Annotated in this window: 121 protein-coding genes, 5 tRNA genes and 4 pseudogenes (2 of these 130 only partly in view); 43 read left to right on the top strand and 87 right to left on the bottom strand. The window is 58.3% G+C overall.

The genetic code is table 11. The features are described 5' to 3' along the window. Positions 1-432 carry the 3' portion of a hypothetical protein gene (locus ACQY8Q_RS21710; RefSeq protein ID WP_428428435.1) on the top strand. The gene continues 15 nt to the left of window position 1, outside the view, so only the last 432 of its 447 coding nucleotides appear in the window; its start codon lies off the left edge, out of view; the stop codon is at positions 430-432. 2 nt (positions 433-434) lie between these two features. On the opposite strand, the gene ACQY8Q_RS21705 is transcribed toward ACQY8Q_RS21710, so the two are convergent. Beyond that, a complete protein-coding gene (locus ACQY8Q_RS21705) occupies positions 435-1457 on the bottom strand; it encodes an SDR family oxidoreductase (protein WP_428428434.1) in 1023 nt (340 codons plus the stop codon). 82 nt (positions 1458-1539) lie between these two features. Between ACQY8Q_RS21705 and ACQY8Q_RS21700 the strand changes: the two genes are divergently transcribed. Beyond that, positions 1540-2118, top strand: a complete 579-nt coding sequence (locus ACQY8Q_RS21700) for a TetR/AcrR family transcriptional regulator (protein ID WP_428428433.1) — start codon at positions 1540-1542, stop codon at positions 2116-2118. Positions 2119-2122: 4 nt separating this feature from the next. On the opposite strand, the gene ACQY8Q_RS21695 is transcribed toward ACQY8Q_RS21700, so the two are convergent. Next, positions 2123-3262: a DUF2336 domain-containing protein gene (locus tag ACQY8Q_RS21695; protein WP_428428432.1), complete on the bottom strand. Its 1140-nt coding sequence runs from the start codon at positions 3260-3262 to the stop codon at positions 2123-2125. Between the two features lie 79 nt (positions 3263-3341). Between ACQY8Q_RS21695 and ACQY8Q_RS21690 the strand changes: the two genes are divergently transcribed. After that, positions 3342-4067, top strand: a complete 726-nt coding sequence (locus ACQY8Q_RS21690) for a hypothetical protein (RefSeq protein ID WP_428428431.1) — start codon at positions 3342-3344, stop codon at positions 4065-4067. Here ACQY8Q_RS21690 and ACQY8Q_RS21685 read toward each other — a convergent pair. Then, on the bottom strand, positions 4064-4666 hold the full coding sequence (locus ACQY8Q_RS21685; RefSeq protein ID WP_428428430.1) for a flavin reductase family protein: 603 nt from the start codon (positions 4664-4666) through the stop codon (positions 4064-4066). The two genes, ACQY8Q_RS21690 and ACQY8Q_RS21685, sit on opposite strands and share 4 nt — an antisense overlap. Next, positions 4666-5250 (bottom strand): nitroreductase family protein, encoded by a 585-nt coding sequence (locus ACQY8Q_RS21680; protein WP_428428429.1) that lies wholly within the window; start codon positions 5248-5250, stop codon positions 4666-4668. Before ACQY8Q_RS21680 ends, ACQY8Q_RS21685 begins: the two co-directional genes overlap by 1 nt. A gap of 112 nt (positions 5251-5362) precedes the next feature. Between ACQY8Q_RS21680 and ACQY8Q_RS21675 the strand changes: the two genes are divergently transcribed. Then, positions 5363-6370, top strand: coding sequence for a hypothetical protein (locus ACQY8Q_RS21675; RefSeq protein ID WP_428428428.1), 1008 nt, complete (start codon positions 5363-5365; stop codon positions 6368-6370). 4 nt (positions 6371-6374) lie between these two features. On the opposite strand, the gene ACQY8Q_RS21670 is transcribed toward ACQY8Q_RS21675, so the two are convergent. The 5 genes from ACQY8Q_RS21670 to ACQY8Q_RS21650 all read right to left on the bottom strand — a co-directional run bounded on the left by ACQY8Q_RS21670 (position 6375) and on the right by ACQY8Q_RS21650 (position 10893). Continuing rightward, entirely contained in the window at positions 6375-7217 is an 843-nt protein-coding gene (locus ACQY8Q_RS21670; RefSeq protein ID WP_428428427.1) for a lysophospholipid acyltransferase family protein, read from the bottom strand. A gap of 207 nt (positions 7218-7424) precedes the next feature. Continuing rightward, the gene (gene thrS, locus ACQY8Q_RS21665; protein WP_428428425.1) at positions 7425-9413 is read right to left on the bottom strand and encodes a threonine--tRNA ligase; all 1989 of its coding nucleotides are present in this window, start codon (positions 9411-9413) and stop codon (positions 7425-7427) included. A gap of 118 nt (positions 9414-9531) precedes the next feature. Continuing rightward, positions 9532-10071, bottom strand: a complete 540-nt coding sequence (locus ACQY8Q_RS21660; protein WP_428429843.1) for a DUF1697 domain-containing protein — start codon at positions 10069-10071, stop codon at positions 9532-9534. Next, on the bottom strand, positions 10068-10442 hold the full coding sequence (gene yidD, locus ACQY8Q_RS21655) for a membrane protein insertion efficiency factor YidD (RefSeq protein WP_428428424.1): 375 nt from the start codon (positions 10440-10442) through the stop codon (positions 10068-10070). The genes ACQY8Q_RS21660 and yidD overlap by 4 nt, the downstream gene beginning before the upstream one ends. Position 10443: 1 nt before the next feature. Then, positions 10444-10893, bottom strand: a complete 450-nt coding sequence (locus tag ACQY8Q_RS21650; protein ID WP_428428423.1) for an iron-sulfur cluster assembly scaffold protein — start codon at positions 10891-10893, stop codon at positions 10444-10446. Between the two features lie 340 nt (positions 10894-11233). On the opposite strand from ACQY8Q_RS21650, the gene folE reads away from it, so the two are divergent. The 4 genes from folE to ACQY8Q_RS21630 all read left to right on the top strand — a co-directional run bounded on the left by folE (position 11234) and on the right by ACQY8Q_RS21630 (position 14507). Continuing rightward, entirely contained in the window at positions 11234-11851 is a 618-nt protein-coding gene (gene folE, locus ACQY8Q_RS21645; RefSeq protein ID WP_428428421.1) for a GTP cyclohydrolase I FolE, read from the top strand. Between the two features lie 24 nt (positions 11852-11875). Beyond that, complete coding sequence (gene hisI, locus ACQY8Q_RS21640) at positions 11876-12328, top strand: phosphoribosyl-AMP cyclohydrolase (protein ID WP_428428419.1); 453 nt, start codon at positions 11876-11878, stop codon at positions 12326-12328. A gap of 211 nt (positions 12329-12539) precedes the next feature. Continuing rightward, entirely contained in the window at positions 12540-13511 is a 972-nt protein-coding gene (locus tag ACQY8Q_RS21635) for a patatin-like phospholipase family protein (protein WP_428428418.1), read from the top strand. Positions 13512-13838: 327 nt separating this feature from the next. Next, positions 13839-14507, top strand: coding sequence for a DUF5701 family protein (locus tag ACQY8Q_RS21630; RefSeq protein WP_428428416.1), 669 nt, complete (start codon positions 13839-13841; stop codon positions 14505-14507). Positions 14508-14567: 60 nt separating this feature from the next. On the opposite strand, the gene ACQY8Q_RS21625 is transcribed toward ACQY8Q_RS21630, so the two are convergent. Next, positions 14568-14996, bottom strand: coding sequence for a CBS domain-containing protein (locus ACQY8Q_RS21625; protein WP_428428415.1), 429 nt, complete (start codon positions 14994-14996; stop codon positions 14568-14570). A gap of 254 nt (positions 14997-15250) precedes the next feature. After that, on the bottom strand, positions 15251-15985 hold the full coding sequence (locus ACQY8Q_RS21620) for a rhomboid family intramembrane serine protease (RefSeq protein WP_428429842.1): 735 nt from the start codon (positions 15983-15985) through the stop codon (positions 15251-15253). A gap of 423 nt (positions 15986-16408) precedes the next feature. On the opposite strand from ACQY8Q_RS21620, the gene ACQY8Q_RS21615 reads away from it, so the two are divergent. Together ACQY8Q_RS21615 and ACQY8Q_RS21610 are read left to right on the top strand one after the other, a co-directional pair. Next, positions 16409-17038: a PAS domain-containing protein gene (locus ACQY8Q_RS21615; protein WP_428428414.1), complete on the top strand. Its 630-nt coding sequence runs from the start codon at positions 16409-16411 to the stop codon at positions 17036-17038. 91 nt (positions 17039-17129) lie between these two features. Further along, the gene (locus tag ACQY8Q_RS21610) at positions 17130-17738 is read left to right on the top strand and encodes a PilZ domain-containing protein (protein WP_428428413.1); all 609 of its coding nucleotides are present in this window, start codon (positions 17130-17132) and stop codon (positions 17736-17738) included. Between the two features lie 89 nt (positions 17739-17827). Here the strand turns inward: ACQY8Q_RS21610 and ACQY8Q_RS21605 are convergent, their stop codons facing one another. Both ACQY8Q_RS21605 and ACQY8Q_RS21600 read right to left on the bottom strand, forming a co-directional pair. After that, positions 17828-18241 carry a DUF1801 domain-containing protein gene (locus ACQY8Q_RS21605; RefSeq protein WP_428428412.1) on the bottom strand — a complete coding sequence of 138 codons (414 nt, stop codon included), beginning with the start codon at positions 18239-18241 and terminating at the stop codon, positions 17828-17830. 76 nt (positions 18242-18317) lie between these two features. Continuing rightward, complete coding sequence (locus tag ACQY8Q_RS21600; protein WP_428428411.1) at positions 18318-18704, bottom strand: ester cyclase; 387 nt, start codon at positions 18702-18704, stop codon at positions 18318-18320. 545 nt (positions 18705-19249) lie between these two features. Here ACQY8Q_RS21600 and ACQY8Q_RS21595 point away from each other — a divergent pair. After that, complete coding sequence (locus ACQY8Q_RS21595; protein WP_428428410.1) at positions 19250-19858, top strand: transglutaminase-like cysteine peptidase; 609 nt, start codon at positions 19250-19252, stop codon at positions 19856-19858. Between the two features lie 137 nt (positions 19859-19995). Here ACQY8Q_RS21595 and ACQY8Q_RS21590 read toward each other — a convergent pair whose 3' ends face one another. Next, on the bottom strand, positions 19996-20322 hold the full coding sequence (locus ACQY8Q_RS21590; RefSeq protein WP_428428409.1) for a DUF6949 family protein: 327 nt from the start codon (positions 20320-20322) through the stop codon (positions 19996-19998). 152 nt (positions 20323-20474) lie between these two features. Here ACQY8Q_RS21590 and ACQY8Q_RS21585 point away from each other — a divergent pair, with 152 nt between their 5' ends. The 3 genes from ACQY8Q_RS21585 (at position 20475) to ACQY8Q_RS21575 (ending at position 23254) form a co-directional block, all read left to right on the top strand. Then, on the top strand, positions 20475-21209 hold the full coding sequence (locus tag ACQY8Q_RS21585) for a hypothetical protein (protein ID WP_428428408.1): 735 nt from the start codon (positions 20475-20477) through the stop codon (positions 21207-21209). Positions 21210-21421: 212 nt separating this feature from the next. Beyond that, complete coding sequence (locus tag ACQY8Q_RS21580) at positions 21422-22903, top strand: SPOR domain-containing protein (protein WP_428428407.1); 1482 nt, start codon at positions 21422-21424, stop codon at positions 22901-22903. 84 nt (positions 22904-22987) lie between these two features. Next, on the top strand, positions 22988-23254 hold the full coding sequence (locus tag ACQY8Q_RS21575) for a hypothetical protein (RefSeq protein WP_060505114.1): 267 nt from the start codon (positions 22988-22990) through the stop codon (positions 23252-23254). A gap of 59 nt (positions 23255-23313) precedes the next feature. Here ACQY8Q_RS21575 and ACQY8Q_RS21570 read toward each other — a convergent pair whose 3' ends face one another. Continuing rightward, complete coding sequence (locus tag ACQY8Q_RS21570; RefSeq protein WP_428428406.1) at positions 23314-23751, bottom strand: DUF1489 family protein; 438 nt, start codon at positions 23749-23751, stop codon at positions 23314-23316. A gap of 71 nt (positions 23752-23822) precedes the next feature. Further along, positions 23823-25223, bottom strand: coding sequence for an L-serine ammonia-lyase (locus tag ACQY8Q_RS21565; protein ID WP_428428405.1), 1401 nt, complete (start codon positions 25221-25223; stop codon positions 23823-23825). Positions 25224-25478: 255 nt separating this feature from the next. Here ACQY8Q_RS21565 and ACQY8Q_RS21560 point away from each other — a divergent pair, with 255 nt between their 5' ends. From ACQY8Q_RS21560 to ACQY8Q_RS21550, 3 genes are all read left to right on the top strand, one after another. Beyond that, positions 25479-26171, top strand: coding sequence for a DUF599 domain-containing protein (locus ACQY8Q_RS21560; protein ID WP_428428404.1), 693 nt, complete (start codon positions 25479-25481; stop codon positions 26169-26171). A gap of 86 nt (positions 26172-26257) precedes the next feature. Beyond that, a complete protein-coding gene (locus tag ACQY8Q_RS21555; RefSeq protein WP_428428403.1) occupies positions 26258-27265 on the top strand; it encodes a heparan-alpha-glucosaminide N-acetyltransferase in 1008 nt (335 codons plus the stop codon). A gap of 3 nt (positions 27266-27268) precedes the next feature. Then, on the top strand, positions 27269-27742 hold the full coding sequence (locus tag ACQY8Q_RS21550) for a methyltransferase family protein (RefSeq protein ID WP_428428402.1): 474 nt from the start codon (positions 27269-27271) through the stop codon (positions 27740-27742). Between the two features lie 26 nt (positions 27743-27768). On the opposite strand, the gene ACQY8Q_RS21545 is transcribed toward ACQY8Q_RS21550, so the two are convergent. The 3 genes from ACQY8Q_RS21545 to mgtE all read right to left on the bottom strand — a co-directional run bounded on the left by ACQY8Q_RS21545 (position 27769) and on the right by mgtE (position 31837). Continuing rightward, positions 27769-29742, bottom strand: coding sequence for a PhoX family protein (locus ACQY8Q_RS21545; protein WP_428428401.1), 1974 nt, complete (start codon positions 29740-29742; stop codon positions 27769-27771). 115 nt (positions 29743-29857) lie between these two features. Next, positions 29858-30244, bottom strand: a complete 387-nt coding sequence (locus ACQY8Q_RS21540; RefSeq protein WP_113243460.1) for a MerR family transcriptional regulator — start codon at positions 30242-30244, stop codon at positions 29858-29860. Between the two features lie 165 nt (positions 30245-30409). Further along, positions 30410-31837, bottom strand: a complete 1428-nt coding sequence (gene mgtE / locus ACQY8Q_RS21535) for a magnesium transporter (RefSeq protein WP_428428400.1) — start codon at positions 31835-31837, stop codon at positions 30410-30412. Between the two features lie 255 nt (positions 31838-32092). Here mgtE and ACQY8Q_RS21530 point away from each other — a divergent pair, with 255 nt between their 5' ends. The 5 genes from ACQY8Q_RS21530 (at position 32093) to ACQY8Q_RS21510 (ending at position 36263) form a co-directional block, all read left to right on the top strand. Beyond that, on the top strand, positions 32093-32599 hold the full coding sequence (locus ACQY8Q_RS21530; protein ID WP_428428399.1) for a peptide deformylase: 507 nt from the start codon (positions 32093-32095) through the stop codon (positions 32597-32599). A 227-nt stretch (positions 32600-32826) separates the two neighbouring features. Next, positions 32827-33099 (top strand): hypothetical protein, encoded by a 273-nt coding sequence (locus tag ACQY8Q_RS21525; RefSeq protein ID WP_428428398.1) that lies wholly within the window; start codon positions 32827-32829, stop codon positions 33097-33099. A gap of 457 nt (positions 33100-33556) precedes the next feature. Further along, positions 33557-33799, top strand: a complete 243-nt coding sequence (locus tag ACQY8Q_RS21520; protein ID WP_428428397.1) for a hypothetical protein — start codon at positions 33557-33559, stop codon at positions 33797-33799. Between the two features lie 740 nt (positions 33800-34539). Beyond that, on the top strand, positions 34540-34782 hold the full coding sequence (locus ACQY8Q_RS21515) for a hypothetical protein (protein ID WP_428428396.1): 243 nt from the start codon (positions 34540-34542) through the stop codon (positions 34780-34782). Between the two features lie 122 nt (positions 34783-34904). Beyond that, positions 34905-36263 (top strand): calcium-binding protein, encoded by a 1359-nt coding sequence (locus ACQY8Q_RS21510; RefSeq protein ID WP_428428395.1) that lies wholly within the window; start codon positions 34905-34907, stop codon positions 36261-36263. Between the two features lie 74 nt (positions 36264-36337). Here the strand turns inward: ACQY8Q_RS21510 and ACQY8Q_RS21505 are convergent. From ACQY8Q_RS21505 to ACQY8Q_RS21480, 6 genes and pseudogenes are all read right to left on the bottom strand, one after another. Beyond that, positions 36338-36743 (bottom strand): annotated as a pseudogene (locus tag ACQY8Q_RS21505) (DUF1515 domain-containing protein). Positions 36744-36878: 135 nt separating this feature from the next. After that, entirely contained in the window at positions 36879-37145 is a 267-nt protein-coding gene (locus ACQY8Q_RS21500; RefSeq protein ID WP_428428393.1) for a hypothetical protein, read from the bottom strand. Between the two features lie 205 nt (positions 37146-37350). Next, the gene (locus ACQY8Q_RS21495; RefSeq protein WP_428429841.1) at positions 37351-37548 is read right to left on the bottom strand and encodes a peptidoglycan-binding domain-containing protein; all 198 of its coding nucleotides are present in this window, start codon (positions 37546-37548) and stop codon (positions 37351-37353) included. A gap of 103 nt (positions 37549-37651) precedes the next feature. Next, complete coding sequence (locus ACQY8Q_RS21490) at positions 37652-37954, bottom strand: hypothetical protein (protein ID WP_428428392.1); 303 nt, start codon at positions 37952-37954, stop codon at positions 37652-37654. Further along, positions 37906-38109, bottom strand: a complete 204-nt coding sequence (locus ACQY8Q_RS21485; protein ID WP_428428391.1) for a hypothetical protein — start codon at positions 38107-38109, stop codon at positions 37906-37908. The genes ACQY8Q_RS21490 and ACQY8Q_RS21485 overlap by 49 nt, the downstream gene beginning before the upstream one ends. Positions 38110-38629: 520 nt before the next feature. Then, positions 38630-39386, bottom strand: a pseudogene (locus ACQY8Q_RS21480) (IS5 family transposase). Positions 39387-39512: 126 nt separating this feature from the next. On the opposite strand from ACQY8Q_RS21480, the pseudogene ACQY8Q_RS21475 reads away from it, so the two are divergent. Further along, positions 39513-40235: pseudogene (locus ACQY8Q_RS21475) on the top strand (IS5 family transposase). 1006 nt (positions 40236-41241) lie between these two features. Here ACQY8Q_RS21475 and ACQY8Q_RS21470 read toward each other — a convergent pair. Both ACQY8Q_RS21470 and ACQY8Q_RS21465 read right to left on the bottom strand, forming a co-directional pair. Continuing rightward, positions 41242-42344, bottom strand: a protein-coding gene (locus ACQY8Q_RS21470; protein WP_428428390.1) for an IS3 family transposase whose coding sequence is annotated in 2 segments (ribosomal slippage) — positions 41242-42083 and positions 42083-42344 — 1104 coding nt in all. Because the reading frame shifts where the segments join, the coding sequence is not laid out codon by codon here. Positions 42345-42425: 81 nt separating this feature from the next. Then, positions 42426-42716 (bottom strand): annotated as a pseudogene (locus ACQY8Q_RS21465) (transposase); the annotation flags it as partial. 323 nt (positions 42717-43039) lie between these two features. Between ACQY8Q_RS21465 and ACQY8Q_RS21460 the strand changes: the two are divergent. After that, positions 43040-43681: a tyrosine-type recombinase/integrase gene (locus ACQY8Q_RS21460; RefSeq protein WP_428428389.1), complete on the top strand. Its 642-nt coding sequence runs from the start codon at positions 43040-43042 to the stop codon at positions 43679-43681. Between the two features lie 66 nt (positions 43682-43747). Here ACQY8Q_RS21460 and ACQY8Q_RS21455 read toward each other — a convergent pair. Next, a tRNA-Leu gene (locus ACQY8Q_RS21455) sits at positions 43748-43832 on the bottom strand. A gap of 195 nt (positions 43833-44027) precedes the next feature. On the opposite strand from ACQY8Q_RS21455, the gene lipB reads away from it, so the two are divergent. After that, entirely contained in the window at positions 44028-44786 is a 759-nt protein-coding gene (gene lipB / locus ACQY8Q_RS21450; protein ID WP_428428388.1) for a lipoyl(octanoyl) transferase LipB, read from the top strand. On the opposite strand, the gene ACQY8Q_RS21445 is transcribed toward lipB, so the two are convergent. From ACQY8Q_RS21445 to ACQY8Q_RS21435, 3 genes are all read right to left on the bottom strand, one after another. Continuing rightward, positions 44759-46012, bottom strand: a complete 1254-nt coding sequence (locus ACQY8Q_RS21445) for a hypothetical protein (protein ID WP_428428387.1) — start codon at positions 46010-46012, stop codon at positions 44759-44761. The genes lipB and ACQY8Q_RS21445 overlap by 28 nt on opposite strands. A gap of 100 nt (positions 46013-46112) precedes the next feature. After that, positions 46113-46715, bottom strand: coding sequence for a hypothetical protein (locus tag ACQY8Q_RS21440; RefSeq protein ID WP_428428386.1), 603 nt, complete (start codon positions 46713-46715; stop codon positions 46113-46115). Between the two features lie 95 nt (positions 46716-46810). Next, positions 46811-47707 (bottom strand): DMT family transporter, encoded by an 897-nt coding sequence (locus ACQY8Q_RS21435; RefSeq protein ID WP_428429840.1) that lies wholly within the window; start codon positions 47705-47707, stop codon positions 46811-46813. A gap of 236 nt (positions 47708-47943) precedes the next feature. Here ACQY8Q_RS21435 and ACQY8Q_RS21430 point away from each other — a divergent pair, with 236 nt between their 5' ends. The 6 genes from ACQY8Q_RS21430 (at position 47944) to fghA (ending at position 52279) form a co-directional block, all read left to right on the top strand. Then, entirely contained in the window at positions 47944-48339 is a 396-nt protein-coding gene (locus tag ACQY8Q_RS21430; RefSeq protein ID WP_113243454.1) for a helix-turn-helix domain-containing protein, read from the top strand. 91 nt (positions 48340-48430) lie between these two features. After that, on the top strand, positions 48431-49558 hold the full coding sequence (locus tag ACQY8Q_RS21425) for an S-(hydroxymethyl)glutathione dehydrogenase/class III alcohol dehydrogenase (RefSeq protein WP_428428385.1): 1128 nt from the start codon (positions 48431-48433) through the stop codon (positions 49556-49558). A 202-nt stretch (positions 49559-49760) separates the two neighbouring features. After that, positions 49761-50246 carry a hypothetical protein gene (locus ACQY8Q_RS21420; RefSeq protein ID WP_428428384.1) on the top strand — a complete coding sequence of 162 codons (486 nt, stop codon included), beginning with the start codon at positions 49761-49763 and terminating at the stop codon, positions 50244-50246. Positions 50247-50271: 25 nt separating this feature from the next. Next, entirely contained in the window at positions 50272-50742 is a 471-nt protein-coding gene (locus tag ACQY8Q_RS21415; protein ID WP_428428382.1) for a YaiI/YqxD family protein, read from the top strand. A gap of 22 nt (positions 50743-50764) precedes the next feature. Further along, positions 50765-51418, top strand: a complete 654-nt coding sequence (locus tag ACQY8Q_RS21410) for a DUF1345 domain-containing protein (protein WP_428428381.1) — start codon at positions 50765-50767, stop codon at positions 51416-51418. Between the two features lie 27 nt (positions 51419-51445). Beyond that, positions 51446-52279 (top strand): S-formylglutathione hydrolase, encoded by an 834-nt coding sequence (gene fghA / locus ACQY8Q_RS21405; RefSeq protein ID WP_428428380.1) that lies wholly within the window; start codon positions 51446-51448, stop codon positions 52277-52279. A 58-nt stretch (positions 52280-52337) separates the two neighbouring features. On the opposite strand, the gene ACQY8Q_RS21400 is transcribed toward fghA, so the two are convergent. Next, positions 52338-52649: a DUF1883 domain-containing protein gene (locus ACQY8Q_RS21400; RefSeq protein WP_428428378.1), complete on the bottom strand. Its 312-nt coding sequence runs from the start codon at positions 52647-52649 to the stop codon at positions 52338-52340. 164 nt (positions 52650-52813) lie between these two features. Here ACQY8Q_RS21400 and crcB point away from each other — a divergent pair, with 164 nt between their 5' ends. The 4 genes from crcB (at position 52814) to ACQY8Q_RS21380 (ending at position 55752) form a co-directional block, all read left to right on the top strand. Next, positions 52814-53191: a fluoride efflux transporter CrcB gene (gene crcB, locus ACQY8Q_RS21395; RefSeq protein ID WP_428428377.1), complete on the top strand. Its 378-nt coding sequence runs from the start codon at positions 52814-52816 to the stop codon at positions 53189-53191. A gap of 125 nt (positions 53192-53316) precedes the next feature. Next, positions 53317-54309: an RluA family pseudouridine synthase gene (locus tag ACQY8Q_RS21390; protein ID WP_428428376.1), complete on the top strand. Its 993-nt coding sequence runs from the start codon at positions 53317-53319 to the stop codon at positions 54307-54309. Then, positions 54309-54974, top strand: coding sequence for an HAD-IA family hydrolase (locus tag ACQY8Q_RS21385; RefSeq protein WP_428428375.1), 666 nt, complete (start codon positions 54309-54311; stop codon positions 54972-54974). Before ACQY8Q_RS21390 ends, ACQY8Q_RS21385 begins: the two co-directional genes overlap by 1 nt. Next, on the top strand, positions 54967-55752 hold the full coding sequence (locus ACQY8Q_RS21380; RefSeq protein WP_428428374.1) for an ATP12 family chaperone protein: 786 nt from the start codon (positions 54967-54969) through the stop codon (positions 55750-55752). Before ACQY8Q_RS21385 ends, ACQY8Q_RS21380 begins: the two co-directional genes overlap by 8 nt. Positions 55753-55835: 83 nt before the next feature. Here the strand turns inward: ACQY8Q_RS21380 and sugE are convergent, their stop codons facing one another. After that, positions 55836-56150 (bottom strand): quaternary ammonium compound efflux SMR transporter SugE, encoded by a 315-nt coding sequence (gene sugE / locus ACQY8Q_RS21375; RefSeq protein ID WP_428428373.1) that lies wholly within the window; start codon positions 56148-56150, stop codon positions 55836-55838. 254 nt (positions 56151-56404) lie between these two features. Between sugE and ACQY8Q_RS21370 the strand changes: the two genes are divergently transcribed. Then, positions 56405-56782, top strand: a complete 378-nt coding sequence (locus tag ACQY8Q_RS21370) for a VOC family protein (protein ID WP_428428372.1) — start codon at positions 56405-56407, stop codon at positions 56780-56782. 23 nt (positions 56783-56805) lie between these two features. Here ACQY8Q_RS21370 and ACQY8Q_RS21365 read toward each other — a convergent pair whose 3' ends face one another. From ACQY8Q_RS21365 to rpsL, 33 genes are all read right to left on the bottom strand, one after another. Next, entirely contained in the window at positions 56806-58152 is a 1347-nt protein-coding gene (locus ACQY8Q_RS21365; protein WP_428428370.1) for a replication-associated recombination protein A, read from the bottom strand. 40 nt (positions 58153-58192) lie between these two features. Beyond that, positions 58193-59485: a DegQ family serine endoprotease gene (locus ACQY8Q_RS21360; RefSeq protein WP_428429839.1), complete on the bottom strand. Its 1293-nt coding sequence runs from the start codon at positions 59483-59485 to the stop codon at positions 58193-58195. A 341-nt stretch (positions 59486-59826) separates the two neighbouring features. After that, on the bottom strand, positions 59827-60252 hold the full coding sequence (gene rplQ, locus ACQY8Q_RS21355; RefSeq protein WP_060638386.1) for a 50S ribosomal protein L17: 426 nt from the start codon (positions 60250-60252) through the stop codon (positions 59827-59829). Between the two features lie 215 nt (positions 60253-60467). Continuing rightward, positions 60468-61478: a DNA-directed RNA polymerase subunit alpha gene (locus ACQY8Q_RS21350; protein ID WP_060638418.1), complete on the bottom strand. Its 1011-nt coding sequence runs from the start codon at positions 61476-61478 to the stop codon at positions 60468-60470. A 100-nt stretch (positions 61479-61578) separates the two neighbouring features. Beyond that, the gene (gene rpsK, locus ACQY8Q_RS21345) at positions 61579-61968 is read right to left on the bottom strand and encodes a 30S ribosomal protein S11 (RefSeq protein WP_018328263.1); all 390 of its coding nucleotides are present in this window, start codon (positions 61966-61968) and stop codon (positions 61579-61581) included. A gap of 237 nt (positions 61969-62205) precedes the next feature. Continuing rightward, a complete protein-coding gene (gene rpsM / locus ACQY8Q_RS21340; RefSeq protein WP_071832785.1) occupies positions 62206-62574 on the bottom strand; it encodes a 30S ribosomal protein S13 in 369 nt (122 codons plus the stop codon). A 228-nt stretch (positions 62575-62802) separates the two neighbouring features. After that, positions 62803-63399: an adenylate kinase gene (locus ACQY8Q_RS21335; protein WP_428428368.1), complete on the bottom strand. Its 597-nt coding sequence runs from the start codon at positions 63397-63399 to the stop codon at positions 62803-62805. Continuing rightward, complete coding sequence (gene secY / locus ACQY8Q_RS21330; protein ID WP_113243439.1) at positions 63396-64736, bottom strand: preprotein translocase subunit SecY; 1341 nt, start codon at positions 64734-64736, stop codon at positions 63396-63398. Before secY ends, ACQY8Q_RS21335 begins: the two co-directional genes overlap by 4 nt. A gap of 235 nt (positions 64737-64971) precedes the next feature. Next, a complete protein-coding gene (rplO, locus tag ACQY8Q_RS21325; RefSeq protein WP_426230069.1) occupies positions 64972-65442 on the bottom strand; it encodes a 50S ribosomal protein L15 in 471 nt (156 codons plus the stop codon). 13 nt (positions 65443-65455) lie between these two features. Further along, on the bottom strand, positions 65456-65659 hold the full coding sequence (gene rpmD / locus ACQY8Q_RS21320) for a 50S ribosomal protein L30 (RefSeq protein ID WP_428428366.1): 204 nt from the start codon (positions 65657-65659) through the stop codon (positions 65456-65458). Between the two features lie 13 nt (positions 65660-65672). Next, positions 65673-66242 carry a 30S ribosomal protein S5 gene (rpsE, locus tag ACQY8Q_RS21315; protein ID WP_060505083.1) on the bottom strand — a complete coding sequence of 190 codons (570 nt, stop codon included), beginning with the start codon at positions 66240-66242 and terminating at the stop codon, positions 65673-65675. Positions 66243-66381: 139 nt separating this feature from the next. After that, complete coding sequence (gene rplR / locus ACQY8Q_RS21310) at positions 66382-66744, bottom strand: 50S ribosomal protein L18 (protein WP_037100619.1); 363 nt, start codon at positions 66742-66744, stop codon at positions 66382-66384. 12 nt (positions 66745-66756) lie between these two features. Further along, positions 66757-67293 (bottom strand): 50S ribosomal protein L6, encoded by a 537-nt coding sequence (rplF, locus tag ACQY8Q_RS21305; protein WP_428428365.1) that lies wholly within the window; start codon positions 67291-67293, stop codon positions 66757-66759. 43 nt (positions 67294-67336) lie between these two features. Next, positions 67337-67735 carry a 30S ribosomal protein S8 gene (gene rpsH, locus ACQY8Q_RS21300; protein WP_056335736.1) on the bottom strand — a complete coding sequence of 133 codons (399 nt, stop codon included), beginning with the start codon at positions 67733-67735 and terminating at the stop codon, positions 67337-67339. A gap of 12 nt (positions 67736-67747) precedes the next feature. Further along, on the bottom strand, positions 67748-68053 hold the full coding sequence (gene rpsN, locus ACQY8Q_RS21295) for a 30S ribosomal protein S14 (RefSeq protein ID WP_113243436.1): 306 nt from the start codon (positions 68051-68053) through the stop codon (positions 67748-67750). A gap of 31 nt (positions 68054-68084) precedes the next feature. Then, positions 68085-68645: a 50S ribosomal protein L5 gene (gene rplE / locus ACQY8Q_RS21290; RefSeq protein ID WP_113243435.1), complete on the bottom strand. Its 561-nt coding sequence runs from the start codon at positions 68643-68645 to the stop codon at positions 68085-68087. Then, complete coding sequence (gene rplX, locus ACQY8Q_RS21285) at positions 68638-68949, bottom strand: 50S ribosomal protein L24 (protein WP_428428364.1); 312 nt, start codon at positions 68947-68949, stop codon at positions 68638-68640. Before rplX ends, rplE begins: the two co-directional genes overlap by 8 nt. A 12-nt stretch (positions 68950-68961) precedes the next feature. After that, positions 68962-69330 (bottom strand): 50S ribosomal protein L14, encoded by a 369-nt coding sequence (gene rplN / locus ACQY8Q_RS21280; RefSeq protein ID WP_018328276.1) that lies wholly within the window; start codon positions 69328-69330, stop codon positions 68962-68964. A 239-nt stretch (positions 69331-69569) separates the two neighbouring features. Continuing rightward, on the bottom strand, positions 69570-69806 hold the full coding sequence (rpsQ, locus tag ACQY8Q_RS21275) for a 30S ribosomal protein S17 (protein ID WP_037100601.1): 237 nt from the start codon (positions 69804-69806) through the stop codon (positions 69570-69572). Between the two features lie 12 nt (positions 69807-69818). Then, on the bottom strand, positions 69819-70019 hold the full coding sequence (rpmC, locus tag ACQY8Q_RS21270; protein WP_113243433.1) for a 50S ribosomal protein L29: 201 nt from the start codon (positions 70017-70019) through the stop codon (positions 69819-69821). A 13-nt stretch (positions 70020-70032) separates the two neighbouring features. Beyond that, the gene (gene rplP / locus ACQY8Q_RS21265) at positions 70033-70446 is read right to left on the bottom strand and encodes a 50S ribosomal protein L16 (protein WP_018239489.1); all 414 of its coding nucleotides are present in this window, start codon (positions 70444-70446) and stop codon (positions 70033-70035) included. 38 nt (positions 70447-70484) lie between these two features. After that, positions 70485-71198, bottom strand: coding sequence for a 30S ribosomal protein S3 (gene rpsC, locus ACQY8Q_RS21260; protein ID WP_037100592.1), 714 nt, complete (start codon positions 71196-71198; stop codon positions 70485-70487). Then, positions 71198-71587: a 50S ribosomal protein L22 gene (gene rplV / locus ACQY8Q_RS21255; RefSeq protein ID WP_018328280.1), complete on the bottom strand. Its 390-nt coding sequence runs from the start codon at positions 71585-71587 to the stop codon at positions 71198-71200. Before rplV ends, rpsC begins: the two co-directional genes overlap by 1 nt. 2 nt (positions 71588-71589) lie before the next feature. Further along, on the bottom strand, positions 71590-71868 hold the full coding sequence (rpsS, locus tag ACQY8Q_RS21250; RefSeq protein WP_037100590.1) for a 30S ribosomal protein S19: 279 nt from the start codon (positions 71866-71868) through the stop codon (positions 71590-71592). A gap of 15 nt (positions 71869-71883) precedes the next feature. Beyond that, positions 71884-72720, bottom strand: a complete 837-nt coding sequence (gene rplB / locus ACQY8Q_RS21245; RefSeq protein ID WP_113243431.1) for a 50S ribosomal protein L2 — start codon at positions 72718-72720, stop codon at positions 71884-71886. An 11-nt stretch (positions 72721-72731) separates the two neighbouring features. After that, on the bottom strand, positions 72732-73025 hold the full coding sequence (locus ACQY8Q_RS21240) for a 50S ribosomal protein L23 (protein ID WP_113243430.1): 294 nt from the start codon (positions 73023-73025) through the stop codon (positions 72732-72734). Continuing rightward, entirely contained in the window at positions 73022-73642 is a 621-nt protein-coding gene (rplD, locus tag ACQY8Q_RS21235; RefSeq protein ID WP_113243429.1) for a 50S ribosomal protein L4, read from the bottom strand. The genes ACQY8Q_RS21240 and rplD overlap by 4 nt, the downstream gene beginning before the upstream one ends. A 12-nt stretch (positions 73643-73654) precedes the next feature. Further along, on the bottom strand, positions 73655-74335 hold the full coding sequence (gene rplC, locus ACQY8Q_RS21230) for a 50S ribosomal protein L3 (RefSeq protein WP_428428363.1): 681 nt from the start codon (positions 74333-74335) through the stop codon (positions 73655-73657). Between the two features lie 157 nt (positions 74336-74492). Next, entirely contained in the window at positions 74493-74801 is a 309-nt protein-coding gene (gene rpsJ, locus ACQY8Q_RS21225) for a 30S ribosomal protein S10 (protein ID WP_003507767.1), read from the bottom strand. Positions 74802-75199: 398 nt separating this feature from the next. Continuing rightward, complete coding sequence (gene tuf, locus ACQY8Q_RS21220) at positions 75200-76375, bottom strand: elongation factor Tu (protein WP_426230058.1); 1176 nt, start codon at positions 76373-76375, stop codon at positions 75200-75202. Positions 76376-76444: 69 nt separating this feature from the next. Beyond that, positions 76445-78544: an elongation factor G gene (gene fusA, locus ACQY8Q_RS21215; RefSeq protein WP_428428361.1), complete on the bottom strand. Its 2100-nt coding sequence runs from the start codon at positions 78542-78544 to the stop codon at positions 76445-76447. A gap of 30 nt (positions 78545-78574) precedes the next feature. Beyond that, positions 78575-79045, bottom strand: a complete 471-nt coding sequence (gene rpsG / locus ACQY8Q_RS21210; RefSeq protein ID WP_113247978.1) for a 30S ribosomal protein S7 — start codon at positions 79043-79045, stop codon at positions 78575-78577. Between the two features lie 78 nt (positions 79046-79123). Next, positions 79124-79495 carry a 30S ribosomal protein S12 gene (gene rpsL / locus ACQY8Q_RS21205; protein WP_003507760.1) on the bottom strand — a complete coding sequence of 124 codons (372 nt, stop codon included), beginning with the start codon at positions 79493-79495 and terminating at the stop codon, positions 79124-79126. Positions 79496-80070: 575 nt separating this feature from the next. Between rpsL and ACQY8Q_RS21200 the strand changes: the two genes are divergently transcribed. After that, a complete protein-coding gene (locus tag ACQY8Q_RS21200; RefSeq protein ID WP_428428360.1) occupies positions 80071-80367 on the top strand; it encodes a transcriptional regulator in 297 nt (98 codons plus the stop codon). 141 nt (positions 80368-80508) lie between these two features. On the opposite strand, the gene rpoC is transcribed toward ACQY8Q_RS21200, so the two are convergent. The 13 genes from rpoC to ACQY8Q_RS21135 form a co-directional block, all read right to left on the bottom strand. Then, complete coding sequence (gene rpoC, locus ACQY8Q_RS21195) at positions 80509-84720, bottom strand: DNA-directed RNA polymerase subunit beta' (protein WP_428428359.1); 4212 nt, start codon at positions 84718-84720, stop codon at positions 80509-80511. A 187-nt stretch (positions 84721-84907) separates the two neighbouring features. After that, entirely contained in the window at positions 84908-89053 is a 4146-nt protein-coding gene (gene rpoB, locus ACQY8Q_RS21190) for a DNA-directed RNA polymerase subunit beta (protein WP_428428357.1), read from the bottom strand. A 267-nt stretch (positions 89054-89320) separates the two neighbouring features. Beyond that, the gene (rplL, locus tag ACQY8Q_RS21185) at positions 89321-89695 is read right to left on the bottom strand and encodes a 50S ribosomal protein L7/L12 (protein ID WP_428428356.1); all 375 of its coding nucleotides are present in this window, start codon (positions 89693-89695) and stop codon (positions 89321-89323) included. Between the two features lie 57 nt (positions 89696-89752). Then, the gene (gene rplJ / locus ACQY8Q_RS21180) at positions 89753-90274 is read right to left on the bottom strand and encodes a 50S ribosomal protein L10 (protein ID WP_037103356.1); all 522 of its coding nucleotides are present in this window, start codon (positions 90272-90274) and stop codon (positions 89753-89755) included. A gap of 333 nt (positions 90275-90607) precedes the next feature. Further along, positions 90608-91303 (bottom strand): 50S ribosomal protein L1, encoded by a 696-nt coding sequence (gene rplA, locus ACQY8Q_RS21175; RefSeq protein ID WP_428428355.1) that lies wholly within the window; start codon positions 91301-91303, stop codon positions 90608-90610. Positions 91304-91307: 4 nt separating this feature from the next. Next, positions 91308-91739 carry a 50S ribosomal protein L11 gene (gene rplK / locus ACQY8Q_RS21170; RefSeq protein WP_428428354.1) on the bottom strand — a complete coding sequence of 144 codons (432 nt, stop codon included), beginning with the start codon at positions 91737-91739 and terminating at the stop codon, positions 91308-91310. Positions 91740-92006: 267 nt separating this feature from the next. Further along, a complete protein-coding gene (gene nusG, locus ACQY8Q_RS21165; RefSeq protein ID WP_060505015.1) occupies positions 92007-92537 on the bottom strand; it encodes a transcription termination/antitermination protein NusG in 531 nt (176 codons plus the stop codon). 16 nt (positions 92538-92553) lie between these two features. Further along, positions 92554-92754 (bottom strand): preprotein translocase subunit SecE, encoded by a 201-nt coding sequence (gene secE, locus ACQY8Q_RS21160; protein WP_037103350.1) that lies wholly within the window; start codon positions 92752-92754, stop codon positions 92554-92556. A gap of 196 nt (positions 92755-92950) precedes the next feature. Then, positions 92951-93026, bottom strand: a tRNA-Trp gene (locus tag ACQY8Q_RS21155). Between the two features lie 149 nt (positions 93027-93175). After that, entirely contained in the window at positions 93176-94069 is an 894-nt protein-coding gene (locus tag ACQY8Q_RS21150) for an NAD-dependent epimerase/dehydratase family protein (RefSeq protein ID WP_428428353.1), read from the bottom strand. A 235-nt stretch (positions 94070-94304) separates the two neighbouring features. After that, the gene (gene tuf / locus ACQY8Q_RS21145; protein ID WP_426230058.1) at positions 94305-95480 is read right to left on the bottom strand and encodes an elongation factor Tu; all 1176 of its coding nucleotides are present in this window, start codon (positions 95478-95480) and stop codon (positions 94305-94307) included. Between the two features lie 266 nt (positions 95481-95746). Further along, positions 95747-95820 (bottom strand) — tRNA-Gly (locus tag ACQY8Q_RS21140). 23 nt (positions 95821-95843) lie between these two features. Next, a tRNA-Tyr gene (locus ACQY8Q_RS21135) sits at positions 95844-95928 on the bottom strand. Between the two features lie 218 nt (positions 95929-96146). Between ACQY8Q_RS21135 and rlmB the strand changes: the two genes are divergently transcribed. Then, on the top strand, positions 96147-97028 hold the full coding sequence (gene rlmB / locus ACQY8Q_RS21130; RefSeq protein ID WP_428428352.1) for a 23S rRNA (guanosine(2251)-2'-O)-methyltransferase RlmB: 882 nt from the start codon (positions 96147-96149) through the stop codon (positions 97026-97028). A gap of 300 nt (positions 97029-97328) precedes the next feature. Here rlmB and ACQY8Q_RS21125 read toward each other — a convergent pair whose 3' ends face one another. Beyond that, complete coding sequence (locus ACQY8Q_RS21125) at positions 97329-97544, bottom strand: alkylphosphonate utilization protein (RefSeq protein ID WP_037169534.1); 216 nt, start codon at positions 97542-97544, stop codon at positions 97329-97331. 208 nt (positions 97545-97752) lie between these two features. Beyond that, the gene (locus tag ACQY8Q_RS21120) at positions 97753-98379 is read right to left on the bottom strand and encodes an FMN-dependent NADH-azoreductase (protein WP_428428350.1); all 627 of its coding nucleotides are present in this window, start codon (positions 98377-98379) and stop codon (positions 97753-97755) included. 147 nt (positions 98380-98526) lie between these two features. Here ACQY8Q_RS21120 and ACQY8Q_RS21115 point away from each other — a divergent pair, with 147 nt between their 5' ends. The 3 genes from ACQY8Q_RS21115 to ACQY8Q_RS21105 all read left to right on the top strand — a co-directional run bounded on the left by ACQY8Q_RS21115 (position 98527) and on the right by ACQY8Q_RS21105 (position 100478). Then, the gene (locus ACQY8Q_RS21115) at positions 98527-99471 is read left to right on the top strand and encodes a LysR family transcriptional regulator (RefSeq protein ID WP_428428349.1); all 945 of its coding nucleotides are present in this window, start codon (positions 98527-98529) and stop codon (positions 99469-99471) included. A gap of 82 nt (positions 99472-99553) precedes the next feature. Next, positions 99554-100285, top strand: a complete 732-nt coding sequence (locus tag ACQY8Q_RS21110) for a YoaK family protein (protein ID WP_428428348.1) — start codon at positions 99554-99556, stop codon at positions 100283-100285. A 117-nt stretch (positions 100286-100402) separates the two neighbouring features. Then, positions 100403-100478: transfer RNA gene (locus ACQY8Q_RS21105), tRNA-Thr, on the top strand. A 195-nt stretch (positions 100479-100673) separates the two neighbouring features. Here ACQY8Q_RS21105 and ACQY8Q_RS21100 read toward each other — a convergent pair. Both ACQY8Q_RS21100 and ACQY8Q_RS21095 read right to left on the bottom strand, forming a co-directional pair. Next, complete coding sequence (locus tag ACQY8Q_RS21100) at positions 100674-100823, bottom strand: hypothetical protein (protein ID WP_428428347.1); 150 nt, start codon at positions 100821-100823, stop codon at positions 100674-100676. Positions 100824-101001: 178 nt separating this feature from the next. After that, entirely contained in the window at positions 101002-102129 is a 1128-nt protein-coding gene (locus ACQY8Q_RS21095) for an acyltransferase family protein (RefSeq protein WP_428428346.1), read from the bottom strand. A 432-nt stretch (positions 102130-102561) separates the two neighbouring features. On the opposite strand from ACQY8Q_RS21095, the gene ACQY8Q_RS21090 reads away from it, so the two are divergent. Together ACQY8Q_RS21090 and ACQY8Q_RS21085 are read left to right on the top strand one after the other, a co-directional pair. Beyond that, positions 102562-103335 carry an NAD kinase gene (locus ACQY8Q_RS21090; protein WP_428428345.1) on the top strand — a complete coding sequence of 258 codons (774 nt, stop codon included), beginning with the start codon at positions 102562-102564 and terminating at the stop codon, positions 103333-103335. A 339-nt stretch (positions 103336-103674) separates the two neighbouring features. Then, a complete protein-coding gene (locus tag ACQY8Q_RS21085; RefSeq protein WP_428429838.1) occupies positions 103675-104106 on the top strand; it encodes a hypothetical protein in 432 nt (143 codons plus the stop codon). Positions 104107-104182: 76 nt separating this feature from the next. On the opposite strand, the gene prfB is transcribed toward ACQY8Q_RS21085, so the two are convergent. The 4 genes from prfB to ACQY8Q_RS21065 form a co-directional block, all read right to left on the bottom strand. After that, positions 104183-105314 (bottom strand): peptide chain release factor 2 gene (gene prfB / locus ACQY8Q_RS21080; RefSeq protein WP_428428344.1). Its coding sequence is split into 2 segments (ribosomal slippage): positions 104183-105244 and positions 105246-105314, totalling 1131 coding nucleotides; the frame shifts between segments, so codons are not numbered across the junction. A gap of 99 nt (positions 105315-105413) precedes the next feature. Then, the gene (locus ACQY8Q_RS21075; protein WP_428428343.1) at positions 105414-107867 is read right to left on the bottom strand and encodes a penicillin-binding protein 1A; all 2454 of its coding nucleotides are present in this window, start codon (positions 107865-107867) and stop codon (positions 105414-105416) included. Between the two features lie 372 nt (positions 107868-108239). Next, the gene (locus ACQY8Q_RS21070; protein WP_428429837.1) at positions 108240-109427 is read right to left on the bottom strand and encodes an N-acetylmuramoyl-L-alanine amidase; all 1188 of its coding nucleotides are present in this window, start codon (positions 109425-109427) and stop codon (positions 108240-108242) included. 281 nt (positions 109428-109708) lie between these two features. Then, a protein-coding gene (locus ACQY8Q_RS21065; protein ID WP_318417681.1) for a hypothetical protein crosses the window boundary here: on the bottom strand, positions 109709-109740 show its end. Its footprint extends 268 nt past the window's final position; the window shows 32 of its 300 coding nt (coding positions 269-300); its start codon lies beyond the right edge, outside the window; its stop codon occupies positions 109709-109711.

The following is a 109740-nucleotide window of genomic DNA, read 5'->3' as shown; positions in this document are numbered from 1 at the left end:
ATCGTCATGACAATTCTCGGCTGCGACGACAGCGTCAGCCAATGCCACTACGTCTCGACGATCAGCGGCACGTGGCAGAGCATTGCCGTCTGCGATGCGGAATCGCAGAAGCAATTGCCAAAATTCTCCAACGTCAATTATCCGGTGATCGTCGCGGTCTGCGAAACATCCGGCGACACGATGGCCAATGCCAAAGACCCGGCACCGGAGCCGAAGACCCAGCCGACGCTCGATCAGTCTCAAGCCGTCACGCCGGACGCCATACCGGCACCGCCCACCACCGAACAGAAACGGCCGAGCCTGCCGCGCCGGACGCTGGCGATGATCACCGGTGCCATGCCAGACGGATCGACCCTTCGCAGTGCCGTGACCAAGCCCGTCCACTATATCGAGGACGGTTATTCCTGGGTGGCGCGGAAATTCACGAAGTAAGCCTATACCAGCCCGGCAGCAATCAGGCTTTCGACGCTGGCACGGATCGCCTCGTCCTCCGAACGCGGCTTCCAGCCTAGCAAACGTCTGGCCTTTTCGTTCGAGATGCGCGCGTCGCGGCCAAGCTCACCGGCAATCAGCTTCAGACCCGGATCGAAGCGCGAGGCTATTCCCGCCAGCCAGTTGGGCAGAACGAATTTTGGTAGTTTTTTTGCATAGGCCGGAAAATCCCGTTTCAGGACTGTGACGATGTCCTTGATCGATAGTGCTTCGCCGGCGATGATGAAACGTTCGCCGGCGGCCTCAGGGGTCGTCATGGCCAGAACATGCGCCTGCGCTGCATCGCGCACATCGACGACCGGAACGCTGAAATCCGGCATGGCAGGATAACGGCCCTTCATCAGTCTTTGCACGAGCCCCACCGACGTCCCGGTTTCCGTGCCGAGGATGGGGCCGAGGATCATGCCCGGATTGACGACAACCAGCTCAAGGCCGTTTTCGCGGGCAAAATCCCAGGCGGCCCGTTCAGCCAGTGTCTTCGATTTGTAGTAGGGCGTGGCCAACGGCCCGTTGACATCGGTCCAGTCGGTTTCCGTGAAAGGCGCCCTGCCCGGACCGTAGCTGACGGCAGCGATAGAGGATGTCAGCACCACACGGCGAACGCCGGCATCTTTTGCAGCACGTAGGACGCGCAACGTTCCCGCGCGCGCCGGCAGGATGAGGTCATTTTCATCTTTTGGAACGCTTGACGGAAAAGGCGATGCTGTATGGATCACCTCCGTTACGCCGGAAAATGCCGCATCCCAGCCGTCGTCCGATGTCAGATCCGCAACAGCGAAGGACAGCTTTCCACCTGTGACGCCCCTGGCGGACCGGATCGCCTCCTCGATGGACTTTGCCTTTTTCAGCGACCGCAAGGTTCCACGAACCTCAAATCCGGACAACAACAATTGTGCTGCGACATGGCGGCCGAGAAACCCGCCTATGCCTGTCACGGCGATCAGTCTGCCTGTATCATCACTCATCGTTTTACCTCTCGTGTGTCATTCTGACGTTTTTGGTCTATTTTGTCAGTTTGACATTATTAGTCCAAAGTGTCAATCCAGCATGATGGACGAAAAGAAGAAGCATATCATGACGGCGGCCATCGAGGTTTTTACCCGCTATGGCTTCAAGAAGACATCGATGCAGGACATTGCCGATGCCGCCATGACGTCGCGCGCAGCGCTTTACCTGCATTTCAAAAACAAGGATGACCTGTTCCGGTCGCTGATGACATGGCATCAGGGCGAGGCGCTGAAGGCGGCGGAGGCGGGTTTCTCCTCGTCCAGCCCCTTCATCCTGCGAATGGAAAATGCGCTGACGGATTTCACCATGATGATCATGGCGCCCGTCAAGGCCAGCACACACGGACTGGAACTGTTCGAAGCAACCATGATGCTGGCCGGAGATATCAATGCGGCAACGTCGCTTCGCCTGCGTGAACTGATAGAGGATGCCGTGAGGACTGCAGCGTCTCGAAAAGAGATTTCGCTCTCCGCAACCGGCCTTTCAGCCGAAGCGCTGGCCGATCTGCTCTACGTCTGTCTGGATGGAATCAAGAAAGCGCCCAATGGACTTGAAAAACTGGACCAGCGGTTGGCCGCCCTGATGCGCCTGCTCGACACGTCAACACGGCCCTCCTGAAAAATCAGGCCGCTTCGCGCGCAGCGAGCAGCGCATAATCGCGGGCGGTCTGGCGCTGTTCTGCAATGGTCAGTTTCTCGATGAGATCAGCAAGGCCACCTGACGCATCGGATGCCTGGCTCCTGCCGCGCAGTTTCGACAACAAGGCGGCAGAAATCGTCGCCGTTACGGTGGGTGAACCAACCCGGTTTTCCTTGCGCCAGATCAGCACCGCTTCGCCAAAAAGTGCGCTGACATCGCGACCAAGGCCGGCACTTTCGAACAGAGCCCGGATGGAATGGATACGGCCATCGGACAGGATCGAGCGCACCCGCTTGTCGGCGACATCAGACAGGTTGACGATGGCGGCTGCAAAAAAATCGATCTTTCCAGAGCACAATGCGTTCAGAAGGAAAGCCGGCGTCAACCGTCCGGTTACCCGAAGATGTTCGACGAGATTGGGGATCTGATCGGCCTTAGCTACCCCGGCCATGCCGACGGCAGCCCTGTCACAGGCTTCGCGGGTGATCCGTTCGACGCGGCGTTCGCCAATCGCGGCCTGCACGAGGCCAAATCCGGAAAGGGCAGCGCCAACCTTTTCGACCAGTGCATGCCGGGCATCGGCCGGCAGATCATCACGGTCAAGCAACGTGTTGCGGACCGACCAGAGATGGCCGAGCCGGTCACTCAAGCGTTTCAACGTCCGGCAGGAAAACCGCGCCTGCTCATTTTCGAGCAGGATCAAAACCTCTTCCTCGCCGCCGATCTCGGCAATGGCCGCAGCAACGGGCCGCGACATCGCCTGGCGGGCGGCGATGACCGCACGGGTTTCAGGCGTGCCCTTGGCAGCAAGATCGACAAGATCCATATCGTTGAGCACAGGAGAACGCGAAATGACGGCATAGGCGGTTTCAGGCTGGTCTTCGGCCAGTGACAGGATGATCGTTCGGGGAATACGAGTGCAATCGGCGACGGCTTCAGCCAGCGCTAACCGGACTTTTGGGGAGGGATCGTCGAGCAGAAAGGTCATCGCCATTTCGGCGGCATGCTCGTCAAGCCTATTCATCTCGGCCGCGACGTAAGCACGGCCCAACGCCTGCGCTGCCCGGACCCGATCGCCGGTTTTTGCGGTCTCGACCCAACGAAGAAATGCTTGAATGATCACCGACGCCTCACTACACACCAACCAGCCACAATCATGGTGTTCCATACGTTAGCGATCAAAGGTTTAAGATTGGTTCACCATGTCCGTTAATGGCTTCGAAATGACGTTGCCGATGCTTTGCACGGCACAGGACGCGCTGCCGCCGCAAATCGAGGCATCCGGAGCCGTGACCCTGATCGTCGATATCCGCAAAGACTGGGTAAGCGAGAGGGCAGTGCCCGAAATACAGCCGATACTCGCGCACAGGCGATCGACGGCAGGCGTAACGCTGTTTCGCGTTGGCGAGCCGGACGATGAAACCGGTCAGAGCGCGATCGAGCGGCTGGTGGCGCTGCGGCCACATGGTTTCGTGCTTTCCGGCTGTGGCGGTGTCGCCGATATCCAGAAATTCGACGCCATGCTGCGGGTCGCGGAAGCGATCCACGGGATCGAGGCGGGATCAATGGCCTTGGTTGCCGAGCTTGGCGAAAACCCGACATTCCTTCTTTCTCCGGTATCGCTGAAAGGTGTATCCCGACGTCTGAAAGCCATCATTTTCGACAGCGAGGGCCTGACGCAGGCGACGGCAAGCCAGGCCTTCAACACGGCAGCGTCAAGGATTGGCGCACCGCTTGTCCTTGCCCGTGGCATTGCCGTCATCAAGGCAAGGCAGGCAGGTATTGCCTGCTACGAACTGCTGAAGGAGACGGAAAAGTATCCGGGCACCATACGCGAGATCGCCTTAGCCGACGGCTTTTCCGGCGTGGTAACGCGCAACGCCGCGCAACTAGAGGCGCTGGCAGCGGGTCAGGATGTTCGTCCTTAACGTTTGGGCCGGAACATCTCAAAAACGTCGCCGGCATCGCAATAATCCATATAGCCCATGCGGCCGACCGGCCGGACCTTGGCCATATCGAGCCGGCCGTCACGGATCGCTTCGTCACGAATGTGAATGCCGACAACCTGACCGATGACCACGTGGTTTTCAGACAGCGTTCCATCGAGCCCCTTCGGCTGGAATATTTCCGTCACCTTGCATTCGAGTGCCGCGTAAGCTTCGGCAACGAAGGGTGCCTGAACAAACTGCCCTTCGACGGGCGTCAACCCGGCCAGCGCGAACTCGCTCTCGCCATGCGGCGCCGGAGCGGAAGTGATGTTCATTTTCTCGCGGATGTCGAAGCTGACGAAATTGGCGGTGAACTCTCGTGTTTCCTCGATATTGCGGACCGAATCCTTGCGGCCGGACGAGGAGAACATCACCAGCTTCGGCGTATCGCTGATCGCATTGAAGAAGGAATAGGGCGCCAGATTGAGGCTGCCATCGGCAGCCCGTGATCCGATCCAGCCGATCGGCCGCGGCGAGACGATGGCCTTGAAGGGATCATGGGCAAGGCCATGGGCGTTTTCCCCGGTCGCATAAAACATCAGGCGTCCTCACCGACCCAGGTGACGATGTCGGCAAGCTCCGGCCGCGGGCGCTCCGTCGGTGGAACCTGCGGCGTGCCGATATGAATGAAGCCGGCGATCTTTTCACCGGGCTGAACGCCGAGCAGCTTATGAGCCTTTTCATCAAAGGCGTACCATTCCGTCAGCCAGTTCGAGCAGAACCCAAGCGCGTTGGCAGCCATCAAAAGGTTGAGGCAGACGGCACCGGCCGACATCACCTGCTCCCATTCCGGAACCTTGAAATGCGGGGCGGCCTTGCTGACGACGGCGACGACGACGGGCGCGCGCGACAGGCGGGCGTTCTCCACCTTGATCATCTCTTCGGAAAGATCGGGCTTGGCTGAGAGCGCCATTTTTGCCAGTTCAGCACTGATGCGAACCCGCTCCGCGCCGCGATAGACGATGAACCGCCAGGGCGCGAGCTTGCCATGATCGGGCACGCGCGATGCAAGCGTCAGCATCTCCTCGATCTCAGCCGTATCCGGGCCTGGTCCACCCATCTGAAAGGCCGGGATAGAGCGGCGGGTTGCCAGATAATCACGCAGGCTGATTTCAGTTTTCATTGCCGTCCATTTCCACTAGTTTGCCACCGCACGCCGCTACCACGAGGGCAGCCACGAAATTGCCATATCGGCGTTTCAAGTGGAGCCACACACTCAGGATGTCAACCACCCCATGCGCATCAAGGCCGGTCACGTTCGCGCTGTCACCATAGCGCTCGTTCTAGCAACAGTTGGCACCCGTGCGCCGCAGGCACAGGAGCTTGCCGACCCTTTCAAGGCCTTTCCGGCGATCGCCGCGCCATCCCAAAAAATGCCGAAGCTCAACAGCTTCAATCCGACGGTCCCGGATGCCGCCACGCAGGGCCCGACCGCCAAGGATATCCAGCTGGAAGCACATCTGACGGACAAGGGTGCGTCTGTGGAACAGGGCCTGACCTGGCGTGTTTTCAGCCCCATCCCCGGCTCGGACGGCAAGCTGCCGCTGGTGGCAACGTCGGAGGGTGGGTCGGCTGCGTTCCAGCTCATTCCCGGCGAATATTTCGTCAATGTCGCCTTCGGCCGTGCGGGCGCCACCCGCAAGATCCTGGTGGCGGAGGCTGGCCTTGCCGATAAACAGGTGCTGGTGCTGGATGCCGGCGGTGTCATGCTGAACGCCGTATCCGGAAGCGACGTGCGCATCCCACCGGGCGAACTAAGTTTTTCGATCTTTTCTGCTGATCCACAGGAAGACGGCGAACGGGCGCTGGTTGTTGCCGACGTCAAGCCGAACACGGTCATCCGGTTGAACACCGGCACCTATCACGTCGTTTCCAATTACGGCTCGGTCAATGCCGTCATCCGCGCCGATATCCAGGTGGAAGCCGGCAAGCTGACGGAGGCGACAATCCAGCACCGCGCCGCCAAACTGACGCTGAAGCTTGTCTCGGAGCCCGGTGGCGAAGCCATTGCCGATACGGCCTGGTCGATCCTGACCTCATCCGGCGACGTCGTCAGCGAAAGCGTCGGCGCTTTCCCGACGCTGGTGCTGGCCGAAGGCAGCTATTCGGCTATCGCCCGCAACAATGAGAAGATTTTCCAGCGCGATTTTATCGTCAAGGCCGGCGTCAATACCGATGTCGAGGTCCTGCTCAATGAAAACGCCGCCGAACAGAAGAACGCTGCGGAGGACGTGGTGGATTGACTTTTTAAGACGCAACCCTGCTGAGGAAACCGCGGCGTGGCGGTGCCATGCAGAATACGCCGTCATAGATCCGCGTCAGAATATCCTTGCGATCGGCAATTGCGCTCAATTCTTCCCAGGAAATCAGTTGACCGATGCGCGATGAGATGGTCGTGCCGGAAAGCCTGCGAAACTCACGGATCAACAGCGAGATGCGCAAGGTCAGCGAGAGCTTGCTGGCCAGGTGAAACAACCTGCCGTTCTGACCTTCGAAATAGATCGGGATAACGCTTGCCTTGGCCGCCTGGATGAGTTTGGCCGGAAACATTTTCCACGGCAGATCTTCGGCCCTGCCGAATCCTTTTTTCGCGGTCGCAACACCACCCGCCGGAAAGACGATCAGGGTGACGCCTTCCTTGAGGAGCCGCACGGCCTCGTGGCGCGTCTGCATGTTGATCGCCAAGGCCTCCTTGGTTTCCTCAAACGAGATCGGCAACGAATAGGGCGCCATTTCCGGCACCTTCAAGAGTTCGTTGTTGATCAGCACCCGGAACGGGCGGCCGAGCTGTTCGGCAAGCGATAGGACGGCAATGCCGTCCCCTATGCCGAAGGGATGGTTGGCGACGATGACCACGGGCGTATCCGGCAGATGGCGCGGCGGCCATTCGCCCTGGACGCGGACGCGCACATTGATCAGGTCGAGCATTTCCCCGAAAATCCGGTCGCTCTTGCCGACAATTGTGTCGCGCCACTGCGTGTAAAGCCGGGCATAACGATTGCGCCCGGCAAGCCCTTCCATGGAACGGATAAACCAACGTTTCAGCCGTCGATCATTTTCGTTGGCGTAAGACAGCTCTTTGAACTGCACGGTGTTCCCCGTTCCCAAAAGGTGCGCCCGAAGGGACGCAGCACAGGCATTTCGATTTTACCGGATTTGCGCTCTTGCGGCAGGCATTTCTGTCCGCCGATCACGCATCAACCGGATAGTCTGCTCATGTTACAGTTTTCTGACAGAAGACTGAAGGTGCGGCGCTGCCACACCTTCTTGTCGCTTCATACACACTTTCGCGGATGATCAGGCCTTGGCCTTGCTCCGCCGCTCAGCCTTGCGCTTCACATCCGGCGGTGTTGCTTCAGACACCAGCGAGGCGATTGCCTCGTCCAATGTCATCGGCGTCTGCGCCTGTGAACCGAGCCTACGGATATTCACCGTCCGCTCTTCGGCTTCGCGCATGCCGCAAACGATGATCACCGGAACCTTGGTCACCGAATGCTCGCGGACCTTGTAGTTGATCTTCTCGTTGCGGAAATCGGTCTCGACTTCAAGACCGGCATCGCGCAGCAGCTCGGCAACTTCACGGCCGTAGTCGTCGGCTTCCGACGTGATCGTGGCGACAACGACCTGCAGCGGCGAGAGCCACAGCGGGAAATGGCCGGCAAAATTCTCGATCAGGATGCCGAGGAAGCGCTCCATCGAACCGCAGATGGCGCGGTGGATCATCACTGGCTGGGTCTTTTCCGAATTGCTGTCGATGTAGAAGGCACCAAAACGTTCGGGCAGGTTGAAATCGACCTGCGTCGTGCCGCACTGCCATTCACGGCCGATGGCATCCTTCAGCGTATATTCGAACTTCGGGCCGTAGAAAGCGCCCTCGCCGGGTAGAATACCGGTCTTGATGCGGCCTTCCGACTGCGCTTCGATTGTCTTCAGCACGTCCATCATGACGCTTTCGGCGCGATCCCAGAGCGCATCGTCGCCGACGCGCTTTTCCGGACGGGTCGAGAGCTTGACGACGACTTCCTTGAAGCCGAAGTCCTGATAGACCGACAGGATCAGATCGTTGATGCGCAAGCATTCCGCCGCCATCTGCTCGTCCGTACAGAACACATGCGCGTCGTCCTGCGTAAAGCCGCGCACCCGCATCAGTCCATGCAGCGCCCCCGAAGGCTCGTAGCGGTGAACGTTGCCGAACTCGGCAAGCCGGATCGGCAGTTCGCGATAGGATTTCAGGCCATGCTTGAAGATCTGGATATGGCCGGGGCAGTTCATCGGCTTCAGCGCAAAGACGCGCTCGTCATCGGTTTCGTCACCGGCGACCGTTACCTTGAACATGTTGTCGCGGTACCAGCCCCAGTGGCCGGAGGTTTCCCAGAGCGACTTGTCGAGCACCTGCGGTGCGTTGACTTCCTGGTAGGTACCGGCCAGACGGCGGCGCATATAGGCGACCAGCGTCTGGAAGACGCGCCAGCCCTTGCCGTGCCAGAAAACGACGCCCGGGCCTTCTTCCTGGAAATGGAACAGGTCCATTTCGCGGCCAAGCCGGCGATGGTCGCGCTTTTCGGCTTCGGCCAGAATGTGCAGGTACTGGTCGAGCTCTTCCTGGGTACGCCAGGCCGTGCCGTAGATGCGTGTCAGCATCGGATTGTTTGAGTCACCGCGCCAATAGGCACCGGCCACCCGCATCAGCTTGAATGCATTGCCGATCTGGCCGGTGGAGGCCATATGCGGACCGCGGCAGAGATCGAACCAGTCGCCCTGATAGTAGATTTTCAGGTCCTGATCGGCCGAGATCGCATCGACCAGCTCAACCTTGTAGGCCTCGCCCCTGTCGGCAAACACCTGGCGCGCCTTGTCGCGCGGCCAGATTTCCTTGGTGAAGGGCTTGTTGCGCTGGATGATCTCCTTCATCCGCTTTTCGATCTTCGGCAGATCGTCGGGCGTGAAAGGCTCATTCTTGGCAAAATCGTAATAGAAGCCGTTCTCGATCACCGGGCCGATGGTGACCTGCGTGCCCGGCCACAGTTCCTGCACGGCCTCGGCCATCACATGGGCCGTGTCGTGGCGGATCAATTCCAGAGCGCGGGCATCTTCGCGGGTGACGATCTCGAGGCGGCCGGTGAAGACGGCATCGGACAGGTCGCGCAGCTCGCCATCCAGCGCGATCGCGATGGCCTTCTTTGCAAGCGACTTGGAGATCGATTCGGCGACTTCGCGGCCCGTCGTGCCAGCGGCATAACCACGGACGGAACCATCGGGAAATCTAAGGGAAACAGCGTCAGACATGTGTTCTTCCTTGTCCAGTCCCGCCAACGAATGCGGGTGGTGTTGATAACCGGCACGGCCGGCAAATTGACGCGCGGGTGATAGAGCGTTTTTGTGACGGAGTAAAGAACAGGCTTGATCAGGCTTTGATCATATCCGTCAGGCCACGCACCCTATTCCAGTTGCGGAATGTGCCGGGGCCTAGGCGTTTGGTGGTCAATGCCGAGAGCAATTTCGACTCGCTCGGCTTGCCGGGAAAATGGATCCAGAGGTCGCCGTTGACGAGCCGGATCTGTTCGCCGCCACTGCCACGGTGCTGGAGCGTGGATGGAATGTCGTCAGCCAGTGGTGCGCGCATCACCCGGACAACGATGTTTTGCGCCTCCGCATCGCTTGCAGCGCGAAACGGGTTGCCGGCATCGAGCGCAAGCCAGTCTTGTGCAGTCCGGGCGATGATATCGACAGGCTTGCCGAAATCCTCGGCAAAGGCCTGCTCGAGCGCTTTTTCTACCTCCGCAGCACTGCCGTGATCGGCGTCGAAGACCAGATTTCCGGTCGCAACCAATGTCCGCGGCGCACGGCATCCGATGCGTTCCGCCGTCGCGCGCAACTCCGACATCACCACGCGGCGTCCGGCGCCGAGGATGATGCTGTGGAGAAGCGCGACATAGACCGTCATTGCGACGCCGCCGCCGGCCGCCAGTAGCGCCATGGCGTATACCAATGCTTCGACGGCGGCAGTTTTTCCGGCACCGGATCGAGCCCGCTTGACCCACCAGGCCCGCAGCGCAGAAAGCGGAACAACACCATCCAGCCGCCCGGCCAAAAACCGTGGCGGGCGATGGCCTCGTAGCCGTATTCTGAACAGGTGGGGATGTGGCGGCAGGAATTGCCGATGAAGCCGGACAGCGTCAGTTGATAGAGCCGGATGAAGGCCATGCCGAACAGCCGCCCGGGTGTCTTTCGAAACGGTCCCGCATAGTTGCGGCCTGAATAGGGCCGTCTGGCGTCGCCGGTTTCATGGCCCTGACATCCCGGTTCACCACACATCTCAGCCGGCAGCCTTGACCAGACGCGAAGCCTCGACCTGGCCGATGGCATCGACGACGGCGTCGAAAGTCAGCATGGTCGAGGCGTGGCGGGCCTTGTAATCCTTGACCGGCTTGAGGAACCGCATGTCTTCGAAACGGCCCGATGGCCCCTCGCCGTCCGCCTTCAGCATCTCCAGCATGTCTTCGCGCGCCTGGCGGATTTCGGAGGATGTGGCGCCGACGACATGGCGGGCCATGACCGAGGACGACGCCTGTCCAAGCGCGCAGGCTTTGACCTCATGGGCGAAGTCGGTGACGGTGTCGCCATCCATCGTCAGATAGACGCGGACCTTTGAGCCGCACAACTTGGAATGGGCGCTTGCCTCCGCATCGGGATGCGTAAGCATGCCGCTTTTCGGAATATTGCCGGCAAATTCCAGTATCCGGCTGTTGTAGATTTCATCCATCATTCGACGCGGTCCGATGCATTTTGCGCGCTTTCAGGTAATCCGCGCATGATTTTCTATCGTATCTCAGAAAAAAACACACTGTCTCCATCAGCGCCCCTTCCCCATGTATCCCGGCATATTATATGGTATGTCGTGTGGGGGCGACAGGTTCGCAAGAGCGAACAGTCGCCTGTTGTTTGGGAAACCGTGCCGGATGATCCAGAGCCCTTAACCTCTGCAAATCAAAAAGCCCCGGAGCCCGCCGACGGAAACCAGGCCTGAAACGTCAGGTCAATGGCCAGTGGCGAGTTGTCCGATAAAGATAAACGTCAAGTAACGTGTGTTACGCCAAGAGGCCATTATGGACGCTATAGTCAAGAATTTTCCTGCCCTGCCCACCGTTGACGGCCGGCCGAGCCAGAAGGAAGCCGAGGACGCCGTTCGCGTTCTCTTGCGCTGGGCCGGTGACGATCCGGCCCGTGAAGGGCTTCTCGATACGCCCGCGCGCGTTGCCAAATCCTATAAGGAACTGTTTTCCGGTTATGACCTTGCTGCCGAGGATGTTCTTGGCCGCACCTTCGAGGAAGTCGGCGGCTATGACGACATCGTGCTCGTCAAGGACCTTCAGTTCTTCTCGCATTGCGAACACCACATGGTTCCGATCATCGGCAGGGCGCATGTCGCCTACCTGCCGGATGGCAAGGTGCTCGGCCTGTCGAAGATCGCCCGCGTTGTCGATATCTTCGGCCGCCGCCTGCAGACACAGGAAACCATGACGGCGCAGATCGCCAAGGCGATCGACGATACGCTGCAGCCGCGCGGCGTCGCCGTGATGATCGAAGCTGAACATATGTGCATGGCGATGCGTGGCGTTCAGAAGCAGGGCTCGACGACATTGACCACCACCTTTACCGGCGCCTTCAAGACCGAGCCCGCCGAACAGGCCCGCTTCATGACCATGCTGCGGGGCTTCAAGTAAGCTCCGTCAACCGGAGCCTTTCCGATGACAATTGAATTTGACCGCCCGTCCACCGACAAGGCGGAACTGGAATCCGGTTCCGCCTTCACGCCCCGCTTCGACAGCAACGGACTGATCACTGCCGTCGTCACCGATGCCGGAGACGGTGTTTTGTTGATGGTGGCGCACATGAACGCCGAAGCTTTGGCGCTGACCATCGAGACCGGCATTGCCCACTATTACAGCCGCTCGCGCCAAAGCCTCTGGAAAAAGGGTGAAACGTCCGGTAACCTGCAAACCGTTGAAGAAATCCGCACCGACTGCGATCAGGATGCACTGTGGCTGAAAGTCCGTGTCGCCGGCCATGACGCAACCTGCCATACCGGCCGGCGCTCGTGCTTTTATCGTGTCGTTGGCGCCAAGGATGGCGTCACGTCACTTAACATCATTGATACCGAAATTCATTTCCATCCGGACGACGTCTACGGCAAAAATTAATCATCTGACGCTTTTTGGCTCAGTTTCTTCGGGGATTCACGATTTCGCAACCAGACTGGGAGCGTAATCCCGACAACAAGGATACGTTCCGCCGGGAACACCTGCGCGGAACGCCCTCGAGTAGATTGAGTTCTTACGGCATGCGCTTGCAACGCAGTAAAGCGAGACGTGACGGCCTGTAACAGTGTGTTCTGCGGCATGGAGGTGCCGGATGTTGAACTGGACATTCAATCGCAGCGGTATCACCGCAGATGCTTCCGTGCCCGGCGGCCCTTCCCACGCTCTGAGCGCACCTCCCCCCGAACAGATCAAACCGCCCAAATCCAAGATAGCCCTTGCCCTTGGCGGCGGCGCTGCACGCGGCTGGGCCCATATCGGCGTGCTGAAAGCGCTGGACGAGGAAGGTATCGAAGTCGGGATGATTGCCGGAACCTCGATCGGCGCACTGGTCGGCGGCTGTTATCTGGCCGGAAAGCTCGACGAACTCGAAACCTTCGCCCGCTCTCTGACCATGCGGCGCATCGCCGGCCTGCTTGATTTCGCCATTGGCGGCGGCGGCCTGTTCGGCGGCTTGCGCCTGACCAAGCGTATGCAGGAACACCTGCAGGACATGTCGATCGAAGACCTCGACCGGACGTTCGTCGCTGTGGCGACCGAGGTCAATTCCGGACACGAGGTCTGGATCGGCCAGGGTTCTCTGATCACGGCCATCCGCGCCTCCTATGCCCTGCCAGGCATCTTCGAGCCGGTCAAATGCAACAATCGCACCTTGATGGACGGCGCATTGGTCAATCCGGTGCCTGTATCGGTCTGCCGTGCCCACGAGCAGCAGCTGGTCGTTGCGGTCAACCTCAACTACGATCTCTATGGCCGTTCCGCCGTCATCAAGCACAATGCGGGCAGTCATGCGGCCGAGCAGCCGCCGATGCCGAAACATCCGGAAGGCCAAGCGGGACGCTTGGGCATGACAAGTGTCATGGTCCAGGCTTTCAACATCATCCAGGATCGCATTTCTCGCGCGCGCCTTGCCGGCGATCCGCCGGACCTGGCGCTGCATCCCAAGCTCAACGATATCGGCCTTTCGGAATTCCACCGGGCCGGAGAAGCGATCGATCGCGGCTATTATGAAACCAAGTCGAAGCTCAGCGAGTTGCAGCGGCTTCAGGATGTGATGCTGCGCTGAACGCGCGGCAACAAAAACCATGCCGCGCGGTCAAAAGGCAGCGCGGCATTTTTCATGAGTTTATTCCACGCGTAGACGACAGCGGTAGCCGTTCGGCGACCCATCCCTTCCGCGGTCCCGTGAGACGACGGATTTAGATTACTGGTCCTGGAGCACAGGAAGCGGCCATCGCCAGCGCTTGTTTATCAAACTCTAAATTTTTCTACCGATCGGAACAAAATAGCAACGTGAAATCGACTGTTGGTCCCCCTATATGGCGTGATGAAATCCAAAGCAGCTTTCATCAAACCGCGTGTTCCAGCTGGAACGGTAAGGAGACGGCCCCACGTGCTCACACACTTTGACCGACAGACAAAATTGCTCCTGAATGCAGGCTATCCGGACATGCTGGGGATTTCCAAAACCCAGTTCACGGAAAACCTCGAACCACTTCGAGCGCGGTTGGAGGGCATTGAACCATTTGAATGCGTTGGGAATATTCCTATTTGTATTGCCTTTGGCAAAGGCGTTATCGGCATAGCCGACGCCATGTCGCGGATTGAAGCAAAGGCAGCGAGAGGCGTTGTCGATATGACGCCGCTTTCACCGGAGGATTTCCAGCCTATTGACCAAGTGCAGATTCCGGCCGGAAGATTCTACCTTTTGTTCGACGTCGACACCGGAAGGGGTTCTCTCAACGTCAGCCCGGAGAATGCGCTGAACGCCATCAGGGTACAGGGCAGAACGCCGCTGACGCTGGAAGAAGGCGTAGCCTTGACGGCGCAGTTTCCGGAACTGCTGACGGACAAGAAAAACTATAATTGTATCCAAATGCCAGGATCACGGAAAACATCCGATCAACGGGTGCCGTCAATCTGGTTCAGCAAGGGCGCGCCGCGATTGGGTTGGTGCTGGGACCGCAACATCCACACATGGCTCGGCTCCGCGTCCGCAGCCTACCGGCTTGGCGCCGCAAGCCCAATCGAGGCTGCTCCACAGATCACACCCGACCGATAACAGCCCCTCGGCTTGTCTGCGAGGCGACTACGCGTTGAGCGCGCCGTTGGATGGTTCGAACTAGCCGGCGATATAGGCCTTGATCTGCTCGGCCTCGTGTTCGATCGCCCGGATATGATGGCGCACTGCATCGCCGATCGAGACGATGCCGACAAGGCGGCCGTTCTTTTCCACCGGAAGATGGCGGGCGCGCATGTTGTTCATGATCTCCATGATGTCATCAATGGTCATGTCCTCGGTGCAGCTATATACCTTCGACCACATGACGGAGGACACCGGCTTGTCCAGGCATTCGGCGCCGAACTTGGCCATGGCGGCGACAACATCGCGTTCCGTCAGGATGCCGGCGATCTTGTCACCCGGCTTGACGATAATGACGGCGCCGATGCGGTTTTCACTCAGCAAGGCGACCGCCTGGCGCACTTTTGCCTGCGGATCGACCGTCACTACCTGACGGCCTTTTTCATTCAGTATTGCCTTGACAGACATCGAACCCTCCGGTTTCAGCGACCTGCATCTGACCGGGATATTGGCAAACCGCAAAAGCGCACGCGCGCATTTTGGAGTTGGACCAATCCGCAAGACAGATATCATTCCTGTCGCGTTTTGCCCTTTGGCAGCAGCCCGAACTCCTCACGGGTTTACTGCCTTCGGACACGAATGGTGCGCTACAGACTGGCGAAAATCAAGCGTTGTCGCTGAGATCATCAATCTTTCGAAGCTCTGTGACCAGGTTTTACAAATCAGTCCCGGGGATCAAAAAACCCGAACAGCAGGAAGCCAAACAGGAAGCCGCCGATATGCGCTTCCCAGGCAATGCCACCTGCCCCACCAAAGGCAAAGACGCCGAGGCCAATCAGGAAATTGGTCAGGAACCAGATGCCGGTAAAGACCACGACCGAGCGGTTCGACAGAGCCTCGCCAACCGTCAGGCGGCGGTTGAGATGGGCAAATTGACGGCTGATGCGGCCACTGGGAGAAAAGACGAACCGTGCTGCAGCACCCATCAAACCAGCGACCACTCCAGAGGCACCGACGACAAAGATCGTTTCGCCCCAATGGAAAGCCACATGCAAACCGACTGCAGCGGCAGCAGAAAGACACCAGAAAAGCAGGAAGCGCGCCGGACCGATCCGGCGAATAACCGGGGCGCCGAATGCCACCATCCAGAACCCGTTGAAAATCAGATGTTCCCATGAGCCGTGCAGCAGGGAATATGTCAGGGGACTCCAGAGCCAGGCGAGATTCTGATCTGCCAGTGGATGATCATAGCGGGCCGGCCAGAACGCAAAATTCAGGATCACTTCGCTGTCAACGGCGGCCGATAGCAGATAGGTGCGCACGACATGGATGGCCACCAGCAGCGCCAGCATGGCGACAAGACCTGACGGCAGGTTGAATGCCGGTTCGCTGACCCGCGTTACAGTGTCTGCTTCGGTGTCCTGCGGCGGCGGCGCACCGTCGGTTTGGTCTGTCATGCTGATCACGTTTCCTTCCGCCGGCTCATCCTCAACCGGCTCCATGCCTCGCTCTATACGATTCATGGTCCCGTCAAAAGCGGTGAGATGCGCGGCACTTTTTCGCACACCTTGCAGGAAGAAATCAAATCGAAGGATTTGCACATTCGAGCGCAGGTTCGCCGGCAAAAAAAAGGGCCGTCCAGTCAAAAACTGAACGGCCGTTGAGCCCCTTAAAAAACGAGCCCGCAAGTCAGTGTGCCGAAGGAAACCCTTCGTGAAGTGATGTCCTTTCATGCCATCAGAGCCGGGCGCTTTCAATCTAAACCAAACATTAACCTTAATATCGCGGTGGCACGGAAATCGCACTGTCATCTCTACGGGCGTGTTTTTCGCGCCGGATGTGCCAAAGCAGCACACATATGTTTCGAATGGAATGAAAGCATGCGCAGCAAGACAGCTATCGAGATCTACGCCTATTGGGACGAGTTGCGCGGGCATCGCGATGTGCCGGCCCGCGGCCAGATCGAGCCTGGTCATATTCGCAATATCCTGCCGGATCTCTTCATTCTCGAAAAAACACCGCGCGGCGATATCCGCTTCCGGCTTGCCGGCACGCGCATCTGTTCGCTGTTTGCCCGCGAATTGCGCGGCTCGACATTCGATGCGCTCTGGCTTGCCGACCAGACCGGCCGTCTCGCCCGTATCGCCGAGGATGTGATGACGCAGAAAACGCCGGTTGTTCTTTCGGCATCTTCGCTTGCCGGCACCGCCGATCGCCTGCCGACCGAAATCATCCTTTTGCCATTGCGCTCACCAGATGGCGTCGTTGACCGGATCATCGGTGCCTTGGTGCCGCTGTCGCGGCCGCTGTGGCTGGAAGCAACGCCTGTCAATTATCTCGACCTCGGCGGCATCCGCGTCCTCGACATCGAAAAGACCAACCTGTTCCTGCACAACCGGCCGGACAAGCCCCTGCCTGCGACCGCGCCACACCTTGCCGATCATGGAATAGCCGGAGCGATCCGCCGCGTCCTGCATCTTCGGGTGTTCGAAGGCGGACGGCAAGATTAACGCCGGTGCCCGCCCCGCCCTGTGAAAAAACCTTATGTTAACCGGATCACGGTAAAGCTGTGGCTTGGATGGACATCGCACAAGTGTGGTCATGTATTCGTTTCAGCAATCGCAGACGGCCGGCCCCAAGCAGCACAATGAAGGCGCTTTCCAGCGCGTTTCGGTGAACCTGACCGGTCGCCTCATGCTTGCCAATCATGACGAATTCGAATGCACCGCCATCGATATGTCGCCGGGTGACGTGCTGTTCACCTGCGATGCCCGGCCGCGCGCCGGTGAACGTATCATCGCCTATGTCGATCATGTCGGCCGCCTGGAAGGCACGGTTTCGCGCCTTTCCGAAAATGCCTTCGTCATCCAGATCAACGCCACCGACCGCAAGCGCGAAAAGCTCGCGGCACAGCTGACCTGGATTGCCAACAAGCATGAGCTCGGCCTGCCGGAAGACCGGCGCCACGACCGTCTGGCTCCACGCAAGACCCGCACGGAAATTACCCTGGAGGACGGCAGCAAATATGTCTGCCGGATCATCGACCTTTCGCTGTCCGGCGCCGCCGTCGACATGGAGTTTCGCCTGCCGCTTGGCACCGCCATTCTACTTGGCAGCATGAAGGGCCGCGTCGTGCGTCACTTCCAGGAAGGCGTGGCGATCGAATTTCTTGGAATTCAATCGCGCGAGGCTCTGCGCGAGTTTCTCTAGATCTGCCGTGATTTCACCGGAACGACCGGCGTTGCGTCAGGCACGCCATCAAACCCCAAGTAATAAAAACACAGGATGACGCGGTAGCGTCAAACCTCCTTGGTCTTTTTCGCACGCGATGCAGCGTCGGCTTTTTTCTTCTTTTTGGCCTGATTATAAGCGACCGCCGAACGGACAAGATTCTTCAGAGCGGGCGGATCGATCGTAACGCCTTCGAAAACATCGATTGACCGCCAGACCTTGCCTCCAAAACCGTTGTTGAACAGCTTGTCCGGATCCGGAAGGCTGGCACCATGAGAGAAGGTCAGCTTCACCTTGTCCTTATGGGCATTGCCGACCACCATGTTGCCGTCGCACGACCAGACGGGGCTTCCCATCCATTTCCATTCCTCGATGATGTCCGGATCAGCTTCAAGGATGGCCTTGCGCAGGCTGGCGAGCGTTGCGCCCCGCCAGTCAGTGAGACCGTCAATCAGCGCATCAATACTGTCTGTTGGTGTCATGGATTTCATACCCCGACTTTGAACCTGTTTCCCGTCGCGCCATTCTATCCACGCACGTGCATGCCGACAACGCCGGTCAAAGCTGAGCTTCGATCGCAGGCTTGTCGATGACCGACCAGACGTTGCCAATCTTGCTGCCTTGAAACTCGTAGAACACATTCTCGGTGAAGGAGATTCTCCTGCCGTTGACGGCAAGCCCCAGGAACAAGCCAACCGGTGTACAGTCGAACACCAACCGGCTGGCGATAAGGGGCGGATCCGAGATCAGCAATTGGATGTTGAACTGGAGATCGGGAATATCACGATAATCCTGTTCGAGCATGCTGCGGTAACCGGCCAGTCCGATCCGCCTGCCGTTGTGGCAAGCCTCGTCGCCAACGAACCGTCCCAAATCCGGCCAATCCTGCTTGTTCAAACAGGCGATGTAGCCTCTGTAGAGATCCGAAAGCTCGTTTTTCATCATGGCATCTGTCTCCCGTCTGTCCGGTTGGCGGCAAACGATCAGGATTGCCAGCCTCTCTTCGCGTCGATGCGACCCAATATGGTACAAAACCTGGTGCAGATCAGTGCAGTCTTGGCGAAAACACGATCCGGCCGCAATTTTTCGTGCCGAAACAGAAAATATTTTTGGCCGATTTCCCAGCACTTTTCAGGATAAATCGGCAGATACTATGGTAAACGAAGTGAAAACGGCAGGTTTGGCCTTCCTTCCAGCATGCGGTTCATTCCGTATGGCCACCGCGATCGCCCGGCGCAGAACGCGGGTTTTCCCCGAAAAACAACGTGTTCTCCGTGAGATAGATAGTTTCGCCCTGCTTAACGGCACTGAGCCAATACGGGAATGTCTCAAATTTTATGCGAATTTGAATCAAACATATCTCAATCTTTATTCGAGTTTAGTTTGAATTTTCTACTTATTTCAATTTCTTTTGTACTTTATTTTACTTCCAATTTTCGCGAGCAGTAAAAAACTCGGTGTCATTGTCACTCCAGAACGGGGAGACAAGCATGACAACGACATCATTCCTGAAGGCCGGCATCATCGGCGCATTTCTTTCTGCAGTCGCGGCACAATCGGCTTTTGCCCTGCCCGCCAACATGATCACCAGCGGCGCCACCAACCCGCCTGTCGGGCATTATGAATTCTGCCGGACCCTGCCGCAGGAATGCCGCGCCAATCCGGGCAGCACTGCGCCGCTAACACTCACGCGCGAAGGGTGGAAGAAAATCCTCGAGGTCAACTACGACGTCAACGAATCCGTGGCGCCGCTGACCGACAAAGAAATCTATGGTGTCGAAGAATATTGGGCCTATCCCGACAAAGTCGGCGATTGTGAAGACTATGTGCTCCTGAAGCGCAAGCGCCTGATGCAGGCAGGCTTTTCGCCCTCAGACCTTTTGATCACAGTCGTGCTGCAGCCGAATGGCGATGGTCATGCCGTGCTCACCGTGCGCACGGATCGTGGTGACTTCGTTCTCGACAACATGCGCAACAAGGTGCTGCTGTGGTCGGAGACCGAATACACCTATCTCAAGCGTCAGTCGGAACAGCATTCCGGGCGCTGGGTAAAACTTCAAGACGGCCGCACCGTGGCTGTCGGCAGCGTCAGCCAGTAAGGCAGGCGAACACAGATATGCGCAGCCCGGCTCAGGATGCCAGGGCTGCGCATCAAAAGGGCTTCGGTCAGTCCCCAATCCCCGTCCCAGACCAAGGCCCTGCTGGCCGGTTCCGCTGTCCCCGGAACCGGCCTTTTTTATTGTCCGAAGCTCGACGGACTGCCCGCAAACAGCAACCACGCACCTTCCGCAACAAGCAAGCCGTAGCAAGCGGCCCAGCCCGAGGCGATCACACCGGCGAGAATAATCTCGACCGGAGACAGGCTGCCGGACAGGTGCATCCGCCAAATAGTCCCGGCAAACAGGGACGGCCCTGCAAACAGCGCCAGGAATACCGGGAAGAGCCGGAATCTCCCAGCCACCGTCCCATCGGTCGTCGGCCAGCTCCGGCACGCGGCGCTGCGGCTGATATCCAGCACCAGGAAGGAGACACCAAAACCGGCGGCAAGCAAGACGAAGAGCATCGCTATATTCATCAAAAATTAACCATGTTGGGCCAGCGTTACCGTGTTTCTTCGACCAGCAAGTTCCGTGCCGCAAAGTCCTGCTCCATTCCGGCACAAGCCAGACCGGTGACGATACCTCCCGCTAACGACGATAAGACCGCGAACCATCCATGACAGCCAATTCAACAGCCGCCGGCCATGACGATCACGCTCCGCTGATCTCTTCACGCTTCGTCACCATACTAACGGCTGCGGTGGTGGGGCTGGCTGCCTTGACGGCAACGATCAGTCTTGCCGGACGCTGGTATGGTGAAAACCTGGCACTGGCCGGGCACACGACCAGCACGGAGCCCACCGACATCCTCATCGGTCAGGATCATCTGCGTTTTCCGTCCAATTTCATCCGCTTTGAACAGCAGCGCGTCACCGGCCGCGCCGAGCGTGTCGATCTCTATCTGACCTGGCCGGGACTGCAGGGATATAGCGACGAGACGCGCGCGCTGTTCAACGATGTCAACCAGCCGGCCGCGCTGCTTTTCCTGGATATTTCCCAGAGTACGATGTCGCGCGACATGTCGGGACGGATCGAGCCGATCTACCAGCATCTCTTCAGCGGCAAAATCCTGCCCGGTCCGGCGGGCCTGGTGCGTCACGAGATGAAACAAAATTCCGGCTACGGTGAGGAAGTCTTTTTCACAACGAACCGGGAAGGCGATACACCTTATGCCGTGCGCTGCATGATGCCGGCGACGCCTGCCCTATCGACCAGCGCCGATTGCCAGCGTGATATTCACATCGGCCGCGATCTTGTTGTGCTTTACCGGTTTTCCAGCCAATTGCTGCCACAATGGCAAGCCATCGACACCGCCATCACAACATTCCTGAACAAACGACTGATCCCTTGACCATCCGCCGGCCCCTTTTCCGTGAGCCTCGTTTCGTAAGGCAAGCACCGGTGGACCGGCTGTACCAAAATGCAAAAGAAGACGGCAGACAGCAGAAACCAATCATTCATCATAAACCGATTGGTAACGCTATCCCGATAGAGTTTCGAGAATAGTCGTTTCTGGAGGCCACCCCGGACGGCATCTGTGAAAATAGAATGAAGAGTAGTGTAGTGTCCAAATCCATATTCAACGGCTCCGCTCCATACGCCCCTGTGCTATTTTTCAAAAAGGCGTGCCGGGTTCTGCTGGTATCGCTGGCCGCCACGTTCACGGCAATCCCCGTCGCCTACTCGGCGCAATATGCGGGTATCGTGGTCGATGCAAAGACCGGCAAGGTGCTGTATAGCGAAGACGCCGACAGCCTGCGCTATCCAGCGTCGCTGACGAAAATGATGACACTTTATTTGACCTTCGAGGCTCTGGAAGCCGGCAAGATCAACAAGAACACACCCGTTCAGTTCTCCAAGAATGCATCAGCAGAGCCACCATCGAAACTCGGCGTACGCTCCGGAAACTCGATCACCGTCGAACAGGCCATCCTTTCCATGGTCACACGCTCTGCTAACGATTCATCGACTGCACTGGGCGAATTGCTCGGCGGCTCCGAGGAACGCTTCGCCCGCATCATGACCAACAAGGCGCGTGCGCTTGGCATGACCCGCACCACCTATCGCAACGCCAACGGCCTGCCGAACGATGCGCAGATGACGACAGCGCGCGACCAGGCCCGGCTCGGCATGGCGCTTCGCCAGCATTTTCCGCAGTACTACTCCTATTTCTCCACCCGCAGCTTCCGATTCGGCAAGCAGACGATCGGCAACCACAACCGTTTGCTCGGCAATGTGCGCGGCGTTGACGGCATCAAGACCGGTTACACCCGGGCTGCCGGCTTCAACCTGGTGACATCGGCTGAGGCTGACGGCCGCAGCATTGTCGGCGTCGTTCTGGGCGGCAAGTCCGGCGGCGCTCGCGACGCACAGATGCGTGCCCTCGTTGCCAAGTACATGCCATCGGCTTCGCGCCGTGGCGGCGGCAATCTCGTTGCCGAAACTGCGGATGCGCCGACCATGCAGACGCGGGTTGCGGCCCAACCGGCCGAGGCGGTGCAGTCCGAAACGGTTGTTGCCGCAACGGGCGGTAGCTTCAATCTTCCGAACAACGGCCCGGTTCCGGATTTCCGCTACAGCGGCGAAACCACCAAGAGCATCGAAGTTGCCTATGCGGCACCGGTCAGAGCCAGCACCAATCCGCTGCTGACCCAGAAAGTCATGCCGAACACGCTTGACGCGCAGAGCCGCAAGCTTGCCAAGGCCGCCCCGGTCCCGGCTGCCGATGTCGACAATCAGATCACCAATTCCGTTGCCAAGCCGGTAACCGAAACGGCTGCCGCCGCCAACAATGCGCCAGCCGGCTGGGTGATCCAGATCGGTGCGACGCCGGACAAAGCTCAGGCCATGACATTGCTCGACAACGCCAAGGACAAGGGTGGCAAGGCCCTGCGTGGCGCAACTCCTTTCACGGTGGCCTTCGCCAACGGCGACAGCCAGCTCTACCGGGCGCGCTTTGGCGGCTTCTCCGATCAGAACAAGGCTCTCTCCGCCTGCAAGACGTTGAAGAGTAAGGGCTTCGCCTGCTGGGCCAGCCTGCAGTAACAACAGCACAAAAGTTTCGATCAGCGGCGTGTTGTGTTTACCGCTGATCCTCCTCGGATTTGGTTTTGCGTAACGAGGTTAGTTATGGGAATGAATGAGAATGGATCGGGCATGACGCCCGCGCCGGACAAGAAGCGGAAGTCGCCCCGGTCCGGTCTGCACCCCTTGCATGAAGCCGCCATGCGGATCGCCGAACTCGGCAGCCGCCCCCGGTCGAAGACCAAGGATCTGGTAACGCTGCTTCTGACGCATGGGGCACGGGCGTGGCGCTCGACACAGCCGGACGCACAAATTCACGTGCACGTGACGTCGCCATCCGGGCGTTATCCGATCAGGTTGCGGATACGGTAAAGTATTGAACAACGATCAAAGCCCGGCACCGCCGGGCTTTTTTCATGCCATCTTTAAATTCAGAGGAGGCCGAGCTCAGCCAGTTCGCGGCGCAGGTCGAGCGGCATTTCTGCCGTTCCGGCGCCCAATGCCGACAGATCGCGCGGCGCTTCATTGTCCTGGAGATAGCGCCAGCCCTGAAAGGCCCGGCGCGGCTGATAGGTGGTTTCGATGACGTCCGGGCCGAGGATCAGGTTGCAGCGGCCGATGCCCTCGCCGTCTGTGAAGGTCTCGATGCCGGTCAGCCGCTGTCGCGCCTGAACCTGCCCCTTGATCACCCAATAGAGCGATCCGCCGTCCAGCAGTTCCTCGACGCGCTTCGGCACCATCCGCGTCGTATGGTAGGAATGCGGTTCAAGACCGGCGGCAACCGCCGTCAGTGCTTTGCGCGACACCCATTCGCGAAGATCGTCAATGGATTCTGCGCCGACGCAGAGCTTGATGAGATGCAAGGCCATGGCCGGAGTTGAACACCCGCAAAGCGGTCGCGGTCAAGCCTGTTCTCGCCCGCTCCACAGAAGGGTGCCCGTCAGCACTCGACAACGTTGACGGCAAGGCCACCCGTCGACGTTTCCTTGTATTTATCGTGCATGTCGACACCGGTCTGGCGCATCGTCTCGATGCAGGCGTCAAGCGGCACGAAATGCTGGCCGTCGCCTTTGAGTGCCAAGGACGCGGCCGTAACGGCCTTGACCGCCCCCAGCGCGTTGCGCTCGATGCACGGAACCTGGACGAGACCGGCGATCGGATCGCAGGTCATGCCGAGATGATGCTCCAGCGCGATTTCAGCGGCGTTCTCGATCTGCTCCGGCGTTCCGCCCATGACAGCGGCGAGGCCTGCTGCCGCCATTGCGGAGGCGGAGCCGACCTCGCCCTGACAGCCAACTTCGGCGCCGGAGATCGAGGCATTGAACTTGATGATGCCGCCGATCGCAGCGGCCGTCAGCAGATAGTCGCGAATGCCGTGATGATCGGCATCCTCATGGAAATGCAGATAGTAGCGGATGGTGGCAGGAACCACGCCCGCAGCGCCATTTGTCGGCGAGGTGACGACGCGGCCACCGGCTGCATTTTCCTCGTTCACCGCCATGGCGTAGACACTCAACCAGTCATTGGCGAGCAAGGGGTTGATCTTGTTGGAGCGCCATTCGTCCTGCAGCTTGTCGTGGATCATGCCGGCACGGCGGCGGACCTTCAGGCCACCGGGCAAGATGCCGGAACCAGTCAGTCCCCGGTCGATGCAGCTTTTCATCGCGGCCCAGATGCGGTCGAGGCCTTCGTCGAGCTCTTCGCCCGTCATCGAACATTCCTCGTTTGCCCGCTTCATCTGGGCGATCGACAGGCCGGAATGCTGTGCCATATCGAGCATCTGCTTTGCGGTCGAGAAGGGATAGGGAACCTTGACGCCGCCCGGCTTGGTCTTGCTGGACTTCATAGCTTCAAGCTCGGTATCGGTGACCACGAAGCCGCCGCCGATGGAATAGTAGACGCGCTTCAACAGCAATCTTCCGTCCTTGTCGAAGGCGGAGAAGGACATGCCGTTGGCATGACCGGGCAGCGGCACCTTCTTGTCGAAGACAAGATCGGTCTTCGGCTGGAATTCATAAGAGGGGTGCCCGGCGGGCGTGATACGGCCGGTGCGCTCGACTTCATCGATGATCGGATCCATCCGGTCGGGATCGACCCGGTCAGGGCGTTCGCCCATCAGACCGAGGATCACCGCCCTGCCCGTTCCGTGACCGATGCCGGTAAAGGCGAGCGAACCATGCAGGCTCGACTTGATCGACGTGACGGTGGCATTGACCGGGCGCGGCCAGTCGCTCGACAGGATCAGGTCGAGAAAGCGGTTTGCCGCCGACATCGGTCCCATCGTGTGCGAACTGGAGGGGCCGATACCAATCTTGAAGACATCAAAAACCGAAAGAAACATGCGAACTCCGCCCCGGGTACTCTGGACCGGACAAGATTGCCGGACCACGATCATTGCATCGAAACTAGGCCATCCTATGCCTGCCATCAGGCGATCAACCGACATCCACTCCCGTGCGTGCGACACGAATGGCTGCCGGGTGGCTGTAGCACGATTCCTCATTCATAAGTCGCCATGCCCGCCCATGGATTTCAAGGGGTGGGGTAAACTTTCGCGATACCTTGCAATTTCGCCAAAGCATGCCAAAAACGAGGCATGACACTGACAGACTATATCGCATTGGCGGTCTTTGCGCTGCTGTGGACCGGTTACAACTGGGCCACGGACGGCAAGGTGCAACTCAAGCGCATCTCCTTGACGCGCCTGATGATGGAGAACCGGCGGCGCTGGCTGCTGAACTCTCTCAATCGCGACCTCAAGATGATCGACACGCAGATTGTCGCCGGACTGCAGGCGGGAACCGCGTTCTTCGCTTCGACGACGATCTTTGCGCTCGGCGGCTGCTTTGCACTTTTAGGCGCCACCGACCAGGTCCAGGCGATCATGGCCGACCTGCCCTACGTCTTTCATGGCGGGCGCACGGCCTTCGAACTGAAGGTCGGCGGCCTTGCCTGCCTGTTTGCCTACGCCTTCTTCAAATTCGCCTGGTCCTACCGCCTGTTCAATTATTGCTCCATTCTCGTCGGCGGCATTCCAATGATGTCGGACATCATGCAGGATCGCGCCGGAGCCGAACGCGCCGCCGGACGGGCCGCCAAGATGAACATTCTTGCCGCCAAGCACTTCAATGCCGGCCTGCGAAGCGTCTTCCTGTCGATCGGCTATCTCGGCTGGTTCATCAGCCCCTATGTCTTTATCGCATTGACGGTCTTCGTCATTTTCGTGCTGACGCGCCGGCAATTCTATTCGGAAGCGCGCGAAGCCCTTCTTGACGACACAAACCCCTGAAAGTCTCGAGCGGTAAGCCAAGCGACTCGCTTGCGCCTGACGCAAGCTCGCCGCGTTATGATCCCGCCATTCGAAAAGATTGAGCTATGTCGATACCCAACGCAGTCACCGAAACCGACAACGGGACGGCACCGCCGGCCGCCGCAGAACGGCGTGGCCGCATCTGGGCGATCGATGCGCTGCGCGGGTTCGCGCTGATCGCGATGGCGACCTATCACTTCTCCTGGGATCTTGAATATTTCGGCTATCTCGACCCGGGAACGGTCGGCGCCGGTGCGTTCAAGATCTATGCACGGATGATCGCCAGCAGTTTCCTGTTTCTGGCGGGCGTCGGGCTTGTGCTCGGCCATTATCCGGTCTTCAAGCCGCGTTCCTTCGCCATCCGTTTCGCCAAGATCGCCGCCGCCGCGCTGCTCATCACCATTGCCACCTGGTTTGCCTTTCCCGACAGCTTCATCTTCTTCGGCATCCTTCATGCGATTGCCGCGGCAAGCGTTATCGGCCTCCTCTTCCTGCGCCTGCCCATCATCCTGACGTTTCTCGCTGCAGTGGCTGTCTTTGCGGCGCCCTTCTATCTGCGCTCGGCCATGTTCGACGCACCAGCACTCTGGTGGGTGGGGCTGTCGCAAATACTGCCGCGCTCCAACGATTATGTGCCGTTGCTCCCTTGGCTGGCACCGTTCCTGGCTGGTATCGCCGCCGCCCGCATTGCGCTTCGCTTCGGATGGCTGGAGAAACTACGCACCGATGGCAGCGCGCGGTGGAAGATGATCCTGACTGCGGCAGGCCGTCACAGCCTGATCATCTACCTCGTGCACCAGCCGTTGTTGTTTGCCCTGGTCTTTGCCTACTCCCTGGTTTTCCCAGCGGCCAAACCCGATCCGGTCGAGACCTATCAGAACAATTGCGTGGCCTCCTGCAGCCTGCAGGAAAACGCAGCGCTCTGCACGACCTTCTGCGGCTGCACACTGGACAAGCTGATGGAAGAAAACCTTTTCGAGGCGCTGAACGACGGTAAAATCGACGTCAAGACAGATGAACGTATTGCGCGAATCGCCGGGCAGTGCACCATGGAGTCACAACCCAAGGAATAGGATATGAACGCCTATCGCGCCAAGCCGCTGACTTACCCCTGGCCTCCATTTCTCTATATGGCAGCCTTTGCGGGGGCGGTAGGCTTGGGGCGGACGTTGCCGATCGCGGTCATGCACGGCCATGGATGGGTACCCTGGCTGGCTGGCTCGCTGTTGATCATCCTTGCCGTCTGTCTGGATGTCTGGGCCGTGAAGACCTTGATCGAACGGCGCACGGCGGTGATGCCGCATCGCTGTTCGTCCTATCTGGTCACCTGCGGACCGTTCTATTTCACCCGCAATCCGATCTATCTCGGCTACACCTTGATGATGGTCGGTTTCGGCCTGATCACGCTCAATCCCTGGTTCTTCATCATGGCCAGTGCTGCCGTTGCGATCATGACGCTGTTTGCCGTCCGCAACGAAGAGCGGCATCTCCTGTCGCGCTTCGGATTCGAATTCGAACGCTATTGCCGCGCCACCAGCCGGTGGATCTGACCCACCGGCCTCGACACTTTACGGCTTCAGTTTCCAACCACACCGTTATCATCGCGCGTGATCACGACGAGAGACGGACGTGCCGGCATGCCATCGGCAAAATCCGGCCAGGCGGTCCCGGCATCGGCGATCGTCGTTGCGTCTTCATTGTCGGCCAAACGCAACTCACCCGGATGCTGGATGGAGACGAAGACATTGGTGCCATCCGGCGTAAACGTCGGCGAACAGCACTCTGAGCCGACCGGGGCGATGTAGAACAGCTTTGGCAACGCCCTGCCCGGTCCCTCGGTGTCCATCACATACAGCGAATCGGCGATGCCCTCCGGCGGCGGCCCATCGGTGGTCACCCAAAGCCGTCCGGCCGGATCGACACCGAGATTGTCGGGATCGGTGAACCAGCCTGACGCCGTCGTCGCAGGATGGAACATCGCCTCATCCTCGGGCTTGGCCGGGTCGCCACAGAGCACGAAGACGTCCCATGTGAACGTATCAGCAGCATGGTCCGGCTTGTCCGGTGCACCGGGTGGAACGAGTTCGAGCAGATGACCGTGCGGGTTCGGTCCGCGCGGATTGGCGATATTGACGGTTTCGCGCTCGCCGCCCTTGCCCGCGGCCAGCCGGTCCTCGTTCTCGGTCATCGCCACGTAGAGCTTGCCGGTGCCGTGATGCGGCACAAAGCCTTCCGGTGCATCCATCGGCGTGGCGCCAACCAGATCGGCTGCAGCGCGGGTATTGAGCACGACATCTGCCTGCGTCGCAAAACCGGCGTCCGCCGTCAGCGGCCCCTGTCCTGCCACCAGCGGCAACCAGGCCATCGTGCCGTCACTTGCGAATTTGGCAACGGAGAGCGTGCCGTTATCGAGCAGGTCCTTGTTAGCCGCCCGGTCTGCCGGGTTCCACGGATCGCGGGTGACGAAGCGGTAGAGATATTCGAAATCGTCGTCATCGCCCATGAACACCACGACGCGGCCGTCCGGCGCCACCGTCACTTGCGCACCCTCATGAGTCATGCGGCCGAGCGACGTGCGCTTCACCGGTTTTGCCTCCGGATCGAACGGATCGATCTCGACCACCCAGTCAAACCGCATCCATTCGTTCGGCTCTTCCTCGAACTTGAAACGCGCATCGACGCGGCTGACCGCGTAGATGTCGTTCTCGTCTTCGTCCCAGCCCTGCCGCTCGACCAGCTCCTGATTGGGCAACGTCTTATAATTGCCGGCAAAGACGTCCATCGCGCCCTCCTCACCGGACAGCATGGTGCCCCACGGCGTAATACCGCCATTGCAGTTAGAGATCGTCCCGAATACCTTTTTGCCGGTCGGATCGGCCTTGGTCTTCAGGCGGGCGTCGCCCGCTGCCGGGCCGGAGATATTCATCTCCGTGCCCATATGGATACGGCGATTGTGCTTGCTGTCGAGAACGATGTTCCAGTCCCTGCCGGTTTTTGCCACCTCAAAGACGCTGATCCCAAGACAGCCCATCAAGGCGCGGATCTGGTTGTCCGTCAGCATTTCGCGGTAATTCTCATCAGTCAGCCCCGGAAACATCAGGAACGGCGAAGCATATTCGTGGCTGACGACCATCAGGCCGCGATCCGACGATGGCGAGCCCTGCGGCAAGGGCAGAAACTGGGTAAAATCGTTGTTGTAGCCGAATTGGCGCTCTGCCGCCGTGCCATCGAGGCTGGTAATGTCGAATGCCGGGCTATCGGGAAACAGCGCATCGCCCCAGCGGGCAAGAATCTGGCGGCCGTATCCCTCCGGCCAATGGTCGGCGGTATCGCGGACCCGTTGCAATTCCTTGAACGTCAATGTCGATTGACTTGACGCCTGAACCGGCTGTGCCGAAAAGCCATGGCCGATGGCGGCTATAGCGGCGGATCCGAACAGGCCTTTGAGCACCGTGCGGCGATTGACGCCCTCGGCTAGAATTTCACCATAGGACGAGGAAAACGCGCGGCGTGGGTTCGGCCGGGCGCGGGTTTTCTGGCGGTCTGACATGGAAGCCTCCGATTTCTGTGACGAAGGCGATATTGCATGCAGCTGTGAACGTGCTGTGACGCACATGAAGGGGCTTTGAAGACGGCGATCCCAAGCGAAAGATTGAAACGCTGGCTTAGGTGCCGACGCCGATTTCAGCCAGCCGGGTCAGGCAGGCCTCTTCGACATTGCCGAGTTCTTCCAGGGTTTCCTCGATGTCCTTGCGCTTCTGGTGGAGCTCGTCGCGCTTTTCTTCGACACGCTTCATCAACAGGCGCAACTGGCCAGCCTCACCCGGTGGATCGCGGTAGACCTGGATGATTTCGCGGATCTCGGCGATGGTGAAACCGATGCGGCGGCCGCGCAGGATTTCCATGATCAGGCGACGGTCTGCCGAACGGAACAATCGTGTCCTGCCGCGCCGCTCCGGGTGGATAAGCCCCTCGTCCTCATAGAAGCGCAGAGTGCGGGTCGAAACTCCGAATTCCCGTGTCAGCTCCGTAATGGTATAATACTTGTTCACGCCTGCCTCGCCTTACGCCGCAATCGGGAAAATCAGGCGACATGCGCCGGACAATGCTGCTGCGGTTGAAGTATAGCACCGGTCCAAGGCCTGATATCAGACCGAAACGATGTCAGAAGGCAGTTTGATTGACTTTGACGTAAAAGTCAAACTTTCGCGTGGGCGTCAATTGACGTGAAACCACCACGTTGCAAGCCCCAGAAAAGCAAAAAAACCGGTCACATCCGTGACTGTCGTCACGAAAACCGCCGATGATACGGCAGGGTCGGCGCCAAACCGGTCAAGCAGCAGCGGGATCATGATACCAGCAAGCGCTGCAGCAATCATGTTGATCAGCATCGCTGCCGCAATGATACCGCCGATATTATAGTCCTGGAACCAGGCACCGGCGACGACACCTATCAGAACGCCGAACAACAGCCCGTTCAACAGGCCGACACCGGCCTCACGGCGAACGATGCGCCAGGCATTGTGAATATCGAGATCGCGGGTGGCAAGCGCGCGCACGGTCACCGTCATCGTCTGCGAGCCGGCATTGCCGCCCATGCCGGCAACGATCGGCATCAGCACGGCAAGGGCAACGATCTGCTGGATTGTCGCCTCGAACAGCCCGATCACCGATGCGGCCAGAAATGCCGTCAACAGATTGACCAGAAGCCACGGCACGCGCGATCGCGACGTGCTGCCGATCGAATCGGACAGTTCTTCGTCGCCGACGCCGCCCAGCCGCATCAAATCTTCTTCGGCTTCCTCCTGAATGACGTCGACGACGTCGTCGATGGTCAGCACGCCGACCAGCCGGTTGTTCTCGTCGACGACGGCGGCTGACAGAAGGTCATACTGCTCGAACAGCTGGGCCGCCTCTTCCTGGTCCATCTCGGCCGGCACCGGATGGTTGGTTTCGCGCATGATTGTCTCGATCTTGACCGAGCGTTTGGTGCGCAGCACGCGGTCGAGATCGAGCGCGCCGAGTAGCTTGAAGGTCGGATCGATGACAAAGATCTGGGTAAAGCTCTCGGGAAGGTTTTCGTCCTCGCGCATGTAGTCGATGGTCTGGCCGACCGTCCAGAACGGTGGTACCGCCACGAATTCCGTCTGCATGCGGCGCCCGGCCGTGCTTTCGGGATAGTCGAGAGACCGCCTTAGCCGCACCCGTTCGGTAAACGGCAGTTTTGACAGGATCTCTTCCTGGTCCTCCTGGTCGAGGTCTTCCAGAATGTAGACCGCATCGTCGGAATCCATTTCGCCAAGCGCTGCGGCGATCTGCTCATTGGGGAGATGCTCGACGATATCGAGGCGGATTGCCTCATCGACCTCCGTCAAGGCCGACAGATCGAAATCATCACCCAAAAGCGAAACCAGCGCCCGGCGCTGATCCTGCTGTATCGCCTCCAGAAGGTCGCCCATTTCGGACGCATGCAGGCGCGCGACGTGCTGGCGCAGATAGAGAAGATCGCGGTCCGCAATTGCCGCACCGACATGCATCAGATAGTCGGAGCGCACCGATCCATCTTCGGCGTAGATATCCGAGCCGTCATAGACATCGGCGTCCGGGGAGTTGCGGTCTTTGTCCTGGTCGCCGGTACTGCTCATGTGCCCGCCCTCAAAAGAATTGCAGCCATCCAAGACGCCGGCGTCAAACCGGGCGGGAGCAGGACGGCAATATCATCGACCGATGCCACAGCCGCTTGAAAAGCCAAACTGCCCTGTCCTGCTAGCTCAACAAACCGATGCGGTCCACCACCCGATACGCTGACAATCTGATCGTGCCGCCGTTTTTGCGCAAGCTGTTGCAAAATCATATGAAATGTTTAGCTCTGGCGCAGCGAAAAACCATGGAGCCAGCCCTTGTCCGTCCGACCGATCCTGCGTTTTCCCGATCCCCGTCTATCGATGCCCACCAGCAAGGCGGTGCAATTCGATGCGGAGCTTGCGGCGCTGGCGGCAGACCTGCTCGACACCATGCGCGCAGCACCCGGCATTGGCATCACCGCGCCGCATATTGGCGTACTGCAGCGCCTGACCGTCATCAAACTTGACGCTCAGTCCGGCACCAAAATCTACGTCAATCCGCAAATCATCTGGTCATCGGCTGAAACGACAGCGCATGCCGAAGGCAGCGTTTCGATGCCGGGCATAAGCGAGGACGTCATCCGGCCGAGCCAGGTGCGTGTCCGTTATCAGACGCTTCTTGGCGAGCCGAAGGAAGACCAAGCCGACGGCCTGTTGTCCATCTGCCTTCAACACGAAATCGATCAACTCGACGGTATCTTCTGGCTTCAGAGATTGTCGCGCCTGAAACGCGACCGGGCGATCAAGCGCTTTGCCAAGCAGGAGAAAGCGGCTGATTCTTGAAAGAGCGCTCACAAGGGCCGGAGCATAAAGCGGGTGCCTGCTACCAGTCACGCTCCAGTTATACCTTTTGGCAATCAAGCATTGGCTGAAGCGATTTAGAGCCCCGTGATGGCTGCAAACGCCGATGGACGCTGAAATGCGCGACTGGGGTAGACATTCGATTTCATGCTGGCGCCCTTTAATTAGCAGAGTATAAAATAAAGCAGGATGATAGGAGGAGGCCTGCAATGAGACGAGGCATATTTATGGTGGCAGCGGTACTGCTAGCCTCCTGCACAGCAGTGGAAGTCGAGCCGATCCCCGGCAGCATCACCTACAATGGCCAGCCACGCACCAAATTGACGAAGTCGCCAGCCGGCAGCACGTTCAGTCACACCTTCCACGACCAGCGCGGCGGCTACTGGAGCGAGACCTACCAGATACAGCCTGATCGCTCGCTCAAAATCATTTCAAGACGCAGAGCCGAAGACTTCAGGCTGAACGCAAATGGTGGATTGTGAAAAGACGCAAAGGGTGGCGTCTTCGCTCCTCCGCTGCGGCATCGTCTGCTTGCGAACGCTGATGGGGACGAAGCCTTCGTGTGCCAACCGATGACAAGACAACAAAAAACCCGCCGAAGCGGGTTTTAGTTGGTGCGGTCGAGAAGACTCGCAAAAACGGCTCAAAGCCTTGTTTTCTGGGCCTTCAGTGGTCCAACGATGCTTTTATCGGGGCTTTAAAAAACAATAGGTTACAAATCGGTGGCCCAACGCCGACACTGGTTTTGTTCTCCTCTCAAACGTTTTTCATCCACACATTTCGTCGCCTGTGGATAACCGCCTCTGCGGAGGCTCGCGCCATTCACCCTGTATTCTCGTTGCCTTGAGTTCCAACTGGTTTCTGCGACACTCGGCACAACAAATGGCAAGCCTGCCAAACAACATTGCATGACTTGAGGCCACCAGGTATTGAGACGGCGTGAACATGCTGGAAGAGCAGGATATGGAGAGCGTTCGTGATGCTGTCCGCTTCGCATTGGAAAGCACCTTCAATAATCAGGCGGTCCCATTTACCGCCGTCCGAGTAAGAGAGGCAATCATCGACCTGCCCGAAATCGATCAGGCGCTGGCGACTAATGAAGGACTTCTTGACGGTGTGATCCTAGCACTGAACGAGGCTAAGACCGCAGATACAATTTTCGTGGCCGTGTCCTTACCATAGCAAGCGAGATAATTGGGCGGGCACGCTGGATACTGAGAAGCGTAGATGACTGATGCCCTTTAGCTGGGACAGGTCAGCAATCGAAATGGCCGCCGACATCGCAAGCGCGAAAGGCGTTACGGTTAGGCTAGAGATCGATGGCTCAATCACCATTTCGCCACCGTCAAAGCGAGCGGAAGCTGCGCCGGATAGTGGTGGAACCAGCCAAAACGAGCGCCTTCCTCAATTCCGGTAAGTCAACGTAGGCGTTGGAAATAAGCGTGAGAGCCGCCGCTACAGACTCATGGATATCCAACGATTCGTGCAGGACCGAACCCTAATCTCACCGATAAGGCGGTCAACTCGAGCTTTCCTTGAGATAACTGATCGTGATCTATTGAAGGCTGCAACGATCGTGGCGCGGGATCGAAAGCGCCGAGAATGGCAATCGGCAGACGCTGCCATATCCGCGAAGCGTGCTCAGGAGCGCGAGACCCGCGAAGTTCAGCAGAGGAAATGGGATAAGGAGGCGGACGCTATTCGATACCGTCTCTTCCTTGAGGGCATTTATCCGCAATCACCATCGCCGCAACGTGCTGCCATTGGCTCGATTAATGAGTCCTGAGCCTAGATCACCGCGATTGAAGAGGTGATGAAAAACCTGCGCCTTGCGCATGCCGAAGATCCTGATCCGGCTGAAGGCCCGCCAAACCTAGCGCAGGCGACCCGGATCCATCGAATGATTGGCCCGGGGCAAGCTCATGACGATCTATGCTTGGACGATCAAAGTACCTGGCCGTAAGGATGTTCAGCACGTCACGGACTTGGCCGAGCTATGCGCTTATTTGCGAGTGATGGATCTCCCCGGCGTAGCGCCGCCGGAATTTATCACGCTGGACGCGGAAGTGTCCGACCACGGCACCTATACCCATGATGAAGGCGGTATTGACGAATGGTCGCTGACGAGGACTAAGGTGGATGGTAGAGCTGAGATTATCGATTGACGTAGCTGCTGACCCAACCAATACAGGCAAAATAATTCCTGAGCATCTCCTTATCCATAACATTAGACAATTGATATTTTCGACAATACTATATTCCCATTACCTAATGGGAGAATAGAAAAATGGCATTGCAAATATTTGGATTTAGCAGCACAGGCACGGGCGTCCGTGCAGATTTAACCACTGCAGACAGCATCTTTGTCGCCGCCGGCGTTACGGTAGGATCGACGGACAATGTTGCGATTAACGGGACCGGTAGTTCTCACACCGCCAACATTCAGGGTTCAGTTGTCGGCGGGGCACGCGCTATAGTGCTTGGCGATGACGCTGCTCTCGACTCTAACCAACGTCTGATTGTCGGCGAAAACGGATACATCGGATCGTTCGACTCCGGCCTCGTCGGCGTCAGACTGTATGGGTACAACAGCCTAGTTGAGAACCATGGCACGATCTACGGCGCGCGAGGTGCATTGGCAATAAACGGCACAAACGCCAGCACTCAATCAAGAGTAGTCAACTCCGGTGTGCTGGACGGCGTTGTATTTGGCCTCACGCATGAAGGCGGCGGAGAGACCCTAATCGTGCAAAATAGTGGCACGATAAAATCAGAAACGAATGCCTTTTACGACTTCAGCGATACCATTGATCAGATCACCAACACTGGCAAAATCATCGGAACAGTTACCCTTGCCGGCGGGAATGACATTTTTGACACTCAGCTTGGCACGCTTTCCGGCACGGTTTACGCTGGCGTAGGCACCGACAAGCTGTTCGGCAGTGTACTTGGCGATACATTCTATGGCGAAGACGATGCCGATACGATTTACGGCTATGCCGGCAACGACAAATTACTAGGAGGCAATGGCAACGATAATCTAGTGGGTGGCGAAGGCGCCGACGCTATGGCAGGCGGCGAAGGATTAGATCGCGTGTTATATCTGGATGCGACTGCGGGCGTTACCGTCAGCCTGGTTGCGCCGTCCCTTAACACGGGCGAGGCAAAGGGTGACACCTACAGTTCAATCGAGTATCTGACTGGTTCCAATTTTAACGACTCGCTCTCCGGTAACGCATTGGCGAACGCTATCGGCGGGGGTGCAGGCAATGACCTGATCAAGGGGTATGCCGGCTTGGATACTCTCGCGGGTGGAGCGGGCAACGACACATTTGTCTTCGATACCGCGCTGAACGCCACCACTAACGTCGATACGATCACCGACTACAATGTCGCCGCCGACACCATCCAGCTTGAAAACGCCATATTCACCACGCTGACAGCCGCGGGCATTCTTTCCGCGACCGCTTTCGTGGCAAACGCGGCGGGCGTGGCGGGCGATGCATCAGACCGGATCGTCTACGAAACCGATACCGGAAAACTGTTTTACGATCAGGATGGAAACGGCGCAGCCTTTGCCGGCATTCAGTTCGCCAAACTGGCTCCAGGACTCGCTCTGACGAACGCAGACTTCTTCATCATCTGAGGTGATGTCCATGCGGCTGTAGCCATACTCCTAAACCCTCCTGCAGAAATGCCGGAGGGTTTTTTCGTTTCGGCTTACGGGATTTTCAGCCAGTGCCGAATACCCGAGACGGCCGTCTCGCTCATATAGGCAACTATACCGCCTATCGTCAGGCCAGCGAGAGCAATCAACCCGCTGATGCCGACGCCGAGCGTTTTCATGCGCTTCCATTCCTCGATCGCGGGGGAAACGACGCCCTGATTCTTCTCCACCGTCTCTTTCAGGGCTTGGATTTCTCCCCTCACCTGAGCATCTATCTTCCCGCTGACGGCTATCGTCGTTTCCATGTGGGCGATCTGTAGAGCCTGATTGTCGAGCCGTTAGTGGATGACGGCTCTGCTTTCGTGGGCCATTCCTTTTTCATCTTGAAAATCGACGCGGAGGCGATCGCCCCTCCTGCAATTTACTAAGCGCGAGCATGATGTCATCGTTTGAGGCCATATCTATTTCCGGCAACCCGGCTGCGCGGCGCAGGTTCGGTTATGGCCGGCCACCTGACGGCCGAATGGCTGATCATTGGCAACGATGAAGGCTCTGGTCTCGGATGATGGGGTCAGAAGCTCGAAGCCGCTGCCATCACTCACAGAGGCTGTTCTCTGGCACCCAGCGACCACCCAACTCACGGCACAAAGCACCAGTATCAAGAACACGTATTTCAGCATTGGTTTTGCCCCGCTGTCCGATGTTTCTCATGGCCTGTTTAAGGATGGCGGATCGTTCGATCTCCCTGCCCTCGTTCACCGCCGCAGGACGCCACACAGCGATATTGATGAGGTGGAACAGCAACAGACCGAAGATGAGCCCGACGATGCCGCCGGCCGCGAGTGAGGCGCGGGAGATCATGCTTCGACCTCACCGCGGATTTCCTTCACAGCCGCCACGATCTGGCGTCGCAAAAGGACGATCAACAGCAGAGCAACCAGCGAAACGCCACCGAACGCAAGCACCGTCTGCCAGTTCGACCCGAGAAGCCGTCAGTGCAGTACCGACCGTGCCGCCGATACCGACAAGCCAGCCGGTGCGGTCGGCCTTGGTCTTAACCTGTCTGTCAACGGAGACCGGGACCACAGGCTTCTCCTCGACCACGGGCGCCACCTGCACCGAGGTGCTTTGCCATTTCGCCGGGGATAAGGGCTACCAGCTCGCCATCAAGCGCAGCGCGCGTCTTGGGGCCTACGTCGCCATCCACGTCTAGCCGATGATCAGCCTGGAACTGCCGCACGTTGTCGGGCTTGTAGCCAAGCATGACGAGGGCCACTCGGCCATAGCGGTCCATGCGATCGGCCAAACCGTTCTTGCCGCCGTTGATCTTTCGGGTAATGGTCTCGATGTCACCCTGATCGGCCCACTTATTGAGATCGCGGGTTACTCAGGACCAGAGGGGAGACAAGCCCTTCCCATGGATCGGTATTGACCAGATCTGGTTTGCTGACGAAATCAGGTGGATTAAAGCCACTTTCCCTGCACCAGTCGCGGAACTGTCGGTAGTAGCTCTTGCCCGTCAGCTGCATGGCGGTGCAGCCCCTGTAGAGATAGCCATCGCCATCAGCCGTCGGCGTGTTGCCCAGATCGACGCGGTTGTCATAGCGCTTCTGCGCTGCAGTCAGCCCCCATACCTCGCCGTCATATTTGAAGTCGCCGCCTTCGTGCATGACCTGGGGAAGAACTGCGCCAGGATATGCGGCTTGTTCATCCCGAGATCGACACCAAACCTGTCCAGCGCGACCAACACGGAATTCATGTTGCCCTCATACACCTTACCTTTCGCGGCCGTGCGGAGTTGATGGGCCGAGATTATCTCGTTCATGATGATGTCCTCTAAAAGTAGTGGTTGACGTTCTGTCGCGCTACATCAAGTTTGCCCGGGCTTGAGGAGGCAGGAATGATTTACGACTGGGATGGCCGGAGGAGCCGGCTTGCAAAAGCCGCGCGTATCACGGCAGGGGCCGCATTGACGTTGTTCGCGCTTGGGCTGCCGCTGTTGATTTTTGCCTGACCAGCCTGACCTGTGGCGCCGCCGGATAAGCGATCGTTTTCATCATTATTTCGTTGTCTTGAGAACAAAAGATCAGCCTAGCAGTTTGTACAGAGCTGGCTTTAGGACCCACTCTCCCGAAACGCCAGTTAGAGGCTTGGCATCGCCAGTCGGGGCGACCAGGCCTCGCCTTTTTCAGATTGAGGAACTACCCGCCAGGTGATATCGCGCTGTGCCTTCACGCAGTGATACGGGAAGGCAATGAACCCGGTCGCTCTCGGTCAGGCGGCGATCGGGTTTTAATTTTTCCAGTATTCGGGACTGTGGAACTTTTGACTAGGCTCAGGACTCATTAATCGAGCCAATAGCAGCACGTTGCGGCGATGGTGATTGCGGATAGGAAAGTATGAGCGCATCGGTCGTATCTGGTCGCGATGCGCCTCCAATCCTTGATCCTGCCAAACATGTTCTCGATACGATATCGTTGCCTGTAAAGGATTTTGTCGTAGTCGGCCGGGTTGCTGCGCTTTTTGCGTGGTGGAATGCAGGGCGAAATGCCTTTGTCTTTCAATCCGTTGCGGAACCAGTCGGCATCGTAGCCACGATCTGCCAGCAATTCCCTGGCCTTGGGCAGGCGATCGAGCAGGTGCCAGGCCCCTGATAGTCGCTGGTCTGGCCGGCCGTGAGGAAAAACAGCAAGGGTCGGCCCAGCCCATCGGTGACGGCGTGCAGCTTGGAATTCAGGCCGCCTTTTGTTCGTCCGATAAAGCGGGAAAGAGCCCCTTTTTTAGCAGGCTGGCTGCGGTGCGATGGGCTTTGAGATGGGTGGCATCGATCATCAGCCTGTCGGGTTGGCCCGCCTTGCCGGCAAGGGCCTCGAAAATCCGGTTGAAGACGCCCAACTCGCTCCATCGAATGAAGCGATTACAGAGCGTCTTGTGAGGACCATATTCTTTCGGTGCATCTTTCCACTGAAGTCCATGTTTCAGCACGTAAATGATGCCGCTGACAACCCGGCGATCGTCAACGCGTGGGATGCCATGAGCCAGCGGGAAATAGGGCCTGATCCGGCTGAACTGAGATGGCGTCAGCAAAAACAAATCACTCATGGCAAAATCCTCCTGCCATGAGTGAATCAAAACAATCCCAAATTGGGAAGGCCCTTAATCAATAGGGCCTGAGCCTAGGCCGCGCACTCATAAACCGGTTTTTCCAATCGGTTTGATTTTGATTCACTGAAGCCTTCCTTGTTGCCGAATAAGCCGCGCGGGGCGCCCCGGGTTGATGACCGGCGGGTGATCAACGGCATCTTGTGGCGGTTCCGGACAGACTCGCCCTTGGGCAGACGTTCCGGATCGATATGGTCCGTATACAACTTGCTACAACCGGTTCGTGCGATGGCGCAAAGCAGGCGTCTGGGATCATGTTCTGGGCGAGATTTCCAAGGCTTTCGATGGCGATATCGTCATGATCGGCAGCTCCTGTGTCCGTGTTCATCAACATGCGGCGACGGGAAAAAGGGGGATCAAGACGATGGCTGCATGGGACGTTCCCGTGGCGGCTTGACCACCAAAACCCACGCCGTTGTCGATGCCGATGGTCGACCGATGCGTCTCGCACTCACAGCCGGCCAAGCCCATGATGGCCGCATGGCGGAACCATTGTTACAGACAATCTCCAAGGGCGCGATCCTGCTGGCGGACAAGGCCTACGATACCAACGCTATACGAGCATTTGCAAAGCAACGGCAGGCATGGGCCAATATCCCGGCCAAAAGCAATCGGAAGGGAAGCTTCCCTTTCAGCCGATGGGTTTACCGGCAGCGCAATCTCGTTGAACGTTTCTTCAGCAAACTCAAACAGTTCAGAGGCATCGCCACCCGTTACGACAAAGACCCGATGAACTTTCTCGCCGCCGTCAAATTGGCAGCAGCTAGAATTTGGATCAGATCGTTATGAGTCTACGGCCTAGAGCTCCCCCGCTCGGTCAGGCCTCACCCTTTTTCTCGCTCGATGGTTGACTGACTGCCTGCAGGCACTATTTGCGGATCGTCGCTTACAAGCAGCGACGCGGTAGGCGCGCGAGTGTGTCGCCTACGAGGGCCGGGTGTCCGGTTCAGAATGATGGGGGACACAATGACTTATGATTGGGATGGTCGTGGTAACCGGCTCGCGCGGGCTGCACGATTGGCAACGGGTTTAGCTTTGACACTGTTGTTAGTTGGGTTTGCCGCTGTTGGCCTTTGAATAACCCGTCAGGCTCATACGTTCCCACTGAGTAACCAAGCGCAACAACGCGCCTTTCATGTCCTCAAAGCTCGTAACTCGATTTCAGCTGGGACTTTTAATCAGGAAGTTATTTTATGTGGATTGCACTCACTACCACTGGGAAAGCCAGCACACTCGTAGATTTTTCAAAGGTACTGCACGTTAATGAACACGCCAGCGGAACGCAGATCCATTTTTCCCCGACACTTCCCAGCCGGGATGGCGTCATAACCTCGAAACTTCTCTATGTTGAAGAGTCGCTCGCCTCGATTGCAAAGGCTCTCAAGGCAAGGACGCCTTAAGGCTAGCTCAGCCCAATACAACAAGGATACCATTCTGGCATTAGAGCCGCCTCACTCGGCTCTAATGTAATCCTCCAGCTGCTCGCGAGCCTCACGCGCCGCGTATGGAAAAAAGCGTTGTCTAGCTTCCGCGTCGCGAAGCAGAGTTACTCGCAGGTCTCGTTTTCCGCATCACTCTTCTGGGCGCAGCCGCTGCAATCGACACAGTTTGAGCAGGAGTTGCACTGATGACAGCGAGTTGACCCCGTTGTACAGGCGCAATCTTCGCACTCAACGCATGCCGTGCATACATTGCAACGGACACAGTTTATGCAAACATCGCAGTCGATACAGCTTTCCAAAGTGCACTGAGCCCAAGCCTTGGAGCGCCGGAGATTAGAGTTTCCGGGCTTTCATCACGATGACGGGCTGGTGGCGCCACCGGGATTATGTATGGCAATCGGGACGTTATATCCGATTGCGGAGTGAGGACGATCCTCATTGTAGTATCGGCGCCAAGTCTCCAACTTTTCGCGCGAATCCGCAAGGGTCAGGAACCAATGCGCGTTCAAGCACTCGACCCGCAGCTTGCTGTTGAAGGCCTCAATGAAGCCATTGTCGGTCGGTTTGCCTGGCCGCGAGAAGTCCAGAGTGACCTTGTTGGCGTAGGCCCAAAGGTCCAGATCGCGGGAGATAAACTCGCTGCCGTTATCGACCCTGATCGTCCTGGGATAGCCGGCCTTCTTGCAAACGCGTTCCAGCGTCTGGACCACATCCTCGCCCCGGTAGGTAAACCTCGCGTCGGTGGCCGGGCAATAGCGGGAATGGGTATCGACGATGGTCAAAATGCGCAGTTTCCTACCTGTTGCTAATTGGTCGTGGACGAAGTCCATAGCCCAGACATCGTTCGGCCCAACGGCCACTTGGCGGTCATCCCTGAGCTTTGCCTTCACCCGACGTTTGGGATGCTTATTGCGCAACTGAAGGCCTAACTCGCTGTAAATCCTACGTGTCTTCTTCATGTTGATCTTCCATCCGTCACGACGCAAGTGGACATGCACGCGCCGATATCCATAACGCACGCGCGTCTCGCAAATCTCTTTGATCCGTCTTTCGAGAGCGGCCTGTCCGGTTCTTCGGGATTTGTAATGGTAGGTCGAGGTGTCGAACTTGAGGACCTCGCAGGCCCGTCGGATCGATATGCCCCAATCCACCAGCATCCCGTCGATCAGCTTGCGCTTGCGGGCAGGCCTCAGAGCTTTCGGCGGATGACGTCCTGGAGCATCTCCCGGTCCAGCGTCAGGTCCGCGACGATCTTCTTCAGACGGCCATTTTCATCTTCCAATGCCTTCAGCCGTCGCATCTCGTCGGGCAGCAGGCCTGCATATTTCTTGCGCCAGTTGAAGTAAGTCGCCTGGCTGATTCCGGCCTTCCGGCAAATCTCAGCCACCGGCACGCCATCGTCGCCTTGTTTCAAAATAAACGCTTTCTGGGCGTCCGAAAAGTTCGATGCCTTCATCGCTTCCGCTCCTGTTCCCAGCCGGGAATCTAGCGCGGAAAACTCCAATCAAAAACGGTCCAGTTTTTGGGGATCAGAGCAACAGGAACTGTCGATCATGACGATATCGCCATCGAAAGCCTTGGAAATCTCGTCCAGAATATAATCCCAGACGCCTGCTTTGCGCCATCGCACGAACCGGTTGTAGGAGGTGGTATACGGACCATATCGATCCGGAACGTCTGCCCAGGGCGAGCCTGTCCGGAACCGCCACAAGATGCCGTTGATCACCCGCCGGTCATCAACCCGGGGCGCCCCGCGCGGCTTATTCGGCAACAAGGGTTGAATAACAGTCCACTCGAAATCGGTGAGATCAAACCGGAGACGGGTCATCAGAAGCCTCCATATCAAGGCTTCAGTGAATCAAAATCGAACCGATTTGAAAACCGGTTTATGAGTGCGCGGCCTAGCTTCCGCGTCGCGAAGCAGAGTTACTCGCAGGTCTCGTTTTCCGCATCAGTCTTCTGGGCGCAGCCGCTGCAATCGACACAGTTTGAGCAGGAGTTGCACTGATGACAGCGATTTGACCCCGTTGTGCAGGCGCAATCTTCGCACTCAACGCATACCGTGCAGGCATTGCAACGGACACAGTTTATGCAAACATCGCAGTCGATGCAGCTCTCCAAAGCCTCCCGGGCCGTCACTTCGCTGCCGAAATGACTGATCGAAGCCTTGTTGCCGTGCTCGTCGATATCCCTGTGAACACGGCCAAGGGCATCAAGCAGGTCTACACCAAGGGAGATGGAGCAACGCCTTGGAAAGCTGCCGATGTGAAGGCCTTCCTTGCCACCCACAAGTACGGCAGCAAGCCATATGTCGCGATGCACGTGCTGCTCTGGACCGGATGCCGTATCGAGGATCTGACCACGCTGGGCCGCAAGGCTGAATGTGTGATCAATGGCATCGAGGCCTTGCTTTGGGTGCCGAACAAGAAGGGATCGTCGGAAGTCTGCATTCCCCTCTTCGAGACGCTGAAGAAGGCAACGAGATCAACGAAGGTTCAGGGCGCAACCTACGTCTTGGGGCGTGGCGGCAATCCCTATGCCAGCGGGGATTCCATGTCGTCGATGTTCAAGATATGGTGCCGGGAAGCCAATCTTGACAATCTGTCGGCACACGGCGTCCGCAAGGGGCTTGCTGAGATCCTGGCAGAGCTGGGCTGCAGCCAATACGAGATCATGGCGATTCTTGGCCATTCGGAGGCCAAGACAAGTGAAGTCTACACGCGCCGGGTGGAGCGTTGGAAACTTGTGCAGGTAGCAATAGGAAAGGTTGCTGAGGCTGGGGCTTTAGGTTGATTGGTCCAACGCCTCTGAGATGTTGGACCATTCCGCCTTGTATACGTTCAACAATTTCTTGTTGAATGGTGCGGTCGAGAAGACTCGAACTTCCACGGGTTGCCCCACAGCGACCTCAACGCTGCGCGTCTACCAATTCCGCCACGACCGCATCGTGGTAGATGCCGAACTGCTCCGGCGGGGCTGCATGTAGCAAAAGCATTTGGGGTGCACAAGGGCAGGATGACAGAAAGTTGACGGCAACATCAACTATTTCAACAGGCTGGTTCGTGCACCCCTGAGAATGCTGGACTCTTGCCCCTCGGCGTACCATTTAGAAAAACAAATCAACGGGATTGCTTTGGCCATGCGACGCGAAAATCTAGAGAAAACGTTCTTCGCAGCCGATGGCTGTCCGCCGGTGCGGTGGAGAATCGCGCCCTCACTGGTCGAATATGCAGACGCGATCGAAACGATGGAGCGTGAGGCCACAGCAATTGCCGCCGGCGAAGCCGACGAACTTGTCTGGCTCGTCGAACATCCGCCGCTCTATACCGCCGGAACCAGTGCGAACACTGCCGATCTCGTCATGCCGGGCCGCTTTCCGGTGTTCCAGACCGGCCGCGGCGGCGAATATACCTATCATGGGCCTGGACAGCGCGTCGTTTACGTCATGCTCGATCTCAAGCGGCGCAAGCAGGATGTTCGCGCCTTTGTCGCAGCCTTGGAGAGCCTGGTGATCGAAACGCTTTCCAGTATGAATGTCAGGGGCGAACGGCGCGAAGACCGCGTCGGCGTCTGGGTCCGGCGCCCCGAGCGGCCGTCCCTCCCCGACGGCTCAATGGCGGAGGACAAGATTGCCGCGATCGGCATTCGCCTGCGCCGATGGGTGAGCTTTCACGGCATGTCGCTCAACGTCGATCCGGAACTGGAACATTTCGACGGCATCGTGCCCTGCGGCATTCGTGGTTATGGCGTCACCAGCCTGGTCGATCTCGGCCTGCCGGTGATGATGAGCGATGTCGATATCAAGCTTCGTCAGGCCTTCGAGGATATTTTCGGCCCGGCCGTCAATGACGCCGACGGTCTGCAATCCGGTCAGGAAAACAACCGGTCCGTCGCATAGACGATGGCATAGCCGTGCAGGGCGACGGCCGAGTAAAGTCCGAGGCCACTGAGGATCCGCTGGCCGCCCGTCATCTCATCGAGGCGATGGCGCGGCTTGACGCCGCTGCTGCCCATCATGCTCAACAGGGCAAACACGGCGAGCCCGGCCAGCAAGGCCGGTGTTGATACGCCGATGCGCCAGCCCACGCCGGCAATGATCAGAGTGATGAGGAAGCTTCCCGCCAACCGGCCAAGGGGTGAACGAAAAACCTGGCGCAAAACCTGGCCGCCATCGAAGCGGTTCATCGGCAACAGATTGAGCAGGTTGAACGCACCGAGAATCAGCAGGAAAATCAGAACCGCCGTTCCTGAATCGAACGCGTCCTTGCCGTCCGCTTTGTGCAGAAAGATGGCGACCGGAATGAGGAAAGCCGACATGCCCGCGCCCATCAAGGCGCAGGTGGCGACCTCGAAGACGGAATTGTAGGGCCTGCCACCGATGGCCACCCCACCCAGCAACGGCACGAAGATCATCCGAACCGTCTTGTGACCAAAGGCGCGGTAAGCGGCCATGTGGCCCAGTTCGTGCAGCACGATGACAAGCGTCAACAGTGACGACAGCAGCAAGCCAGTGCGGGTGAGACCAAAGAATGGCCACAGGAGCAGCGTCGATAAGACTGCCAACCCACATTGGACAAGCGGATGTTCGAAGGCGACCCGTGCGGGTTTGCTTTGCCCTGTCTCAAGCCATTGCTGCAACGCCTTGATCTCGCGCCGCAGAGCAAAGAAGCGAAAGATCAGAAACGCCAGGCCACGATAGCGGTCCGTCTGCTCGATCGTCAGGTGAACCCTGTCACCGTCTTCGACGAGCCGCCTGCGTTCGCCAAAATCCTTCCAGAACGCAGCGTCGAGTGCACTGTCCTCCAGGACCCGGGCGTCATATTCGGCCCCGGCCTGCGTTTCGGTAATCTCTAGCGATCTCTTGATGGGCTCGCCGTGCCGGTCGAGATGCGTATAGGTCTGCTGCACCCGGTTGGGCGCGTCCGGCACAATTCGGCTGGTCAGAACGGAATGATGCCAGTCGGCGGAAATCCCAAGCGGAAAGATCGCGCTCCAGACTTTGGCGCGGCTCGTGAGGAACGAGCCCTGCACACGCAGCGTGCGCAATCCGAGCGGCACCGCCAGCAGAAGCCACAAAAGCCCGACATTGATGACAAGAAGCGCGATCGCCGGTGCATGCGTCACTATATGCGCTCTCCAATTGATCGTCAGCCGAACGCTAGCTGTAGGGCGTGAACAAATCGTGCGGGAGGCCGGCATCTGCCGGCTTCCCGCGTTTCCAGCGCTATGCTGCTTCGGTACGCTCGTTCGACAGGCCGGTGAGGATACCGATCTGCTCCAGCATCCGGCGTTCGCGTGACGTCAACTGACTGCCGCGCGAGCGGGCGATGGCGCTCATCACCCGGGCGATCAGCAGGATATCGGCCTTCTCCAGCCCATTTTTGCGGCTACCGCGCGACACGGCCCACGCACCGGCATCCCCGGTCGTCGCCATGCGGATCTGTTCCAGCGCAAAGATCGACAGGCTATCGGGAATATGGGTGGAGATGTCGATGATGTGAAACAACAGATCGAGTTCGATCCGCGAATTCACCACGCCGCGCGTCGAGATCATCGCAATCAGCCAATCGGCATTCCATTCGTCCATGGCGCCCTGCGGATAGCTGGTGCGGACAATGAATTCGGTCATGGCGTCGATGAAATAGTGATGCCATTCCGGGCATTTTTCGCTGCACGAGCCGTTGATCGCCAAAAGGATTACCGCGTCTTGCGATGCGGTAATCCCTGGGACGAAAACATGTTCACGCAGAATGGCGATATCATCGACCGTCAAGCGCGTCTTTCCGGCGATGACACATGCCGGATAAGAAAGACGAAGTTCACCCATCGTTTCTCTCCCGTTTCGTCATGAAACTGGACTAAACGTAGACTGAGCCCGTTTCCAATCCGGAAAGAATGAGCGTTAGCAGAGGCTTGATGGATTCAGTCAATTTTTACCATTAAGCCTGCCCGCCGCTCCCGCCAGATCATGAACAGACCGGAGCCGACAATGATGACGATACCCAACCATTTCGACCATGTTGGGAATTCGCCGAAAATCAGGAAGCCGAGCGCCGTGCCGGTGATGATTTCCAGATAATGGAATGGCGCCAAAAGCGACACGGGGGCGGCTTGGAATGCCTTGACCACGAGAAGATGGCCATAGCCGGAAATGGTGCCGAGCGCGATGACCAGAACCCAGCCCAGCGTGGAGTGCGGCAGTGACGGTATGAAATCCACCGACCCTGCGCTGTAGCCGATCGCGATGACGACGATCATGAACAGCGAGCCGCCGATACCGGCAATGGTCTGCATCGTCAAAGGCGTATCGGCATTGCCGACAACCCGGTTCAGCAGCAGATAGCAGGCAAACAGGAAGGCGCAGAACATTGGCATCAACGACTTCAGTCCGAAGATTTCGAAACTCGGCTGGATGACGATCATGGCTCCGCCGAAACCGATGAAAATGGCAAGCCAGCGCCGCCAGCCGACTTTTTCCCGCAGGATCAGAGCCGACAGGCAGGTGAGGATAAACGGCTCGACGAAATAGATGGCAAAGACATCGGCCAGCGGCATGTATTTGACCGAGACGAAAAACAGCAAAGCGGCACCGGCCAGGAGCACGCCGCGCAAAAGATTGAACCACAGGCGCTTTGGTTTCAGCGCCCGCAGGCCACCGGTCGACAGAAGCATCGGCAGGATCGAGACCAGCTGGAAGAAGAACCGGTAGAACGTCACCTGCGCCGGCGACATACCCTGATAGACCGCCATATATTTGGCGATCGCATCCATGCAGGGCAGGATGATCATCGCTACCAGCATGATCGCAAGTCCTTGCATGACGGTATGAGCGGGCGTGGCGGCAGTCGGCATGGATGTGCTCACGGGAGAAATCCGATTTTAGGCGCCGTCAGGAAAGGACGCGCACAGAAGACGCTTTTGGCGGCATTTTTGACGTGGAAGGGTGTCCAATTTCGCAGCAGGTTCTATAAATTGCAACAATGAAGTCTTCGACCGCAAGCGCGGCCGCCCCGGAACTCGACCCACCCAAGCCCATAAGGCATAAGGAGAGACCGATGCGTCTATCGACCGAAACCGCCTTGGCAATGTTGCGCAGGCCAAGCGACAACGACACACTGGGAGGCCGCATCTGGCGGGCGCGCGACGCGATGAACCTCTCGGTCAAGGACCTTGCCAACCAACTCGGCGTCCGCGGCGATACAATTTCCGCCTGGGAACGCGACCGCTCCGAGCCCCGCACCAACCGGCTGTTCATGCTTGCGGGCGTGCTGGGGGTCACACCGGCCTGGTTGATCGCCGGTATCGGCGAAGCACCGAAGGACGATCTTTCCAACACAGTGTCCGGCCAGTTGCGCGATCAGCTGGCGCAAGTGAAAAAACTGCACGAGCAGACGGGAAAGGCGATCTCCGCCCTTGAGATGGAGATCAACCGCGTCCTACAGGACATGTAAGATTTACGACCGATTCTCAGCCGATTCCGGCTTGAGCGCCACCGGCCACTCTGCGATTGTGGCGCGAATTCATTTCAGGGAGACGATACTCATGGACGTACGCGCCGCTGTTGCCGTGCAGGCAGGCAAGCCACTCGAAATCATGACCGTTCAGCTTGACGGCCCGCGCGCCGGCGAAGTGCTGGTCGAGGTCAAGGCGACCGGCATCTGCCACACCGACGAGTTCACGCTCTCGGGTGCCGATCCGGAAGGCCTGTTTCCGGCCATTCTCGGCCATGAGGGCGCCGGCATCGTCGTTGACGTCGGCCCGGGCGTCACCTCGCTGAAGAAGGGCGACCACGTCATCCCGCTCTACACGCCGGAATGCCGCGAATGTTATTCCTGCCTGTCGCGCAAGACCAACCTGTGCACCTCGATCCGGTCGACGCAGGGACAGGGCCTGATGCCGGATGGCACGAGCCGCTTTTCCATCGGCAAGGACAAGATCTTTCACTATATGGGCTGCTCGACCTTCGCCAATTTCACGGTTCTGCCGGAGATCGCGCTCGCCAAGGTCAACCCGGACGCACCGTTCGACAAGATCTGCTATATCGGTTGCGGCGTCACCACCGGCATCGGCGCCGTCATCAACACGGCCAAAGTCGAAGTCGGCTCGACGGCGATCGTCTTCGGTCTCGGCGGTATTGGTCTCAACGTCTTGCAGGGCCTGCGCCTTGCCGGTGCCGACATGATCATCGGCGTCGATATCAACAATGACCGCAAGGCCTGGGGCGAAAAGTTCGGCATGACGCATTTCGTCAATCCGAAGGAAGTCGGCGACGATATCGTTCCCTATCTGGTCAACCTGACCAAGCGCAACGGCGACACGATCGGCGGCGCCGATTACACATTCGACTGCACCGGCAACACCAAGGTGATGCGCCAGGCACTCGAATCGTCGCATCGCGGCTGGGGCAAGTCGGTCATCATTGGCGTTGCCGGTGCTGGCCAGGAAATCTCCACCCGTCCGTTCCAGCTGGTCACCGGCCGCAACTGGATGGGCACCGCCTTTGGTGGTGCGCGCGGCCGCACCGATGTGCCGAAGATTGTCGAGTGGTACATGGAAGGCAAGATCCAGATCGATCCGATGATCACCCACACGATGCCACTCGAAGACATCAACAAGGGCTTTGATCTGATGCACCGCGGCGAAAGCATCCGCAGCGTGGTAATCTACTAACCGGAAACCGAGGCTTCGAGGCAGGTTTCCGGATTATTCCGATAACAGCAGTGGGCGCCGCGTCTTTTGAAGGCGCGGCGCTTGGCTGTCCAAGGATTGTCTCATCGCTTGATATGGTTCTGGATTTCGAACAGCCGGATCGCTATGCGTTCGAAAGACATAGACCCAAACATGGTCCGGAGACGAAAAGCGTGAGGGCGGAATGAACAGGCGCAGTTTTGGCATTGCCGGTCTATTGCTGGCCGTAGCCCTTTCCACCCCCGCCTTGGCAGATCCAGTTGGAACCTATGAGGTCACCGGCATCAATCCAGACGATGGTGGCGAGTATCACGGAACCGTCACCGTCAACCGCACCGGCGAAATCTATTCGGTGACCTGGACGATTGCCGGCACGGAATCAAACGGCGTCGGCATTGGTGGCAAGCGTGGCGACGCGGCAACGACGGGCGTGGCGTCAGCGGATGACGATATGATCAGCATCGGCTACGGTAATGGGAGCGGTTTTGGAATTTCGCAATATAATCTGCAGCCGGATGGCTCCTGGAAGGGACATTGGGCCTATGCCGGGGGCGAGAAGGTTTCAACTGAAACGTGGATCCGCAGCGGTGGCGCCCGGTCGCTGGAGCGGCCAAAAACCCCGACCGGCGAGGCGATGAAGCCGATGAGCAGCCCTGCTGCCCGGCCATGATAACAGTGAAGCGGTACGAGCAGTGATGTCAGAGCCAACAGAGCCAGCAAGCACGATCTATGTCGATGCCGACGCCTGCCCGGTCAAGCCGGAAATCCTCAAGGTCGCGGAACGCCACGGCCTGCCGGTCGTGCTGGTCGCCAATTCCGGCCTCAGACCGTCGCGTGACCCGATGGTGCGCAATGTCATCGTCTCGTCCGGCTTCGACGCCGCCGATGACTGGATTGCCGAGCGTGCCCATGACGGTGACATCGTGATTACCGCCGACGTGCCGCTGGCAGGCCGATGCGTTGCCGCTGGTGCGCAGGTGACCGGACCGACGGGGCGCGTCTTCGACAAGGCCAATATCGGCATGGCGACCGCCATGCGGGATCTCGGTGCGCATTTGCGCGAGACCGGTGAGAGCAAGGGCTATAACGCCGCCTTCTCGCCGCGCGACCGGTCGGCCTTTCTCGAAACGCTCGACCGGCTTTGCCGCCGCGTCAAACAACGCTAGAACGGCGGGATCGGGAGCGCTCATGAGCATGTCGGACAGGAAGATCACCCATCGCCGTCATACCCCGTTCTACGCGGGCGGCATCTGCGCTGCGATCACATTGGCCATCTGTCTGTTCGCCAAGCCGACATTGGCGGTCAATCTGGCCGCTGTGGTCTTCTTCCTTGTCTATCTGCTGATGATCGCATGGCGCCTTCCGCGACTGACCGGCGCGTACCTGAAACATCATGCCGCCCGCACCGACGAACCGGCATTCATCATCTTTGCCGTGACGCTGGCGACAGCGGCGATTTCGCTTGTCTCGCTGTTCATGGCGCTGAACACCGGCGGTAAGGAGACGGTGCTCGAACTGGTGCTGGCATTTTCCTCCGTCACCCTTGGCTGGCTGACGGTCCATACGATGGCGGCGATGCACTACGCGCATAGCTATTGGAGCCTGCAGGCGGCGGGAAGCGACGGCGACAATCGCGGCCTCGAGTTTCCAGGCACCAAGGACCCGGGTGGCTTTGACTTCCTCTATTTCTCCTTCGTCATCGGCATGACGGCGCAAACCTCGGATATCGTCATCACCTCAACCGCCATGCGCAAGATCAATCTTGTGCATGCGGTCGTTTCGTTCTTCTTCAACACGGTGCTGGTGGCGGCTGCGGTCAACGCGGCGGTGTCGCTGGCCTAGTGCATTTTCAGCTTCAAGGAGCACAGCTTGAAAGTCCTTTCACAGAATACTGCCTTTGGCGGCATGCAGGGCGTGTGTGCGCACGATTCCCAGGCCTGCGGGGTCGAGATGACCTTTGCGGTCTATATCCCGCCACAGGCGATCACAGCGCCCTGCCCGGTTGTCTGGTATCTTTCCGGCCTCACCTGCTCGCATGCCAATGTGATGGAAAAAGGCGAATATCGCCGGATGGCCGCCGAACTCGGCTTGATCATCGTCTGCCCGGACACCAGCCCGCGTGGCGCCGAGGTACCGGACGAGCTGACCAACTGGCAGATGGGCAAGGGTGCAGGCTTCTATCTCGACGCGACAGAGACGCCCTGGGCCGAGAACTACCAGATGTACACCTACATCACGCAGGAACTGCCGGCGTTCATCGCCCAGCATTTTCGCGTCGACATGGCCCGCCAGGGAATTTTCGGCCATTCCATGGGTGGCCACGGCGCCATGACCATCGCGCTAAAGAATCCGGACCGGTTCAAGAGCTGCTCAGCCTTCGCGCCGATCGTCGAGCCATCGACGGCAGACTGGTCGATCGGTGCGTTCGAAAAATATCTCGGCGAGGACAAGGCAAGCTGGCGGAAGTACGACGCCTGTGCGCTGGTGGAAGACGGCGCGCGCTTCCCGGAATTCCTGATCGATCAGGGCAAGGCCGACAACTTCCTCGAAACGGGCTTGCGGCCTTGGCTGTTCGAGGATGCCATCAAGGGCACCGGCATCGGCCTGACGCTGCGCCTGCACGAGCGCTACGATCACTCCTACTATTTCATCTCGTCGTTCATGGACGAGCACCTGAAATGGCACGCTGACCGGCTGGCATAAGCTCTCATCTTATGAATTGAGGAACCGCGCCGTCCTGCACAGCGCTGTTCTTTCATTTTCAGGATGCGGACTGAAAACGCGGCGCCGTTGCGGCTTCAACAATGCGGATGCTTGATTCGCACTGGCCATGATGACCTTCCATATCGACGACCACATGCCAGTGACCGGATTGCGGAATGGTCAGGCGGATCGGTGACTTGCGCGCCACGCCGCCGACGAACTGATGCTTCAGCGTTTCGGTGTAGAGCTGGAAATTGTTAGCCGTCATCAGCCGCACGTTGGCGACGGCCGACAGGGTGATCTCGATGGTCACGCCGGCGCGCTGCTGCTTGAGGTCGTAATGGGTGAAATTGAATTTCAGTTTTGTCATTGCACGTCCGCTTGAAACCGCCTGGCCAGTGACGGGCATATTAGAATTTGCGTGTTAAAAATTGGTTTTCCGCTGGTCCGCCAGATGACAGTCACCAGACTTTGGGTGCACCAAAATGGACGGCTATCTTTTCCGCTCCGCCGGTTTCGGCTATGGCATTTGGGATGACACATATCCTTCTCGTTGCCGCCGGTGGCGCTGTCGGTTCCGTGCTCCGCTATCTCGTCGGGCTCTGGACCTTGCGCAGCTTCGGCCCCTCATTTCCATGGGGAACGCTGACCGTCAACATCACCGGATCCTTCCTGATCGGTGTCTTTGCCGAGGTGATCGCGCGTAAATTCGGCGCGTCGGCGGAGATGCGGGTGTTTCTGATCACCGGCATTCTGGGCGGCTACACCACCTTTTCCGCCTTCTCGCTCGACGCGATCACCCTGCTCGAGCGCGGCGAACTGGTCACGGCATTGATTTATGTGGCTTCCAGCGTGCTTCTTTCGGCACTCGCCGTGTTTGCCGGGCTGGCCCTTATGCGCGCAATAGTCTAAAGGGACCTCTCAGAGCGCCGTGCGTCCAATTGGACCGGCCTGCTCTGTCATATCAGTTTGCGCACGGATTTCCGGTCGGCACCATTGTCGGGGCGCTATGGCAATTGGATGCAGGTAGAAATAAAATGGCGGGCATTGAACACAAACAAGTCGAATCCGACGAAGCGGGCATGCGCCTCGATCGCTGGTTCAAGATACACTATCCGGGCCTCGGCTTCGGTCCGCTGCAGAAGCTGCTGCGCTCCGGCCAGGTCCGCGTCGACGGCGGCCGTGTCAAATCGGATATGCGCGTCCAGCCCGGTCAGGTCGTGCGCATTCCGCCGATGGAAGTCGATCCGAAGACCAGGACAGGCCCGATCGCTGGCCGCGATCTGCGCCACGCATCCGACCATGAACTTTTGTCCCGCATGCTGTTGCATGAAGACGCCAAGGTGATCGTTCTCAACAAGCCGCCAGGCATCGCGGTTCAGGGCGGCTCCGGCATCAACCGCCATATCGACGACATGCTCGAAGCCTGGACCAGTCCAAAGGGCGAAAAGCCGCGCCTCGTCCACCGCCTCGACCGCGATACGTCCGGCGTTCTGGTCATTGCCCGCACCCGTGGTGCTGCCCAGAAGCTGACGGCAGCCTTCCGCGAACGCGATACCAAAAAAACCTACTGGGCGATGGTCAAGGGCGTACCGCGCAAGAAGGAAGACAAGATCTCGACCTGGCTGGTCAAGGAACAGACACCGGACGGCGACCGCATGCGCATCGCCAAGCATGGCGAGGATGGTGCTGACCACGCGGTTTCCTACTACCGCATCATCGAGACGGCCGGCCAGAACCTGACCTGGCTGGAAATGGAACCCTATACCGGCCGGACCCACCAGCTGCGTGTCCACGCTGCCCATATCGGCCACCCGATCATCGGTGACCCGAAATATTTTGGTGCGGAATTCAATTGGGCCTTCCCCGGCGGCGTTCAGAACAAGTTGCACCTACATGCCCGGCGCATCGACGTTCCGCATCCGGACGGTGGACGCCTGATTGTCACCGCACCGATGCCGCAACATATGGTCCAGAGCTGGAACCTGATCGGCTTCGATATGGCCAGCGCTGAGGAAGCTGACGACTGATGAAACTCGCTCTTTTCGATTGTGACGGTACCCTGGTCGACAGCGCCGGGCTGATCCACGAAGTTATGGCACGGACGTTCGAGGATTTTGGCCTCCAACGGGTCTCGCTGGAGGCCACGAAGAGTATCATCGGCCTGACGCTCGATATCGCCATTGCCCGGCTGATGCACCAGCCGCACGTGGACGATCGCGCCCAGGCGATGACGGCGCATTACAAGAAAATCTACGGTGGTGTCCGCACCGAAATGAACTTTCGCGAACCGCTGTTCGATGGCATCGCGCCGCTGATCGCTACCCTGATGTCCCGCGACGAACTGCTTTTGGGTGCCGTAACGGGAAAATCCCGGCGCGGACTTGATCAGATCTGCGCAAGCCACGGCTATGAAAAGACTTTCTTCGTTTCGCGGACGGCCGACGACTGCCCGTCCAAGCCGCATCCGGCCATGGTGACGGAGTGCTGCTCCGAGGCTGGCATCGACGCCAAGGACACGGTCGTTATCGGCGATGCGATCTATGACATGCAGATGGCCAAGAGTGCTGGCGCTTCCGCCATCGGCGTTGCCTGGGGATATGCGTCGGTTCCCGAGCTCATCGAGGCCGGTGCGGATTACATCGCCCGCACCCCGCATGATATTCTGGACTGGATGGAGACACATCATGCCTGATATTCGCGACGATCTGCATCAGGCGCTGAGCGACCCGGATCCCGTACGCCGCGCGCAGATACAGATGCACAAGCCACTGCCGAAGCGTTTCTACAAGGCCGTCAGCATCGGCCCGGCGGAAGACGGCAGCCACGCTATCCTTCTCGACGGCCGCGCGGTCCGCACACCGGCGAAACAATACCTGACCGTTCCGACGCAGGCCGCAGCCAATCTTCTGGCAGCCGAATGGGATGCGCAGAAGGAAGAGATCAACCCGGCGACCATGCCGGTCACCCGGCTTGCCAATACGGCGATCGACGGCGTCTCCAAGGATATCCGCGCCGTTTTCGACGACATCCTGAATTTTGCCGGAACAGATCTTCTCTGCTACCGAGCAAGCGATGCCGAAGGTCTGGCCGTTCGCCAGTCCGAGCATTGGGATCCGGTGATCAACTGGGCTGCGGAAAAGCTCGGCGCCCGCTTCATCCTCGTCGAAGGCATTGTCCATCAGGTCCAGCCACGTGATGCCATCAACGGCGTTGCCGAAGCGCTCCGTGCCTATGCCACGCCGCTCGGCCTTGCCTGCCTGCACACGATCACCACGCTCACCGGTTCCGCCCTGCTCGCCATCGCCTTTGCCGAAAAGCGGCTGTCGGCGGAAGAGACCTGGGCGCTTGCCCATCTCGACGAGGACTGGCAGATCGAGCATTGGGGTACCGACGACGAAGCCTTCCAGCGCCGCGAAAACCGCTGGCGGGAAATGCAGGCGGCAACGGCGACACTCGACGCCCTGCGCTAATTTTTTAAGACTCAAGCGACCGATACAAAAACACCCCGTGCATCGCCCTGCACTGGGTGTTTTCAATTCAGTACCGATGATTTTCAGGCCGTCAGCTTCAGCCCGGCAATGCCGGCAATGATCAGCGCGATGCAGCCAATGCGAACAGCCGTTGCCGGCTCTGCAAACAGCACGATGCCCAAGATCACCGTTCCGACCGTGCCGATACCGGTCCAGACGGCATAGGCCGTGCCGAGCGGCAAAGTGCGCACGGCAATACCCAACAGAACGACACTCGCCACCATCGAGGCGCCGGTCAGAACTGTCGGCATAAGCCTGGTAAAACCTTCGGTATATTTCAGGCCGATCGCCCAACCGATCTCAAGAATTCCCGCGAGGAAAAGGATCATCCAGGCCATCACTGTCTCCGTCTCAAGGAGCGAGGCCGTCCTCGCGGATGTTCGGTGTGCGGGCTAAATGCCAACCCCGTGCAGCCGTCTGCATATGCACTCTATGCCATCCCGGTCCGGCTGTGACAAGAGCTCGCTATCTGAACCAATCCCTCGCAGCATTGCCGTCCGGCGGCTAAAGACTTCCGGGCCCAATGCGGTTCCCCCCTTGTGCGGATGATTTCGAACGGGGAAGATGTGCGTGAAACAAGGAGTGTTCCGCAATGTTTGACCATGTGTCGATTGGCGTAAAAGACCTCGATCGTTCGCTTCGTTTCTACGATGCCATCCTGACGCCGCTGGGTTACGAGCGGTTGTCAAAAACGGACACGGTGATCGGTTATGGTTCTGAGCGGATCAGCCTGTGGATCGCCAAGGTCGAAAGCCCCGTGCCCGCCGACCGGAATTCCGGCCTGCATTTCTGCTTCGTCGCACCCGATGCGGCCGCAGTCGATGCCTTCCACACAGCCGGGATGTCCAACGGTGGCGAAGACAATGGGCTGCCGGGGCTGCGGCCGGAATACAGCCAGTTTTATTATGCGGGGTTTATCATTGATCCCGACGGCTATCGCCTCGAGGCGTTTTTCAAGATTCCCGAATAGGGCCGGTCAGAGAGCCATCCCGCCTATTCCTTAGCCGAGCGCTCCCGCTTCAGGCGATGCCAGAACTCCAGACGCTTCAGTGTCTCGCGCTCGAAGCCGCGTTCCTGTGGCTTGTAGAACCGCGTATCCTTGCTGCGCAACTCTTCAGGAAAGAACTCCTGACCGGAATAGGCATCCGGATAATCGTGGTCGTATTTGTACCCCTCGTGATAACCGAGATCCTTCATCAGCTTGGTCGGGGCGTTGAGAATACTCTTCGGCGGTGGAATCGAGCCGGTCTGGCGGGCCATCTCAAGTGCTGCGTCAAAGGACCGGTAACTGGCATTGGATTTCGGCGCGGTCGCCACATAGACAATCGCCTGCGCGATAAACAGCCTGCCTTCGGGCCAGCCGATCCGCTCGAACGCGGTCCAGGCGGCAATCACCTGCGGCATCGCGTTGGGATCGGCCATGCCGACATCCTCGCTGGCAGCGCAGGCGAGCCGCCGGAAAAGCGTCGTCGGGTCCTCCCCTGCATCGACCATCCGTGCGCCCCAATAAAGCGCCGCATCGACATCGCTGCCCCGCAGGCTTTTGTGAAAGCAGCTGAGCAGATTGTAGTGACCGTCCTGCGCCTTGTCGTAGATTGGCAAACGCTTCTGCAGGGCTTTCGACAGGCGTCCGATATCGAGATCACCCTCTTCGCCAAGTGACAGGACATCGTCAGCCAAGCCCACCAGATAGCGCCCGTCCCCATCGGCCATGTTGATCAATGCGGTCCGCGCATCGTCCGTCAGCGGCAAGCGTTTTCCAACAAAACCCTCCACCCGCGCCAAGAGCAGTTCGGACGAGGCAGCATCGAACGGATTGAGCGTAAAAACCTTCAGCCGCGACAGCAACGCCGCCACCAGGCTGAAGCTCGGGTTTTCCGTTGTGGCGCCAATCAGGATGACGGTACCGTTTTCGACATGCGGCAGAAGAGCGTCCTGCGTGCTGCGGTTGAAGCGGTGCAGCTCATCTACGAAAAGAATAGTTTGGCGGCCGATGGTTCGGTTATTCTTTGCCGTATCGAACACCTTGCGCAGATCGGCGATGCCGGACATCACGGCGGAAAGCTGGACGAACTCCATCTTTGCCGAGGTCGCGACAAGGCGCGCGATCGTGGTCTTTCCGACGCCCGGGGGGCCCCAGAGGATGAACGATCCGACAGTGCCACCCGACAGCATGCGGGAAATCGGGCCGTTCTCACCCAGCAGGTGATCCTGGCCGATTACCTCTTCCAGCGTTTCCGGACGAAGAGCGTCGGCAAGAGGCCGGTGGGTAGCTTCATCGAACAGCGTCACATGCAACTCCCCATCCGGAACGGCCGGTCCCATGACCGGCCGGAGCAAGATGCTTATAGTCCCAGTTTACCCTGAAATCGGCAGACCATCACCGGAAGAACTGACGGATGCGCTGACCGTCACGTTCGATCTCGACGCGCCACAGCGATGGATCATCCTTGGCGATGGTCTCAAGCGTGGTGGACTTGTCGACAGGCATGCCATTGACGGCGATGATGATATCCTTCGGCTTGAAACCGACACGGGCCGCAGGCGATCCGCGATTGATCTGCGTGATCACCACCCCTTGCGAGGACGCCGGCATCCGCAATTCGTCGGCGAGACGCGGCGACAGATTGCCCACCACAGCGCCCGAGAAGGGATTGCGCCCCTCGATCAGCCGCTCATCGCGCGGCGATGTTTCCGGCGCTTCGGCCAGTGCAAGCTCAATATCGCGGGTCTTGCCGTTTTCACTGATCGTGACCTTGGCGACATGACCGATGCCGACGGTGGTCAGGCGATAGCCCAACGCATCAGGATGCTCGACCGGAATGCCATTGACGGCAACGATCACCTGCCCCGGCTTGATGCCGGCCTTCTCCGCCGGCCCACCCTCGATGACGGAACTGACCAGCGCGCCACGCGCCCGGTCGAGCCCGAGCGCATCGGCGACTTCCGACGTGACCGGTTCGAAGCTTGCGCCAATAAACGGCCGGGTAAAGCTGCCATTGCCACCTTCGGCGGAAGCGACGAAGACCTTGACGAGATTGGCAGGAATGGCAAAGCCGACGCCGTTTGAGCCGCCCCCACGTGAAAAGATCGCCGTATTGATACCGATCAACTGGCCATTCATGTCGATGAGGCCACCACCGGAATTGCCGGGGTTGATCGCCGCATCGGTCTGGATGAAGAAGCCGAAATCGCCGGAAATCACCTGGTTGCGGGCCAACGCCGATACGATGCCGCTGGTGACCGTCTGGCCGACGCCGAAGGGATTGCCGATCGCCAGAACGAGATCGCCGACTTCGACGGCATCCGAATCGCCGAGCGGCACGGTATCGAACGGACCGTCCGATTTGATCTTCAGCACGGCAAGGTCCAGCCGCTCATCCTTGAGCATCACACTGGTCTCGAACTCACGGCCGTCGGCGAGCGCGATCTTGATCTCATCAGCATCGGTGATGACATGATAGTTGGTGACGACGATGCCATTCTTGCCAACGATGACGCCTGACCCGAGCGAGGACTGCTTTTCGGAGCGGTTGGGCATGCGCTGGCCGAAGAACTGCTCGAAAAACGGATCGTCGGCGAACGGCGAGCGGTTCTGAACGGTCTTTTCTGCATAGACATTGACGACGGCATTAGCCGTCTGCTTGACCAGCGGCGCAAAGGAAAGCTGCATTTCCGTCTTGCTCTGCGGCAGAACCTTTGGCGTCTCCGCCTGCGCGACCACAGCGCTCGTTTGGATGTTTTCCACGCCATCGGCAGGCTGTGTGCCGGCATATCCGAAATGCGCGACGCCAGCGAAAAGCGCCAGTCCGGCGATGGTGGACAGGACGAGAGTAGCGGGGGAACGGATCATGCGGGGTATCCTGGCGAAATGGTTGTTGGGTAAGACAGATAGGATGCCGGGCATGAAAAGCAAAGGCGGCGGAACCGTGAAAACACGATCAACAACAGCCTAAACGCAAAACAGCCGGGCTTTTGGCCCGGCTGTTTCAATCTTCCGATCAAACGGAAAACTTAAGCGGCGTCTGCAGCTTCTGCTTCGGCAGCAACGCGTGCGATATCCTTGGCACCCTTGGCCGAGGTGTCGCGGTCAACGAACTCAATAACGGCCAGAGCCGCATTGTCGCCGTGACGGTAGCCAGCCTTCATGATGCGCAAGTAGCCGCCGTTGCGGGTTGCGTAACGTGTTGCGATGGCATCGAACAGCTTGCCGACGACAGCAACGTCGCGGATCTGCGAGATGGCCTGACGACGCGCATGAAGGTCCCCCTTCTTGCCGAGCGTGACGAGCTTCTCGACGATCGGACGGATTTCCTTTGCCTTCGGCAGGGTCGTGATGATCTGCTCATGTTCGATGAGCGAAGCAGCCATATTGGCAAACATTGCCTTACGGTGGCTTGCAGTTCTATTCAGCTTGCGGCCGGCTACACCATGGCGCATTGCTATTCTCCTTTAATTGCAGGTTCCCTCTTGAGTATGGGCCTGCCGTTTCCTGGCACATGCAGACTTTTGCCTGCTGTTTGACGGGGAAAGGCAGTCAAAACCTGCCTTTTTTATTGCAGCGCATGCCCCTTTCAAATTCATTTGAAAGAAAGGCACATGCGCCATTGAAATGCTAAGGCCAAGTTGACCGCGTTCTTCGAACGCGGACGGCCTTAGTACTGGTCTTCGTAGCGCTTGGCGAGATCTTCGATGTTCTCGGGCGGCCATGCGGGCACTTCCATGCCGAGATGCAGGCCCATGGAAGCGAGAACTTCCTTGATTTCGTTCAGCGACTTGCGGCCAAAGTTCGGAGTGCGAAGCATTTCGGCTTCGGTCTTCTGAATGAGGTCGCCGATATAGACGATGTTGTCGTTCTTCAGGCAGTTGGCCGAACGGACGGAAAGTTCCAGTTCGTCGACCTTCTTGAGCAGTGCCGGGTTGAACGCCAGTTCGGTAACGGCTTCTTCTTCGGCTTCCTTCTGCGGTTCGTCGAAGTTGACGAAAACGCCGAGCTGGTCCTGAAGGATGCGGGCCGCGAAAGCGACTGCATCTTCACCGGTGACGGAACCATCGGTCTCGATCTGCATCGACAGCTTATCGTAGTCGAGAACCTGGCCTTCACGGGTGTTTTCCACCTTGTAGGACACTTTCTTGACCGGCGAATACAGGCTGTCGACCGGGATGAGGCCGATCGGTGCATCTTCCGAACGGTTGCGGTCTGCAGGCACGTAGCCCTTGCCATTGTTGACGGTGAACTCCATGCGGATTTCGGCGCCCTCGTCGAGGGTGCAGATCACATGGTTCGGGTTGAGGATTTCGATATCGCCAACCGTCTGGATGTCACCGGCGGTCACAACGCCCGGACCCTGCTTGCGCACAACCATGCGCTTTGCGTCGTCGCCATCCATCTTGATGGCGATTTCCTTGATGTTCAGCACGATGTCCGTCACGTCTTCCCGGACACCCGGGATCGAGGAGAACTCGTGCAGGACGCCGTCGATCTGCACTGCGGTAACAGCAGCACCGCGAAGCGACGACAGAAGAACGCGGCGAAGCGCGTTGCCGAGCGTGAGGCCAAAGCCACGCTCCAGCGGCTCGGCAACAAGGCTAACCTTGGTGCGGCCGGTGGACGAGAACTCAACCTTGTTCGGCTTGATCAGTTCCTGCCAGTTTTTCTGAATCATATGTTTTGCCTTCTGTTCGTTGCCACCATTCAATCGTGGCAACCGAGCCTTGAAGCGCCGGGAGAGGTACCCCCCTCACCGGCAGGATGAATGCGTAAACTTAAACGCGGCGCTTCTTGCGCGGACGGCAACCGTTGTGCGGGATCGGCGTGACGTCACGGATCGAAGTGATCATGAAGCCAGCAGCCTGAAGCGCACGCAGAGCCGATTCACGGCCGGAACCCGGGCCGCAAACTTCGACTTCGAGCGTCTTCATGCCGTGTTCCTGGGCCTTCTTGGCCGCATCTTCGGCGGCCATCTGAGCTGCGAACGGGGTCGACTTACGCGAGCCCTTGAAGCCCTTCGAACCAGCCGAAGACCAGGCAATTGCGTTGCCCTGTGCGTCGGTGATGGTGATCATCGTGTTGTTGAACGACGAGTTGACGTGCGCAACGCCCGTAGAAATGTTTTTCCGCTCGCGACGGCGAACGCGTGTGGCTTCCTTGGCCATGGTATACCTTTCGTTGATCTCTGCACCGCCGTAGTACCAGCGGCTCCACCGGGCGGAGGCTAACCCCTGCCCTGAATTTTAAAGTCATGCGCGAACGTAGAAATCCGGTCTGCGCGGCGATATCGTCACTGCCGTAGTTCCAGCAGCTCCACCGGAGGGACGCGAAGCGCGCCCTTCCGAAACCACAAAAGAGGCCGGCGCCAAGCGCCAGCCTCTGCATTTCCCATTTCTGGGAAATTACTTCTTCTTGCCTGCAATCGCCTTTGCCGGGCCCTTGCGGGTACGAGCATTGGTGTGCGTGCGCTGACCGCGAACAGGCAGCGAACGACGGTGACGCAGGCCGCGGTAGCAGCCCAGGTCCATCAGACGCTTGATGTTCATCGAGGTTTCGCGACGCAGGTCGCCTTCAACCTGATAATCACGGTCGATTGCTTCGCGGATCTGAAGAACTTCAGCATCCGTCAATTGGTGCACACGACGTTCAGCCGGGATACCGACCTTCTCGACGATTTCCTGTGCGAACTTCGCTCCAATCCCGTGAATGTAACGAAGCGCGATTACTACGCGCTTGCTCGTCGGGATGTTGACGCCAGCGATACGTGCCACGCCTGTTCTCCTTGCTTCCAGTTGCCATCCGGCAATAGGTGCTTCGTTATTCAGCCCGTTTAAGAGGCCGACTGTGAAAGTTCTGTTCGGAACACGTCAAAAGAATCGCGCCCGGACTTCGTCTTTGAAATCCGCGCCGATCCCTAGCATGCTGCGAGTTAGCGCGGTCTTTGAAGGAATCGACCGCAAAAGTCAACTCCCCGGCAGTCCTTTTTCAAGAACGGCCATTTAGGCGTCGGCGGAAGCCGATGCCAGAATCGTGTTGATCTGGGATGTTACGGTCTCAACCGGTGCCATTCCATCAACTGTCTTCAACTCGCCCGTTACAGCGTAGTGCTGCGACAGCGGCGCCGTCTTCTCGCGATACTCGACAAGACGCTTCTTGAATGCTTCCGGATTATCGTCGGAACGAACCGTACCGCCAGCGGCAATGGTCTCTGCTACGCGATTCTCGATGCGCCGTACAAGCGCATCTTCATCCACCTTCAATTCAATAACAGAATCAAGCCGCAGTCCCTTGCCTGCAAGCATCTTGCCAAGGGCAACAGCCTGCGGAACGGTGCGCGGATAGCCATCAAGAATGAAGCCATTCGCACAGTCAGCCGAATCGATCCGGTCGGAAACGATTTCATTGACAATCTCGTCGGACACCAGCTGGCCGGCATCCATGACAGCCTTGGCACGTTTTCCAACTTCCGTCTGGGCCTGCACGGCGGCCCGCAGCATATCGCCTGTGGAAAGCTGCGGAATACCGTATTTTTCCGTCAGAAGCTTGGCCTGTGTTCCCTTGCCTGCTCCCGGCGGTCCTAAAAATATTAGTCTCATCGGCCCCTCTTTCCTCCACGCAGCTTCGATTTCTTGATCAGCCCCTCATACTGCTGGGCAATCAGGTGACCCTGCACCTGTGCTACAGTATCAAGGGTAACGCTGACAACAATCAAAAGCGACGTACCACCAAGGTAGAACGGCATACCGGTCTGCGCGATCACGACTTCCGGCAGAATGCAGACGAACATCAGGTAGAGCGCGCCGAGCACAGTGATGCGGGTCAGCACGTAATCGATGTATTCTGCGGTGCGCTCACCTGGGCGAATGCCGAGGATGAAGCCACCATGCTTCTTCAGATTGTCGGCCGTATCCTTCGGATTGAAAACGATAGCTGTGTAGAAGAAGGCAAAGAACGCAATCATGGCACCATAGAGCACCATGTAGAGCGGCTTGCCGTGACCGAGCGCTGCAACGATGGTCGTTGCCCAGCCTGGCAGTGCCGCACTGTTGGCAAAGCCTGCAAGCGTTGCCGGCAAAAGCAGCAGCGACGACGCAAAGATGGCGGGAATAACACCGGCAGTGTTGAGCTTCAGCGGCAGATGCGAGGTATCGCCCTGGAACATCTTGTTACCAACCTGTCGCTTCGGATACTGGATCAGAAGCCGGCGCTGGGCGCGCTCGACGAAGACGATTAGCGCGATAACGCCAACGACCATGACGATGATGGCGAGGATCAGCGGTGTCGACAGAGCGCCGGTGCGGCCGAGTTCCAGCGTGCCGGCCAGAGCCGTCGGCAGATGCGCGACGATACCGGCGAAGATGATCAGCGAGATACCGTTGCCGATACCGCGCGAGGTGATCTGCTCGCCGAGCCACATCAGGAACATCGTACCGCCAAGCAGTGAAATGACGGTGGAGATCCGGAAGAACCAGCCTGCATCGACGACAAGGCCGTTGCCGCTCTCGAGGCCAACCGCGATGCCATAGGCCTGCAGCGTGCCGAGCAGCACCGTGCCGTAGCGGGTGTACTGGTTGATGACCTTGCGGCCCTGCTCGCCTTCCTTCTTCAACTGTTCAAGCGACGGAACCACGGAGGTCATCAGCTGAACGATGATGGAGGCGGAAATGTAAGGCATGATGCCGAGGGCGAAGATCGCCATGCGCTCGACGGCGCCGCCGGAAAACATGTTGAAAAGGCCAAGGATGCCACCGCTTTGCCCGGCAAACGCCTGTGCAAAAGCTTCCGGGTTCAGGCCTGGCAGCGGAATGTAGGTACCAAGGCGATACACCAAAAGCGCGCCCAGGGTGAACCAGAGGCGGCGTTTCAGATCTTCGGCTTTTGCGAACGTCGCAAAATTCAGGTTGGAGGCGAGCTGTTCCGCTGCAGAAGCCATGCAATTCTCCGCGTAGCCAGTTCGGAACCCGCGGGAAAACCCGGTCAGATCCGGAAAGGCTATCTTCTTTTTATGAAAACCGGCTTGCAAACGACTGCTACTGCAATCACGCGCCTCACCGTGGTTCCCGATCAATATTCTGCGCCAGACGAATCCGGCCGCGCATCTGTGAGGCTCTCATATGGGAGCAAAACCGCCCGGTGTGAAGCACCCCGGGCGGTTCATCAGCAACTAATTATTCGGCAGCGCCCGAAAGCAGCTTGATCGAACCGCCAGCCTTTTCGATCTTTTCGATCGCAGGCTTGGAAGCGCCGGCAACTTCGATCGTTACCTTTGCTGTCAGTTCGCCATCGGCGAGAACCCGAACGCCATCTCTGGCGCGGCGGATAACACCGGCAGCCGTCAGAGCAGCAGCATCGATAGCCTTGGAAGCGTCAAGCTTCTTGGCGTCGATGGCGATCTGGATACGGCCGAGCGACACAACAACAAAGTCCGAACGGAAGATGTTGTTGAAGCCACGCTTCGGCAAACGGCGGTAGATTGGCATCTGGCCGCCTTCGAAGCCATTGATGGCGACGCCGGAACGAGCCTTCTGACCCTTGACACCGCGTCCGGCAGTCTTGCCGGATCCGGAGCCGATACCACGGCCGAGACGCTTGCGGTTCTTTGTAGAACCTTCGTTGTCTTTGATTTCATTCAGTTTCATGATGGTATCCCCCTCACTTCTCTTCGACGACGCGAACGAGGTGCTGGACGGCCCGGATCATGCCACGAACGGAAGGTGTATCTTCCAGAACGCTAACCCGGTGCATCTTGTTGAGACCGAGACCGATCAGCGTTGCACGCTGTACGGCTGGGCGGCGAATGGGGCTGCCGATCTGTTCGACCGCAACCGTCTTCTTTGCAACTTCTTTTTTAACCATTGTTCAGGCTCCCTTATTCTTCGGAAGCAACGCCGGCGGATACGCGGCGGCTCTGCAGAGTGGCATACTTCATGCCGCGCTGAGCTGCGATATCCTTCGGGTGCATCTGGCTCTTCAGGGCGTCGAACGTGGCGCGAATCATGTTGTACGGGTTCGAAGAACCCGTCGACTTCGCAACAACGTCGTGCATGCCGAGCGTTTCGAAAACGGCGCGCATCGGGCCACCGGCAATGATACCGGTACCGGCCTTGGCAGCACGCAGCAGAACCTTGCCTGCGCCGTGACGGCCATGAACGTCGTGATGAAGCGTACGGCCCGAGCGCAGCGGAACGAAGATCAGTTCGCGCTTGGCAGCTTCGGTGGCCTTGCGGATGGCTTCCGGCACTTCACGTGCCTTGCCATGACCGAAGCCAACGCGGCCCTTCTGGTCGCCGACGACGACGAGAGCAGCAAAGCCGAAACGACGGCCGCCCTTGACGACTTTTGCGACGCGGTTGATTGCTACGAGCTTGTCAACGAATTCGCTGTCGCGCTCCTCGCGGTTCTGGCGATCATCGCGAGAACCTCTTTTTTCTTGTGCCATTGTCCTTTTCCTTTTTCTTTTCCGGGTGCAATCGGCAGATTGACAAAAAGTCGCCCCGCCCCTTCGAGGGAGCGGAAGCGACGCGCTTTATAAAAAGCGGTTCGATGATCCGCCCAGGCAAGCCCGGACGGATATCATCTTAGAAGTTCAGGCCACCCTCGCGGGCTGCCTCGGCGAGCGCCTTGACGCGGCCGTGATAGATGAAGGCGCCACGGTCAAAGACAACGTCCTTGACACCAGCCTTCGAGGCGCGCTCTGCGAGGAGCTTGCCAACGGCAGCAGCTGCTGCCGTGTCAGCGCCCGTCTTAAGGGACGGACGCAGATCCGTGTCGAGTGTCGAGGCAGACGCAACGGTCTTGCCAGCAACATCATCGATAACCTGTGCGTAGATGTTCTTCGACGAGCGATGAACGGACAGGCGCAGACGGCCATTGGCCACTGCCTTGACTTGACGGCGCACGCGGCTGGCGCGGCGCACAAGTGTATCTTTCCTTGTAGCCATTTCGCGTGATCCTTACTTCTTCTTGCCTTCTTTGCGGACAATCCGCTCACCAGCATACTTGACGCCCTTGCCCTTGTAGGGCTCGGGCCCACGGTATTCGCGGATTTCTGCCGCGACCTGGCCGACCTGCTGCTTGTTGATGCCGGTGACGACGATTTCCGTCGGCTTCGGCACAGCAATCGAGATGCCTTCAGGAGTCTGATAGACCACGTCGTGGCTGAAACCGAGTGCCAGCTGCAGGTTCTTGCCCTGAAGCGACGCGCGATAACCAACGCCGTTGATTTCGAGCTTGCGCTCGTAACCGTCCTTGACGCCCTTGAAGATGTTTTCGATCATCGTGCGGGACATGCCCCACTTGGAACGAGCATCCTTGGACTGATCAACGGGGGTCACCGACACCGCGTTGTTGTCTTCCAGCTTTACGAGAACTTCGTCGTTAGCAACGAAGAAGAGTTCGCCTTTCGGGCCCTTTGCAGTCACTGTCTGGCCATTAACCGTGGCTGTGACACCTGCAGGAACCGGAACGGGCTTTTTACCGATACGAGACATATTTCAAACCTGTCTGTCCGTTATGGAGATCACTGCTACCGTATTAGAATACGGAGCAGAGAACCTCGCCACCAACGTTCTGTTCGCGTGCCTGATGATCGGCCATCACACCCTTCGGAGTCGAAAGGATAGTGATACCGAGACCGTTCGCGACCTGCGGAATGGACTTGACCGAGACATAAACTCGGCGGCCCGGCTTCGATACGCGGCCGATCTCACGGATCACCGACGCACCTTCGTAGTATTTCAATTCGATATTGATCTCGGCCTTGCCGTTACCAAATTCGGTTTCCGAATAACCGCGGATGTAACCTTCAGCCTGAAGGACATCGAGGACGCGTGCGCGCAGCTTGGAAGCCGGAGTGGAAACACTCGACTTGCGGCGGGCAGCACCGTTGCGGATACGTGTGAGCATATCGCCCAGCGGATCAGTCATTGCCATGTACCCGTCTCCTTACCAGCTCGACTTAACAATGCCCGGCACCTTGCCGAAATTGCCAAGTTCACGAAGCGCAATACGCGACATCTTGAGTTTGCGATAATATGCGCGCGGACGACCCGTTACTTCGCAACGGTTGCGAACGCGGGTCTTGGAGCCGTCACGCGGGAGGCTGGCCAGCTTAAGAGTAGCCTTGAAACGCTCTTCAATCGGAAGAGACTGGTTCATGATGGTTGCCTTCAGGGCAGCGCGCTTGGACGCTTCCTGGGCAACCGACTTACGGCGGCGATTGTTCTTTTCAATTGCGCTCGTCTTCGCCATTCAACTTAATCCTTCTGCTTGTCGTTACGGCTTACTGGCGAAACGGGAAGTTGAACTCTGTAAGCAGAGCGCGTGCTTCGTCGTCGTTCGTTGCCGTCGTGCAAACGATGATGTCCATGCCCCACATCTGATCAACCTTGTCGTAGTTGATCTCCGGGAACACAATGTGTTCCTTGACACCCATGGCGAAGTTGCCACGGCCGTCAAAGCTCTTCGGATTCAGGCCGCGGAAATCTCGAACGCGCGGAAGCGCGATGTTGATCAGGCGGTCCAGGAATTCGTACATGCGAACGCCGCGCAGGGTAACCTTTGCGCCGATCGGCATGCCTTCGCGCAGCTTGAAGCCGGCGATGGAGGTGCGGGCCTTGGTGATGACCGGCTTCTGGCCGGCAATCGCTGCGAGATCTGCTGCAGCAACCGTTGGCTTCTTCGAATCAGCCGTCGATTCACCAACACCCATGTTGATCACGATCTTGTCGAGGCGCGGGATCTGCATGACGTTTGCATAGGAGAACTTCTCCTGCATCGCCTTGGTGATACGCTCGACGTAATCGACCTTGAGCCGTGGCTCGTACTTCTTAGCGTCAGCCATCGATCGACACTCCCGAACGCTTTGCAACGCGAACCTTCTTGTCGCCGTCGATCTTGAAACCGACGCGAGTCGGCTTGCCGTCCTGCGGATCGGCGATCGCGAGATTCGACAGATGAATCGACGCTTCCTTGTTGATGATACCGGCTTCCTGGGCCTGGGTCTGGCGCTGGTGACGCTTCACCATGTTTACGCCACGCACAACGGCCCGGTCTTCCTTAGGCATAACCTGGAGAACTTCCCCAGAACGACCCTTGTCTTTGCCGGTCAATACGACGACTTTGTCGCCCTTGCGAATCTTTTGCATCTCAATCGCTCCTTACAGTACTTCTGGAGCCAGCGAGATGATCTTCATGTGGTTCTTGGCGCGAAGTTCGCGCGGAACCGGTCCGAAGATACGGGTGCCGATCGGCTCTTTCTTGTTGTCGATAAGAACAGCTGCGTTGTTATCGAACCGGATGACGCTGCCGTCCGGACGACGGATGTCCTTGGCTGTGCGAACGACAACCGCCTTCATCACATCACCCTTCTTGACGCGGCCGCGCGGAATAGCTTCCTTGATCGAAACGACAATAATGTCGCCGACCGAAGCGTACTTGCGCTTGGAGCCGCCCAGCACCTTGATGCACATGACACGACGTGCGCCGGAATTATCCGCCACGTCGAGGTTTGTTTGCATCTGAATCATGTCAGGTCGCCTTCTTGTTGTGACCGGACCGGTTGGGCCAACCTCATCAGATTGAGGGCCCCCTGTTCCAGCTTCTAAATTTCTGTTCTCGCGCGGGATCGATCATTGCCAGGGTGGTTTCCCGAAACAGGACCTTCCGTGCGCTCAAAGCAAAAGAACGCTCGTAGTCGAGCGTCCTTGCGCTGCTTCATACAGATTTTCGCAGCCAACGCAAGCGCTGGATGCGAAACTCTTAAGAATTAGGCCTGAACGGAAACCACTGTCCAGGTCTTGTCCTTAGAAATCGGCGCGCATTCCTCGATGGAAACCTGATCGCCGACCTTGTACTGGTTGTTCTCGTCATGCGCCTTGTACTTCTTGGACCGGCGAACGGTCTTCTGGAAGATCGGGTGCGCGAAACGACGCTCGACACGGACCACGACGGTCTTATCGTTCTTGTCGCTGACGACTGTGCCCTGCAGAATGCGTTTTGGCATATTCTTAGATCCTTAAGCCTTGGCTTCTGCCGCCTTCTGGCGGGCAATGGTTTTGACGCGCGCAATGCCCTTGCGGACTTCATTGATGCGCGACGACTTTTCGAGCTGGCCTGTGGCCTTCTGGAAGCGCAGGTTGAACTGCTCTTTCTTCAGCTTGGCGAGCTCTTCGTTGAGCTGATCGGCGCTGAGCGCGCGGATGGTATCGGCTTTCATTGGGCTTTACTCCTTACTCTGCAATGCGCTGAACGAAGCGCGTCTTGACAGAGAGTTTCGCAGCACCAAGGCGAAGCGCCTCGCGGGCGAGTTCTTCGCTGACGCCGTCGATTTCGAACATCATTCGGCCGGGCTTGACCTTGCAAGCCCAATATTCAACCGAACCCTTACCTTTACCCATGCGGACTTCGGTCGGCTTTGCCGTGACCGGTACGTCTGGGAATACGCGGATCCATACGCGGCCGGCACGTTTCATGTGACGGGTGATCGCGCGGCGGGCCGCTTCGATCTCGCGTGCGTTTACACGGTTCGGTTCCTGAGACTTCAGGCCGAATTCACCGAAAGCAAGGTCGGAACCGCCCTTGGCAACGCCCTTGATGCGTCCCTTGAACTGCTTGCGGTACTTAGTGCGCTTTGGCTGCAACATTTTTTTAATTCTCCGATATTAGCTGCCAGGAACGACTGTTACGCGTTTTCGCGACGACGGTTGTTGCTGCTGGGGCCCTGGGCATCTGCCTCGGACGAACGACGCTCGGAAGCCATCGGATCGTGTTCGAGGATTTCGCCCTTGAAAATCCAGACCTTGATGCCGCAAATACCGAAAGCGGTCTTGGCTTCAGCCACACCGTAGTCGATGTCGGCGCGAAGCGTGTGCAACGGCACGCGGCCTTCACGGTACCATTCGGTACGCGCGATTTCAGCACCGCCGAGACGGCCACCGCAGGTGATCTTGATGCCTTCGGCGCCAAGACGCATTGCGGACTGAACGGCACGCTTCATCGCACGGCGGAAAGCCACGCGGCGTTCGAGCTGCTGAGCGATCGACTGGGCGACGAGCGTCGAGTCAACTTCCGGCTTGCGCACTTCAACGATGTTGAGGTGCGTTTCCGACTTGGTCATCTCGCCGATCTTCTTGCGCAGCTTTTCGATGTCTGCGCCCTTCTTGCCGATGATCAGGCCCGGGCGAGCCGAGTGGATCGTGACGCGGCACTTCTTGTGCGGACGCTCGATAACCACCTTGGCGATACCGGCCTGCTTCAGTTCTTCCATGACGTAGGCACGGATCTTCAGGTCTTCGTGAAGAAGCTGACCGTATTCTGCGTTGTCCGCGAACCAGCGGCTATCCCAGGTACGGTTGATGCCGAGGCGGAAGCCGACTGGATTGATCTTCTGACCCATTATGCGGCCTCCCCTTTAGCTTCGACTTCGCGAACAACGATCGTCAGATGCGCGAAAGGCTTTTCGATACGCGATGCACGGCCACGGCCACGAGCGTGGAAACGCTTCATGACGATGGACTTGCCAACGTAAGCCTCGGCTACGATCAGGCTGTCGACGTCGAGATCGTGGTTGTTTTCTGCGTTTGCGATCGCAGATTCCAACGTCTTCTTGACAGTGTCCGAGATCCGCTTGCGCGAAAACTCGAGTTCGGCCAGAGCCCGGTCAACCTTCTTGCCGCGGATCATCGCAGCTACCAGGTTGAGCTTCTGGGGGCTGACGCGGATCGTGCGCGCGATTGCCTGCGCCTCGTTATCCTTCAGCCGGCGTTCGGCTTTTGCCTTGCCCATAATTACTTCCTCTTTGCCTTCTTGTCCGCACCGTGACCGTAATAGGTCCGGGTCGGAGAGAATTCACCGAACTTGTGACCGATCATGTCTTCGTTGACACTAACCGGAACATGCTTGCTGCCATTGTAGACGCCGAACGTGAGACCGACGAACTGCGGCAGGATGGTGGAGCGACGGCTCCACATCTTGATCACTTCGTTGCGGCCGCCTTCACGAACCTTCTCAGCCTTCTTGAGAAGATAGCCGTCAACAAACGGACCTTTCCATACTGAACGAGTCATTGGAGACTTCCTCTCTTACTTCTTACGCTGATGACGCGAGCGCATGATGAACTTGTCTGTCGACTTGTTCGAGCGCGTACGCTTGCCCTTAGTGGGCTTACCCCAAGGCGAAACCGGATGACGGCCACCCGAGGTGCGGCCTTCACCACCGCCGTGCGGATGGTCAACAGGGTTCATGACGACGCCGCGAACGTGCGGACGCTTGCCACGCCACACCGAACGACCGGCCTTGCCGTCGTTGATGTTGCCGTGGTCAGGGTTGGAGACTGCACCGACCGTTGCAAGGCAGGAGCCGTGCACCAGGCGCTGTTCGCCAGACGACAGGCGAAGGATCGCCATGCCCTGGTCGCGACCGACCAGCTGAACGTAGGCGCCAGCGGAGCGAGCGATCTGACCGCCCTTGCCTGGCTTCATCTCGACGTTGTGAACGATCGAACCAACCGGCATGTACTGAAGCGGCATGGTGTTGCCTGGCTTCACGTCAACCTGCTTTTCCGAGGCGATCACCTTGTCGCCGGCAGCAAGACGCTGCGGAGCGATGATGTAAGCCTGCTGGCCGTCCGCATAGTTGATCAGCGCGATGAACGCCGTGCGGTTCGGGTCGTATTCCAGACGCTCGACCGTGCCTTCAACGTCGAACTTGCGACGCTTGAAGTCGATCAGGCGGTAGGTCCGTTTGTGACCGCCACCCTGGTAACGCACGGTGATGCGGCCAGTGTTGTTGCGGCCGCCCTTGGAGGACAGGCCTTCGGTCAGCGACTTGACTGGCTTGCCCTTGTGCAGGCCGGACCGGTCGACGATGACCAGCTGACGCTGGCTCGGGGTGGTCGGATTGAAACTTTTCAATGCCATTGTTCTATTCCTCAGAGTCCGGTTGAGACGTCGATGGTCTGACCGTCAGCGAGCGTGACGATAGCCTTCTTGACGTCCTTTTGCCGGCCAGCGAAGCCACGGAAGCGCTTCAGCTTGCCCTTGCGGACCAGCGTGTTGACAGCCGTAACCTTGACGCCGAACAGTGCTTCGATTGCAGCCTTGATTTCAGGCTTCGAGGCATCCTTGGCGACGTTGAAGATGATCTGGTTCTGTTCAGAAACCAGCGTCGACTTTTCGGTGATCGACGGAGCGAGGATCACATCGTAGTGGCGAAGGTCAGTCATTTGAACCGCTCCTCGAGAGCTTCAACTGCAGCTTTGGAAAGCACGAGCTTGCCGCGGCGCAGAATGTCGTAAACGTTGATGCCCTGCACCGGCAGAACGTCCACATTCGGGATGTTCTGAGCTGCGAGCTTGAAATTGCTGTCCAGTTCGGCGCCGCCGATGAACAACACGTTGGTCAGGCCGAGCGTTGCGAATGCGCCGGTCAGCACCTTCGTCTTGGCTTCAGCAGCAACCAGGTTGTCAACGATGATCAGCTCTTCGGCACGAAGCTTAGCGGACAGCGCATGGCGCAGGCCGAGAGCACGAACCTTCTTGGGCAGGTCATGGGCGTGGCTGCGAACAACCGGGCCGTGAGCCTTACCACCGCCGCGGAACTGCGGAGCACGAGCCGAATGGTGACGAGCGCGGCCCGTACCCTTCTGCTTGAACATCTTGGCGCCGGTGCGTGCGATTTCTGCACGGCCCTTTGCCTTGTGCGTACCCTGCTGCTTCTTAGCAAGCTGCCAGCGAACGACGCGGGCAATGATATCTTCGCGCGGCTCTAGGCCGAAAATCGCGTCGGACAGGGAAACCTTACCGGCCTCTTTGCCCTCGAGTGTGGTGACGTTGAGATCCATGATCTGGCCCCCTTACTTGGCTGCGCGCACAGCGGCAGGACGCGGAGCGTCAGCCGGAGTGCCGGACTTGATGGCGTCGCGAACGACGATCCATGCGCCCTTGGAGCCGGGTACGGCGCCCTTGACGAGGATCAGACCGCGGTCTTCATCGGTGGAGACCACTTCCAGGTTCTGGGTGGTGATGCGTGTCTGACCCATGTGGCCAGCCATGCGCTTACCCTTCCAGACGCGGCCCGGATCCTGGTTGGAACCAGTCGAACCATGCGAACGGTGCGATACGGAAACGCCGTGCGTTGCACGCAGACCGCCGAAGTTGTGGCGCTTCATAGCACCGGCAAAACCCTTACCGGACGATGTACCGGTGACGTCAACCAGCTGGCCGGTGACGAAATGGTTTGCAGTGAGCTCAGCGCCGACATCGATCAGGTTGTCCGACGATACGCGGAACTCGATGACCTTGGCCTTCGGCTCTACGTTGGCGGCAGCGAACTGACCACGCAACGGCTTGCTCGTGTTCTTGACTTTAGCCTGGCCAGCACCGAGCTGAACTGCGGTGTAGCCATTCTTGTCTTCTGTGCGATGGGCCACAACCTGGCAGTTTTCCATCCGCAATACTGTAACTGGGATGTGCTCACCAGCGTCGTTATAGACGCGGGTCATCCCAATCTTCTGTGCAATCACACCTGAACGCATTGGTTCATTCCTCTTAAGAGTTAGCGACGGAGAAACCCCCGTTGCATCTCTGGTTTAAGGTCTCCCTCTTCTCGTCCGATCCAAGTGGGATCATCCGATCGAAGGGTCGCCCGTTTTTGGAAGCCGTTGGACCGAAATCCACGTACCTTCCTTGTTTTTAAAGCTTGATTTCCACGTCTACGCCGGCAGCGAGGTCGAGCTTCATCAGCGCGTCAACAGTCTGGGGAGTAGGATCGACGATATCGAGGAGGCGCTTGTGGGTGCGCATCTCGAACTGTTCACGGCTCTTCTTGTCCACGTGGGGCGAGCGGTTGACAGTAAACTTTTCAATCCGCGTAGGAAGCGGCACCGGACCACGAACCGAAGCGCCTGTGCGCTTGGCCGTCGAAACGATTTCCCGCGTGGAGGCATCAAGAATCCGGTGATCAAACGCCTTGAGGCGGATACGGATATTCTGGCCGTTCATTCGAGTTATCCTTGTTGTTGTAAGCGAAAGCCCCAGGGTGAGGCATTTCGTTATTCGTTTCCGGGTGCTGATGCTTCAAAGAGCACAAAGAGCAAATCACTCTCTGTCCGTTTCTGCAATTCGACCCGCACATATACGGAATCGGCGTCCGACACAATGACCGAACGCCCACGAAAGCACGTTTTTTCGCGCTTCCGTCAATTCGAGAGGCATACACCCTGAGGCGCAGGCTTCGACCAGCAAATATTCAAGGAAGCGGCGTTTAAAAACGCCGCTTCCCAACCGAGTAAATCACTCGACGATGGAGGCTGCGATGCCGACGCCGGCTACAAATCGCGCTTGCACGCCATTTGTGTCCCTTTTCTGCGTCGGCAGCTTTCGACCTGGTCTAACGATTGTTATTCAACAATCGAGGCAACGATGCCGGCGCCGACGGTGCGGCCGCCTTCGCGGATAGCGAAGCGCAGCTTTTCTTCCATCGCGATCGGAACGATCAGCTCGACAGAAACCGTGACGTTGTCGCCAGGCATAACCATTTCCGTGCCTTCAGGAAGCGACACGATGCCGGTCACGTCCGTCGTGCGGAAGTAGAACTGCGGACGATAGTTGGTGAAGAACGGTGTATGACGGCCGCCCTCTTCCTTCGTCAGGATGTAGGCTTCAGCCATGAACTTCTTGTGCGGCTTGACCGAACCCGGCTTGCACAGGATCTGACCACGCTCGACGCCGTCACGGGTAACGCCGCGAACGAGAGCGCCGATGTTGTCGCCAGCCTGGCCCTGATCGAGCAGCTTGCGGAACATTTCAACGCCGGTAACCGTCGTCTTGGCCGTCGGGCGGATGCCGACGATTTCGACTTCTTCGCCGACCTTGACGATACCACGCTCAACGCGGCCGGTCACAACCGTACCACGGCCCGAGATCGAGAACACGTCTTCGATCGGCAGCAGGAACGGCAGGTTGATCGGACGCTCAGGCGTCGGGATGTAGGCGTCAACAGCAGCCATCAGCTCGCGGATTGCATCTTCGCCGATCTTCTTGTCCGAATCTTCAAGAGCAGCCAGAGCCGAACCCTTGATGATCGGAATGTCGTCGCCCGGGAAGTCGTACATCGACAGAAGTTCGCGCACTTCCAGCTCGACGAGCTCGAGAAGTTCAGCGTCGTCGACCTGGTCGACCTTGTTGAGGAACACGACGATTGCCGGAACGCCAACCTGACGGGCAAGCAGGATGTGCTCGCGGGTCTGCGGCATCGGGCCGTCGGCTGCCGAGCAAACCAGGATTGCGCCGTCCATCTGGGCAGCACCGGTGATCATGTTCTTGACGTAGTCGGCGTGGCCGGGGCAGTCAACGTGGGCATAGTGACGGGCAGGCGTTTCATACTCGACGTGGGCCGTCGAGATGGTGATGCCGCGGGCCTTTTCTTCCGGTGCAGCGTCGATCTGGTCGTACGCCTTGTATTCGCCGAAATACTTCGTGATCGCTGCCGTCAGCGACGTCTTGCCATGGTCGACGTGGCCGATCGTGCCAATGTTAACGTGCGGCTTATTGCGCTCAAATTTGCTCTTTGCCATTTCCGGCTCTCCGTTTTGTAACCCCGAAGGGGAATTCTCTTGTTTCTGTCAGCTGGCGTTAGGCTCCGGTCACTTCTGACCGGAGTACTTCGCCTGGATTTCCTGTGCCACGTTCGACGGAACCGGCGCATAGTGATCGAAGGTCATCGTGTACTGTGCACGGCCCTGCGACATCGAGCGCAGGTTGTCCACGTACTTGAACATGTTGGCCAGCGGCACGTTGGCATTGATCACGACGGCGATGCCGCGTGCTTCCTGGCCCTGAATCTGACCGCGACGCGAGTTCAGATCGCCGATCACGTCACCGACGTAATCTTCCGGCGTCACAACTTCGACCTTCATCATCGGCTCGAGCAACTGGGCGCCAGCCTTCTTGGCTGCTTCACGGAAGCAGGCACGCGAGGCGATTTCGAACGCGAGAACCGAGGAGTCGACGTCATGGAACGCGCCGTCGATCAGGGTTGCCTTGACGCCGAGCATCGGGAAGCCAGCCAGCGGACCGGAAGACAGGACGCTTTCGATGCCCTTCTGAACGCCGGGGATGTATTCCTTCGGAATGGAACCACCAACGATCTTGGATTCGAACTTGAAGTCGTCGCCTTCTTCATTCGGTTCGAAGACGATCTTGACACGCGCGAACTGACCGGTACCACCGGACTGCTTCTTGTGCGTGTAGTCTTCTTCGTGACGCTTCGTGATCGATTCACGGTAAGCAACCTGCGGCGCGCCGACGGTGGCTTCAACCTTGAATTCGCGGCGCATGCGGTCGACGAGGATGTCGAGGTGAAGTTCACCCATGCCGGCGATGATCGTCTGGCCGGATTCTTCATCCGTCTTGACGCGGAACGAAGGATCTTCAGCAGCCAGGCGGTTGAGCGCGAGGCCCATCTTTTCCTGGTCGCCCTTGGTCTTCGGCTCGATGGCGATCTGGATGACCGGCTCGGGGAATTCCATGCGCTCGAGGATAACCTGGTTCAGCGGATCGCAGAGCGTATCGCCGGTCGTGGTTTCCTTGAGGCCTGCGAGAGCAACGATGTCGCCGGCAAAGGCTTCTTCGATGTCTTCACGGGAGTTGGAATGCATCTGCAGCATACGGCCAACGCGCTCGCGCTTTTCCTTGACCGTGTTCATGACCGACGTGCCCTTTGTGAGCTTGCCGGAATAGATACGGGCGAAGGTAAGCGAACCGACGAAGGGGTCGTTCATGATCTTGAAGGCGAGCATCGACAAAGGCTCTTCATCCGAAGGATGACGGGCGATTTCGGCTTCGGTCTTCACATCGATGCCCTTGATCGACGGAATGTCGAGCGGGGACGGCAGATATTCGACAACAGCGTCGAGCAAAGGCTGAACGCCCTTGTTCTTGAAAGCCGTACCGCAGAACATCGGGTGGAACTTCACGTCGATGGTGCCGCGGCGAACCAGCTGGCGGATCTTCTCGTTGTCCGGCATGATGCCGTTCAGATAGTCTTCCATCGCCTGCTCATCGATATCGACGACCTGTTCGATCATCTTCTCGCGGTATTCAGCAGCCTTTTCCTTCATGTCTTCCGGAATCTCGACGACATCCCACTGAGCGCCGAGCGACTCGTCGCGCCAGACCAGGGCATTCATCTCGATCAGGTCGATAACGCCCTTGAATTCGGTTTCTGCACCGATCGGGAGCTGCATGACAACAGCGATGGCGCCTAGACGGGTCTTGATCATCTCTACCGAACGGTAGAAGTCAGCACCGGTCTTGTCCATCTTGTTGCAGAAGATCATCCGCGGGACGTTGTACTTTTCAGCCTGGCGCCAGACGGTTTCCGTCTGCGGCTCAACACCGGCGTTGGCGTCGAGCAGAGCGATCGCACCGTCGAGCACGCGCAGCGAACGCTCGACTTCAATCGTGAAGTCAACGTGGCCGGGAGTGTCGATGATGTTGAAGCGGCGCATCTTGCCGTCGCGACCCTTCCAGTAGGTCGTGGTGGCAGCGGACGTGATGGTGATGCCACGTTCCTGCTCCTGCTCCATCCAGTCCATGGTGGCAGCGCCGTCATGAACTTCGCCGATCTTGTGCGACTTGCCAGTGTAGTAGAGAATCCGCTCAGTCGTCGTGGTCTTGCCGGCGTCGATGTGCGCCATGATACCGAAATTGCGGTAGTCTTCGATTTTATATTCGCGAGCCATAATGACTGCCTTTCGAAAATTGTACGTCGATTACCAGCGATAATGCGAGAATGCACGGTTGGCGTCAGCCATCTTGTGCGTGTCTTCGCGCTTCTTGACAGCGGAACCACGGCCGTTTGCCGCATCCATGAGTTCGCCGCAAAGGCGATCGATCATGGTGGTTTCGTTGCGCTTGCGGGCAGCAGCGATCAGCCAGCGAATGGCGAGAGCCTGACGGCGCTCAGGACGAACATCGACCGGAACCTGGTAGGTTGCACCACCGACGCGGCGCGAACGAACTTCGACGTGCGGAGCGATATTGTCGAGAGCGGAATGGAACACCGTGACCGGCTCCTGCTTCAGCTTGCCCTGGACCAGATCGAACGCACCGTAAACGATGTTTTCAGCGACCGACTTCTTACCATGAAGCATGATTGCATTCATGAACTTGGTGACGACCAGATCGCCGAACTTCGGGTCCGGATTGATCTCGCGCTTTTCTGCACTATGACGACGTGACATAATTTTGTCTCTCAACTTTGAATGGGCGCCTTAACACGCGGAGAACCTCGCGCAGCACCTTAAATTGTGGAACCCGAATTACTTCGGACGCTTTGCACCATACTTCGAACGGCGCTGCTTACGGTTCTTGACACCCTGGGTATCGAGAACACCGCGAATGATGTGGTAACGAACGCCCGGCAAGTCCTTTACGCGGCCGCCACGGATCATGACAACGGAGTGTTCCTGAAGGTTGTGACCTTCGCCAGGAATGTAGCCGATGACTTCGAAGCCGTTGGTGAGGCGGATCTTGGCAACCTTACGCAGAGCCGAGTTCGGCTTCTTCGGGGTCGTTGTGTAGACGCGTGTGCAAACGCCACGCTTCTGCGGGTTTTCCTGCAGAGCAGGAACCTTGTTGCGCTTTACCTGTGCCTGACGCGGCTTGCGGATCAGCTGGTTTACGGTAGGCATATAACCATCCCTTACAAATTCTGTCTCTATACCCTTGCGGGCGGATCAATGCCGTCTCCGGCGGTTTCGAACGCTATAAATGCGCAAAACGAGGACCGATCCGCCCTTCGGCAGATGGCCCGCAAAAAGCAGAGGACACCAGTATTTTCAGCGTCTTGCGTGCAGCATTTTGGTCTTCAGCGTGCGTTTCGAACCTTGTTTGAGGCGAACTCCAGAACGTGACGTTCCGAACCAGCCAGCCTCACATAGGCTCCGATGGGGCGGGGTGTACTGATTTCGGGGTGTCGCGTCAAGGGGAATTAACAATTATTCTTGGTTCGGCAGGGCTGACATGCCTGCAAAACAAGGCTTTGAGGCCGAAACGGGAGCCCGTGGCGGTCAGCACGGGGCGGAATCGTCAGGGCGTCCGGTTCAACTTAAAGAATCATAAAGCCATTCTACAATTTGGCAAGAACGGCGAGAATCGCCCTCCCCCAGGTCGCGACGATTCGTGTTGGAACAATGTTTTTTCCGACGCGCGCCGCTGCAATACGCTGTAAAGTCGTTTCACATATCTTTCGAAAGAGGAAATAGCCATGACTGCCCAGCCCGACAATGACAACAACTCCGACGGGCCGATGATCTTCATCATCATCGGCAAGGCCTATGAGCAGGACGGCGACGAGGAAGGCGTGGACATCCACGTGATGCTGCGCGCGCCTGATGACGACACCGCCGTTCGGGAGGCGCTAAACGCGCTGGCCGAAGAAGGGTTCCTCGAGGCCGACCTCGACCAGATCGGCACGCTCACCGACATTCCCAACGAAGAACCGCATGCCTCGGCCTACCAGGGCGCACTGACCGGCGAAGTGGCGATCATCAAGTTCGGATAAACCAAACTAAGTGCCGCCACCCGTGTGACTGCGGCGAAATCATTTGAGACAACATGCAAAAAGCCGCCCGGATCACTCCGGGCGGCTTTTTCAATTTCAGTGGATTGGAAAGGGCGGATAACCGCCCTCGCCTTTCAAGCCTTATTCGGCTGTGGCTTCTTCCTTGGCTGCCATGTCGGCAAGCATTGGAGTTGCCGTATCGGCACCTGTTCCCTTGCGGCGCTCTTCGAGGATCATCTCGTCGCGTGCGGTCGCAATACGGCGGATCTGGGTCATCGTACCACCGGTACCGGCCGGGATAAGGCGGCCGACAATGACGTTTTCCTTCAAACCCTGCAGGCCGTCGGTCTTGCCGGCGATCGCAGCTTCCGTCAGCACCTTGGTCGTTTCCTGGAAGGAAGCGGCCGAGATGAACGACGGCGTCTGCAGCGATGCCTTGGTGATGCCGAGCAGGACCGGATCGCCGTAAGCCGGCTTCTTGCCCTGTTCGATCAGCTGATCGTTGACATCTTCCAGTTCGATGCGGTCGACGCTGTCGCCAACGATGTAGGTCGAGTCACCGGCGTCGGTCACTTCCACCTTCTGCAGCATCTGGCGAACGATCACCTCGATGTGCTTGTCGTTGATCACAACGCCCTGCAGACGGTAGACTTCCTGGATTTCGTTGACCAGGTAGGAAGCGAGTGCCTCCACGCCCTTGATCGCCAGGATGTCGTGCGGTGCCGGGTTACCGTCGAGGATGTAGTCACCCTTTTCGATATAGTCGCCGTCCTGAAGATGGAAGGGCTTGCCCTTCGGGATCAGGTATTCGACCGGCTCAACACCATCTTCCGCAGGCTCGATCAGCACGCGGCGCTTGTTCTTGTAGTCGCGGCCGAAGCGGATTGTACCATCGATTTCGGCGATGATCGCGTGATCCTTCGGACGGCGCGCTTCGAAGAGTTCGGCAACGCGCGGCAGACCACCGGTGATGTCCTTCGTCTTGGCGCTTTCCAGCGGCGAACGTGCAAGCACGTCACCCTGGGAGACCTTTGTGCCCGGCTCGACCGACAGAATGGCGTCGACCGAAAGCATGAAGCGGGCGTCGCCACCGCGCGACAGCTTCATGACCGAGCCGTTCTTGTCCTTGATGACGATTGCCGGCTTCAGGTCGATACCGCGTGGCGTCGAACGCCAATCGATAACCTGACGCTTGGTGATGCCGGTTGCTTCGTCGGTCGCTTCCAGAACGGAGATACCGTCGACGATATCTTCGAAATGAACCGTACCTTCGACTTCCGTCATCATCGGGCGTGTGTAGGGGTCCCACTCGGCCAAACGCTGGCCGCGCTTCACCTTGTCACCGTCATCGACGAAGATCTTCGAACCGTAGGCGACACGCTGCGAGGAGCGCTCGACACCGCGTTCGTCGAGGATCTGGACCGCCATGTTACGGCCCATCGCGACGAGAATGTTGTCGGAGTTGCGCAGCATGTTGCGGTTCTTGATCTGGATCGTGCCTTCGTACGACGCTTCCAGGAACGAGCTGTCCACAACCGTTGCCGTGCCACCAAGGTGGAACGTGCGCATGGTCAGCTGGGTGCCCGGCTCGCCGATCGACTGAGCGGCGATAACGCCGACAGCTTCACCCATGTTGACGGGTGTTCCGCGTGCAAGGTCACGGCCATAGCAGACGCCGCAGACGCCGGTCTGGATTTCGCAGGTCAGAGCCGAACGAATACGGATCGACTGGATGCCAGCCTTTTCGATTTCGACGACATCGGCCTCGAGGATCATACGGCCGGCATCGACGATGCGATCACCGGTGATCGGGTGGTCGATATTGTCGAGAGCCGTACGGCCGAGAACACGGACACCGATGGAGGCAACGACCTGACCGGCATCGACGATGGCGGTCATGGTGAGGCCGGTTTCGGTGCCGCAATCCACCGAGTTGACGATGCAATCCTGAGCGACGTCAACGAGACGGCGTGTCAGGTAACCGGAGTTTGCTGTCTTCAAGGCGGTGTCTGCGAGACCCTTACGGGCACCGTGGGTCGAGTTGAAGTACTCGTTAACGGTCAGGCCTTCCTTAAAGTTCGAGATGATTGGCGTCTCGATGATTTCACCCGACGGCTTGGCCATCAGGCCACGCATACCGCCCAGCTGACGCATCTGGTTCGGAGAACCACGAGCACCCGAGTGCGACATCATGTAGATGGCGTTCATCGGCTTCTGACGACCGGTTTCCGGATCGAACTCGACGGCCTTAATGCGGGCCATCATGTCTTCGGCGACCTTGTCGGTTGCCTTACCCCAGGCATCAACAACCTTGTTGTACTTTTCGCCCTGAGTGATCAGGCCGTCATTGTACTGCTGTTCGTATTCCTTCACCAGGCTTTCGGTGTCACCGACAATCTTGGCCTTGGTATCCGGAATGACCATGTCGTCCTTGCCGAACGAAATGCCGGCGCGGCAGGCATGGGCGAAGCCGAGCTGCATGATACGGTCGCAGAAAATGACCGTGTCCTTCTGGCCGCAATGGCGGTAGACCGTGTCGATCATCTTGGAGATGTTCTTCTTGGTCAGTTCCTGGTTGCAGACGTCGAACGGCACGTTGGCGTTCTTCGGCAGAAGTTCGCCGATGATCATACGGCCAGGCGTGGTCTCATAGATCTTCGAAACAGGCTTGCCATCGGCATCGACCGTCTTGAAGCGGCCACGGATCTTGGCGTGCAGCGTCACAGACTTGGTTTCAAGCGCGTGATGCAGTTCGCCGAGATCGGAGAAGGCCATGCCTTCGCCCGGCTCATTCTGGTTCAGGATCGACAGATAGTAGAGGCCGAGAACCATGTCCTGCGACGGAACGATGATCGGTGCGCCGTTTGCCGGGTGCAGGATGTTGTTGGTCGACATCATCAAGACGCGGGCTTCCAACTGCGCTTCCAGCGACAGCGGAACGTGAACGGCCATCTGGTCACCGTCGAAGTCGGCGTTGAACGCCGTGCAGACGAGCGGATGCAGCTGGATTGCCTTGCCTTCAACCAGGATCGGTTCGAAGGCCTGGATGCCCAGTCGGTGCAGCGTTGGTGCACGGTTGAGAAGCACAGGGTGCTCGCGGATAACCTCGTCGAGGATATCCCAGACTTCCGGCTTTTCCTTTTCAACCAATTTCTTGGCTTGCTTGACGGTCGAGGAATAACCCTTGGCGTCAAGGCGGGCGTAGATGAACGGCTTGAACAGCTCGAGCGCCATCTTCTTCGGCAGGCCGCACTGGTGCAGCTTCAGTTCCGGGCCGGTCACGATAACCGAACGGCCGGAATAGTCGACGCGCTTGCCGAGAAGGTTCTGACGGAAGCGGCCCTGCTTGCCCTTGAGCATGTCGGACAGCGACTTCAGCGGACGCTTATTGGCACCGGTGATGACGCGGCCACGGCGGCCGTTGTCGAACAGGGCGTCAACGGATTCCTGCAACATGCGCTTTTCGTTGCGGATGATGATGCCAGGCGCACGAAGCTCGATCAGGCGCTTCAAACGGTTGTTCCGGTTGATGACGCGGCGATAGAGGTCGTTCAGGTCGGACGTCGCGAAACGGCCGCCGTCCAGTGGAACCAGCGGACGCAGGTCCGGCGGTATCACCGGGACGACCTTCATGATCATCCATTCCGGGCGGTTGCCGGATTCCATGAAGTTCTCGACGATCTTCAGGCGCTTCATCAGCTTCTTCTGCTTCAGCTCGGACGTGGTGTCAGCCATTTCCGCGCGCAGATCGCCAGCGATCTTCTCGAGATTCATCGAGGCCAGCATCTCGTAGATGGCTTCAGCACCGATCATCGCCGTGAACTGATCTTCGCCGAATTCCTCGACGGCAATCATGTATTCTTCTTCCGAGAGAAGCTGATTTTCCTTGAGGGAAGTCAGGCCCGGCTCGGTGACGATGTAGTTTTCGAAATACAGGACGCGCTCGATATCCTTCAGCGTCATGTCGAGCAGCGTCGAGATGCGGCTTGGCAGGGACTTCAGGAACCAGATGTGGGCGACCGGAGCTGCAAGCTCGATATGGCCCATGCGCTCACGGCGAACGCGCGACAACGTCACTTCGACGCCGCACTTTTCGCAGATGATGCCCTTGTACTTCATGCGCTTGTACTTGCCGCACAGGCACTCATAGTCCTTGATCGGGCCAAAGATACGCGCGCAGAAAAGGCCGTCGCGTTCCGGCTTGAACGTACGGTAGTTGATGGTTTCCGGCTTCTTGATCTCACCGTAGGACCAGGAGAGAATCTTCTCCGGCGACGCAATCGAAATCCGGATGGAATCGAAGGTCTGCGCAGGCACCTGCGGATTGAAAAGGTTCATGACCTCTTGGTTCATGCCTATCTCCTTTATGGGCTATCGCCCTGAGCTTGGCAGAGAGCGCGGCAATCCCGGGCGCCGGCTTCCTGCACGAAACGGATAAAACCGCATGAAATGCGGCCGAATTTCCTACCCTGCCCCAACGATTTGAGACCGGGTGGAAATGGTGCGCGCCGCTTGGGAAAGCGGCACGCACCTTGATGTTTTATTCGGCCGCGTCCGGCAGCTGCTGGTTTGCCGCGTTGAGTTCGTCGAGCTTGGAATTCTCCAGTTCGACCGAGAGACCCAACGAGCGCATTTCCTTGACGAGAACGTTGAAGCTCTCCGGAATACCAGCCTCGAAGGTGTCGTCGCCGCGGACGATCGCTTCGTAGACCTTGGTACGGCCGGCCACGTCGTCGGACTTGACCGTCAACATTTCCTGCAGGGTGTAGGCGGCGCCGTAGGCTTCCAGAGCCCAGACTTCCATTTCCCCGAAGCGCTGGCCGCCGAACTGCGCCTTACCACCGAGCGGCTGCTGGGTGACGAGCGAGTAAGGACCGATCGAACGGGCGTGGATCTTGTCGTCCACAAGGTGGTTCAGCTTCAGCATGTAGATGTAGCCAACCGTTACCTGACGGTCGAACTGATCGCCGGTACGGCCATCATACAGCGTCGACTGACCCGAAACGTTCAGGCCTGCCTGTTCCAGCATCTCGTTGACGTCGGCTTCGACTGCACCGTCGAAGACCGGCGTTGCGATCGACACGCCGCGGCGGGTCTGCTCGGCCAGACGGACGATCGAGTCGTCGTCGTAGTCCTTGATCGGTTCGCCCTTCGGACCGGAGCCGATAACACTATCGATGGTATCGCGCAGCGGCTGAATTTCAGCGCCCGCCTTATAAGCATCGAGCATGGCACCGATCTTCTTGCCCATGCCGGCGCAGGCCCAACCCAGATGGGTTTCAAGGATCTGGCCAACGTTCATGCGCGAAGGCACGCCGAGCGGGTTCAACACGACGTCAACATGCGTACCGTCTTCCAGGAACGGCATGTCTTCGATCGGCACGATGCGGGAAACCACACCCTTGTTGCCGTGACGGCCGGCCATCTTGTCGCCTGGCTGGATCTTGCGCTTCACAGCGACAAAGACCTTGACCATCTTCATGACGCCCGGAGGCATTTCGTCGCCGCGCTGGACCTTTTCGACCTTGTCCATGAAGCGATGCTCAAGCAGCGACTTGGATTCGTCGTACTGGCCACGCAGAGCTTCAACTTCGCCCTGAGCCTTCTCGTCTTCCGTCGCAAACATCCACCACTGCGAGCGGGGATATTCGGAAATGACGGCGTTCGAAAGTTCAGTGCCCTTCTTGAAGCCCTTCGGACCGGCTACAGCGACCTGGCCGCGCAGCATGTCGAGGAGACGCGAGTAGACGTTGCGATCGAGGATCGCCTGTTCGTCGTCGCGGTCCTTGGCAAGACGCTCGATCTCTTCCCGCTCGATCGCCATCGCACGTTCGTCTTTTTCCACGCCGTGGCGGTTGAAGACGCGAACTTCGACGATGGTGCCGAAGGTGCCCGGAGGCATGCGCATGGAGGTGTCGCGGACGTCGGAAGCCTTTTCACCGAAGATGGCGCGCAGAAGCTTTTCTTCCGGCGTCATCGGGCTTTCGCCCTTCGGCGTGATCTTGCCGACCAGAATGTCGCCAGGGGTCACTTCGGCGCCGATGTAGACAATACCGGCTTCGTCGAGGTTCTTCAGCGCTTCTTCCGAAACGTTCGGAATGTCGCGGGTGATTTCTTCCGGACCAAGTTTGGTGTCGCGCGCCATCACTTCGAATTCTTCGATGTGGATGGAGGTGAACACGTCATCGCGAACGATGCGCTCGGACAGAAGGATCGAGTCCTCGTAGTTGTAGCCGTTCCACGGCATGAACGCGACGAGCGCGTTGCGGCCGAGAGCCAGGTCACCGAGATCGGTCGACGGACCGTCAGCGATGATGTCGCCCTTGTTCAGAATGTCACCAACGGTGACCAGCGGGCGCTGGTTGACGCAGGTGTTCTGGTTGGAACGCTGGAACTTCTGCAGGCGGTAGATATCAACGCCGGACTTGCCGGCCTGAAGATCTTCCGTCGCACGGATAACGATACGGGTTGCGTCGACCTGGTCGACCACACCGCCACGGCGGGCAGCGATAGCAGCACCGGAGTCACGCGCAACGATCGGCTCCATGCCGGTACCGACGAACGGAGCTTCCGCACGCAGCAGAGGCACGGCCTGACGCTGCATGTTGGAGCCCATCAGCGCGCGGTTGGCGTCGTCGTTTTCCAAGAACGGGATGAGCGCTGCCGCCACAGACACGAGCTGCTTGGGCGAAACGTCCATGAGGTTCACGATGTCGCGCGGTGCGAGCATAACGTCGCCGGCGTGACGGCAAACAACGAATTCTTCAACGAAGGACTGGTCCTCATTGAGTTCGGAGTTGGCCTGGGCCACGTGATACTTGGCTTCTTCCATTGCCGACAGGTAGACGACATCCTTGGTCACCTTACCGTCAACGATCTTGCGGTAAGGGCTTTCGATGAAGCCGTACTTGTTGACGCGGGCAAAGGTTGCCAGCGAGTTGATCAGACCAATGTTCGGGCCTTCCGGCGTTTCGATCGGGCAGATACGGCCGTAGTGGGTCGGGTGAACGTCGCGGACTTCAAAGCCAGCGCGTTCGCGCGTCAGACCGCCCGGTCCAAGAGCCGAAAGACGGCGCTTGTGGGTGATTTCCGACAGCGGGTTGACCTGGTCCATGAACTGCGACAGCTGCGAGGAACCGAAGAACTCGCGAACGGCAGCAGCAGCCGGCTTGGCGTTGATCAGGTCCTGCGGCATCACGGTGTCGATTTCGATCGACGACATGCGTTCCTTGATGGCGCGCTCCATGCGGAGCAGTCCAAGGCGATACTGATTTTCCATCAATTCGCCGACCGAACGCACACGGCGGTTGCCGAGGTTGTCGATGTCGTCGATTTCGCCCTTGCCGTCGCGCAGGTCCACGAGCATCCGGACAACAGCCAGGATGTCTTCTTTGCGCAGGATACGAACGGTATCGGCAGCATCCACGTCCAGACGCATGTTCATCTTGACGCGGCCAACGGCGGAGAGATCGTAACGCTCCGAATCGAAGAACAGCGTGTTGAACATGGCTTCAGCCGAATCCATGGTCGGCGGCTCGCCGGGACGCATGACGCGGTAGATGTCGAACAGGGCATCTTGACGGTTTTCGTTCTTGTCGACCGAAAGCGTGTTGCGGATGTAGGCGCCGACATTGATGTGATCGATGTCGAGGATCGGGATTTCGTCGAAACCAGCCGTCAGAATGACGCCAAGCGTCTTCTCGTCAATTTCGTCACCGGCTTCGAGGAAGATTTCACCCGTCGACGGATTAACCAGATCTTCGGCAAGGAAGTTGCCGTACAGCTCGTCGTCAGTGGCCTTGATGGCCTTCAGGCCCTTTTCGACCAGCGTCTTCAACAGGCGCGGCGTCAGCTTCTTGCCGGACTCAACGACCACTTCGCCGGTGTCGGCGTCGATCAGGTCGGAAAGAGCCTTCTGGCCCTTGAGAACGTCCGGCTGGAACGGAATCCGCCAGCCCTTGCCGTCACGGGCATAGAGCGACTTGGTGTAGAAGGTCTCGAGGATCTCCTCGCCGTCCATGCCAAGCGCCATCAGAAGCGACGTGACAGGGATCTTGCGGCGGCGGTCGATACGCGCATGCACAACGTCCTTGGCATCGAATTCGATGTCGAGCCAAGAACCACGATACGGGATGACGCGGGCAGCAAACAGAAGCTTGCCCGAGGAATGGCTCTTGCCCTTGTCGTGGTCGAAGAACACGCCCGGCGAACGGTGCATCTGGGAGACGATGACGCGCTCGGTACCGTTGACGATGAACGTACCGTTGTTGGTCATGAGCGGCATGTCGCCCATGTAAACGTTCTGTTCCTTGATATCCTTGACGGACTTGGCGCCCGTATCCTCGTCGATATCAAACACGATGAGGCGCAGCGTCACCTTCAGTGGCGCTGCGTAGGTCAGATCGCGCTGACGGCATTCCTCGACGTCGAACTTCGGTTGTTCGAACTCGTAGGACACGAATTCGAGCATCGAAGCGCCGGAGAAATCCGTGATCGGGAAAACCGACTTGAAAACGGACTGAAGTCCCTCGTCCGGACGACCGCCCTGCGGCTCGTCGACCATGAGGAACTGGTCGTAGGATGCCTTCTGAACCTCGATGAGGTTCGGCATTTCTGCGACTTCGGGAATTTTACCAAAAAACTTGCGTACGCGCCTACGACCATTGAAAGAAAGGGTCTGAGCCATCGTCGCTCCTTCAAATTTTGCATCCGGGCCTGCAACGGACGGGAACCGATGGCCAGTCGACCCCGTCAATCAATGGATTGTTCAATCTCGTCCAACCTCCAAAAACGCTCAGCGCGGATTGCTGTGCTGTTTCTGGTTCGGGACTATCCTCTTGAAGAACCCATTACCCAAAAGCCGTTTTCAATGGGCTTTTGGGTAATATGTTCAGAAAGCGGTCAAAGAGAGGCGGCCATTTTCATGGCCACCTCTCCTTTAAAACAAGCAGAATTACTTGACGTCAACCTTGGCGCCAGCGTCTTCGAGCTTCTTCTTGAGATCAGCAGCTTCAGCCTTGGAAACGCCTTCCTTGACAGCCTTAGGAGCGGCTTCAACGAGGTCCTTGGCTTCCTTCAGGCCGAGGCCTGTGATCGCGCGGACTTCCTTGATGACGTTGATCTTGTTTGCGCCGGCATCTGCGAGGATGACGTCGAATTCAGTCTTTTCTTCTTCAACAACGGCAGCAGCAGCACCGCCAGCAGCAGCAGCAGCTACTGGTGCAGCAGCGGAAACGCCCCACTTTTCTTCAAGAAGCTTCGACAGTTCTGCAGCTTCCAGAACGGTCAATGCGGACAGGTCTTCAACGATCTTAGAGAGATCAGCCATTTTGTAGTTCCTTTTATTCGGTTCGAACTTGGTTTGATATAACAACGAAAAACCGCCTTATGCGGCTTCTTCGTCCTTCTTGGCGTAGGCCGCGAACACGCGGGCAAGCTGGCTTGCCGGTGCTGCAACAACCGATGCGATACGCGTTGCCGGGGTCTGAATCATACCCAGCAGCTTTGCACGCAGCTCGTCCAACGACGGCAGGGTCGCAAGCGACTTGACTGCATCCGCGGACAGCGTGGTTGCGCCCATGGCACCACCCAGAACAACGATCTTGTCGTTGGTCTTGGCGAAGTCCATGAGAACCTTTGGAGCCGTGATCGGGTCGGCGCTGAATGCTACCAGCGTCTGGCCCTTGAAGAGATTGGACATCCCTTCGGCTTCCGTACCCTGAAGGGCGATCTTGGCCAGGCGGTTCTTCGCGACTTTGACGGTGCCGCCAGCAGCGCGCATCTTCGAACGGAAGTCGTTCATCTGTGCGACTGTGACACCAGCATAGTGGGCCACGACAACCGAACCGGCGCCCTTGAAGGACTCGTTCAGCTCCGTGACGAATTCGCGTTTTTCCGCTCTTTCCACTGCCTATCTCCAGTTGACTGGACCGCAAAACACAGTCCAGTCGGTTTGCCTTTGCCGCAGGAGATCACAAGTGATCTCAGGCGACGCTCGAGGATCCTGTCCCCTGCGCGTTCCCGTTTAACCGGGTCCGGCACAAGGCAAGCCGAGGTTCGAACCGAATCTCCACACTTGCGTGCGTCAAATGAAATTCGGGACTCACCCATCTCATGCAGGCCGAAGTGATTAAGGGATAACCACCTGCAATCTCGGACAGGAGTTCCGGGTTTGATCCCGGAATTTCCGGCCCCGAAAGGCCGGAAATCTGTGACCGGACAAAAGTCCGGATAAACTTGATTAGGCGCTAACCGTCGACGGGTCGATCTTGACGCCCGGACCCATGGTCGAGGAAATCGCGACGCGCTTGACGTAGTTGCCCTTGGCACCAGCCGGCTTTGCCTTGATGACCGCATCAGCAAAAGCGCGGATGTTTTCTTCAAGAGCAGCAGCAGCGAACGATGCCTTGCCGATGCCAGCGTGAACGATACCGGCCTTTTCGACGCGGAACTCAACAGCGCCGCCCTTCGATGCCTTGACAGCACCGGCGACGTCCATGGTGACGGTTCCGACCTTCGGGTTCGGCATCATGCCACGCGGGCCGAGGACCTTGCCGAGACGGCCGACCAGCGGCATCATGTCCGGAGTGGCGATGCAGCGATCGAAATCGATCTTGCCGCCCTGGACGATGTCGACCAGATCTTCCGCACCAACGATGTCTGCACCGGCAGCGCGGGCTTCATCAGCCTTGGCACCACGTGCGAACACGGCAACGCGAACGTCGCGGCCTGTGCCGTTCGGCAGGTTGACAACGCCACGGACCATCTGGTCAGCATGACGCGGATCAACGCCGAGGTTCATCGCAACTTCGATGGTTTCGTCGAACTTGGCGATCGCCCGTTCCTTAACCATCGAAATGGCTTCGCTCAGAGCAACGAGCTTCGTCGGATCAACACCTTCACGGGTCTTCTTTACGCGCTTTGCAATCTTTGTCATGGTCTCAACCTGCCACTTCCAGGCCCATGGAGCGGGCAGAGCCCTCAACCATTGCCATTGCGCCTTCGATATCAGCCGCGTTCAGATCCTTCATCTTGGCTTCAGCGATCTTGCGAACCTGATCCTTGGTGAGGGTACCGGCCTTGGCGCCCTTGCCAGGCGTCTTGGAACCAGCCGTCAGCTTTGCTTCCTTCTTCAGGAAGTAGCTGACTGGCGGCTGCTTCATAATGAAGGTGAAGGACTTGTCCTGGTAATAGGTGATGACGACCGGGATCGGCATGCCCTTTTCCATTTCCTGCGTGGCGGCATTGAACGCCTTGCAGAATTCCATGATGTTTACGCCACGCTGACCAAGCGCCGGGCCGATTGGCGGGGACGGGTTTGCCGATCCTGCCTTGACCTGAAGCTTGAGCTGGCCTGCAACTTTCTTAGCCATTTCTCTCTGCCTTTATGGTTTTCCCGGTATCCCTGCCCGCCATATGCGAACCGGACCCGAAAACGTTACGACCGGTTTCCCGGCTTCTCATGCCACCCTTCAAAAGGACGGCGGCTGTGGTTGCGTGGTGCGGATTGGCCGATCCGGCTAAGATCGGTTTCCTTCCACGCGGTTTGCGGGCTCGCCCGCATTTGCCGGATACATGACCCGGCAAAACCAAAAGAAAGCTGCGCAGCCGAACGAGTTCAGCGCTGCAGCCTTCAGAAATCAGACTTTTTCGACCTGAGCGTACTCAAGATCCACCGGCGTCGCGCGGCCAAAGATGGAGACTTCAACCTTGAGGCGCGAACGCTCCTCATCAACGTCTTGCACGATACCGTTGAACGAGGCAAACGGACCGTCGGAGACACGAACCTGCTCGCCGACCTCAAAGGAGATCGAAGGCTTCGGACGGTCAACACCGTCCTGAACCTGACCGAGAATCCGCTCGGCTTCAAAATCAGGGATCGGAACCGGCTTATTGTCGGAACCGAGGAAACCCGTGACCTTGGGTGTATTCTTGATGAGGTGATAGGCCTCATCCGTCAGGTTGGCGCGCACAAGCACGTAACCTGGAAAAAACTTGCGCTCGGCATCGACCTTGCGGCCACGACGAACTTCAACGACCTTCTCGGTCGGAACGAGAATCTTTTCAAACAGATGGCTCAAGCCCTTCTGCTTGGCCTTCTCTTCGATCGATTCAGCGACCTTCTTCTCGAAATTCGAGTAGGCGTGAACGATGTACCAACGCGCTGCCATATTCATCCCTAACCGTTCAAACGCCAGCATTCAGGACGAGGCCAATCAGCCAGCCCATCAGTTGGTCCGCAGCAAAAAAGAAGATAGCCGCAAAGAACACCATGACGAATACCATCAGCGTCGAGATCATTGTCTCGCGCCGTGAAGGCCAAGTGACTTTCGCCGTCTCAGCACGAACCTGCTGCAAAAACGTAAATGGATTTGTTTTGGATGCCATTGAATGCTCACGCCTTAACGGCCCGTAAAGCTGACGATCAGCCCCACGCGCCGCGTGTCTGTTTGAACCCTACATAAAGACCGATTCTATAAATCACAAGAGGTCAACGATCTTTTTGCGAAATTAGCCGGAAAAGACAAGCCTTCTCCCTGTATAGTGTGTCCGCTCGCTGCGGCATGATATCAGCCGAAATGAATGGCAGGGGCAGTAAGGCTCGAACTTACGACCTGCGGTTTTGGAGACCGCCGCTCTACCAACTGAGCTATACCCCTAGACCAGCGGCGCAGTGTGCAAAAAGCAAAGCGCCACATGAAGTCAGCGGGTTATTATTCAGTTTGGCCGGGATTGACAAGCGCCTTTGCGCGAAAAAAGAAAAGAAATCCGCATCGGGACGTCTTTTCCACGCCTTGATATCCGTAGCCTATGCCTCGACATATTGACGCCAGTCGTGCTCCTCGCGGAACCCCAGCACGTCGCGGATCTTCTTGTTCGAAAGCAGCCCCTCAAACGTCCCGATCTCGCGCGTAAAAGGCACGTTGGGGAAATAGCGCGCAGCCAGTTCCTTGGTCGGCGTATTGGCCGACACGGTATCGTTGGCTGCATTGAAGATTTGGAAACCCAGTCCATCCTTTTCGATGCAGAGCTTGACGATCTGCCCGAGATCGCGGGCGTCGATATAGCTCCAGGCAATGCGCTTGCGGATTTCCGGATTGGCGAAATAGGCAGGGAACCGTTCGTATTCGTGCGGCTCGATGACATTGCCGATTCTCAGCGCGTAGATATCGGCCCCTGACCGCTCCGCGAAAGCACGTGCGGTCTTTTCGTTCACCACCTTCGACAGGCCGTACGAATCCATCGGATTGACGTCATAGTCCTCGTCCAGGGGAAACTGATGGAAATCACGATGCCCTTCAGCAAAGCAGACGCCATAGGTGGTTTCGCTGGAGGCGACGATAATCTTGCGGACGCCGGACTTCACCGCCGCCTCAATGACATTGTAGGTGCCCATCGTGTTGATGCGGAAAGTTTCGTTGTCCGGCTTGATCAGGATACGCGGCACAGCAGCGAAATGGACCACCGCATCGAATGGCTGCGGTCCCTGCCCCTGTTCCAGATCCGGGAAATCCCGATGCATCGACATGACGTTGAACATCTGGCCGCTATCGGTGATATCGGCGATGAGATTGGTGACACCCGGGCTCTCCAGCGGCATCAGGTCAACATTGTGCACCTCATAGCCAGCCTCGACGAGATAGGGCACGGCGTGCCGCCCCGCCTTGCCCGCGCCGCCGGTAAACAAGATCCGCTTGCCCATGAGATACTCCTCCGTTCTGCGGCGGCCCTACAGGCGCTCGCATGCCTCGTTATTCCGCCGGTATGCCCCTGCCCTTCGAACGCTGCAACAGCGGCTCTCCAGACTAATCTATACGCAATTTATGCCGTGCAAGTCTTCTGGGCGCATCGGCAAACAACATTATGTCACTTGTCGCCAGACAACAAAAAACCCCGCCGTTGCCGGCGGGGTTCTTTTCAGTTCGTGCGATCGACGATTACTCGACGATGGATGCAACGATGCCGGCGCCGACGGTACGGCCGCCTTCGCGGATAGCGAAGCGCAGCTTTTCTTCCATCGCGATCGGAACGATCAGCTCGACGGAAACCGTGACGTTGTCGCCAGGCATAACCATTTCCGTGCCTTCAGGAAGCGACACGATGCCGGTCACGTCCGTCGTGCGGAAGTAGAACTGCGGACGATAGTTGGTGAAGAACGGTGTATGACGGCCGCCCTCTTCCTTCGTCAGGATGTAGGCTTCAGCCATGAACTTCTTGTGCGGCTTGACCGAACCCGGCTTGCACAGAATCTGACCACGCTCGACGCCGTCACGGGTAACGCCGCGAACGAGAGCACCGATGTTGTCGCCGGCCTGGCCCTGATCGAGCAGCTTGCGGAACATTTCAACGCCGGTAACAGTCGTCTTGGCCGTCGGACGGATGCCGACGATTTCGACTTCTTCGCCGACCTTGACGATACCACGCTCAACGCGGCCGGTCACAACCGTACCACGGCCCGAGATCGAGAACACGTCTTCGATCGGCAGCAGGAACGGCAGGTTGATCGGACGCTCAGGCGTCGGGATGTAGGCGTCAACAGCAGCCATCAGCTCGCGAATTGCGTCTTCGCCGATCTTCTTGTCCGAATCTTCAAGAGCAGCCAGAGCCGAACCCTTGATGATCGGAATGTCGTCGCCCGGGAAGTCGTACATCGACAGAAGTTCGCGCACTTCCAGCTCGACGAGCTCGAGAAGTTCAGCGTCGTCGACCTGGTCAACCTTGTTGAGGAACACGACGATCGCCGGAACGCCAACCTGACGGGCAAGCAGGATGTGCTCGCGGGTCTGCGGCATCGGGCCGTCGGCTGCCGAGCAGACCAGGATCGCGCCGTCCATCTGGGCAGCACCGGTGATCATGTTCTTGACGTAGTCGGCGTGGCCGGGGCAGTCAACGTGGGCATAGTGACGGGCAGGCGTTTCATACTCGACGTGTGCCGTCGAGATGGTGATGCCGCGGGCCTTTTCTTCCGGTGCAGCGTCGATCTGGTCGTACGCCTTGTATTCGCCGAAATACTTCGTGATCGCTGCCGTCAGCGACGTCTTGCCATGGTCGACGTGGCCGATCGTGCCAATGTTAACGTGCGGCTTATTGCGCTCAAATTTGCTCTTTGCCATGGGGTCAAGTTTCCTGTGATCAATGAGAATGCACCATACCGGCGGCGCCGGTTTGGGGAGGCGTGTAAGGGTTTCGGGCGGAATGCGCAAGACTTAATTATTTTGCGCGCCGTCAAGGCCTTGCGGCCCGGATGAAGCCTATGTGGGGATGATGAGGCACGATTCCAATGCCACCCGCCTCAAACGCAGAAACACACCCAAATCAAAGATTTGCAGGGTTTTCTTAAGGCCAGGCAAGAGAAACAGAATATCTGGATGGGTTTTAATGGAGCGGGTAGCGGGAATCGAACCCGCGTATTCAGCTTGGAAGGCTGCTGCTCTACCATTGAGCTATACCCGCGGGTCAAGATCCGTCTGACAGAATGGTGGAGGGAGTTGGATTTGAACCAACGTAGGCTGAGCCAACGGATTTACAGTCCGTCCCCTTTAACCACTCGGGCATCCCTCCATTATTCTGTCGGGATCAAGCGACCAAGCTTTGCAGATCAAAGTGTTGTTTGCCGGGGCAAGTCAGCCCTTCAATCTGCGCCGGGTATATGACGGTCCCATTTCATCCTGTCAACACGGCGTCTCAGAAAAAGTTGGGAAAATCGCGATAAAGATTGTGAGCCGCCGATTTCGCGAAAAATGGTTCCACGCGAACCGCATCGTCAGTATAAGACGGGTATGAGCAAAGATAATCCGGGCGACAAGAACGCCAAAGACACCCATTACGCCACTCTTCGCCGCGCGCATCGCGATGGCAAACGCGAACGCGGCGAAATTCCGACACCCGTGCAGGACAAGCGTAAGAGAAGCGCTGCACCAGACTGGAAGGCGCCGCAACTGGCGCCCGATCAGGTGCTGCTCTACGGCATTCACACGGTGCGGGCCGCCCTCGACAATCCCGAGCGCAAGATCATCAAGCTTTCGGTGACACAGAACGCGCTGGTGCGTCTGGAAACCGGCCCGGTTGAAGAACTCGGTTTTCCGGTGGAAATCGTCACACCGCAGGATCTCGACAAGATTCTCGGACCTGACGCCATCCACCAGGGCGCAATGCTGGAAACCGTCCCCCTGCCCGTCCGCCGTCTTTCGGCGCTCAATGACAGCCCGTTGATTCTCGTCCTGGACCAGGTGACCGATCCGCACAATGTCGGCGCCATCATGCGTTCGGCCGTTGCCTTCAATGCCGGCGCCCTGATCACCACACAGCGCCACAGCCCGACCGAATCGGGCGTCATGGCCAAATCGGCCTCCGGCGCGCTGGAAATGATCCCCTATATCCAGGTCACCAATCTCGCCGATACGCTGGAAGAACTGCACAAGCTCGGCTTCGTCTCGATCGGTCTTGATTCGGAAGGCTCGGAGCCGCTCGAGCAGGCACTCACCGGCGTAAAGATTGCGCTCGTTCTCGGCGCCGAGGGCAAAGGATTGCGGCAGAAGACCCGCCAGACCGTCAATGCACTTGCCCGTCTTGAGATGCCAGGTGCCATCAAGTCACTGAATGTCTCCAATGCAGCCGCGATCGCCATGTACGCAGCACGCGGCCATCTCGCTAAAGCCTAACCGGCGGCTACCGGGTCAACGGCAATAGTGTAACTGACAAGCGGGCTTCGGGGCATTCGTCCCGGAGCTTGTTTTATTTCATGACGTTGAGTTCTCTTCGTCGCGGGGCAGACAGGCAAAATCGCCCACCCAAATACAGTCGCTTGGCCCTTGCAAATCGCATCAACACCACACGACATGCCGGGAGACGTTCCGCGAAAACCCGGCACAAGCGCGACTATCAAAAGATGCAGGAACGTATTTCAGAAGCAAAACCGTCCCGGCGGACACCGCGTCCGCGCGGATTACCGCATCCTGCCCTCAGGCCTTCTTCAAAAACTCTGTCCGCAGCACTAGCCCCTTGATCTTGGCATGACGGCATTCGACCTCGTCCGGATCACCGGTGAGATGAATGCCCTTGATCATCGTGCCACGCTTCAAGGTCTCGGACGTACCCTTGACCTTGAGATCCTTGATCAGGGTGACATTGTCGCCCTCGACCAGGATCGTGCCGTTGCTGTCCCTGACATCCGTCATTACCGTTCCAATCTGCATACCGTCGCCCGAAGGCCCATGGCCCGGCCTCTAGCGCCTCGCGGCAAGGCTGTCCAGTTCTCCATACGGCGACGCACGTACAGAGAGATCTTTGACGGTGTTCAGAATGGGCATCCGCTTCTAACCTCGCATGTGAAAAAGCCGGACACATGTGCCCGGCTTCCTTCATGCCGTTTGATGCAGTGAAGAATCAGGCTGCGATATCGAAATGGCCACGATCGCTGATCGCCTTTTCGGCCTCGACGATGGCCGCTTCCTTCGAATCCGGGCTGATGGCCAAGCCTTCGGCACGGACAAATTCGACATTGGTGATGCCGATGAAACCGAACACCGTGCTCAGATAGGTTTCCTGGTGATCCATGGCGCTGATCGGAGACGCGCCGGAGTAATGGCCACCGCGCGTGGAGGCGACGATCACCTTCTTGCCCTTGGCGAGGCCTTCGACGCCCGCCTCGGTGTAACGGAAGGTGGTTCCGGCAACGAGGATACGGTCGATCCAGGTCTTCAGCTGGCTCGGAATGGCAAAGTTGTACATCGGTGCGCCGATGACGACGACATCGGCGGAGAGAAACTCGTTGAGCGAGGCGCGGCCGGCATCAAGTTCGGAAACCAGAGTCGCATCGAGGCCTTCCGGATTGGCGGACGCTGCCATCAAGTGCGAGCCGTTGAGATGAGCGAGCGGAGCGGCGGCCAGATCGCGGTAGGTAATGGTATCGCTTGGGCGCTCGGCCTTGATCCGTGCAACGATCGACGCCGTCAGGCGGCGGGAAACGGAGTGGTCTCCGAGGATACCGGAGTCGATATGGAGAATGTTCATGATGGGCACCTTTATTGTGCGTGTGTGGCGTTTGGGTGCATCACATATGATTTTAAAACAATCGGCTGATAAGCTAGCCCTTTTTCGACAGGCCGTTTCCTGATAGAAACAATGATGGTCAATCATCGATGGACATGAAGGTGTGACATGCAGGACCTGAACGATCTCGCGCTGTTTGCCGCCGTGGTGAAACACAAGGGCTTTTCCGCCGCCGCCCGCGCCCTCAACATTCCGAAATCCAAGCTCAGCAAGCATGTCGCCCGGCTGGAACAGCAGCTTGACGTGCGTCTTCTCGAACGCTCAACCCGCAAGCTGCGGGTGACCGATATCGGTCAGGCCTTCTATGAACGCTGCGAGATGATCCTGTCCGGCGTCGAAGCGGCCGAAGCTGTGGTTGCGGCGGCAAAAAGCGAGCCGACCGGCGTCGTGCGCCTCGCCTGCCCGATCGGTTTCACCCCTATGGTCGCCGCGATCCTGCCCGCCTTTCACCGGCGCTATCCGGGCGTCCGCCTGCTGATCACCACCACCAATCGCCGGATCGATCTTGTTGAAGAACGCATCGACATCGCGCTTCGCGCCCGTGACCAACTGGACACCGACAACAACCTGATCATTCGCAAACTGGGTGAAGCGCGGCAGTTCCTGGTGGCCAGCCCGGCGCTGATGGCGCGGATCGGCAACGTGACGATCGATACGCTGGGCAGCATGCCGACGCTGTCGATGAACGAGCAGCATCTGTCCGATTCCTGGCGCCTGAACCATACCGATGGCACGGCACGCGATATTACCCACCAACCCGTGATCGGCTGCGGCGATTTCGGCATTCTCGAACGCGCCGCCATTGAAGGCGTCGGCATCGCGCTTCTGCCGGACCATCTTTGCGGCCGGGGAATAAGAACCGGCGTGCTGGTGCCCGTGCTGCCGGAATGGGGCTCGAACGCCACCATCGCCCACCTGGTCTTCACGTCCCGCCACGGCATGCTGCCATCGGTCCGCGCACTCATCGACTTCCTTGCCGACAATCTGCCGAGCGCAATGTCGCGCTGCACGGAAATCGACCCGAGCCCGGCAATGCTGGACGCAGCGGAATAAATGATACCTCGCAAGCGGCCGGGTCTATGATGGATGGCGTTTCACACGACCGAATCAGATCCGGCTGAGGCAAGGTATAATTATGACGCGAGAGCGGCGGCGGCGCATCATCAGGAGACGGCGAACAACCATCAGTCTGCTCCTCGTCGCCGCCATCTCGTTTCTCGCCGGCATGACGGATGCTGCCGGCCTTTTGATTGCCGGCAGCTTCGTCTCCTTTATGAGCGGGAATACCACCCGCGCCGCCGTCTCGCTCGCCGACGGTCAACCGGCCTACGCTTTCATCCTGCTGGGTGCCCTTTTGACGTTCGTCGCCGGCAATGCGCTCGGGATCATCATTGCCCACAACGCCGCCCGGCGTGCGTTCCGCGTCCTCACAGCGGCGACACTCGTCCTTGCCTTTTCCGCAACCGTTGGCGACCCGGATTTCGCAACACTCCGGTTCTACGCAATCGTGCTCGCCATGGGGCTTGTCAACGCCGCCGTTGAGCATATCGAGGGATTGCCGATCGGATTGACCTATGTCACCGGCGCCCTCTCCCGCTTCGGCAAAGGTATCGGCGGTTGGGTGGTCGGGACGCCACGGCGAGATTGGGGGCTGCAGATCGTTCCCTGGATCGGAATGGTGTCCGGTGGCATATGCGGCGCCTTTCTCGAACGGGCGCTGGGCGCGGGTGCGCTTTGGCTGGTATGCACCCTCTCAGCGGCGCTTGCTATTCTTGCTTTCTTCATCCCGCCGCGGCTGCAGCAACGCCTCGCCCACAGCACGCCGCCCCAAACGGCAAATCTTCGGCCAACAAAACCCGGCCTGTAATCACAGCAAATACCAAGCCGCCGCACATCAATCAGCTAATCACTGGAAAAGCAGCCGGCAAACTACATTTTCACTTTACACACGATCAGAATATGCTAATTCCCAGCCGCAAGTGCTGCCCTTATAGCTCAGTTGGTAGAGCACCTGATTTGTAATCAGGGGGTCTCGGGTTCGAATCCTGATGGGGGCACCATTTTTCTCTCAATAAATAAGTTGTTATAAACATAACCTTCGAGAGGGATTTTCTCGATGTCGCATCCTGTTGCGATAGACTTCCCTTGATTTCAAGGGCGGCACGCGGCTAATCGCCCCCGGCCTTTTCCCGCGATTGTTTTGTCCCTCCGTAAACCTGTTGTCTGCCTCGGACCAATCGCCATCAATCCAGCAACTACGCTGCCCTTTTGATCGCGGTCGATACGGCCTTGCTTTCTTGGGCCTCGTGCAAAGCCATGTCTATCAAATAGCACAGCATCTGATCATTATTGGCTTTGGCTAAAATCTTTGCACTCTCAAGCAGATCGGTGATTGCATTGGTCATAATCAACTCCTCTATCGGACGTTGAAAGCCTGGCCCTGCGATGTTAGCAAAACCTTAACCTCGTACGGGTGATTTCTAGCCTGAGATGCACCATTTTTGGGGTAGTTCAGCCGTCAACACGGGAAGGCTGGTGCTATGGCGTGCTGGTGAGAAGCTACTGCGCTATTTCCTTGCTCGGTTAAGGATACAGGCGCGGCCCTCCTGCCGCAATTATTCTACCGGCCAGCGAATAGCGTTTCCTGAGTGACAGGATAGGCTTTTCAATCAAGTGCCATGAGATTGCAGCGGCGCAGAATACGGTGGTGCTCGATATCAAGGTCAGCAGGACAATTCCGGCTCCCGTGCCGACTAGGACCGGCGGCCCGAGCAGGATAGCGAGCTGGATGAAGGGGACGTGATAGAGATAGACACCATAGGAATAATCGCCCCCCTCCAGTATCTTTGGCAGCGTCAGGCGCGACAGGCCCGCATAGATGGTGATGTAGGTAAGAACAGGCATCAGTATGACGCGGTATCCGACACTTTCGGTTGCGCTCGTGTCGAGCAGGAGAATTGCCGCGACGGCAACGCTAATGCAGGCGGCGAGCAGAATTCTGTCCATCGGGATCCTGTCGCGCAATTGATAGGCAAGAACGCCGCACAGAAATGCCGTGATGAGTGCGGCGCCGCGGCCGACGAAAAGCGTATGCAATTGGTCCCCTGCCACGGCGGACATAAAATGTTCGACCCAAAGGCCCGCAGCAACAAAACCCGCGAGCAGCAGAACAGTCACCGCCGCCCTCCGCACCACACCTGTGACCATCATGACTGACATGATGATGTAGCAATTGATCTCCCAGTAAATTGTCCACAAAGCTCCGTTGACTTGCGGGACTGGGTTTTCTGTGAAGACACCTGGTAGTTGAAAATGTACCCAGCCGATAATGTTCAGCATATAGGCGAAAAAATCTGCATGGGTGAAATAATCACCGACCGGCATGGTGGTGACGGCCGGACCGATAATGAAGGCGCACACTAGAATATCGACCGCGAGCGCTGGCACGATGCGCAGGCCGCGATTGACCAAGAAATTCTCCACGCTGAGACGCTGTGCACTGCCGGTGATGAGAAAGCCGCTCAAGGCGAAAAATATCGGCACTAGGCTGTATTCAAGGAACCACAGTAATGGGCCATGCGCCGACGCCCAGTGGCCGGAATTGGTGAGAACGTGATAAAAAACAATGGAAAATGCCAGCGTAATACGCACAAAATTGAAGCCAGGCCCAAAGCCACCATAGCCCGCCAATACCGCTCCAAAGCTCTTCATCCCAGTCTCCGCAAGCCCGATGCCAACGTGGCAATGGCATCTTTTGAATGTACCTTACGTTGTGATCTTCAAGGAAAGGTAAGCGGGAGTGGTTTCCTGGGATGCATTTCTTGATGCGGACGGGCCGGAGGTGTCGTAATCGCCCAAAGTAACACCACGCCCTTCGAGCCGCCCGGCCAGATATCCCTGTTCTGGTTTCAGGTCGTAAGGCAACCCGTCATTCAAATGCCTGCTCCCATATATCCTTTCAACGCCGTGGGTTACGGGGCATTGGCGGGAATGAGGCTCAATCTTCCCTTCCCCGCGATGGTCTTTTGTGCATGATAATGTCTGTATTCCGTCTTGCGACGCCTTCTGTCGAACTGCGGGATAGACCATATTTTAGGCCTTTCCGTTTGGAACGGCACTTATCGTAAAACAGACAGGCATTTCATGGCTCGCACGTTCAAAACCATCGCCTTTGCCGCTTCCGCCACAGACGAAGCCCAGGCGGCGGCAGAGGAGCTGATCGCGCTGTACGGCCAGGAAGACCCGGACGAAGCCGACGTGATTGTGGCGCTCGGCGGCGACGGGTTCATGTTGCAGACGCTGCACAAGACGATGAATTCCGGCAAGCTGATCTACGGTATGAACCGTGGCTCGATCGGCTTTCTGATGAACCGATACAGCACCGAGAACCTGCGTAAGCGCCTGGCGGAGGCCGTCGAGAACACGTTCCGGCCGCTGGAAATGCAGACCATCGATGCCGACGGCAACAGTTTCAAGGCGCTGGCGATCAACGAGGTCTATCTGTTTCGCCAATCCTATCAGGCGGCCAAGCTGCGGGTGGTGGTCGATGATCGCGTCCGGCTGGAGGAGCTGATCTGCGACGGTGTGCTGCTCTCAACACCTGCCGGCTCGACGGCCTACAATCTCTCCGCCCATGGCCCGATCCTGCCGCTTGAGGCCCCACTTCTGGCTCTGACGCCGGTCAGCCCGTTCCGGCCACGGCGCTGGCGTGGCGCGCTTTTACCCAATAAGGTGACCGTCGATATCGCCATTCTTGAGCCGGAAAAACGGCCGGTCAACGCGGTCGCCGATCACATCGAGGTCAAATCGGTCGTACAGGTGCGGATAGCCGAATCGGAAAACACCACGGCGCATATTCTTTCAGACCCGGACTATTCCTGGTCGGACCGCATTCTGGCGGAGCAATTTTCGAATTGAGACGAGCCATCCGCCATCCCCTTTCCCATAAAGTCATCAGCGGGAATCGATTTCGGCTGAAACTTGTGCCAGAGTTCGATGTGTTCTGGTTCCCGCCAGGGATGCAGGCACCAGAACATCCGGTTTTCAGTAACAGTACCCAAGGCGTAATCGATGCTCCATGCAGGATATGACGGCGGAACCGCAGCACCTTCGTCGGCGGGCCAAAATCTGGCGCGAACAACGCTCCATCACGACCGTAGTCGGACGGTATCGCTTTTTTCCCGCTATTTGACGGTCTGCTGCCTCGCCCTGACCTATGCAGCCGGTTCTCCAGCGCTTGCCGATGAGACCGTGCTGATGCCGGCCAACATCATTTTCGTGACGAGCACCGGATATTGGGAAGAAAGCGGCGAGCCGCTAAGTGATCCCGATCAAACCGGTGCGACGACGACGGGCAGCAAGCCGGCATCACCGGCGGCGGCGCAGCGTGGTTATTACAAGCTCGTTGCGGTTCGTCAGCCGGAGGGCAACGCGCACATATTCCTGCAGCAGGTGGCGCTGGATGCTTCCGGCCCGAAAATTGTCTCATCGGCAGAGCTCGAAGAGTTTTCCGCGATGAAAGCCTATGTCACCGATATCAGACCCGACACATCGGACGGCGTCGCAGCCCAGCCTGGACTGTTTGCCACGGTCTATCTGAAGACTGATCCAACGGCTGGCGAGCCTGAAACCTGGACCGTGCTGATCGACGATATCGGGGACATCAAGGTCGAGCGCGAAACGAACTGATCGGTAAAACAGTCAAAAAAAGCCGGGCGATTGCGCGCCCGGCTTTTTACATTTTCAGACGACAGGAGAACCCGGCTTACGCCAGATCGTCGACCACGGCATCGGCGCCGCCGTTGACGCGGTGAGCAAGTGCCGCTTCCATGAAGGCGTTCAGGTCGCCGTCAAGCACATCATCAGGTGCCGTGCTGGAAACCCCGGTGCGCATGTCCTTGACCAGCTGGTAAGGCTGCAGCACGTAGGAGCGGATCTGGTGGCCCCAGCCGATATCGCTCTTCGATGCGGCTTCAACATTGGCAGCGTCTTCGCGCTTCTTCAGTTCCGCTTCGTACAGACGGGCACGCAGCATGTCCCAGGCCTTGGCCTTGTTCTTGTGCTGCGAACGTTCCTGCTGGCACTGCACGACGATGCCCGACGGCATATGCGTGATACGCACCGCCGAGTCGGTTGTGTTGACGTGCTGGCCGCCTGCGCCCGACGAACGGTAGGTGTCGATGCGGCAATCGCTCTCGTTGATATCAATCTGGATCGAATCGTCGATGACCGGATAAACCCAGATCGACGAGAACGAGGTATGACGGCGGGCGTTGCTGTCGAACGGCGAGATGCGCACGAGGCGGTGAACGCCCGATTCGGTCTTCAGCCAGCCATAGGCATTGTGCCCCTTGACCAGAAGCGTCGCCGATTTGATGCCGGCTTCTTCGCCGTCATGAACTTCGAGCAATTCGACCTTGTAGCCCTGGCGTTCGGCCCAGCGCGTGTACATGCGCAAGAGGATGTTCGCCCAGTCCTGGCTTTCGGTGCCACCGGCGCCGGAATGGACTTCGAGATAGGTGTCGTTGCTGTCGGCTTCGCCTGACAGCATGGCTTCGACCTGGCGGCGGGCCGCTTCCGTGCGCAAGACGCGGAGCGCGTCTTCGGCTTCCTTTATGATGTCGGCGTCGCCCTCTTCCTCACCGAGTTCGATCAGGTCGATAGCGTCCTGCATCTGCTGCTCGAAGACGCGGACGCTGGTGATACCGTCATCAAGATGCTGGCGCTCGCGCATCAGCTTCTGGGCTTCCGTCGCATCGTTCCAGAGGTTTGGATCCTCCGACTTGTTGTTCAACCAGTCCAGCCGTCTTACCGCCTGATCCCAGTCAAAGATGCCTCCTCAGCAGGCTTATGGCCTGCTTGATTTCGTCGACAATATTCTCGATTTCGGTCCGCATGATCCTGCTTCTTGCGCTCGTATGGAATGTGCGCCGTGAATAGCGACGCCTGCCGGTTATGTAAAGACCGGCAGGCGTCTGCAAATGGGAAGGGTTGGGTTAAAATAGCCCGCTGGAGCCGCGATTGATGGCGTCGTTTGCCTGCGGCGACGCCTTCAGGATTTCCTCTGGCGGGATATATTGATCGGCTCCACCGATGACCGAGAAGGTATCGGCCGGGCCAGTGCCAGGCTTGAAGGCCTCGATGATCGTATCCGGATCGCCGTCGGCTGCAGCCATGCCGGTCTTGCGGTTGACCGGGATCAGGCTCATGCCTTCCGGAACGACGAACTTGACCGGGCGCGTGCCCTGCATTGCGGCCTGCATGAAATCATTGAAGACGGGAGCCGCCAGACCGCCGCCGGTCGCGCCGCGTCCGAGCGGTGCCGGGCTGTCGAAGCCGAGATAAAGGCCTGCGACCAGGTCCGGCGTATAACCGACGAACCAGGCGTCTTTTTCATCGTTGGTGGTTCCGGTCTTGCCAGCCACCGGGCGATCGAGCTTGATCTTGCCGGCGGCAGTGCCGCGCGAAATCACGCCTTCCATCATCGAGGTGATCTGGTAGGCGGTCATCGGGTCGAGGACCTGTTCGCGGTTGTCGGTGAGAACCGGCTCCTCCTGATCTTGCCAGTCGGCAGCATTGCAATTGTCGCAGGTGCGATCCTCATGACGGAAGATCGTCTTGCCGTAACGGTCCTGGATGCGGTCGATCATCGATGGCTTGATCTGCTTACCGCCATTGGCAAGCACGGAATAGGCCGAAACCATGCGCAGAACCGTCGTCTCGCCCGAGCCGAGCGACATGGCGAGAACCGGCAGCATCTTGTCGTAGATGCCGAAGCGTTCGGCATATTCGGCAACCAGGTTCATGCCCATGTCGTTGGCCAGCCGCACCGTCATCAGGTTACGCGACTTTTCGATGCCGAGGCGTAGAGTCGAGGGACCTGCCGAACCGCCGCCATAGTTTTCCGGGCGCCAGACCTGGCCGCCGGTGACGAGTTCGAAGGGTGCATCGAGAATAACGGATGCGGGGGTATAGCCGTTATCAAGCGCAGCGGCGTAGACGAAAGGCTTGAAGGAGGAGCCCGGCTGGCGCATGGCCTGCGTCGCGCGGTTGAACTCCGACTGACCGTAGGAGAAACCACCAGCCATTGCCAGCACGCGGCCGGTCTGCGGGTCCATGGCGACAAGACCGCCCTGCACTTTCGGCGGCTGGCGCAGGCGGTACTCTCCGGCTGCCGTGGTTGGCTCGACATAGATAACATCGCCCGGGCCGACAACGCCTTCGGGCGATTTTGCCGATTTGCGGTCACCGGCGGAGGAACGGTAGGCCCACTGCATGTTCTTGGCAGTGATATGGCCGGTCAGGCGGTCGGCACCGACCTTGCCGCCTGCGTCCTTTTCCGGCTGGATGCCGATATCGGCGCCGTTGCCATCGACGGACAGAACAACTGCCAGCTTCCATTCAGGCACATCAGACAAGGCGTTCAGCTTGCCAAGCGGCTCGCCCCAGTCGCCACCGATCTCGATCGCTTTCATCGGGCCATGGAAGCCGCGGCGCTCGTCATAGGTGACCAATGCGTTCTGCAACGCCCTGCGGGCTTCGACCTGCAGTCGCGGGTCAAGCGAGGTGCGAACGGACAGGCCGCCTTCATAGAGGGCGTTGTCGCCGTAGCGCTGGATGATCTGGCGGCGAACTTCCTCGGCGAAATAGTCCGACGCGAACAGATGCGATCCACCACGGCGAACGCTGACCCCGAGCGGCTGCTTCTTGGCTTCCTCGCCATCGCTCTTGGCGACATAACCGTTCTCGACCATGCGATCGATGACCCAGTTGCGGCGCTCGATAGCGGCCTCGGCTCTGCGGAACGGATGATAGTTTGCAGGCCCCTTCGGCAGGGCTGCAAGATAGGCCGTTTCGGCAATCGTCAGCTCGGTGACCGATTTGTCGAAATAGGTCAGTGCTGCACCGGCGATACCGTAGGAATTCAGGCCGAAGAAAATCTCATTGAGATAAAGCTCGAGAATGCGGTCCTTGCTGTAGGCCTGCTCGATGCGGAAGGACAGGATGGCTTCCTTGACCTTGCGGTCGATCGTCTGGTCGGCGGAGAGAAGGAAGTTCTTGGCAACCTGCTGGGTGATTGTCGAAGCGCCAACCGGACGGCGGCCGGAACCGAAATTCTGCAGGTTGACGAAAATGGCGCGGCCAAGGCCGGTGATGTCAACGCCGGGATGCTGGTAGAAATTCTTGTCTTCGGCCGAAATGAAAGCGGCCTTGACCCGATCAGGAATGGCCTGGATCGGCAGATAGAGGCGGCGCTCGCGGGCATATTCGGCCATCAACGCACCGTTGCCGGCGTGAACGCGGGTCGTTACCGGCGGCGCATAGCTGTTGAGAACCTCATAGTCTGGCAGGTCCTTGGTGACATGGCCAAGATAGATGGCGGCGGCTGCGGCAACGCCGAGCACCAGAAACGCGCCAATGCCGAAGAAATATCCAATCAGTCTGATCATCAGCCAGGTACCGGTATCCAGTTATCGTTCATCTATGCGGAGCACACGTTGCCGGTGGGCCTAACCCGCACCTTGGCCGAATGCAATCACGCCAACGAATTAAACAACGAATGAGGCACATTCCGGTTGGCCGGCAATGTTACCCACGCTGCATGTTTACGACTGGCCATCGTCTTTCAGATCACCCGCCGCGCAATTCAGGTCTCCGGATAGCGACCGGATTGTGAGCAAAATAGGGCTTGAGGCCGATTAAGCATAGGCCATCCCCTTGAAAACGGTATCGCTGTTACTCAGGCGACACAAATCACAACAGACAGTATTACTGGTTTAAATCATGCAGCGGCAAGGGATAAAGCCCTGGCCAAAGCCTTGTCAGCCGCCGTTTGCCACGGCCTCGCCGCGGTAGCTGCGCACGGCAGCGGCCAGCAGACTGGCGACCTTGCTGCGCCAGACCGGATCGACCAAGAGCTTTTCATCCTCCTTGTTGGACAAAAAGCCCAGTTCCAGCAGAATCGACGGCACATCCGGCGCCTGCAGCACGCGAAACCCGGCATGGCGGTGGGGATTGTTGATCAGATTGATCTGGCCCTCGAAGGAAGAAACAACGGACCGTGCCAGATTAACCGAGAACGCCTGCGTTTCGCGTCGCGTCAGATCGATCAGAATATCGGCAACTTCAGCCGGTTCGCTCTTGAAGGTGACGCCGGCAATCTCGTCCGACAGGTTTTCGCGTGCGGCGAGATTGGCTGCCAGATGGTCGGATGCCTTGTCGGAGATCGTATAGACGGTGGCGCCGCGAATATCGCGCTGCTTCAGCGTATCGGCATGAATGGAGATGAACAGGTTGGCGCTATGCTGACGGGCGACCTGCACACGCTGAGGCAGGGAGAGAAACTCGTCACTGTCACGCGTCAGGAAGGCCTTGACGCCGTTCTCCTTATTGAGCGTCTCGACAAGCTGCGTGGCGAAAGCCAGCGTAACACTCTTTTCCTCCATCTTGGTCTCACTGCCGATCGCGCCGGTATCGATACCGCCATGGCCTGCATCGACGGCGACGATGAAGGCTCCCGGTGCCGCCGGTTCAACCAGCCTGTCAGTCTTTGCGGCCGTGACGGTGCCGGTCCACTTCTGCTCTTCGATCAGGCTGGAAAAACGCGCCTCGGTCACCCGTTCTGCGTCCAGCACCAAACGAAAGCCCTTGCCTTCCTCGTCTGCCTTGACGTCTGCAACAGTGACAGCCACCGGCTGTTTAGCCGTCAGCACAACGCGGGCACTGCCCGGCCCCATGGCACCGTAACGGATTTCGGTGAACAGGCCGCGTGCCTTCAGATCCTCGGGCTTCAAACCGAAGGAGGTTTCCGGCAGATCGACGATGACACGGGGCGGATTGGCGACATAATGGACGAAGAAGATCGGCTTGCGGTCGAAATCGATCACCACCCTTGTGCGGGCGTCGTCGCCGGCGATCCGGGCGCCGTAAGCGAGCAATGGCGGATCTGCGGCATGAGTAACCGGCGCTAAGGAGAGAAGCAGCAGGCCCAGCAGGCACCGTCGTATCATCGCTGACAGGATCAAATCCGCTTTTCCTTGTTGCACACGCTGGCCGGAACCCTTTGGTCGCGTCTCCCGCAATCCGGTCTCGACGTCTCGTTTCGGGACATAGCCCTACACCTGGCGCGTTTCTGCCTGTAGCATCCATGACGCCATATGGTTAACCAAACCTTGCTTTCCCCACCCTGACGAAGCGCCGCCCGCCCTCTTCCGATGCTATTAAAGCCCACGAAGACGGCGGCAAACCGGCACTCCGGCAGTACACACCCCGACAAGCGAATCAATCAATATTATGGCGGTTCCGGCTTTTCCCTTGCCATTG

Source organism: Pararhizobium sp. (assembly GCF_965279435.1).
Classification (GTDB): Bacteria; Pseudomonadota; Alphaproteobacteria; order Rhizobiales; family Rhizobiaceae; genus Pararhizobium.
Note: the sequence above shows the minus strand (reverse complement) of the source record. Positions and strands in the feature narration are given on the sequence as shown.

Coding starts and splice junctions, on each gene's coding strand:
- ACQY8Q_RS21705 (WP_428428434.1), bottom strand. CDS start 1,457: ATGAGTGATGATACAGGCAGACTGATCGCCGTGACAGGCATAGGCGGG.
- ACQY8Q_RS21700 (WP_428428433.1), top strand. CDS start 1,540: ATGATGGACGAAAAGAAGAAGCATATCATGACGGCGGCCATCGAGGTT.
- ACQY8Q_RS21690 (WP_428428431.1), top strand. CDS start 3,342: ATGTCCGTTAATGGCTTCGAAATGACGTTGCCGATGCTTTGCACGGCA.
- ACQY8Q_RS21685 (WP_428428430.1), bottom strand. CDS start 4,666: ATGTTTTATGCGACCGGGGAAAACGCCCATGGCCTTGCCCATGATCCC.
- ACQY8Q_RS21680 (WP_428428429.1), bottom strand. CDS start 5,250: ATGAAAACTGAAATCAGCCTGCGTGATTATCTGGCAACCCGCCGCTCT.
- ACQY8Q_RS21675 (WP_428428428.1), top strand. CDS start 5,363: ATGCGCATCAAGGCCGGTCACGTTCGCGCTGTCACCATAGCGCTCGTT.
- thrS (WP_428428425.1), bottom strand. CDS start 9,413: ATGTCTGACGCTGTTTCCCTTAGATTTCCCGATGGTTCCGTCCGTGGT.
- ACQY8Q_RS21660 (WP_428429843.1), bottom strand. CDS start 10,071: ATGACGGTCTATGTCGCGCTTCTCCACAGCATCATCCTCGGCGCCGGA.
- yidD (WP_428428424.1), bottom strand. CDS start 10,442: ATGTGTGGTGAACCGGGATGTCAGGGCCATGAAACCGGCGACGCCAGA.
- ACQY8Q_RS21650 (WP_428428423.1), bottom strand. CDS start 10,893: ATGATGGATGAAATCTACAACAGCCGGATACTGGAATTTGCCGGCAAT.
- folE (WP_428428421.1), top strand. CDS start 11,234: ATGGACGCTATAGTCAAGAATTTTCCTGCCCTGCCCACCGTTGACGGC.
- hisI (WP_428428419.1), top strand. CDS start 11,876: ATGACAATTGAATTTGACCGCCCGTCCACCGACAAGGCGGAACTGGAA.
- ACQY8Q_RS21635 (WP_428428418.1), top strand. CDS start 12,540: ATGTTGAACTGGACATTCAATCGCAGCGGTATCACCGCAGATGCTTCC.
- ACQY8Q_RS21625 (WP_428428415.1), bottom strand. CDS start 14,996: ATGTCTGTCAAGGCAATACTGAATGAAAAAGGCCGTCAGGTAGTGACG.
- ACQY8Q_RS21620 (WP_428429842.1), bottom strand. CDS start 15,985: ATGACAGACCAAACCGACGGTGCGCCGCCGCCGCAGGACACCGAAGCA.
- ACQY8Q_RS21615 (WP_428428414.1), top strand. CDS start 16,409: ATGCGCAGCAAGACAGCTATCGAGATCTACGCCTATTGGGACGAGTTG.
- ACQY8Q_RS21610 (WP_428428413.1), top strand. CDS start 17,130: ATGTATTCGTTTCAGCAATCGCAGACGGCCGGCCCCAAGCAGCACAAT.
- ACQY8Q_RS21605 (WP_428428412.1), bottom strand. CDS start 18,241: ATGACACCAACAGACAGTATTGATGCGCTGATTGACGGTCTCACTGAC.
- ACQY8Q_RS21600 (WP_428428411.1), bottom strand. CDS start 18,704: ATGATGAAAAACGAGCTTTCGGATCTCTACAGAGGCTACATCGCCTGT.
- ACQY8Q_RS21595 (WP_428428410.1), top strand. CDS start 19,250: ATGACAACGACATCATTCCTGAAGGCCGGCATCATCGGCGCATTTCTT.
- ACQY8Q_RS21590 (WP_428428409.1), bottom strand. CDS start 20,322: ATGCTCTTCGTCTTGCTTGCCGCCGGTTTTGGTGTCTCCTTCCTGGTG.
- ACQY8Q_RS21585 (WP_428428408.1), top strand. CDS start 20,475: ATGACAGCCAATTCAACAGCCGCCGGCCATGACGATCACGCTCCGCTG.
- ACQY8Q_RS21575 (WP_060505114.1), top strand. CDS start 22,988: ATGGGAATGAATGAGAATGGATCGGGCATGACGCCCGCGCCGGACAAG.
- ACQY8Q_RS21570 (WP_428428406.1), bottom strand. CDS start 23,751: ATGGCCTTGCATCTCATCAAGCTCTGCGTCGGCGCAGAATCCATTGAC.
- ACQY8Q_RS21565 (WP_428428405.1), bottom strand. CDS start 25,223: ATGTTTCTTTCGGTTTTTGATGTCTTCAAGATTGGTATCGGCCCCTCC.
- ACQY8Q_RS21560 (WP_428428404.1), top strand. CDS start 25,479: ATGACACTGACAGACTATATCGCATTGGCGGTCTTTGCGCTGCTGTGG.
- ACQY8Q_RS21555 (WP_428428403.1), top strand. CDS start 26,258: ATGTCGATACCCAACGCAGTCACCGAAACCGACAACGGGACGGCACCG.
- ACQY8Q_RS21550 (WP_428428402.1), top strand. CDS start 27,269: ATGAACGCCTATCGCGCCAAGCCGCTGACTTACCCCTGGCCTCCATTT.
- ACQY8Q_RS21545 (WP_428428401.1), bottom strand. CDS start 29,742: ATGTCAGACCGCCAGAAAACCCGCGCCCGGCCGAACCCACGCCGCGCG.
- mgtE (WP_428428400.1), bottom strand. CDS start 31,837: ATGAGCAGTACCGGCGACCAGGACAAAGACCGCAACTCCCCGGACGCC.
- ACQY8Q_RS21525 (WP_428428398.1), top strand. CDS start 32,827: ATGAGACGAGGCATATTTATGGTGGCAGCGGTACTGCTAGCCTCCTGC.
- ACQY8Q_RS21515 (WP_428428396.1), top strand. CDS start 34,540: ATGACGATCTATGCTTGGACGATCAAAGTACCTGGCCGTAAGGATGTT.
- ACQY8Q_RS21510 (WP_428428395.1), top strand. CDS start 34,905: ATGGCATTGCAAATATTTGGATTTAGCAGCACAGGCACGGGCGTCCGT.
- ACQY8Q_RS21500 (WP_428428393.1), bottom strand. CDS start 37,145: ATGATCTCCCGCGCCTCACTCGCGGCCGGCGGCATCGTCGGGCTCATC.
- ACQY8Q_RS21495 (WP_428429841.1), bottom strand. CDS start 37,548: ATGCTTGGCTACAAGCCCGACAACGTGCGGCAGTTCCAGGCTGATCAT.
- ACQY8Q_RS21490 (WP_428428392.1), bottom strand. CDS start 37,954: ATGCACGAAGGCGGCGACTTCAAATATGACGGCGAGGTATGGGGGCTG.
- ACQY8Q_RS21485 (WP_428428391.1), bottom strand. CDS start 38,109: ATGAACGAGATAATCTCGGCCCATCAACTCCGCACGGCCGCGAAAGGT.
- ACQY8Q_RS21460 (WP_428428389.1), top strand. CDS start 43,040: ATGACTGATCGAAGCCTTGTTGCCGTGCTCGTCGATATCCCTGTGAAC.
- lipB (WP_428428388.1), top strand. CDS start 44,028: ATGCGACGCGAAAATCTAGAGAAAACGTTCTTCGCAGCCGATGGCTGT.
- ACQY8Q_RS21440 (WP_428428386.1), bottom strand. CDS start 46,715: ATGGGTGAACTTCGTCTTTCTTATCCGGCATGTGTCATCGCCGGAAAG.
- ACQY8Q_RS21435 (WP_428429840.1), bottom strand. CDS start 47,707: ATGCAAGGACTTGCGATCATGCTGGTAGCGATGATCATCCTGCCCTGC.
- ACQY8Q_RS21430 (WP_113243454.1), top strand. CDS start 47,944: ATGCGTCTATCGACCGAAACCGCCTTGGCAATGTTGCGCAGGCCAAGC.
- ACQY8Q_RS21425 (WP_428428385.1), top strand. CDS start 48,431: ATGGACGTACGCGCCGCTGTTGCCGTGCAGGCAGGCAAGCCACTCGAA.
- ACQY8Q_RS21420 (WP_428428384.1), top strand. CDS start 49,761: ATGAACAGGCGCAGTTTTGGCATTGCCGGTCTATTGCTGGCCGTAGCC.
- ACQY8Q_RS21415 (WP_428428382.1), top strand. CDS start 50,272: ATGTCAGAGCCAACAGAGCCAGCAAGCACGATCTATGTCGATGCCGAC.
- ACQY8Q_RS21410 (WP_428428381.1), top strand. CDS start 50,765: ATGAGCATGTCGGACAGGAAGATCACCCATCGCCGTCATACCCCGTTC.
- ACQY8Q_RS21400 (WP_428428378.1), bottom strand. CDS start 52,649: ATGACAAAACTGAAATTCAATTTCACCCATTACGACCTCAAGCAGCAG.
- crcB (WP_428428377.1), top strand. CDS start 52,814: ATGACACATATCCTTCTCGTTGCCGCCGGTGGCGCTGTCGGTTCCGTG.
- ACQY8Q_RS21390 (WP_428428376.1), top strand. CDS start 53,317: ATGGCGGGCATTGAACACAAACAAGTCGAATCCGACGAAGCGGGCATG.
- ACQY8Q_RS21385 (WP_428428375.1), top strand. CDS start 54,309: ATGAAACTCGCTCTTTTCGATTGTGACGGTACCCTGGTCGACAGCGCC.
- ACQY8Q_RS21380 (WP_428428374.1), top strand. CDS start 54,967: ATGCCTGATATTCGCGACGATCTGCATCAGGCGCTGAGCGACCCGGAT.
- sugE (WP_428428373.1), bottom strand. CDS start 56,150: ATGGCCTGGATGATCCTTTTCCTCGCGGGAATTCTTGAGATCGGTTGG.
- ACQY8Q_RS21370 (WP_428428372.1), top strand. CDS start 56,405: ATGTTTGACCATGTGTCGATTGGCGTAAAAGACCTCGATCGTTCGCTT.
- ACQY8Q_RS21360 (WP_428429839.1), bottom strand. CDS start 59,485: ATGCAGCTTTCCTTTGCGCCGCTGGTCAAGCAGACGGCTAATGCCGTC.
- rplQ (WP_060638386.1), bottom strand. CDS start 60,252: ATGCGCCATGGTGTAGCCGGCCGCAAGCTGAATAGAACTGCAAGCCAC.
- ACQY8Q_RS21350 (WP_060638418.1), bottom strand. CDS start 61,478: ATGATTCAGAAAAACTGGCAGGAACTGATCAAGCCGAACAAGGTTGAG.
- rpsK (WP_018328263.1), bottom strand. CDS start 61,968: ATGGCCAAGGAAGCCACACGCGTTCGCCGTCGCGAGCGGAAAAACATT.
- ACQY8Q_RS21335 (WP_428428368.1), bottom strand. CDS start 63,399: ATGAGACTAATATTTTTAGGACCGCCGGGAGCAGGCAAGGGAACACAG.
- secY (WP_113243439.1), bottom strand. CDS start 64,736: ATGGCTTCTGCAGCGGAACAGCTCGCCTCCAACCTGAATTTTGCGACG.
- rplO (WP_426230069.1), bottom strand. CDS start 65,442: ATGAAACTGAATGAAATCAAAGACAACGAAGGTTCTACAAAGAACCGC.
- rpmD (WP_428428366.1), bottom strand. CDS start 65,659: ATGGTTAAAAAAGAAGTTGCAAAGAAGACGGTTGCGGTCGAACAGATC.
- rpsE (WP_060505083.1), bottom strand. CDS start 66,242: ATGGCACAAGAAAAAAGAGGTTCTCGCGATGATCGCCAGAACCGCGAG.
- rplR (WP_037100619.1), bottom strand. CDS start 66,744: ATGGCTACAAGGAAAGATACACTTGTGCGCCGCGCCAGCCGCGTGCGC.
- rplF (WP_428428365.1), bottom strand. CDS start 67,293: ATGTCTCGTATCGGTAAAAAGCCCGTTCCGGTTCCTGCAGGTGTCACA.
- rpsH (WP_056335736.1), bottom strand. CDS start 67,735: ATGGCAATGACTGATCCGCTGGGCGATATGCTCACACGTATCCGCAAC.
- rpsN (WP_113243436.1), bottom strand. CDS start 68,053: ATGGCGAAGACGAGCGCAATTGAAAAGAACAATCGCCGCCGTAAGTCG.
- rplE (WP_113243435.1), bottom strand. CDS start 68,645: ATGGCTGACGCTAAGAAGTACGAGCCACGGCTCAAGGTCGATTACGTC.
- rplX (WP_428428364.1), bottom strand. CDS start 68,949: ATGCAAAAGATTCGCAAGGGCGACAAAGTCGTCGTATTGACCGGCAAA.
- rplN (WP_018328276.1), bottom strand. CDS start 69,330: ATGATTCAGATGCAAACAAACCTCGACGTGGCGGATAATTCCGGCGCA.
- rpsQ (WP_037100601.1), bottom strand. CDS start 69,806: ATGCCAAAACGCATTCTGCAGGGCACAGTCGTCAGCGACAAGAACGAT.
- rpmC (WP_113243433.1), bottom strand. CDS start 70,019: ATGAAAGCCGATACCATCCGCGCGCTCAGCGCCGATCAGCTCAACGAA.
- rplP (WP_018239489.1), bottom strand. CDS start 70,446: ATGTTGCAGCCAAAGCGCACTAAGTACCGCAAGCAGTTCAAGGGACGC.
- rpsC (WP_037100592.1), bottom strand. CDS start 71,198: ATGGGTCAGAAGATCAATCCAGTCGGCTTCCGCCTCGGCATCAACCGT.
- rplV (WP_018328280.1), bottom strand. CDS start 71,587: ATGGGCAAGGCAAAAGCCGAACGCCGGCTGAAGGATAACGAGGCGCAG.
- rpsS (WP_037100590.1), bottom strand. CDS start 71,868: ATGACTCGTTCAGTATGGAAAGGTCCGTTTGTTGACGGCTATCTTCTC.
- rplB (WP_113243431.1), bottom strand. CDS start 72,720: ATGGCATTGAAAAGTTTCAATCCGACCACCCCGAGCCAGCGTCAGCTG.
- ACQY8Q_RS21240 (WP_113243430.1), bottom strand. CDS start 73,025: ATGACTGACCTTCGCCACTACGATGTGATCCTCGCTCCGTCGATCACC.
- rplD (WP_113243429.1), bottom strand. CDS start 73,642: ATGGATCTCAACGTCACCACACTCGAGGGCAAAGAGGCCGGTAAGGTT.
- rplC (WP_428428363.1), bottom strand. CDS start 74,335: ATGCGTTCAGGTGTGATTGCACAGAAGATTGGGATGACCCGCGTCTAT.
- rpsJ (WP_003507767.1), bottom strand. CDS start 74,801: ATGAACGGCCAGAATATCCGTATCCGCCTCAAGGCGTTTGATCACCGG.
- tuf (WP_426230058.1), bottom strand. CDS start 76,375: ATGGCAAAGAGCAAATTTGAGCGCAATAAGCCGCACGTTAACATTGGC.
- fusA (WP_428428361.1), bottom strand. CDS start 78,544: ATGGCTCGCGAATATAAAATCGAAGACTACCGCAATTTCGGTATCATG.
- rpsG (WP_113247978.1), bottom strand. CDS start 79,045: ATGTCACGTCGTCATAGTGCAGAAAAGCGCGAGATCAATCCGGACCCG.
- rpsL (WP_003507760.1), bottom strand. CDS start 79,495: ATGCCTACCGTAAACCAGCTGATCCGCAAGCCGCGTCAGGCACAGGTA.
- ACQY8Q_RS21200 (WP_428428360.1), top strand. CDS start 80,071: ATGACTGCCCAGCCCGACAATGACAACAACTCCGACGGGCCGATGATC.
- rpoC (WP_428428359.1), bottom strand. CDS start 84,720: ATGAACCAAGAGGTCATGAACCTTTTCAATCCGCAGGTGCCTGCGCAG.
- rpoB (WP_428428357.1), bottom strand. CDS start 89,053: ATGGCTCAGACCCTTTCTTTCAATGGTCGTAGGCGCGTACGCAAGTTT.
- rplL (WP_428428356.1), bottom strand. CDS start 89,695: ATGGCTGATCTCTCTAAGATCGTTGAAGACCTGTCCGCATTGACCGTT.
- rplA (WP_428428355.1), bottom strand. CDS start 91,303: ATGACAAAGATTGCAAAGCGCGTAAAGAAGACCCGTGAAGGTGTTGAT.
- rplK (WP_428428354.1), bottom strand. CDS start 91,739: ATGGCTAAGAAAGTTGCAGGCCAGCTCAAGCTTCAGGTCAAGGCAGGA.
- nusG (WP_060505015.1), bottom strand. CDS start 92,537: ATGGCAGCGCGTTGGTACATCGTTCACGCCTACTCGAATTTCGAGAAG.
- secE (WP_037103350.1), bottom strand. CDS start 92,754: ATGGCATCCAAAACAAATCCATTTACGTTTTTGCAGCAGGTTCGTGCT.
- ACQY8Q_RS21150 (WP_428428353.1), bottom strand. CDS start 94,069: ATGGGCAAGCGGATCTTGTTTACCGGCGGCGCGGGCAAGGCGGGGCGG.
- tuf (WP_426230058.1), bottom strand. CDS start 95,480: ATGGCAAAGAGCAAATTTGAGCGCAATAAGCCGCACGTTAACATTGGC.
- rlmB (WP_428428352.1), top strand. CDS start 96,147: ATGAGCAAAGATAATCCGGGCGACAAGAACGCCAAAGACACCCATTAC.
- ACQY8Q_RS21125 (WP_037169534.1), bottom strand. CDS start 97,544: ATGACGGATGTCAGGGACAGCAACGGCACGATCCTGGTCGAGGGCGAC.
- ACQY8Q_RS21120 (WP_428428350.1), bottom strand. CDS start 98,379: ATGAACATTCTCCATATCGACTCCGGTATCCTCGGAGACCACTCCGTT.
- ACQY8Q_RS21115 (WP_428428349.1), top strand. CDS start 98,527: ATGCAGGACCTGAACGATCTCGCGCTGTTTGCCGCCGTGGTGAAACAC.
- ACQY8Q_RS21110 (WP_428428348.1), top strand. CDS start 99,554: ATGACGCGAGAGCGGCGGCGGCGCATCATCAGGAGACGGCGAACAACC.
- ACQY8Q_RS21100 (WP_428428347.1), bottom strand. CDS start 100,823: ATGACCAATGCAATCACCGATCTGCTTGAGAGTGCAAAGATTTTAGCC.
- ACQY8Q_RS21095 (WP_428428346.1), bottom strand. CDS start 102,129: ATGAAGAGCTTTGGAGCGGTATTGGCGGGCTATGGTGGCTTTGGGCCT.
- ACQY8Q_RS21090 (WP_428428345.1), top strand. CDS start 102,562: ATGGCTCGCACGTTCAAAACCATCGCCTTTGCCGCTTCCGCCACAGAC.
- ACQY8Q_RS21085 (WP_428429838.1), top strand. CDS start 103,675: ATGCCGGCCAACATCATTTTCGTGACGAGCACCGGATATTGGGAAGAA.
- ACQY8Q_RS21075 (WP_428428343.1), bottom strand. CDS start 107,867: ATGATCAGACTGATTGGATATTTCTTCGGCATTGGCGCGTTTCTGGTG.
- ACQY8Q_RS21070 (WP_428429837.1), bottom strand. CDS start 109,427: ATGATACGACGGTGCCTGCTGGGCCTGCTGCTTCTCTCCTTAGCGCCG.